Annotated in this window: 103 protein-coding genes and 3 tRNA genes (2 of these 106 cut by a window edge); 28 read left to right on the top strand and 78 right to left on the bottom strand. The window is 70.2% G+C overall.

Annotated features, from left to right (window positions below):
* From ligA to AC3A46_RS02390, 3 genes are all read right to left on the bottom strand, one after another.
* Positions 1–1601, bottom strand: partial view of an NAD-dependent DNA ligase LigA gene (ligA, locus tag AC3A46_RS02400; protein WP_487663700.1) — the 5' portion only. The gene continues 700 nt to the left of window position 1, outside the view; 1601 of the gene's 2301 nt are visible here — the first part of the coding sequence; its start codon is at positions 1599–1601; its stop codon lies off the left edge, out of view.
* 152 nt (positions 1602–1753) lie between these two features.
* Entirely contained in the window at positions 1754–2851 is a 1098-nt protein-coding gene (gene mnmA / locus AC3A46_RS02395; protein WP_487663638.1) for a tRNA 2-thiouridine(34) synthase MnmA, read from the bottom strand.
* A gap of 9 nt (positions 2852–2860) precedes the next feature.
* On the bottom strand, positions 2861–4054 hold the full coding sequence (locus AC3A46_RS02390; RefSeq protein WP_487663637.1) for a cysteine desulfurase family protein: 1194 nt from the start codon (positions 4052–4054) through the stop codon (positions 2861–2863).
* A 114-nt stretch (positions 4055–4168) separates the two neighbouring features.
* Here AC3A46_RS02390 and glgX (AC3A46_RS02385) point away from each other — a divergent pair, with 114 nt between their 5' ends.
* The 3 genes from glgX (AC3A46_RS02385) (at position 4169) to glgB (ending at position 10588) form a co-directional block, all read left to right on the top strand.
* A complete protein-coding gene (gene glgX, locus AC3A46_RS02385) occupies positions 4169–6253 on the top strand; it encodes a glycogen debranching protein GlgX (protein WP_487663636.1) in 2085 nt (694 codons plus the stop codon).
* Positions 6254–6329: 76 nt separating this feature from the next.
* The gene (locus tag AC3A46_RS02380; protein WP_487663635.1) at positions 6330–8414 is read left to right on the top strand and encodes a maltotransferase domain-containing protein; all 2085 of its coding nucleotides are present in this window, start codon (positions 6330–6332) and stop codon (positions 8412–8414) included.
* Positions 8411–10588 (top strand): 1,4-alpha-glucan branching protein GlgB, encoded by a 2178-nt coding sequence (gene glgB, locus AC3A46_RS02375; RefSeq protein WP_487663634.1) that lies wholly within the window; start codon positions 8411–8413, stop codon positions 10586–10588. The genes AC3A46_RS02380 and glgB overlap by 4 nt, the downstream gene beginning before the upstream one ends.
* Positions 10589–10681: 93 nt before the next feature.
* On the opposite strand, the gene AC3A46_RS02370 is transcribed toward glgB, so the two are convergent.
* Together AC3A46_RS02370 and AC3A46_RS02365 are read right to left on the bottom strand one after the other, a co-directional pair.
* Complete coding sequence (locus AC3A46_RS02370; protein WP_487663633.1) at positions 10682–11629, bottom strand: tetratricopeptide repeat protein; 948 nt, start codon at positions 11627–11629, stop codon at positions 10682–10684.
* Entirely contained in the window at positions 11629–13494 is a 1866-nt protein-coding gene (locus AC3A46_RS02365) for a DUF8094 domain-containing protein (protein ID WP_487663632.1), read from the bottom strand. Before AC3A46_RS02365 ends, AC3A46_RS02370 begins: the two co-directional genes overlap by 1 nt.
* Positions 13495–13672: 178 nt before the next feature.
* On the opposite strand from AC3A46_RS02365, the gene AC3A46_RS02360 reads away from it, so the two are divergent.
* Positions 13673–14740, top strand: a complete 1068-nt coding sequence (locus AC3A46_RS02360; RefSeq protein ID WP_487663631.1) for an AI-2E family transporter — start codon at positions 13673–13675, stop codon at positions 14738–14740.
* A gap of 3 nt (positions 14741–14743) precedes the next feature.
* On the opposite strand, the gene AC3A46_RS02355 is transcribed toward AC3A46_RS02360, so the two are convergent.
* The 9 genes from AC3A46_RS02355 to rpsB all read right to left on the bottom strand — a co-directional run bounded on the left by AC3A46_RS02355 (position 14744) and on the right by rpsB (position 21447).
* A complete protein-coding gene (locus AC3A46_RS02355; protein WP_487663630.1) occupies positions 14744–15469 on the bottom strand; it encodes an alpha/beta hydrolase in 726 nt (241 codons plus the stop codon).
* Position 15470: 1 nt separating this feature from the next.
* Positions 15471–15755, bottom strand: coding sequence for a hypothetical protein (locus tag AC3A46_RS02350; protein WP_487663629.1), 285 nt, complete (start codon positions 15753–15755; stop codon positions 15471–15473).
* Positions 15756–15758: 3 nt separating this feature from the next.
* Positions 15759–16526 carry an aggregation-promoting factor C-terminal-like domain-containing protein gene (locus tag AC3A46_RS02345; RefSeq protein WP_487663628.1) on the bottom strand — a complete coding sequence of 256 codons (768 nt, stop codon included), beginning with the start codon at positions 16524–16526 and terminating at the stop codon, positions 15759–15761.
* A 57-nt stretch (positions 16527–16583) separates the two neighbouring features.
* Positions 16584–17147 (bottom strand): DivIVA domain-containing protein, encoded by a 564-nt coding sequence (locus tag AC3A46_RS02340; RefSeq protein WP_487663627.1) that lies wholly within the window; start codon positions 17145–17147, stop codon positions 16584–16586.
* A complete protein-coding gene (locus AC3A46_RS02335) occupies positions 17144–18187 on the bottom strand; it encodes a phosphatidate cytidylyltransferase (RefSeq protein WP_487663626.1) in 1044 nt (347 codons plus the stop codon). The genes AC3A46_RS02340 and AC3A46_RS02335 overlap by 4 nt, the downstream gene beginning before the upstream one ends.
* Before the next feature lie 9 nt (positions 18188–18196).
* Positions 18197–18751 (bottom strand): ribosome recycling factor, encoded by a 555-nt coding sequence (frr, locus tag AC3A46_RS02330; protein ID WP_045297881.1) that lies wholly within the window; start codon positions 18749–18751, stop codon positions 18197–18199.
* A 52-nt stretch (positions 18752–18803) separates the two neighbouring features.
* Complete coding sequence (pyrH, locus tag AC3A46_RS02325) at positions 18804–19523, bottom strand: UMP kinase (RefSeq protein WP_487663625.1); 720 nt, start codon at positions 19521–19523, stop codon at positions 18804–18806.
* Between the two features lie 84 nt (positions 19524–19607).
* Complete coding sequence (gene tsf / locus AC3A46_RS02320) at positions 19608–20435, bottom strand: translation elongation factor Ts (RefSeq protein WP_056367517.1); 828 nt, start codon at positions 20433–20435, stop codon at positions 19608–19610.
* Between the two features lie 103 nt (positions 20436–20538).
* Positions 20539–21447, bottom strand: a complete 909-nt coding sequence (gene rpsB, locus AC3A46_RS02315) for a 30S ribosomal protein S2 (protein ID WP_487663624.1) — start codon at positions 21445–21447, stop codon at positions 20539–20541.
* A 335-nt stretch (positions 21448–21782) separates the two neighbouring features.
* Between rpsB and AC3A46_RS02310 the strand changes: the two genes are divergently transcribed.
* Positions 21783–22358: a murein hydrolase activator EnvC family protein gene (locus AC3A46_RS02310; RefSeq protein ID WP_487663623.1), complete on the top strand. Its 576-nt coding sequence runs from the start codon at positions 21783–21785 to the stop codon at positions 22356–22358.
* A 7-nt stretch (positions 22359–22365) separates the two neighbouring features.
* On the opposite strand, the gene AC3A46_RS02305 is transcribed toward AC3A46_RS02310, so the two are convergent.
* The 9 genes from AC3A46_RS02305 to AC3A46_RS02265 form a co-directional block, all read right to left on the bottom strand.
* Positions 22366–23271 carry a tyrosine recombinase XerC gene (locus AC3A46_RS02305; RefSeq protein ID WP_487663622.1) on the bottom strand — a complete coding sequence of 302 codons (906 nt, stop codon included), beginning with the start codon at positions 23269–23271 and terminating at the stop codon, positions 22366–22368.
* A gap of 72 nt (positions 23272–23343) precedes the next feature.
* A complete protein-coding gene (dprA, locus tag AC3A46_RS02300) occupies positions 23344–24531 on the bottom strand; it encodes a DNA-processing protein DprA (protein ID WP_487663621.1) in 1188 nt (395 codons plus the stop codon).
* The gene (locus tag AC3A46_RS02295; protein ID WP_487663620.1) at positions 24528–26051 is read right to left on the bottom strand and encodes a YifB family Mg chelatase-like AAA ATPase; all 1524 of its coding nucleotides are present in this window, start codon (positions 26049–26051) and stop codon (positions 24528–24530) included. The genes dprA and AC3A46_RS02295 overlap by 4 nt, the downstream gene beginning before the upstream one ends.
* Complete coding sequence (locus AC3A46_RS02290) at positions 26048–26416, bottom strand: YraN family protein (protein WP_310247003.1); 369 nt, start codon at positions 26414–26416, stop codon at positions 26048–26050. Before AC3A46_RS02290 ends, AC3A46_RS02295 begins: the two co-directional genes overlap by 4 nt.
* Before the next feature lie 112 nt (positions 26417–26528).
* Positions 26529–26852 (bottom strand): DUF2469 family protein, encoded by a 324-nt coding sequence (locus tag AC3A46_RS02285; RefSeq protein WP_045297888.1) that lies wholly within the window; start codon positions 26850–26852, stop codon positions 26529–26531.
* 58 nt (positions 26853–26910) lie between these two features.
* Entirely contained in the window at positions 26911–27570 is a 660-nt protein-coding gene (rnhB, locus tag AC3A46_RS02280; RefSeq protein ID WP_487663619.1) for a ribonuclease HII, read from the bottom strand.
* Entirely contained in the window at positions 27567–28343 is a 777-nt protein-coding gene (lepB, locus tag AC3A46_RS02275; protein WP_487663618.1) for a signal peptidase I, read from the bottom strand. Before lepB ends, rnhB begins: the two co-directional genes overlap by 4 nt.
* 131 nt (positions 28344–28474) lie before the next feature.
* Positions 28475–28825, bottom strand: a complete 351-nt coding sequence (gene rplS / locus AC3A46_RS02270; RefSeq protein WP_487663617.1) for a 50S ribosomal protein L19 — start codon at positions 28823–28825, stop codon at positions 28475–28477.
* Between the two features lie 166 nt (positions 28826–28991).
* Complete coding sequence (locus AC3A46_RS02265) at positions 28992–29486, bottom strand: MFS transporter permease (RefSeq protein WP_487663616.1); 495 nt, start codon at positions 29484–29486, stop codon at positions 28992–28994.
* 119 nt (positions 29487–29605) lie between these two features.
* Between AC3A46_RS02265 and map the strand changes: the two genes are divergently transcribed.
* Positions 29606–30388 carry a type I methionyl aminopeptidase gene (gene map, locus AC3A46_RS02260; protein ID WP_487663615.1) on the top strand — a complete coding sequence of 261 codons (783 nt, stop codon included), beginning with the start codon at positions 29606–29608 and terminating at the stop codon, positions 30386–30388.
* A 23-nt stretch (positions 30389–30411) separates the two neighbouring features.
* Here the strand turns inward: map and glgX (AC3A46_RS02255) are convergent, their stop codons facing one another.
* Complete coding sequence (glgX, locus tag AC3A46_RS02255; protein WP_487663614.1) at positions 30412–32613, bottom strand: glycogen debranching protein GlgX; 2202 nt, start codon at positions 32611–32613, stop codon at positions 30412–30414.
* Positions 32614–32913: 300 nt separating this feature from the next.
* On the opposite strand from glgX (AC3A46_RS02255), the gene nirB reads away from it, so the two are divergent.
* Genes nirB through AC3A46_RS02235 form a run of 4 tightly spaced genes read left to right on the top strand, consistent with a single transcriptional unit; the run spans position 32914 to position 37791 of the window.
* On the top strand, positions 32914–35493 hold the full coding sequence (nirB, locus tag AC3A46_RS02250; protein WP_487663613.1) for a nitrite reductase large subunit NirB: 2580 nt from the start codon (positions 32914–32916) through the stop codon (positions 35491–35493).
* Positions 35490–35888: a nitrite reductase small subunit NirD gene (gene nirD / locus AC3A46_RS02245; RefSeq protein ID WP_487663612.1), complete on the top strand. Its 399-nt coding sequence runs from the start codon at positions 35490–35492 to the stop codon at positions 35886–35888. Before nirB ends, nirD begins: the two co-directional genes overlap by 4 nt.
* Positions 35885–36658 (top strand): uroporphyrinogen-III C-methyltransferase, encoded by a 774-nt coding sequence (gene cobA / locus AC3A46_RS02240; RefSeq protein WP_487663611.1) that lies wholly within the window; start codon positions 35885–35887, stop codon positions 36656–36658. The genes nirD and cobA overlap by 4 nt, the downstream gene beginning before the upstream one ends.
* Positions 36655–37791 (top strand): uroporphyrinogen-III synthase, encoded by a 1137-nt coding sequence (locus tag AC3A46_RS02235; protein ID WP_487663610.1) that lies wholly within the window; start codon positions 36655–36657, stop codon positions 37789–37791. The genes cobA and AC3A46_RS02235 overlap by 4 nt, the downstream gene beginning before the upstream one ends.
* Positions 37792–37830: 39 nt before the next feature.
* Here the strand turns inward: AC3A46_RS02235 and trmD are convergent, their stop codons facing one another.
* Positions 37831–38526 (bottom strand): tRNA (guanosine(37)-N1)-methyltransferase TrmD, encoded by a 696-nt coding sequence (gene trmD, locus AC3A46_RS02230; protein WP_487663609.1) that lies wholly within the window; start codon positions 38524–38526, stop codon positions 37831–37833.
* Positions 38527–38707: 181 nt separating this feature from the next.
* On the opposite strand from trmD, the gene AC3A46_RS02225 reads away from it, so the two are divergent.
* Positions 38708–40141, top strand: a complete 1434-nt coding sequence (locus tag AC3A46_RS02225) for an MFS transporter (RefSeq protein WP_487663608.1) — start codon at positions 38708–38710, stop codon at positions 40139–40141.
* A gap of 238 nt (positions 40142–40379) precedes the next feature.
* Here AC3A46_RS02225 and AC3A46_RS02220 read toward each other — a convergent pair whose 3' ends face one another.
* The 4 genes from AC3A46_RS02220 to rpsP form a co-directional block, all read right to left on the bottom strand.
* A complete protein-coding gene (locus AC3A46_RS02220; protein WP_487663607.1) occupies positions 40380–44432 on the bottom strand; it encodes a bifunctional nitrate reductase/sulfite reductase flavoprotein subunit alpha in 4053 nt (1350 codons plus the stop codon).
* A 101-nt stretch (positions 44433–44533) separates the two neighbouring features.
* Positions 44534–45127 carry a ribosome maturation factor RimM gene (gene rimM / locus AC3A46_RS02215; protein ID WP_487663699.1) on the bottom strand — a complete coding sequence of 198 codons (594 nt, stop codon included), beginning with the start codon at positions 45125–45127 and terminating at the stop codon, positions 44534–44536.
* 49 nt (positions 45128–45176) lie between these two features.
* Positions 45177–45407, bottom strand: coding sequence for an RNA-binding protein (locus AC3A46_RS02210; protein WP_045276246.1), 231 nt, complete (start codon positions 45405–45407; stop codon positions 45177–45179).
* A 4-nt stretch (positions 45408–45411) separates the two neighbouring features.
* Positions 45412–45846 carry a 30S ribosomal protein S16 gene (rpsP, locus tag AC3A46_RS02205; RefSeq protein WP_487663606.1) on the bottom strand — a complete coding sequence of 145 codons (435 nt, stop codon included), beginning with the start codon at positions 45844–45846 and terminating at the stop codon, positions 45412–45414.
* A gap of 194 nt (positions 45847–46040) precedes the next feature.
* On the opposite strand from rpsP, the gene AC3A46_RS02200 reads away from it, so the two are divergent.
* A complete protein-coding gene (locus AC3A46_RS02200; RefSeq protein WP_487663605.1) occupies positions 46041–47204 on the top strand; it encodes a glutamate--cysteine ligase in 1164 nt (387 codons plus the stop codon).
* Between the two features lie 59 nt (positions 47205–47263).
* Here the strand turns inward: AC3A46_RS02200 and ffh are convergent, their stop codons facing one another.
* The 3 genes from ffh to AC3A46_RS02185 all read right to left on the bottom strand — a co-directional run bounded on the left by ffh (position 47264) and on the right by AC3A46_RS02185 (position 52061).
* Positions 47264–48829 (bottom strand): signal recognition particle protein, encoded by a 1566-nt coding sequence (ffh, locus tag AC3A46_RS02195; protein WP_056367555.1) that lies wholly within the window; start codon positions 48827–48829, stop codon positions 47264–47266.
* Positions 48830–48899: 70 nt separating this feature from the next.
* Entirely contained in the window at positions 48900–50969 is a 2070-nt protein-coding gene (locus AC3A46_RS02190) for an elongation factor G (RefSeq protein WP_487663604.1), read from the bottom strand.
* 96 nt (positions 50970–51065) lie between these two features.
* Positions 51066–52061, bottom strand: a complete 996-nt coding sequence (locus AC3A46_RS02185; protein WP_487663603.1) for a TetR family transcriptional regulator — start codon at positions 52059–52061, stop codon at positions 51066–51068.
* Between the two features lie 129 nt (positions 52062–52190).
* Here AC3A46_RS02185 and lipB point away from each other — a divergent pair, with 129 nt between their 5' ends.
* Both lipB and lipA read left to right on the top strand, forming a co-directional pair.
* On the top strand, positions 52191–52829 hold the full coding sequence (gene lipB, locus AC3A46_RS02180) for a lipoyl(octanoyl) transferase LipB (protein WP_487663602.1): 639 nt from the start codon (positions 52191–52193) through the stop codon (positions 52827–52829).
* The gene (lipA, locus tag AC3A46_RS02175) at positions 52826–53857 is read left to right on the top strand and encodes a lipoyl synthase (protein WP_487663601.1); all 1032 of its coding nucleotides are present in this window, start codon (positions 52826–52828) and stop codon (positions 53855–53857) included. The genes lipB and lipA overlap by 4 nt, the downstream gene beginning before the upstream one ends.
* 13 nt (positions 53858–53870) lie before the next feature.
* Here lipA and AC3A46_RS02170 read toward each other — a convergent pair whose 3' ends face one another.
* The 4 genes from AC3A46_RS02170 to smc all read right to left on the bottom strand — a co-directional run bounded on the left by AC3A46_RS02170 (position 53871) and on the right by smc (position 59831).
* A complete protein-coding gene (locus AC3A46_RS02170; RefSeq protein WP_487663600.1) occupies positions 53871–54371 on the bottom strand; it encodes a DUF2004 domain-containing protein in 501 nt (166 codons plus the stop codon).
* An 81-nt stretch (positions 54372–54452) separates the two neighbouring features.
* Positions 54453–55325 (bottom strand): signal recognition particle-docking protein FtsY, encoded by an 873-nt coding sequence (ftsY, locus tag AC3A46_RS02165; RefSeq protein WP_056367563.1) that lies wholly within the window; start codon positions 55323–55325, stop codon positions 54453–54455.
* Between the two features lie 58 nt (positions 55326–55383).
* Entirely contained in the window at positions 55384–55776 is a 393-nt protein-coding gene (locus AC3A46_RS02160; protein ID WP_487663599.1) for a hypothetical protein, read from the bottom strand.
* 506 nt (positions 55777–56282) lie between these two features.
* Complete coding sequence (smc, locus tag AC3A46_RS02155) at positions 56283–59831, bottom strand: chromosome segregation protein SMC (protein ID WP_487663598.1); 3549 nt, start codon at positions 59829–59831, stop codon at positions 56283–56285.
* A 493-nt stretch (positions 59832–60324) separates the two neighbouring features.
* On the opposite strand from smc, the gene AC3A46_RS02150 reads away from it, so the two are divergent.
* From AC3A46_RS02150 to AC3A46_RS02140, 3 genes are all read left to right on the top strand, one after another.
* The gene (locus AC3A46_RS02150; RefSeq protein ID WP_487663597.1) at positions 60325–60579 is read left to right on the top strand and encodes a hypothetical protein; all 255 of its coding nucleotides are present in this window, start codon (positions 60325–60327) and stop codon (positions 60577–60579) included.
* Between the two features lie 83 nt (positions 60580–60662).
* The gene (locus AC3A46_RS02145; RefSeq protein ID WP_487663596.1) at positions 60663–61745 is read left to right on the top strand and encodes a GNAT family N-acetyltransferase; all 1083 of its coding nucleotides are present in this window, start codon (positions 60663–60665) and stop codon (positions 61743–61745) included.
* On the top strand, positions 61738–62838 hold the full coding sequence (locus AC3A46_RS02140) for an N-acetyltransferase family protein (RefSeq protein WP_487663595.1): 1101 nt from the start codon (positions 61738–61740) through the stop codon (positions 62836–62838). The genes AC3A46_RS02145 and AC3A46_RS02140 overlap by 8 nt, the downstream gene beginning before the upstream one ends.
* A 24-nt stretch (positions 62839–62862) precedes the next feature.
* Here AC3A46_RS02140 and mutM read toward each other — a convergent pair whose 3' ends face one another.
* The 6 genes from mutM to AC3A46_RS02110 form a co-directional block, all read right to left on the bottom strand.
* Positions 62863–63810, bottom strand: coding sequence for a bifunctional DNA-formamidopyrimidine glycosylase/DNA-(apurinic or apyrimidinic site) lyase (mutM, locus tag AC3A46_RS02135; protein WP_487663594.1), 948 nt, complete (start codon positions 63808–63810; stop codon positions 62863–62865).
* Entirely contained in the window at positions 63803–64504 is a 702-nt protein-coding gene (gene rnc, locus AC3A46_RS02130) for a ribonuclease III (RefSeq protein ID WP_487663593.1), read from the bottom strand. The genes mutM and rnc overlap by 8 nt, the downstream gene beginning before the upstream one ends.
* Positions 64505–64523: 19 nt before the next feature.
* Complete coding sequence (rpmF, locus tag AC3A46_RS02125; RefSeq protein WP_045297913.1) at positions 64524–64733, bottom strand: 50S ribosomal protein L32; 210 nt, start codon at positions 64731–64733, stop codon at positions 64524–64526.
* Between the two features lie 33 nt (positions 64734–64766).
* Positions 64767–65249 carry a YceD family protein gene (locus AC3A46_RS02120; RefSeq protein WP_487663592.1) on the bottom strand — a complete coding sequence of 161 codons (483 nt, stop codon included), beginning with the start codon at positions 65247–65249 and terminating at the stop codon, positions 64767–64769.
* A 95-nt stretch (positions 65250–65344) separates the two neighbouring features.
* A complete protein-coding gene (gene coaD, locus AC3A46_RS02115) occupies positions 65345–65842 on the bottom strand; it encodes a pantetheine-phosphate adenylyltransferase (RefSeq protein ID WP_056367579.1) in 498 nt (165 codons plus the stop codon).
* Positions 65843–65883: 41 nt separating this feature from the next.
* A complete protein-coding gene (locus AC3A46_RS02110) occupies positions 65884–68046 on the bottom strand; it encodes an ATP-dependent DNA helicase RecG (RefSeq protein WP_487663591.1) in 2163 nt (720 codons plus the stop codon).
* 71 nt (positions 68047–68117) lie between these two features.
* Between AC3A46_RS02110 and rsmD the strand changes: the two genes are divergently transcribed.
* Positions 68118–68681: a 16S rRNA (guanine(966)-N(2))-methyltransferase RsmD gene (gene rsmD, locus AC3A46_RS02105; protein ID WP_487663590.1), complete on the top strand. Its 564-nt coding sequence runs from the start codon at positions 68118–68120 to the stop codon at positions 68679–68681.
* Between the two features lie 37 nt (positions 68682–68718).
* Here the strand turns inward: rsmD and thiL are convergent, their stop codons facing one another.
* Positions 68719–69714 (bottom strand): thiamine-phosphate kinase, encoded by a 996-nt coding sequence (thiL, locus tag AC3A46_RS02100; protein ID WP_487663589.1) that lies wholly within the window; start codon positions 69712–69714, stop codon positions 68719–68721.
* A 57-nt stretch (positions 69715–69771) separates the two neighbouring features.
* On the opposite strand from thiL, the gene AC3A46_RS02095 reads away from it, so the two are divergent.
* Positions 69772–70269, top strand: coding sequence for a DUF3515 family protein (locus AC3A46_RS02095; protein WP_487663588.1), 498 nt, complete (start codon positions 69772–69774; stop codon positions 70267–70269).
* 9 nt (positions 70270–70278) lie between these two features.
* On the opposite strand, the gene AC3A46_RS02090 is transcribed toward AC3A46_RS02095, so the two are convergent.
* From AC3A46_RS02090 to AC3A46_RS02060, 7 genes are all read right to left on the bottom strand, one after another.
* Entirely contained in the window at positions 70279–71394 is a 1116-nt protein-coding gene (locus tag AC3A46_RS02090; protein WP_487663587.1) for a D-alanine--D-alanine ligase family protein, read from the bottom strand.
* The gene (locus AC3A46_RS02085) at positions 71294–72430 is read right to left on the bottom strand and encodes an NAD(P)H-dependent glycerol-3-phosphate dehydrogenase (protein ID WP_487663586.1); all 1137 of its coding nucleotides are present in this window, start codon (positions 72428–72430) and stop codon (positions 71294–71296) included. The genes AC3A46_RS02090 and AC3A46_RS02085 overlap by 101 nt, the downstream gene beginning before the upstream one ends.
* On the bottom strand, positions 72420–73184 hold the full coding sequence (locus tag AC3A46_RS02080) for a lysophospholipid acyltransferase family protein (RefSeq protein WP_487663585.1): 765 nt from the start codon (positions 73182–73184) through the stop codon (positions 72420–72422). Before AC3A46_RS02080 ends, AC3A46_RS02085 begins: the two co-directional genes overlap by 11 nt.
* A 4-nt stretch (positions 73185–73188) precedes the next feature.
* The gene (gene murA / locus AC3A46_RS02075) at positions 73189–74571 is read right to left on the bottom strand and encodes a UDP-N-acetylglucosamine 1-carboxyvinyltransferase (protein ID WP_487663584.1); all 1383 of its coding nucleotides are present in this window, start codon (positions 74569–74571) and stop codon (positions 73189–73191) included.
* A gap of 75 nt (positions 74572–74646) precedes the next feature.
* Positions 74647–75243, bottom strand: a complete 597-nt coding sequence (gene leuD / locus AC3A46_RS02070) for a 3-isopropylmalate dehydratase small subunit (RefSeq protein WP_487663583.1) — start codon at positions 75241–75243, stop codon at positions 74647–74649.
* A 1-nt stretch (position 75244) separates the two neighbouring features.
* Positions 75245–76717, bottom strand: coding sequence for a 3-isopropylmalate dehydratase large subunit (gene leuC / locus AC3A46_RS02065; RefSeq protein ID WP_487663582.1), 1473 nt, complete (start codon positions 76715–76717; stop codon positions 75245–75247).
* 253 nt (positions 76718–76970) lie between these two features.
* Positions 76971–78044: a TerC family protein gene (locus AC3A46_RS02060; RefSeq protein ID WP_487663581.1), complete on the bottom strand. Its 1074-nt coding sequence runs from the start codon at positions 78042–78044 to the stop codon at positions 76971–76973.
* Between the two features lie 246 nt (positions 78045–78290).
* On the opposite strand from AC3A46_RS02060, the gene AC3A46_RS02055 reads away from it, so the two are divergent.
* Positions 78291–78848, top strand: coding sequence for an RNA polymerase sigma factor (locus tag AC3A46_RS02055; protein WP_487663580.1), 558 nt, complete (start codon positions 78291–78293; stop codon positions 78846–78848).
* The gene (locus AC3A46_RS02050; protein ID WP_487663579.1) at positions 78845–80023 is read left to right on the top strand and encodes a DUF4349 domain-containing protein; all 1179 of its coding nucleotides are present in this window, start codon (positions 78845–78847) and stop codon (positions 80021–80023) included. Before AC3A46_RS02055 ends, AC3A46_RS02050 begins: the two co-directional genes overlap by 4 nt.
* An 89-nt stretch (positions 80024–80112) precedes the next feature.
* Here AC3A46_RS02050 and AC3A46_RS02045 read toward each other — a convergent pair.
* Positions 80113–80185, bottom strand: a tRNA-Glu gene (locus tag AC3A46_RS02045).
* A 42-nt stretch (positions 80186–80227) separates the two neighbouring features.
* Positions 80228–80303: transfer RNA gene (locus AC3A46_RS02040), tRNA-Glu, on the bottom strand.
* Positions 80304–80421: 118 nt separating this feature from the next.
* Between AC3A46_RS02040 and AC3A46_RS02035 the strand changes: the two genes are divergently transcribed.
* On the top strand, positions 80422–81060 hold the full coding sequence (locus AC3A46_RS02035) for an MBL fold metallo-hydrolase (RefSeq protein WP_487663578.1): 639 nt from the start codon (positions 80422–80424) through the stop codon (positions 81058–81060).
* Positions 81061–81150: 90 nt separating this feature from the next.
* Here AC3A46_RS02035 and AC3A46_RS02030 read toward each other — a convergent pair whose 3' ends face one another.
* From AC3A46_RS02030 to AC3A46_RS02015, 4 genes are all read right to left on the bottom strand, one after another.
* On the bottom strand, positions 81151–81420 hold the full coding sequence (locus tag AC3A46_RS02030) for an HPr family phosphocarrier protein (RefSeq protein WP_487663577.1): 270 nt from the start codon (positions 81418–81420) through the stop codon (positions 81151–81153).
* Positions 81421–81483: 63 nt separating this feature from the next.
* Entirely contained in the window at positions 81484–83511 is a 2028-nt protein-coding gene (locus AC3A46_RS02025) for a PTS fructose transporter subunit IIABC (protein WP_487663576.1), read from the bottom strand.
* A 38-nt stretch (positions 83512–83549) separates the two neighbouring features.
* A complete protein-coding gene (gene pfkB / locus AC3A46_RS02020) occupies positions 83550–84491 on the bottom strand; it encodes a 1-phosphofructokinase (protein WP_487663575.1) in 942 nt (313 codons plus the stop codon).
* Complete coding sequence (locus AC3A46_RS02015; protein ID WP_487663574.1) at positions 84488–85267, bottom strand: DeoR/GlpR family DNA-binding transcription regulator; 780 nt, start codon at positions 85265–85267, stop codon at positions 84488–84490. Before AC3A46_RS02015 ends, pfkB begins: the two co-directional genes overlap by 4 nt.
* 72 nt (positions 85268–85339) lie before the next feature.
* Between AC3A46_RS02015 and AC3A46_RS02010 the strand changes: the two genes are divergently transcribed.
* On the top strand, positions 85340–86263 hold the full coding sequence (locus tag AC3A46_RS02010) for an aminoglycoside phosphotransferase family protein (protein WP_487663573.1): 924 nt from the start codon (positions 85340–85342) through the stop codon (positions 86261–86263).
* A 158-nt stretch (positions 86264–86421) separates the two neighbouring features.
* On the opposite strand, the gene AC3A46_RS02005 is transcribed toward AC3A46_RS02010, so the two are convergent.
* The 4 genes from AC3A46_RS02005 to adhP all read right to left on the bottom strand — a co-directional run bounded on the left by AC3A46_RS02005 (position 86422) and on the right by adhP (position 89031).
* Positions 86422–87015 (bottom strand): DUF305 domain-containing protein, encoded by a 594-nt coding sequence (locus AC3A46_RS02005; RefSeq protein ID WP_487663572.1) that lies wholly within the window; start codon positions 87013–87015, stop codon positions 86422–86424.
* Between the two features lie 91 nt (positions 87016–87106).
* On the bottom strand, positions 87107–87523 hold the full coding sequence (locus AC3A46_RS02000) for a DUF6153 family protein (RefSeq protein WP_487663571.1): 417 nt from the start codon (positions 87521–87523) through the stop codon (positions 87107–87109).
* A 115-nt stretch (positions 87524–87638) separates the two neighbouring features.
* On the bottom strand, positions 87639–87887 hold the full coding sequence (locus AC3A46_RS01995; protein WP_487663570.1) for an SHOCT domain-containing protein: 249 nt from the start codon (positions 87885–87887) through the stop codon (positions 87639–87641).
* Positions 87888–87954: 67 nt separating this feature from the next.
* Entirely contained in the window at positions 87955–89031 is a 1077-nt protein-coding gene (gene adhP / locus AC3A46_RS01990) for an alcohol dehydrogenase AdhP (protein WP_487663569.1), read from the bottom strand.
* 151 nt (positions 89032–89182) lie between these two features.
* On the opposite strand from adhP, the gene AC3A46_RS01985 reads away from it, so the two are divergent.
* Together AC3A46_RS01985 and AC3A46_RS01980 are read left to right on the top strand one after the other, a co-directional pair.
* A complete protein-coding gene (locus tag AC3A46_RS01985) occupies positions 89183–90907 on the top strand; it encodes a sensor histidine kinase (protein ID WP_487663568.1) in 1725 nt (574 codons plus the stop codon).
* On the top strand, positions 90904–91548 hold the full coding sequence (locus tag AC3A46_RS01980; protein WP_487663567.1) for a response regulator: 645 nt from the start codon (positions 90904–90906) through the stop codon (positions 91546–91548). The genes AC3A46_RS01985 and AC3A46_RS01980 overlap by 4 nt, the downstream gene beginning before the upstream one ends.
* Before the next feature lie 84 nt (positions 91549–91632).
* Here AC3A46_RS01980 and AC3A46_RS01975 read toward each other — a convergent pair whose 3' ends face one another.
* Together AC3A46_RS01975 and AC3A46_RS01970 are read right to left on the bottom strand one after the other, a co-directional pair.
* Positions 91633–92100 (bottom strand): hypothetical protein, encoded by a 468-nt coding sequence (locus tag AC3A46_RS01975; protein WP_487663566.1) that lies wholly within the window; start codon positions 92098–92100, stop codon positions 91633–91635.
* Between the two features lie 3 nt (positions 92101–92103).
* Positions 92104–92949, bottom strand: a complete 846-nt coding sequence (locus AC3A46_RS01970) for a universal stress protein (RefSeq protein ID WP_487663565.1) — start codon at positions 92947–92949, stop codon at positions 92104–92106.
* Positions 92950–93214: 265 nt separating this feature from the next.
* Here AC3A46_RS01970 and AC3A46_RS01965 point away from each other — a divergent pair, with 265 nt between their 5' ends.
* Positions 93215–93772, top strand: coding sequence for a flavodoxin family protein (locus AC3A46_RS01965; protein WP_487663564.1), 558 nt, complete (start codon positions 93215–93217; stop codon positions 93770–93772).
* Here the strand turns inward: AC3A46_RS01965 and ppsA are convergent.
* The 6 genes from ppsA to AC3A46_RS01935 all read right to left on the bottom strand — a co-directional run bounded on the left by ppsA (position 93759) and on the right by AC3A46_RS01935 (position 101334).
* Entirely contained in the window at positions 93759–96179 is a 2421-nt protein-coding gene (gene ppsA, locus AC3A46_RS01960; protein WP_487663563.1) for a phosphoenolpyruvate synthase, read from the bottom strand. The two genes, AC3A46_RS01965 and ppsA, sit on opposite strands and share 14 nt — an antisense overlap.
* A 174-nt stretch (positions 96180–96353) precedes the next feature.
* On the bottom strand, positions 96354–97847 hold the full coding sequence (locus tag AC3A46_RS01955) for a hypothetical protein (RefSeq protein ID WP_487663562.1): 1494 nt from the start codon (positions 97845–97847) through the stop codon (positions 96354–96356).
* Positions 97844–98473, bottom strand: a complete 630-nt coding sequence (locus tag AC3A46_RS01950) for an ABC transporter ATP-binding protein (protein WP_487663561.1) — start codon at positions 98471–98473, stop codon at positions 97844–97846. The genes AC3A46_RS01955 and AC3A46_RS01950 overlap by 4 nt, the downstream gene beginning before the upstream one ends.
* Before the next feature lie 205 nt (positions 98474–98678).
* A tRNA-Gln gene (locus AC3A46_RS01945) sits at positions 98679–98753 on the bottom strand.
* A gap of 69 nt (positions 98754–98822) precedes the next feature.
* Entirely contained in the window at positions 98823–100352 is a 1530-nt protein-coding gene (gene gltX, locus AC3A46_RS01940; RefSeq protein WP_487663560.1) for a glutamate--tRNA ligase, read from the bottom strand.
* 10 nt (positions 100353–100362) lie between these two features.
* Complete coding sequence (locus AC3A46_RS01935; protein ID WP_487663559.1) at positions 100363–101334, bottom strand: LysR family transcriptional regulator; 972 nt, start codon at positions 101332–101334, stop codon at positions 100363–100365.
* 81 nt (positions 101335–101415) lie between these two features.
* On the opposite strand from AC3A46_RS01935, the gene AC3A46_RS01930 reads away from it, so the two are divergent.
* Positions 101416–102483, top strand: a complete 1068-nt coding sequence (locus AC3A46_RS01930; RefSeq protein WP_487663558.1) for an aminotransferase class V-fold PLP-dependent enzyme — start codon at positions 101416–101418, stop codon at positions 102481–102483.
* 53 nt (positions 102484–102536) lie between these two features.
* Here AC3A46_RS01930 and AC3A46_RS01925 read toward each other — a convergent pair whose 3' ends face one another.
* The 5 genes from AC3A46_RS01925 to AC3A46_RS01905 all read right to left on the bottom strand — a co-directional run bounded on the left by AC3A46_RS01925 (position 102537) and on the right by AC3A46_RS01905 (position 108481).
* Positions 102537–103838: an MFS transporter gene (locus AC3A46_RS01925; RefSeq protein ID WP_487663557.1), complete on the bottom strand. Its 1302-nt coding sequence runs from the start codon at positions 103836–103838 to the stop codon at positions 102537–102539.
* Positions 103831–104598, bottom strand: coding sequence for a fumarylacetoacetate hydrolase family protein (locus AC3A46_RS01920; protein WP_487663556.1), 768 nt, complete (start codon positions 104596–104598; stop codon positions 103831–103833). Before AC3A46_RS01920 ends, AC3A46_RS01925 begins: the two co-directional genes overlap by 8 nt.
* A 113-nt stretch (positions 104599–104711) precedes the next feature.
* Entirely contained in the window at positions 104712–105818 is a 1107-nt protein-coding gene (locus tag AC3A46_RS01915; protein ID WP_487663555.1) for a branched-chain amino acid aminotransferase, read from the bottom strand.
* Positions 105819–105879: 61 nt separating this feature from the next.
* Positions 105880–106932, bottom strand: coding sequence for a 3-isopropylmalate dehydrogenase (locus tag AC3A46_RS01910; RefSeq protein ID WP_487663554.1), 1053 nt, complete (start codon positions 106930–106932; stop codon positions 105880–105882).
* A 7-nt stretch (positions 106933–106939) separates the two neighbouring features.
* Complete coding sequence (locus tag AC3A46_RS01905; RefSeq protein WP_487663553.1) at positions 106940–108481, bottom strand: MFS transporter; 1542 nt, start codon at positions 108479–108481, stop codon at positions 106940–106942.
* A gap of 63 nt (positions 108482–108544) precedes the next feature.
* On the opposite strand from AC3A46_RS01905, the gene AC3A46_RS01900 reads away from it, so the two are divergent.
* Positions 108545–109090, top strand: coding sequence for a TetR/AcrR family transcriptional regulator (locus AC3A46_RS01900; RefSeq protein ID WP_487663552.1), 546 nt, complete (start codon positions 108545–108547; stop codon positions 109088–109090).
* A 26-nt stretch (positions 109091–109116) separates the two neighbouring features.
* Here the strand turns inward: AC3A46_RS01900 and serA are convergent, their stop codons facing one another.
* The 5 genes from serA to AC3A46_RS01875 form a co-directional block, all read right to left on the bottom strand.
* Positions 109117–110721 (bottom strand): phosphoglycerate dehydrogenase, encoded by a 1605-nt coding sequence (serA, locus tag AC3A46_RS01895; RefSeq protein ID WP_387136794.1) that lies wholly within the window; start codon positions 110719–110721, stop codon positions 109117–109119.
* Positions 110722–110860: 139 nt separating this feature from the next.
* Complete coding sequence (locus tag AC3A46_RS01890) at positions 110861–111235, bottom strand: bacitracin resistance protein (RefSeq protein WP_487663551.1); 375 nt, start codon at positions 111233–111235, stop codon at positions 110861–110863.
* Positions 111232–111777: a DNA polymerase III subunit gamma/tau gene (locus AC3A46_RS01885; RefSeq protein WP_487663550.1), complete on the bottom strand. Its 546-nt coding sequence runs from the start codon at positions 111775–111777 to the stop codon at positions 111232–111234. Before AC3A46_RS01885 ends, AC3A46_RS01890 begins: the two co-directional genes overlap by 4 nt.
* Positions 111778–111852: 75 nt before the next feature.
* Entirely contained in the window at positions 111853–112707 is an 855-nt protein-coding gene (locus AC3A46_RS01880; RefSeq protein ID WP_487663549.1) for a peptidoglycan-binding domain-containing protein, read from the bottom strand.
* Between the two features lie 80 nt (positions 112708–112787).
* A protein-coding gene (locus AC3A46_RS01875; RefSeq protein WP_487663548.1) for a lamin tail domain-containing protein crosses the window boundary here: on the bottom strand, positions 112788–114034 show its final stretch. It continues 1999 nt past the right edge of the window; the window shows 1247 of its 3246 coding nt (coding positions 2000–3246); the start codon falls outside the window, past its right edge — the gene reads right to left on this strand; its stop codon occupies positions 112788–112790.

Here is a 114034-nt window from a genome sequence, read left to right as displayed (position 1 = left end):
TCGCCGGTCTCGGCGTCGCGCACGACCACCTCGATCGGCACCAGCTGCTCGACCGTGAGCTCGAACAGCGTCGCCTCGGTCTGGAGAGGAGGCACTTCGGGCACCGACGGCTGCGTGAGGGCGGCCGCGGTCACCTCGCCGAGCGCCTCGATGTCGAGCGCACCGCGCGAGCCGATGTGCTCGACGCGGCCACGCACCTGGGCCGGGCAGGCCCGCGTGTTGGGGCAGCGCAGGTCGATGTCACCCTCCTTCGCCGGGGCGAGCGGGAAGCCGCACTCCGGGCAGTCGGCGGGCATGACGAACTCGCGCTCGGTGCCGTCGCGGAGCTCGACCACGGGACCGAGGATCTCGGGGATCACATCGCCGGCCTTGCGCAGCACGACCGTGTCGCCGATGAGCACACCCTTCGCGCGAACGACGTCCTGATTGTGGAGGGTCGCCTGACGCACCACCGACCCGGCGACGCGCGCCGGAGCCATCACGGCGAACGGCGTGGCGCGACCCGTACGGCCGACCGACACGACGATGTCGAGCAGCTTCGTGTTCACCTGCTCGGGCGGGTATTTGTACGCGATCGCCCACCGCGGAGCACGGCTGGTCGCGCCGAGCTCGTCGTGCAGCGCGAGCTCGTCGACCTTGACGACGACGCCGTCGATCTCGTGCTCGACGTCGTGGCGGTGCTCGCCGTAATGTGCGACGAAATCGAGCACACCGTCGATGCCGTCGGCCGTGCGGAAGTACGGACTGGTCGGAAGTCCCCACTCGGCGAGGAGCCCGTACGTCTCGCTCTGCGATTCCACCGGTGGGCGACTCCACGCGCCGATGCCGTGGACGAAGAGGCGGAGCGAATCGAGCCGGGCCTGTCCGGCCTCGCGTTCCAGGCCGTCCTTCTTGTCGAGCTGCTGGCGGAGGCCGCCCGACGCGGCATTGCGCGGGTTCGCGAACGACGGGAAACGCCGCTCCGCGCTCAGTCGCGCCTTGGCCTCGTCGAACGTGCGTCCGCGGGCGCGCGTCTCTTCGACGGCGCGATCGCGCATGTCGGCCTGCAGCGCGTTCAGCGCCTCGAAGGCCGCGACCGGGATGAACACCTCGCCACGCACCTCGACGAGGTCGGGGTGTCCGCTGCCCTCGAGCCGCTGCGGGATCCCCGCCACCCGGATCGCATTGATCGTGACATCCTCACCGGTGCGGCCGTCGCCGCGCGTCGCCGCCGAGGTCAGGACGCCCCGCTCGTAGCGCAGGCTGATCGCGAGTCCGTCGATCTTGAGCTCGGTGAGCCACCGCACTTTGCGGCCGGCCGCCGTCTCGGCCTTCGCGCACCAGTCCCGCAGCTCGTCGAGGCTGAACACGTTGTCGAGGCTCAGCATGCGCTCTGCATGCTCGACCGGGGCGAACATCGAGCTCTCAGCCGCGCCGACGGTCTGTGTCGGCGAGTCCTGGCCCTGGAGTTCGGGGTGCAGCCGCTCGAGCTCTTCGAGCCGGTGCATCCACCCGTCGTAGGTCGCATCGTCGACGAGTTCGGCGTTGCGGCCGTAGTACGCGTCGCGGGCGTCGATGATGCGGTCGGTCAGCTCCTGCGCCTCGGCGCGCGAGGCCTCCAGACCGGAGTCGGCGGGGAGGGGCGCCGCCGCATCGAGCGGGGCGGAGGCTGGCGTACCGAGGTCATCCGTCACCGCATCAGTCTAGGAGCGGGGTCGGACACCGCCAGGGCGCAGGCGCCCCCAGAACCGCGCGGCGCGGCATCCGTTCTGGTCTATGCGTCGACCGGAACGGCCGAGACCGTGCGATCGATCGTGAACTGCCCGATCACGCGCGTGCCGTCGTACAGCACGGCCGTCTGACCCGGAGCGACGCCGTCGAACGGCTCCTCGGGAACCACCGTCAGCAGGCCGCCCGCGAGCGTCGCGGTCGCCGGCACGGGGTCCGCGTGGGCGCGGATCTGCACATGGCAGGCGAACGCGCCGGCGGGCTGAGGACGCCCGGCCCAGGAGTACCGCTCCCCCGCGATCTCAGCGGTGGCGAGGGCTTCTTTCGGACCGACGACGACGGTGTTGGACACCGGTCGCACCTCGAGCACGAAGCGCGGCTTGCCATCGGGCGCGGGAACGCCGAGCTGAAGGCCGCGGCGCTGGCCGACGGTGAAGGCATGCGCGCCGTCGTGCGCTCCCACGACCGTGCCGGCTCGGTCGACGATGTCACCGCGCTCCGCGCCGACCTTCTCGGCGAGCCAGCCGCGCGTGTCGCCGTCGGGGATGAAGCAGATGTCATGGCTGTCGGGCTTGTGCGCGACGGTCAGTCCGCGTTCCTCGGCCTCGGCGCGCACCAGGGCCTTCGACGGTGTCGCACCCAGGGGGAAATACGTGTGGGCGAGCTGCTCGGCATTCAGGACGCCGAGCACGTAGGACTGGTCCTTCGCGGCATCCGAGGCCCGGTGCAGTTCGAGACCCTCCGGGCCGTCGACCAGCGTGGCGTAATGCCCCGTGCACACCGCGTCGAAGCCGAGCTCGATCGCGCGCTCCAGGAGCGCGGCGAACTTGATCTTCTCGTTGCACCGCATGCACGGGTTCGGCGTGCGTCCGGCGCGGTACTCGGCCACGAAGTCGTCGATGACGTCGTCACGGAACCGCTCGGAGAAGTCCCACACGTAGAAGGGGATGCCGAGGCGGTCGGCGGCCCGGCGCGCGTCCATGGCGTCCTCGATCGTGCAGCAGCCGCGGCTGCCGGTGCGCAGCGTGCCGCCCGCCCGTGAGAGCGCCAGATGCACGCCGACGACCTCGTGCCCCGCCTCGACGGCCCGGGCGGCCGCGACGGCGGAGTCCACTCCACCGCTCATGGCCGCAAGGATCCGCATGGGTCCAGTCTACGAAACCCTGCCTGACCGCGGCCCGGACGCCGCTCGCGCGCGCTCGACGACGTCGGGAAGCACCGCGAGCACGGCATCGACATCGGAGTCGGTCGTGGTGCGCCCCAGCGTCACCCGCAGCACCTGGCGCGCTTCGGCATCGGTCCGACCCATCGCGAGCACGACGTGCGACGGCTCCGGCACTCCCGCCTGACACGCCGATCCCGTGGACACCTCGACTCCCGCCATGTCGAGGAGGAAGAGCAGTGTCTCGCCCGACGCCCCGGGGAAGAGCAGGTGAGCGTTCCCGGGGACGCGGTCGATCGGGTCTCCGAGCAGCTCGGCATCGAGGATGGAGCTCAGGATGCCGCGCACCAGCCGTTCCCGCAGGACCGCCAGCCGTCCCGCCTCCGACACCCGTTCCGCCTCCGCCAGTTCGGCGGCGACCGCGAAGGCGACGGCGCCGGGCACGTCCTGCGTGCCGGCGCGCAGTCTCCGCTGCTGACCGCCGCCGTGCAGGAGGGCGGTGAGCTCCGCGCCGCGCGCGACCACGAGCGCGCCGACGCCAGTCGGACCGCCGATCTTGTGCGCGGACACGCTCATGGCTGCGAGCCCGGCGCGGCCACGGGCATCACCTCGCCAGTCGCGGAAGGACACCGGCACGTGACCGAACGCCGCCACCGCGTCGAGGTGCAGCGGCACGCCCGCCGCCGCGGCCGCGCCCGACAGCGCGGCACCATCGTTCACCGTGCCGGCCTCGTTGTTCGCCACGAGCGCGGTGGCCAGAGCTGCGCCCGACAGCGCCGCGGCGAACTCGTCGAGGCGGATGCGAGCAGCGTCGTCGATGCCGACGTGCCGGAGGTGCGCCCCCTGCGCCTCGAGCCATTCGACCGCGTCGAGGGTGGCGTGGTGCTCGCCGTCCGGCAGCGCCACGGCGTCGGAATCGGGTCGGCGCGCCCACCACAGGCCCTTCACCGCGAGGTTGACGGCCTCGGTGCCGCCCGAGGTGAACACGATCTCGATCGGGTCGGCATCCACCACCGCGGCGAGGCGCTCGCGCGCCTCCTCCAGCACGCGTCGCGCATGCTGGCCCGCGCCGTGGATGGACGAGGCGTTGCCCACCGTCGTCGCGGCGCCGACCCACGCGTCCCGCGCCTCCGGTCGCAGCGGCGCGGTCGCGGCGTGATCGAGATAGATCCGCGCGTCGCTCATGACCGGTCGGCCTCCTTCGCGATCGGAGTGGCGGGCTGCTGCATCCGAGTTCCGTGTCCGGCAGGACCCGGTGTCGTAACACCGCCGACTCGGACCATGGTTATGGTAGTCCGCATGATCAGCCCGGTCTCCGTGATCTCGCCCCCGGACGCGGATCTGCTCGATCCCCAGCTCGATGGACTCGGCGTCGTGCTGCTCGACGGGCACGCACGCCTGCGCGTCTGGTCGGACGCGGCGGACGCGATCGACCTCGTCGTCTTCGACGACACCGACCTCGACTGGATCACCGCGATCGAGCCTCTGGTCGCGATCGGCGGCGGCGTCTGGGAGATCACGACGCCGCTCCTGCGCCCCGGCACGCGATACGCGATCCGCGTCGACGGGCCGCAGGCCCCCGGCAACACCTTCAACCGCGGCACGCTCCTGCTCGAGCCGTACTCCCGCGGCCTGGTCCGCACCGGGTACGACGGCTGGCGCTCGGAGGTCGTCGACGGATCGTTCGACTGGGGCGGCGTCGCGAAGCCGGCGATCCCGATGGACCGCACCGTGCTGTACGAGGGCCACCTCAAGGGCCTGTCGAAGCGGCATCCCGACGTCCCGGGCGCCCTCCGCGGCACGTACGCCGGCCTCGCCCACCCGGCCATGGTGCAGCATTTCCTCGACCTCGGCGTCACCAGCATCGAACTGCTGCCGATTCACGCGTTCACGACCGAACCACGGCTGCTCCAGCACGGACTCACCAACTACTGGGGTTACAACTCGCTGAACTTCTTCACCCCGCACGCCGACTACGCCACCGAGGATGCACGTCGGCAGGGCCCCGAAGCGGTCCTGCGCGAGTTCAAGGGCATGGTGAAGCTGCTGCACGAGGCGGGGCTGGAGGTGATCCTCGATGTCGTCTACAACCACACGGCCGAGGAGGGCATCGGCGGTCCGCGCTCGAGTCTGCGCGGCATCGACAACCGCGCCTATTACCGCCAGCAGGAGGACGGCGCGTACATCGACGTCACCGGCTGCGGCAACTCGGTGAACACGTCGACGGATGCTGCGGCCCGCCTGGTGCTGGACTCGCTGCGCTACTGGGCGAACGAGGTCCAGATCGACGGCTTCCGCTTCGACCTCGCCGCGACGCTCGGACGCGACGCGGGGCACGTGTTCACCCCGGAGCATCCGCTGCTGCGCACCATCCTCGACGACCCCGCGCTCGCCGGCGTCAAGATGATCGCCGAGCCGTGGGACGTGGGCATGGGCGGCTGGCAGACCGGCAACTTCGGCGAAGGCTGGAGCGAATGGAACGACCGCTACCGGGACCGCGTCCGCAACTTCTGGCTGAGCGACGTCGACTACGCCCGCCGTGCCTCGACCTCCCCGGTCGGCATCGGCGGGTTCGCGAACCGCCTCGCCGGTTCCGCGAACACCTTCGCGGACGTGCGGGGTCCGCTCGCGGGCGTCAACTTCGTGACCGCCCACGACGGATTCACACTGCGCGACCTCGTGTCGTACGACGTCAAGCACAACCTCGGCAACGGCGAGCAGAACCGCGACGGCGCCGACACCAATCGCTCCTTCAACCACGGCGCGGAGGGACCGACCGACGACGAGCGCATCCTCGCGACGAGGCGCAAGGCCATGCGCAACCTCCTGGGTACGCTGCTGCTGTCGGCCGGCGTGCCGATGCTGACCGCCGGCGACGAGTTCGCCCGCACGCAGCGCGGCAACAACAACGCCTACTGCCACGACTCGGTCCTGACGTGGCTGTCGTGGGAGCACGCACCGTGGCAGCGGGACCTGTATGCGCACGTGCGCCACCTGCTCCGGCTGCGTCGCGAGAACCCGGCGCTGCGCCCCAGCCGCTTCGCGCGGCTCGGCGAACGCACGCCGTCGGCGTCCGTCATGGAGTGGTACGACGAGCACGGCGAGACGATGTCGATCGAGCGATGGACCGATCCCTCGCACCGCACGCTGCAGTACGTCGCCGCATCGACGCCCGAGTTCGAGGGGTTCAACCGTGTGCTGCTGATGGTCCACGGCACGGAGCGGGCGATCGACGTCACGCTTCCCGACGTGGAGGACGTGACACGGTACGTCTCGCTGTGGTCGAGCGCCGACGAGACGCCGTCCGAGAGCGGGGAGACCTTCGCACCCGGGGACATCGTCTCGCTCGCCGGCACGTCGATGCGCCTCTTCCGTGCCGAGTAGCCCCGAACCGGCGGTGAAATCGCGCCACCTCGTCACGTCGCTGTCATCCCGGTCGGGCGCGCGATAGGTTCGAGTCGTGGTCACGAAGACGCGCTCCGTGCGCTCCCGCCCGTGGCGGAGCGCCTCGGCACTCCCTGTCCGCAAGACCCGCGCCTGGCAGGCGGAACGCGATACCGCAGCGCGGCGCGTTCCTCTCGCCCAGCCGACACCGGCGGTTCCCTGGGGCGATTACCGGCCCACGGCGTTCGCCGGCGAAGTCGTGCCGTTCGGGGTGACGTCGTTCCGCGAAGGGCATGACCGCATCGGCGTGCAGGTGCGGCTGTTCTCGCCCTCCGGCGACGAATCGCTGCATCGCCTCGAGCCGCTCGAAGACGGCTTCGACCGGTGGCGGACCGAGGTCGCCCTGCTCGAGCAGGGCGTCTGGCGGTTCCGGTTCGAGTCGTTCGGCGACGACTTCGCCACGTGGGAGCACGCCGCATCGCTCAAGATCGCGGCGGGCGTGGATGCCCCTCTCATGCGCGAGATGGGCGCTCGTCTGTTCGAACAGGCCGGTGCCGAGAGGGGCCGCCCCGCGGCGGAACGCCGGGCGCTCGCCGATGCGGCGGCGTCCTTGCGCGACAGCGAGGTCGACGATGCCGGGGCGCTGTCGATCGTCGAGGACCCTGCGATCGCACAGTACTTCCACGCGCGGCCGGTCATGTCGCTCGTGACCATCGGGGACGACCTCGAGCTGCTCGTCGAGCGCGAGCGCGCCGGCGTCGGCGCGTGGTACGAGTTCTTCCCCCGCTCCGAGGGTGCCCGTCGCCTCAAGGACGGCACCGTCACGAGCGGCACGTTCCGCACGGCGGCCAAGCGTCTCCCGGCGGTCGCGGACATGGGCTTCGACGTGCTCTACCTGCCGCCGATCCACCCGATCGGCACGCTCAACCGCAAGGGACCGAACAACACGCTCGACGCGGGTCCCGGCGACCCCGGCTCGCCGTGGGCGATCGGCTCGGCGGCCGGCGGCCACGACAGCGTCCACCCCGACCTCGGCTCACTCGCGGACTTCCGCTCGTTCGTGCGCAAGGCGCGCGAGGCGGGCATCGAGATCGCCCTCGACCTCGCACTGCAGGCCGCGCCCGACCACCCGTGGGTCACGGCGCATCCCGAGTGGTTCACCACTCTCCCCGACGGGTCGATCGCCTATGCCGAGAACCCGCCCAAGAAGTACCAGGACATCTACCCGGTCAACTTCGACAACGATCCGGCGGGGATCCGCGCCGAAGTGCTGCGCGTCGTGCGCCACTGGATCGCCCAGGGCGTGCGCATCTTCCGCGTCGACAATCCCCACACCAAGCCGCTGCAGTTCTGGGAGTGGCTGATCGCGACCGTCTCTGCCGACGAGCCGGACGTCGTCTTCCTCGCCGAGGCCTTCACGCGGCCCGCTCCCCTGCAGAGCCTCGCGTCGGCCGGCTTCCAGCAGAGCTACACGTACTTCACGTGGCGCAACACGAAGGCGGAGCTCGAGGAGTTCCTCTCGGGCCTCGCGCACGAGACCTCCGCCTTCCTCCGCCCCAACCTCTTCGTCAACACCCCCGACATCCTCACCGAGTACCTGCAGTTCGGCGGCAGGGCGGCGTACCGCATCCGCGCCGCCATCGCGGCGACCGCCGCCCCCAGCTATGGCGTGTACGCGGGTTACGAGCTCTACGAGAACGTCGCACGCCCGGGGTCCGAAGAGAACATCGACAACGAGAAGTACGAGTACAAGGTGCGCGACTGGGCCGGTGCCGTCGAGCGCGGCGACTCGCTCGCGCCCTTCCTCACCCGCCTCAACGAGATCCGCCGCGCCCACCCGGCTCTGCGACAGCTGCGCAACCTCAGCGTCCACTGGAGCGACGACGACGCGATCCTCGTCTACGCCAAGCACCTCGACGCGGCGCTGTCGCCCGACGGCCGCAGCGACACGATCATCGTGGTCGTCAACACCGATCCCCACTCGGTGCGTCAGACGATGGTCCACCTCGACACCCGTGTGTGGGGCGTCGAGCCCGGTACGCCGTACGAGGTCGAGGACCTCGTGACCGGCGGCCGCTGGACGTGGTCGGATCACAACTACGTGATGCTCGACGCGTTCACCGAGCCGGTCCACATCCTCCACGTGAAGGAGCCCCGATGACGCCCACCGACCAGGTCCTCGATGCCGTCGCGGCGGGCTCGCACCACGATCCCCACGCCGTGCTCGGCATCCATCCCGACACGGATGCCGAGGGCACCGCGACCTGGATCATTCGCGCCCGCCGGCCGCTGGCACGCAGCGTCACCGCCGTGTTCGCCGACGGGACCCGCGTGCCGCTCGAGCACGTGCGCGCCGGGATCTGGGAGGGGACGCGCGCGGGCGCGCTGAACCGGTACGAGCTGCTGACCACGTACCCCGAGGGTCCCGACTTCCGAGCCGACGACCCCTACCGCCACTCCCCCACCATCGGCGAGCTCGACCTGCATCTCATCGGCGAGGGACGCCATGAGGAACTGTGGCGTGTGCTCGGCGCCCATCAGCGTGAGCACGACGGCTCGTGGGGAACCGCCTTCACCGTGTGGGCGCCCAACGCCCGTGCGGTGCGTGTGGTGGGCGACTTCAACGGCTGGGACGGCCAGGGGCACGCGATGCGCTCGATGGGCGCGAGCGGCGTGTGGGAGCTGTTCATCCCCGGTGTCGGGCAGGGCGCGACCTACAAGTTCGAGCTGCGCGCCCGCAGCGGTGACTGGGTGCTCAAGGCCGACCCGGTGGCCCGGTTCGCCGAGGTGCCGCCGGCCACAGCATCCGTCGTCGTCCAGACCTCGTACTCGTGGGGTGATGCCGCCTGGCTGACCCAGCGCGCGAAGTCGACCCCGGTGTCGCTCCCGATGTCGGTGTACGAGCTGCACCTCGGCTCGTGGCGTCCGGGGCTGTCGTACCGGGAGGCCGCCGACCAGATCATCGACTACGTGAGCGCGCAGGGCTTCACCCACGTCGAGTTCCTTCCGCTCGCCGAGCACCCGTTCGGGGGGTCGTGGGGCTACCAGGTGACCGGGTACTACGCGCCGACCAGCCGGTTCGGGCACCCCGACGACCTCCGGTACCTCATCGACCGGCTCCACCAGGCCGGCATCGGCGTGATCATGGACTGGGTGCCGGGCCACTTCCCGAAGGACTCCTTCGCCCTGGCCCGCTTCGACGGTGAACCGCTGTACGAGCACGCCGACCCGCGGCGGGGCGAGCACCGCGACTGGGGCACGTACATCTTCGACTACGGTCGCAACGAGGTGCGCAACTTCCTCGTCGCCAACGCGCTCTACTGGTTCGAGGAGTTCCACGTCGACGGGCTGCGCGTGGACGCCGTGGCCTCGATGCTCTACCTCGATTACTCGCGCGAGGACGGCGAGTGGGAGCCCAACGTGCACGGCGGCCGAGAGAACCTCGAGGCGATCCGCTTCCTGCAGGAGGTGAACGCCACCGCCTACAAGCGGTACCCCGGCATCGCGATGATCGCCGAGGAGTCGACGAGCTTCCCCGGCGTCACCGCGCCCACCAGCCAAGCCGGACTCGGTTTCGGCTTCAAGTGGAATATGGGCTGGATGAACGACTCGCTCCAGTACATCAAGCGCGATCCGATCTATCGCTCCCACCACGAGGGCGAGCTGTCGTTCTCGTTCGTGTATGCGTTCAGCGAGAACTACGTGCTGCCGATCAGCCACGACGAGGTCGTCCACGGCAAGGGCAGCCTCTTCTCGCGGATGCCGGGCGACCACTGGCAGAAGCTGGCGAACATGCGCGCGTTCCTCGCCTACATGTGGGGGCACCCCGGCAAGCAGCTGCTGTTCATGGGCCAGGAGTTCGGCCAGCTCTCGGAGTGGTCGGAGGGCCGCTCGCTCGACTGGTGGCTGCTCGATCAGCCCACGCACGCGCAGCTCCAGCAGTTCGTCGGCGCGCTGAACCGGGTCTACCGCGAGGAGTCCGCGCTCTGGGCGCGCGACAGCGACGGGGCGGCGTTCACGCGACTGGGTGCGCCGAAGTGGAATCCCAACGTGATCGCCTTCGCCCGCAGGGACTGGCACGGCAACACGATCGTCGTCGCGGCCAACTTCTCGGGCAACCCGATCTCGTCCTACGAGCTCGACATGCCCGAGACCGGGGTGTGGGACGAGATCCTGAACACCGATGCGCAGCTGTACGGCGGGTCGGGCGTCGGAAACCTCGGCGTGGTCCACGCGGGAGCGGGCGGCCGCGCGTCGCTCGTGCTGCCGCCGCTGGGCGTCCTGTGGCTCCGCCACCGGACGGACGCCCACATCCCCTCGCCGACGCAGGGCTGAGAATCCTCCGACACGCGACGAGGGCCCCGGATGCAGCATCCGGGGCCCTCGTCCGCGAAGCGCGGATGATCCGTCGTCAGGTGCGAAGATCGCTCAGAACAGCAGCGACGCCAGGCGGCCGCGCGCGGCGATGACGCGCGGGTCCGCATCGCCGACGAGCGCGAACAGCTCGAGGAGCCGCTCGCGCACCGGCGTGCGCTCATCGGCCGGAAGCTGGGCGAACAGGTCGAGCAGGCGCCCGTAGGCGTCTTCGACGTGCCCGCCGGCGAGGTCGAGATCGGCGACGGTGAACTGCGCGGCCACGTCCTGCGGGGCGGATGCTGCGGCCGCACGGGCGGCCTGGAGGTCGACGCCCTGCACCCGGTCGAGCAGGCGCACCTGGCCGAGGCCGGCGCGCGCCTCCGCGTCCCGGGGGTTCTCGACGAGGGCCTGCTCGTACGCAGCGACTGCGCGCGCGTAGTCGCCCTCCTCGATCGCCGCGAACGCCTCGGCGTGCAGCGGGGGAAGCGGCGGCTCGGCGGTCGCCTCCGCCTCCTGGGGTGCAGCCTCACCGTCGACGGTCGCGGAGCCGGTCACGCCGTTCTGGGCGGCGAGCTGAAGCAGCTGAGCGAACACTTCGCGCACCTGCTGCTCGGGAACCGCGCCCGTGAACATCGGCACCGGCTGGCCGGCGACCAGAGCGACGACCATCGGAATCGACTGGGCGCGGAACGCCTGCGACAGCTGGGGGTTGGCGTCGACGTCGACCTTGGCCAGCACCACCCGCCCGCCGAGCTCGACCACCACCTTCTCGAGGATCGGGCTCAGCTGCTTGCAGGGTCCGCACCACTCGGCCCAGAGATCGACGACCACGGGGACGGTGCGCGAAAGCTCGAGCACCTGCGGGAACGTGTCGTCGGTGACGTCCAGCACGAGGGACGGAACCGCGACGCCGGCACCGGCCGGAGCTTCCTCACCCGGCGCGGCGGGCGCCGGACGGTTGCGGAGGGAGGACAGGTCGACGGCACCGCGCAGGGAGGCGCCCAGAGTGGGATCGGTCACTACAGAATCTTCGCATCGAGGATGTCGGACGAGTAACCGAGGAGCCGGATCTTCTCGTTCGAGCCCGGACCGGGCACGTAGAAGAACACCTGGTCGCTGAAGGTCGTGGCGAACCCGGTCTGCGACTGGTCGACGCCGGCGAGCGTCTTGACCGTCCGGTTGTCGTTGACCTTGATCACGGCGTCCGCGTTGGTCGGCTTCACGGTGTCGATCTCGTTGATGTTCACGGCGACGATCGCACCGCTCTCCACCGTCTGGAGGGCGAACGGCGCCTGCACGCCCGCGGCCGAGCTGAACTCCAGGTTTCCGGTCGACGACGCGGTCTTGTTGAACTCGTCGAGCCGCCGCTGGCGGTCTGCCGCGATGCTGGCCCGGAGTTGATCGCCGTCGGCCTCGAAGAGGTCGTAGTACAGGCTCGACTCACCGTTGGTGATGATGTCCGAGTACGCGGCGGCGATCTCGTTCGGCGGGAGGAGGAGGAACGGCGAGTCCGGCTCGACCTGCGGGGCGCCGATGTATGCCGGCGCCAGGTCGGGAAGGGAGGTCGAGGCCTCGAGGCTTCCGACATAGGACAGCTTGTAGTCCGCCCACTGATCCTGCTGCGTCAGCACCATGATGCTCGAGGTCTTGGACTCGTCGTCATCCGCGACGGCGATGACCGAGCGCGGCCACCCGTCGTACGCCTGCGGGAGGATGATCTCGAGCGGCTTGGCCAGGATCGGCGCCGGCGCCGGGTAGTCGCCGAGGGCCGCGCGCAGCTTGTAGTTCGTGTCGCGCGCCGCGAGCGCCGCGCCCTCGAGGCGCGTTTCGGCGAGGTCGCCGTCCATCGCCGCGTCGGCGTCGGCCACCGTGGCGGCGATGCGGGTGAGGATGCGCTCGGCCTGGGCCTTCGTGACCGCCGGCGCCTGCTGGCCCTCGGGGGCGATGACGGTGGCGGTGGGCGATGGCGTCGGCGACGCGCCGAGCTGCGGCCAGGCGTCGGCCGAGCAGCCCGAGAACAGCAGCGCCGACACGGCTACCACCGGGAGCACCGCGAGCGCGCGTCGCCCGCCGCCCGAGACGGCACGGGGCGTCTGCTTCGAGCTGCTGATCACACCCTTGTCGTCGTGGTCGATCGCGATGTCGATGGGCTCGGTGACAGGCAGGGGCAGGCCCTTGCGTCGCGGCCCGCGCTTGCGGCGCGCGTGGCGGATGCCCAGGATGTACAGGAACACGCCCACGGCCATCAGGATGCCGCCGCCGACGATGAGCGGCCCCGCCCACGGCGTCGACGTCTGCAGCGGCCAGGAGACCGTCACCGCGCTCGGCGCGGGGGCGGTGCCGTCCGCGGCGACGAGCACGCTCATGTCCTCCGGCAGCTGCAGCGGAGCGATGAGAAGGTCGGTCTGCTGGTACTCGTCGAGCCACAGGTCCGATCCGACAGGTGTGCGACCGGCCGCCTCAGCCGCAGCGTCTTCGCTCGTCGCATCGGGGGCAGCGGCATCGTCAGCAGCGGCGTCCTCGGCCGGCGCTTCCTCGGTGGGATCCACCGTCGCGTCGACCGCGGGCTCGACCACCGCGGTCTCGAGGGCGCCCTCGTCGTCCAGTGTGACGTGGGTGTAGGTCGAGTCGGAGAGCCATGCCTCGATGTCGGCGGTGCGGCCGTAGGAGGCGAAGATGTCGCCCTCGGCCTGGGCGCGCAGCGTCTGCGTGCCGGGCATCTGATTGAGCACGGCGCCATCGATGAGGAGGTACGGAGTCTGCTCTTCGACCGAGATCGCCGTGGTCTCTGTCTTGGGTCCCTGGAAGATCGTCCGCTGGGCGATGCCGGCACCGATCATCACGGTGGCGAGCACGAACGCCGCCACGGCCCACACGAAACGCACGAAGAACACCTTTCCCGGGGCGCGCGGACACAGCGCAACCCTTCGATTCGACAGTTCAGACTAGCGAACACGACCTGTGAGGCGCGTGGGAGGCGGCATTCCCGGGGTTGAACGCACCTGATGCGTATCCTGGGCGGACAGACGAATCGACTGCCATGTCGATCTGAGGGGGAACTCGATGAAGCTGCACAGCCCGTTCCGCACAGCGCTTCTCGCGACGCTGGGGGTCGGCCTCGGGCTGCTGCTCATCGGAAGCATCCAGAACCTCCAGACGATCCTGCTCTACGTCGGCACGGCGCTGTTCCTGTCGCTGGGCCTGGATCCGATCGTGGCCTGGCTCGAACGCCGCAAGCTGCCGCGATGGGCGGCCGTCCTCATCACGATCCTGGGGGTGCTCGCGGTGTTCGCGGGCATCATCCTCATGATCGTGCCGATCATCGTGCAGCAGATCGGCCAACTGGTCACGACGATCCAGGACCTCGCCGACAAGGGCGAGTTCGATGATCCGGTGGGTGCGATCCAGGACTGGCTGCACGCCGTCTTCCCCGCGCTCAACGTCGATGAAGTGTGGGGCTACATCGAGGACTGGTACGCCTCGCTCGACGTCGGCGCGATCGGCTCCGAGGTCGGCGGCAGCATCATCGCGATCATCGGCGCTCTGATCGCCGGGTTCGCGGGCGCGTTCATCGTGCTGATCCTCACGATCTACTTCACCGCTTCCACGCCCAACCTGAAGCGTGCCGTCTACCAGCTCGTTCCGGCATCCAAGCGTGCCCGGTTCATGGACCTCGGCGAGCAGATCACCGACTCCGTCGGCTACTACGTCATCGGCCAGGTCACGCTCGGCCTCATCAACGGCGTGCTCAGCGCGATCTTCCTCACGATCATCAAGGCGCCGTTCCCCGCGGTCCTGGCTGTGATCGCCTTCTTCTTCTCCCTCATCCCGCTCGTGGGCACGCTCACCGGCTCGATCATCATCGTGTTCACGTGCCTCGTGGTCGGCTCCCCCACGACCGCCTTGATCGCCGCGATCTACTACCTGATCTACATGCAGATCGAGGCGTACGTGATCTCTCCGCGCATCATGGGGCGCGCGGTGGCGGTGCCAGGTGCGGTCGTGGTGATCGCCGCTCTCGCCGGCGGATCGCTGCTGGGGCTGCTGGGCGCCCTGGTCGCGATCCCCGTGGCCGCCAGCATCCTGATCATCTACCGGCAGGTCGTGATCCCGCGTCAGAACGAGCGCTGACGCTCAGCCCTCCGCGGCCGGTCCGTGCCATTCGAGGGGCAGCGGCAGGGCGTCGGGATTGACCGCCGCGACGATCTCGGTCAGCACACGGCGGGTCTGGTTCTCCCCCACCCACAGGTGCTTGCCGCCCTCGACCGGGATCACGACGGCCTCCGGGACGCTCGCGAAGCGCTGGGTCGCGGCATCCGGTCGAAGGTAGTCGTCGAACTCGGGGACGAGCACGATCAGACGGCGCTCGTCGCCCGCCCACGCCGCGACCTCTTCGTCGGTCGCGCGGTGCAGCGGCGGAGACAGCAGCACCGCGCCCTCGACGCCGTGGTCGCGGCCGTACTTGAGTGCGAGCTCGGTGCCGAACGACCAGCCTACGAACCACGGCCGCGGGAGGCCGCGCTCGCGCACGAAGTCCATCGCCGCAGCGAGGTCGAACGCCTCGGCACGACCGCCGTCGAAAGAGCCTTCGCTGGTGCCGCGCGGCGAGGTCGTGCCGCGGGTGTTGAACCGCAGCACCGCGAGATCGGCGAGGGCGGGCAGACGCCCGGCGGCCTTGCGCAGGATATGCGAGTCCATGAAGCCGCCGGCCGTCGGAAGCGGATGCAGGGTCACGAGCGTCGCGACAGGCTCGCGGGTCTCGGGCAGGGCGAGCTCGCCGACGAGGGTCAGCCCGTCGAGCGTCTCGAGCTCGATCTCCTCGCGGCGCGCGGGCAGCAGCATCGGTCCGCGGATCTCCATGTCAGGCCACCTTCCAGCAGTGCTGATGCCAATGCCGCCGGGCGGCGAGGTCCGCGGCGTCGCCCAGCACGCCGTCTGCGCGCCACGCCACCAGGTGTGCGACGCCGACGTCGATCTGCCGACCGCATCCGGGGCACGTGTACGCCTTCTGCGCCTGTGCGGCGGAGACCGGCTGCACGGTCCACTCGACACCGCGGCGCATCTCGGTGCGCTTCCAGCCCGCGACCAGGCGCTCGAAGGAGTCGTCGCCGCTCGAATCGTGTCGACGGCGGTTGGAGCGCGGCACGACTCAGTACCAGCCTGTGCGCTGCGAGTGGTCCCACGCGCCGCACGGCGAGCCGTAACGGCCGCCGATGTAGCCGAGACCCCACGCGATCTGCGTCGCGGGATTCGTCTCCCAGTCGGCCCCGGCGCTGGCCATCTTGCTGCCCGGGAGGGCCTGCGGGATGCCGTAGGCGCCGCTGCCCGCGTTGTACGCGTTGACGCGCCAGCCGGACTCCTTCTTCCAGAGCGCGACGAGGCAGGCGAACTGGTCGTCTCCCCAGCCCCGTGCCAGCACCATGTCGTAGGCGATGGCCTGCGCGCTGCCCGGGTCCGGCGTGACGAACGGAGGCCGCCATCCGCCGGATGACGACGACGTGGAGCTCGCTGCCTGGGGGGTCGGCGTCGGCGTCGGCTTCGGCTTCACGTAGACCGTGTAGTTGCCGCGGTCGAGAGCCGCGGGCTCCGGATCGGCCGCGGACTCGTCGCCGGCGCGGGACTGGACGTCATCCAGTCCGCTGGCGTAGAGCGAGACCTGCGACTCGTCGTCCGCGGCCGACTGCGCGATCGCGAGCCCGGTCGGGCCGATGTAGGCGACGACGAAGCCGAGAACAGCGAAGGCGGCGAACGCGCCGAGGACCCCACGCCGGCGAGACCAGCGCGGAGCGGGCTTGCGGGGCTGTGACGACGCCGCCGAGGGACGGGATGCTGCCACCGCGGCCGACCGCTCAGACCGGGCCGCCACCTCGTGACGTCGGGCGCGTCTGGTCGGGTTCAGCTCGTTTCCAGAAGTCACAGTGTCCCGATTCTCGCATACCGGCACGATCAGGTGCCATCCGCGGGCTCGCGCGTCTCACTTGACGGCGAGCATCACCTCGACCACGGCATCGAGCACGGCGTCGACCTGTGTCTCGCGGTAGCCCCCGCGCTGCATGCGGAACGCGACCGAGCGCACCTGTTCGACGGTGACGGAGTCGCCCGTCTCGAGGAACCGCGCGAGCTTGTCGGTGACGAGGTCGACCTCCGCGATGCGGTAGCCGTAGCGGAGCGCAGAAACGCGGTCGAAGCGGCGCTCGGCCGGCCGGGACAGGCGGTCCAGCACTTCCTGGGCGAGTTCACGGGTGTGGCCGACCCACTCCCTGGCGCCGGCGGCCGCGACGGCCGACGAGCGCTCGCGGGCGGCGAAGGCATCCTCGATGCGCCCGAGTGCGGCGTCCACCGAGGCGATGGCGTAGCCGTGGCGCACCAGCGGGAACGCGACCTGACGGATGTCGGCGGACGTGAGTGCGTCGGTGCCGCGCTCGAACGACGCGCGTGCCCGCGCGAGGAACTCGTCGACGGGCTGCTTGTCGTAGCCCTTCTCGCGCCCACGGGCTTCGGGGAAGGACGCCCGGGCGGTCGCCTGCGATTGCGTCATGATGCCACCAGCGGAGTGAAGAGGTAGTAGAGGCCCAGCGCCGCGACGACCGACAGGAGGATCGAGTCGAGGCGATCCAGGACGCCGCCGTGCCCCGGGAGCCAGGAGCTCATGTCCTTGATTCCGAGGTCGCGCTTGATCATCGATTCTCCGAGGTCGCCGACCGTGGCCGTGGCGAGGATGAGGATGCCGAACACGGCGCCCATCCACCACTCGAGGCCGAGCATGAAGAGCCCGACGAGGACGCCCGCCAGGATCGCGGCGGCAGCGGCGCCCCCGAAGCCCTCCCATGTCTTCTTCGGGCTGATCCGGGGAGCCATGGGGTGCTTGCCCATCGTGATGCCCGCGACGTACGCGCCCGTGTCGACCGCGACGGCGACGATGATGAACGACAAGACCCACCACTCACCGCCCTCCTTCGACAGCAGAACGAGCGTGAGGCTTCCGAGGAAGGCGACGTAGAGCTGAAGGAAGGTCGCGATGAGGACGTCGCCCAGCACCAGGCCGTACGCACGGCCGTCGTGCGACGCCATCTGCCCGACCAGCCGCCACACCACGACGAACGCGAGCGCGACGAACAGCAGCACCCAGTGCAGCCAGGAGTCCACGAAGTAGGCCGACAGCACGACCACCGCGCCCGCGGTGAGCTGCGGGATCAGATCGACCCGGCGACCGCTCACGATGAGAGCCCGCGAGAACTCGAAGAGCGCGAGCATCGCCGCGGCCAGCGCGAACGGCACGAACGCCCATTTGACGAACAGCAGCGACCCCAGCAGCACGAGCCCGATCGCGAGCCCGATGAGGGTTGCGACGATCAGGTCGCGCCCCGTCCGCTCCTTGATGCGCTCGTTCGCCTCCTCGAAATCGGCCCGCGCCTGTGCGACGTGGCCTTCCAACTCGCTGCGCGCCGCGCGCAGATGAGACTGCAGTGCGGGGCCCGTGTCAGGGGTCTCGGCGGCACGGCGTGCCTCACCGGCCTCGCGCCGCGTCTGCGGTGAGGAAGGCTGGTCGCTCCGCGGCGGGTCGGATGCGTCGGTCATGGGCAGACCTCAGACCTCGAGGAGCTCGGCCTCTTTGCGCTTGAGCGCCTCGTCGATGGCGTCGACGTGCGCGCGCGTGAGCGCGTCGAGCTCCTTCTCGCCGCGAGCGAGCTCGTCCTCGCCGACCTCGCCCTTCAGCGCGTCGATGTCGTCCTTCGCCTTGCGACGGATGCCGCGCACGTGGACCTTCGCGTCCTCGCCCTTCGTGCGCGTGAGCTTCACGTACTCCTTGCGGCGCTCCTCGGTGAGCTCGGGCATCGTGACGCGCACGAGGTTGCCGTCGTTCGTCGGATTCACACCGAGGTTCGGGATGTCGCGGATCGCCTGCTCGATGGCCTTCAGCGCCGACTTGTCGTAGGGCGTGATGAGGAGCGTGCGCGCCTCGGGGTTGTTGATCGACGCGAGCTGCGCGAGCGGCGTCGGGCTGCCGTAGTAGTCGACGAGGACCTTCTGGAACAGCTGCGGGTTCGCACGTCCGGTGCGCACCGTGGCGAAGTCCTCCTTCGCTGCCTCGACGGCGCGGTCCATGCGCACTCCGGCATCGGCCAAGACGTCCGCGATCACAGTGTCTCCTTCGCGTAGATGGGGCTGGTCAAGTCTATCGACGCGGGACGCGTCACGCCGTGACCAGCGTGCCGATGGTCTCGCCGAGCAGCGCCTTCGTCACGTTGCCGGCGGGCTCCATGCCGAACACGCGCATGTCCATGCGGTTGTCCATGCAGAGGCTGAACGCGGTCGAGTCGACCACCTTGAGACCCCGCTGCAGCGCGTCGAGATACGTGATGCGATCGATCAGGGTGGCCGAGGCATCCTTCTTCGGGTCCGCGGTGTACACCCCGTCGACGCCGTTCTTCGCGACGAGCACCTCCTGCGCGTCGATCTCGAGTGCGCGCTGCGCGGCGACCGTGTCGGTGGAGAAGTAGGGCAGGCCGGCGCCGGCGCCGAAGATGACCACGCGACCCTTCTCCATGTGCCGCTCGGCGCGACGCGGGATGTACGGCTCGGCGACCTGCGTCATCGAGATCGCCGACTGCACGCGCGTCGCGGCACCCGCCTGCTCGAGGAAGTCCTGCAGGGCGAGGGCGTTCATGACGGTGCCCAGCATGCCCATGTAATCGGCGCGGCCGCGGTCCATGCCGCGCTGACTGAGCTCGGCGCCGCGGAAGAAATTGCCGCCGCCGACGACGATCGCGATCTCGACGCGGTCGACAGCGGCCGCGATCTCCTGCGCGATCTGGCTGACCACGTCAGGGTTCACACCCAGCTGGCCTCCGCCGAACGCTTCGCCGGACAGCTTCAGAAGGACGCGGCGGCGCCCGGTGTTCTCGTTGATCACTGTGGTCCTCTCGTCTACGACAAACTACCGAAGGGCATGAGAAAAGGCCCGCACCGGCTTGCCGATGCGGGCCTTCTCAAAAGGTCAGGCGCCGACCTTGTAGCGGGCGAAGCCCGTCAGGGTCAGGCCGGCGTCCTTCGCGACCTGCGCGACCGACTGCTTGTTGTCCTTCGCGTAGTCCTGGTCGAGCAGCGAGACCTGCTTGAAGAACGCGTTGACGCGGCCCTCGACGATCTTCGGGAGGGCGGCCTCGGGCTTGCCCTCGTTGCGGGAGATCTCGGTGACGATCTCGCGCTCCTTCTCGACCTCGGCCTCGGGGACCTCGTCGCGCGACAGGTACGACGGGTTCGCGAACGAGATGTGCTGTGCGAGGCTGCGCGCCGTCTCGGCGTCGTCGCCCGAGTAGGCGAGGACGACCCCGACCTGCGGCGGCAGGTCCTTGCTGGTCTTGTGGAGGTAGATCTCGAACTTGTCGCCCGAGAGCGTGTTCACGCGACGCAGCTCGACCTTCTCGCCGATGATCGCGGCCTCGTCCGAGATGAGCTCGGCGACCGTCTGGCTGCCGGCGGACGCGGCGAGGGCGGCCTCGGCCGAGTCGGCGTGCGCGGCGGCTGCGGCGTCGAGGACCTTCTCCGCAAGAGCGATGAAGCGCTCGTTCTTCGCGACGAAGTCGGTCTCGGTGTTGAGCTCGATGATCGTGACCTGACCGTCGACCTCCTTGGCCGCGACCAGACCCTCGCTCGTGGAGCGGTCGGCGCGCTTGGCGTTGCCCTTCGCACCCTTGAGGCGCAGGATCTCGACGGCCTTCTCGAGGTCGCCGTCGGCCTCCTCGAGCGCCTTCTTGGTGTCGACCATGCCCGTGCCGAGCTGCTCGCGCAGCGTCTTGATGTCAGCGATCGTGAAGTTTGCCATGGGTGGCTGCTCCTTGAATTGGTGAGTTCTCGTGGATGCCTCGGCGGGACCGTCCGGACCGTTCGATCAGGGCGATCCCGCCGGGGCGGAGTGTGTGTGAGCCTTACTCGGCGGAGGTCGCCTCAGCGGCCTCGGCGCCCTCGGCGGTTTCGACAGCCTCAGCGGCCTCGGCGCCCGCCTCGTCGGCGGCCGACTCGGTCGCGACGGTCTCGACCTCGGCGACGTCGGTCACCACGGCCTCGTCGGAGGGCGCAGGCTGCTCGAGCAGCTCGCGCTCCCAGTCGGCGAGGGGCTCCGCGTCAGCGGTCTCGTCGGTGGGCTGGTGGCGCTGGATCAGGCCCTCGGCGGCGGCGTCGGCGATGATGCGCGTGAGCAGGCCCACCGAGCGGATCGCGTCGTCGTTGCCGGGGATCGGGTACTGGAACTCGTCCGGGTCGGCGTTGGTGTCGAGGATGCCGATCACCGGGATGCCGAGCTTCGACGCCTCGTCGATCGCGAGGTGCTCGCGCTTGGCGTCGACGACCCAGATGGCCGAGGGGGTCTTCTGGAGGTTGCGGATGCCGCCCAGCGACTTGTGGAGCTTGTCGAGCTCACGCTTCTTGAGGAGGAGCTCCTTCTTGGTGAAGCCGCTCGCAGCCGGGTCCTCGAAGTCGAGCTCCTCGAGCTCCTTCATGCGCGCGAGACGCTTCGACACGGTCGAGAAGTTGGTGAGCAGACCGCCGAGCCAGCGCTGGTTGACGTAGGGCTGACCCACGCGGGTCGCCTGCTCGGCGATGACTTCCTGCGCCTGCTTCTTGGTGCCGACGAAGAGGATGGTGCCGCCGTGTGCGACCGTCTCCTTGACGAACTCGTACGCCTTGTCGATGTACGTCAGCGACTGCTGCAGGTCGATGATGTGGATGCCGCTGCGCTCGGTGAGGATGAAGCGCTTGACCTTCGGGTTCCACCGGCGGGTCTGGTGTCCGAAGTGGACGCCGCTGTCGAGCAGCTGGCGAATGGTGACGACGGCCATGGCCGTTCTCCTGTTCCGGCGCGTGCGCGCCTGTTGCGGTTGTTCTCGCGCCGGCTCGTGGCCGGCGTGGCCTGGTGCCCGGCTCATTCCCGCCTCGCGCTCGCTCGGAAGCGTTCGCAAGGACCGTTGGGGATGGATGCCGCGCCACGCCCTTCGTCAGACTCGGGGCTTGCGGCGCTATGGGCACGCGGAGTCACCCCGACATGCGGAGTGCACAGTCAGTGTATCAGGAGCGACCGGGCCGCTCCTCCTCCCCCGGTGGCCGATCGCGCGGCTTGTCCACGGGTGTCGGTGCCGCAGATCCGCCGCGTGCCCGGCATGGTCACGGTGGGATCATGACTCGATCCGTTCCCTCGCGCCGGCGCGGATTCCCTCGCGTGTGGTGCCGTCGCACCCTGGGCGCGATCGCCCTCAGCGTCCTTCTTGCGGTCGCACCCTCTGCAGCGCGGGCCACCGCCGTCCGGGAGCTTTCGCCGGTCGCCGACGGCGGGGCGGTGTCGCTCGCACGGGACTGGACCTGGCCGGTGCACCCGTTCCGGCTCGTGCGCCCCTTCGTCGCACCGCCGCACGAGTATGGCCCAGGTCACCGGGGAATCGACCTGCTGCCGTCAGGAGACGGCGTGGTGCGCGCCCCGGCACCAGGCGTTGTGGCGTTCTCCGGACAGGTCGCAGGGCGCGCAGTGATCACCGTGGACCATGGCGACGGCCTGGTGTCGACACTCGAGCCGGTCGACCCCGAGCTCCCGGCCGGGACGCCGGTCGAACGATCCACTCCCCTGGGCACGATCTCGGCCGGAGGACACGCCGAGCTCGGCGCTGTGCACTTCGGCGTCCGACTGGACGGTGCGTACATCAACCCGCTCGTGCTGCTGGGCGGGGTGCCGCGGGCCGTGCTCCTCCCGTGCTGCTAGGTGCCCCTCAGGCCCGCGGGTGCGCGAGGCGGTAAGAGGCAGCCAATCGCTCGCTGGAGACGTGGGTGTAGATCTGCGTGGTCCCGAGGCTCGCATGGCCCAGCATCTCCTGGACGGCGCGGAGATCTGCGCCCCCGTCGAGGAGGTGGGTCGCCGCCGAGTGGCGCAGTGCGTGCGGTCCCACCTGCGCCCCGAGCTCGGGCCCGAGTTCGCGCGAGACGAGGTCGTACACCGCACGGGGGCCGATCCGACCGCCCCGGGCGCCGAGGAAAAGGGCCGGCAAGGGCAGGTCGTCCGCGCGTCTGGCGAGGAGCGACGGTCGGCCGCGAACGATGTAGGCGTCGACCGCCCGGAGCGCCGGCAGCCCGAACGGCACGACCCTTTCCTTCGATCCCTTTCCGAGGACCCGAACCGTGCGTCGGTCGCGGTCGAGGTCGTCGATGTCGAGCCCGCAGAGCTCGGAGACACGTACGGCCGCTCCGTACAGCAACTCGAGGATGGCGTGATCGCGCAACGCGACCGGGTCACCCTCGGCGGCGGCGGATGCCAGCCGATCGAGCACCCCGCTGAGGGTCTCCGCAGTCGCGACCTTGGGAAGCGTCTTGCCGCGCTTGGGGGCGATCAGGCGAAGGCTCGGGTCGGCCGGGATCGCGCCGGCCTCGGTCGCCCAGGCGAAGAGGCCGCGGACGGCTGCCGTGCGCCGCGCGATCGTGGCGCGGCTGTCGCCGCGCTGGACGGCGTGCCAGAGCCAGTCGCGGAGGTTCTCGAGATCGACGGCGATCAGGTCGATGTCGCCGCAGGCGGTGGCGAGTCCTTCCAGATCGGAGCGATAGGCCCGCACCGTCGCCGGAGACAGGCGGCGCACCTCCGCGAGGTGACGCAGGTACGCCGCCGCTGCCTCGTGCATGTCCATGCGTCCAGCTTGCTCCCGCGCATGCACGCGGCGGTGCTGCGACGCACCCGAAGAGGCGCCGCCGTCCGTCGATCATGCTCCGACTCGCGGCAGCCGCCATCCCTCGATCCCCGACTCGACCGCTCCCTCGAGCGCCAGCAGCCCGAGGATCGACTCCACGACGTCGGCCGACATCCCCGCGCGTTGCGCGATCGTGCGGGGGTCGAGCCACACGCGGGTGCTCATGGCATCCTTCACGCGGGTAGCGTCCCCGGTGTACGTCCCGCCGGCGCCAGGTGCGGCATCCATCGGCCCTCCCATCCCCAGCAGCTCGCGCACATCATCCGCACTCGTGATGCACTGGGCACCGTACTCCCGGATGAGCCGGTGCGTGCCTGCCGACGTCGCGGAGGTGATCTGGCCCGGGACGGCGCCGAGCGGGCGCGACAGCGTCGCGGCATGGCCCGCGGTGTTGAGCGAGCCGCTGCGCCACCCGGCTTCCACGACCACCGTGGCGGCCGAGAGCGCGGCGATCAGGCGGTTCCGCTGCAGGAAGCGCCACTTCGTCGGCGCCGAGCCGCATGCGACCTCGCTCGCCACGACACCTCGTCGGGCGATGTCGTCGATCAGCTGCGTGTGGCCCGCGGGATATGCGCGGTCGGCGCCGCCCGCGAGCAGAGCGACGGTGAGCCCGCCGGCGAGAAGGGCGGCCCGGTGCGCTGCGCCGTCGATGCCGTAGGCCCCGCCGGACACCACGGCGATGCCGCTGCCCGCCAGGTCGGCGGCGAGCTCCCTCGCCACGTGGTCGCCGTAGTGGGAGGCGGCCCTGGCGCCGACGACGGCGACGGATGCCTCGAGTCGGCGCAGCGCCGAAGCGTCACCTCGCACCCACAGGCACAGCGGCGCATGCGCGCCGAGGTCGTCGAGCTGAGTCGGCCAGTGCGGATCACCGCGCGTGAGCAGTGTCACGCCCCGTGCCGCCGCCGTGGCCAGGGACTCGGCCGCCGCGCCCGCCGACAGTCGCGGAAGCCAGCGCCCCCGCCCCTCGGCGAGCTCCTTCGGTGTGACTTCGGACAGCTCCGCGCCCGCCAGCACGGCTTCCAGCGCCGCGACGGGGCCGCGCGCGCCGATGATGCGGCCGGCGACGGAATCGCCCGGCTCGATGAGCAGGCACCAGACAGCCGTCGCATACCGTGCCCGAGCCTCGTCCGCGTCGTACTCGATGCCCGCGGGCGACAAGGCGCGTCGGGCGGAGTCGGCGCTCAGGTCGAATGCGATCACAGCGCGATCCCCTTCTTCAGGTACAGAGCGCGCCCGACATGCTCCGCCCCGAGCTGGGCGCGGCCCTCGATATCGGCCAACGACCAGGCCACGCGCAAGACCCGGTCGTACGCCCGCAGCGTGAGCGCTCCGCGGTGGAGTGCGGCGTCGAGCGGGCGGCGCACGACCGGGGACGGCGCGGCCGGTCCCTCGCGCAGCCACGTTCCCGGCACGTCGGCGTTCACCTTCCACGGCGTCTCGGACAGGCGGTGGCGCGCGCGTGCCCGCGCATCGGCGACCTGCGCTCGCGCGCTCTCGGTCGAGACCGTGGGCCCGGTGCCGCGCTGCGCCACCGCGACGCGCGTCAGCGTCAGCTCGATGTCCATGCGGTCCAGCAGCGGTCCGGACAGCCGGCCGAGATAGCGGCGGATCGCTGCCGGTGGACACGTGCACGTGCCGCCGCGGATGCCGTAGTCGCCGCAGGGGCACGGGTTCGTGGCGAGCACGAGCTGGAACCGGGCCGGATACTCGGCGTGCGCGCCCGCGCGGTCGATCGTGATGGCGCCGGACTCGAGAGGCTGGCGCAGGGCGTCCAGCGCACTGGCGGCGAACTCGCCGGCCTCGTCGAGGAACAGCACACCCTCGCTCGCGCGCGCGATCGCCCCCGGACGCACCACTCGGGAGCCGCCGCCGACCAGGGCGGCGACGCTCGCACTGTGGTGCGGGGCGACGAACGGCGGGGTGCGAGTGAGCTCGACCACCCGGGAGCCGGCGAGGCTCCGAATGGAGGCCGCAGCCAGCGCCGCGCGGTCGTCGAGTTCGGGGAGTATGCCGGGCAGCCTCCGTGCGAGCATCGTCTTGCCCGCCCCGGGCGGCCCGCACATCAGCAGGTGATGACCGCCCGCCGCTGCGACCACGAGCGCCTCCACGGCGTCGCGCTGGCCGATCACCTCCGCGAGATCCAGCGAGGGCTCGGGCGCCTCCTCGTCGTCCGGGAGACCGACCGGTTCGTCGTCGGTGACGTCGACGTCGCCGCCGTGCCAGGCGATCACCTGTGCGAGGTTGACGGCGGCGAGGACCTCGACGCCCTCCACCAGTGAAGCCTCCGGGCCGTTGGCGTGGGGAACCACGACTCGTCGATGCCCCGCTCGCCGAGCGGCGACCACGGCCGGAAGCACCCCCGGCACCGGCCGGAGGCGACCGTCGAGCCCGAGCTCGCCGATGTGGACCGCCGACGCGACAGAGACCGCGTCCATCGAGGTCTCGGTGGCGAGGGACGCCACGGCGATGGCAACGTCGAATCCGGAGCCCTGCTTGGGCAGACTCGCGGGCGACAGATTGACCGTGAGGCGTCGCCGCGTGAGCGGCGTGCCGGTGTTCGCGCAGGCGTTGTGCACGCGCTGGACCGACTCGCCGAGAGCCTTGTCGGGAAGCCCGATGATGCGGAAGTCCGGCTGCTGATTCGAGAGGTCCGCCTCGACTTCGACGCATTCACCCTGGGCACCCACCAGGGCGACGGCCCATGTGCGTGCGATCTTCACGGCACCTCCACGTCGACGAGGTGCTCCAAACGCGCCGTGCGAGGATCGGCGCCGATGAGGCCGACCGCGTCGATGCGCAGCCGCCGTCCCTGCACGAGTTCGCGGTGTGCGCTCGCCCACGCGATCGAGAGGCGCCAGAGCCTTCCCCGCTTACGTGCGTCGATCGCCTCGAACGGGTGCCCGAACCCCTCATCCCGCCGCGTCTTGACCTCGACGACGACCACCGCCGAGCGATCGGCGACCACGAGGTCGATCTCGCCGTCGCGACACCGCCAGTTGCGCGCCAGGACAGTGAATCCCTGTGCCTCGAAGTACCGGGCGGCGCGGTCCTCGCCCGCTCGCCCGAGGACGTCTTTATGTGCCATTCCGGCATCGTCGCGCGCGAGTGCCGGCGCGCGGGCGCCGGGCCGCGGCATCCGTTCAGAACTCGCGGCGAGTGCCGGAATCGGAGGACTGGGGAGGAGGCGTCAGGCCCGCTCAGGTGTCGAGCGAGAGCTCTTCGGGCAGATGGAAGTCACGGCGCGACAGCTCTTCGACGTTGACGTCCTTGAAGGTCAGCACGCGCACCGCCTTCACGAAACGGTCGGCGCGGTAGATGTCCCAGACCCAGACGTCGGACATCGAGATCTCGAAGTAGAAATCGTGCTCGGTGTCGCGGCGCACGACGTTGACCTCGTTCGCGAGGTAGAAGCGCCGCTCCGTCTCGATCACGTACTGGAACTGCGAGACGACATCGCGGTACTCGCGGTACAGAGCGAGTTCGAGCTCGCGGTCGTAGTCTTCGAAGACCTCGTCATCCATGGTGCATCCATCCTATGGGCGCGAACGGGTGCCTCGACCCGCCTGCGTGTGCCGAACGCTAGAAGAGCGTCGGCGCCTCGGCGATCGACCACGAGGCCCGGTGGTGGGGGCTGATGCCATGCGTGCGGATGGCTTCGCGGTGGTCGGGGCTCGCGTAGCCCTTGTTGCGCGCCCAGTTGTACGCGGGAAGCTCGTCATGCAGCTCGGTCATGAGGCGGTCGCGTGCGACCTTGGCGATGACGGATGCCGCGGCCGCCGACGCGCAGTCGCGGTCGGCCTTGATCACCGGGCGCACGGTGAGCCCCCACTCGCCCGCTGGACGGATGTAGTCGTAGTTGCCGTCGAGGATGACGATGGCGTCCTCCGGCACGACGCCGTGCGCGCGCAGATCCGCGATGGCGCGGATCGAGGCGAGCCCGAGTGCGCGCATGATGCCGATCTCGTCGATCTCCTCGGCGCTGGCCCACCCGACGGCGCTTGCGGCGACCCACGAGGCCGCGCGTGCCGCGACGTCGGCGCGCTTCGGTTCGGGCACGAGCTTCGAGTCGCGGAGCCCCTGCGGGATGCGTTTGCGCGACCGTGGGGCGTCCACGACCGCCGCGCCGACCGCGACCGGACCCGCCAGCGCCCCTCGCCCCACCTCGTCGCACGCGATGACGAGCGTGTGCTCGCGCAGGAGCCGACGCTCGAGCGTGAGGCGGGGCTCGGCGACGGTCACTTCCCGCCGCCCTCCGGCTCCGCGTCGGGCACCCCGGCGAACACCTCGTGGTGGAAGTCCAGCAGGCCGAACCGGTCGAATGGCCACGTCACGAGAAAGGCGCGGCCCACGAGGTTGTCGATGGGCACGAATCCCTTGCCCGGCTGATCGGTGTTGTACCGCGAGTCCTTCGAGCGGTAGCGGTTGTCGCCGAGCACCCAGAGGCTGCCCGCGGGGACCGTGACGTCGAAGGGATCGCCCGAAGCGGCGGTCTCCCCCGCCGGCAGCTTGACGTACGCGCTCTCGTCGACCGGGACGTCGTTGACGGTGATCTGCCCGATGGCGTTGCAGCACACGACGTGGTCGCCGGGAACCCCGATGATGCGCTTCACGAGATGGTCGTCGCTGTCGGGCGCCGCGAGGCCGACCAGCGACAGGACCCACTCGACACCCTCGACGACCGGAGGACGCGCCGGGGCCGTGCTGGGCGGCAGCCAGCCGCCCGGATCCTGGAACACGACGATGTCGCCGCGCTCGTAACCGCCGAAGCGCGGCGTGATCTCGTCGACGAGGATGCGGTCCTTGACGTGGAGGGTGTCCTCCATCGACCCCGAGGGGATGTAGAACGACCGGACGAGGAACGTCTTCACCACGAGCGAGACGAGGACGGCGATCAGGATGATCACGACGACATCGCGCAGGAACACCAGCCAGCCCCGACGACGCGGCTGAATGGTCGCAGCGGGCTCGGGCCGGGGCGCCGGCTCGGCCGGAGCCGACTTCTCGGTCGTCATGAGTTCCTTCACGGGTGCCGACGGTCGCGGCGACCCGCCTTCAAGGGTCGCACACTCCGGTCCTTCCGGAGAACGGACGAAGCCCCGGACCTTCCGGTCCGGGGCTTCGTGTCAGCGCTGCGGGGAGAGCGTCAGTTGCTCTCGCGCTTCTCCTTGATCTTGGCCTTCTTGCCACGGAGGTTGCGCAGGTAGTAGAGCTTCGCGCGACGCACGTCACCACGCGTCACGACCTCGATGTGGTCGATGACCGGGGAGTGCACCGGGAAGGTGCGCTCGACGCCGACCTGGAAGCTGATCTTGCGGACCGTGAAGGTCTCGCGCACCCCGTCGCCCTGGCGGCCGATGACGACGCCCTGGAAGACCTGGATACGCGAGCGGTTGCCCTCGGTGATGTTGACGTGCACCTTCACGGTGTCGCCGGCGTTGAAGGCGGGGATGTCGGAGCGGAGCGAAGCCGCGTCGACGGCGTCGAGGATCTGCATGATCGTCTCTCTCTGCGACCGCCACAGGTCGATCGCGGGAAGGATAGTAAGGACTGGGTGTGCCGCAGGCCTCCGGCTGACGCCGTACAGCTGGTTCCCCTGAGGCAGAACCGGTCAGGGCACAAACAGCCATTCTGCCATGGATGGCGCACCCGGCCAAACCGCGTCAGCTCCCGGGCGGAGTCCGCTTCTCGGAGATGACGATGACTTCGCGCGGAGCAGCCTCGGGCGCATCGGTCTCCGCGGGGATGTACGCAAGCCCTTCGGAGGTGTGCAGGACGAATCGCGAGGGCCGCGCCTCGCTCCACAGCTGCCACAGCTCGAGCCAGAAGAGGCCGACGCCGACGAGGATCGCCACCACCATGACGGGCGCCCACCACGCCTCGGCGAAGAAGCCGAGCGAGATGACGAGCAGGTGCCACACGGTGAACCCGAGCACGTCCCACCAGGAGACGGCGCGATGAGCCCGCACCGTCCCGCGCGCCCGCACCAGCACGGTGAGGAGCAGCTGCCACAGGAAGACGCCCGGTATGGCGAGGAACAGCACCCAGAGGAACGCCCAGCCGCCCGTGTTGAACACGGCCCATCCGACCAGGAGCCACAGCGGCAAGAGGAAGGCCGCCGGGATCAGCCAGCCGAAGAATGCACGACGCAGCCACATGCCACCGATGCTACGCCCGCGCACGACCGCCGTGGTCCGCTTCCGCGCGCCGCGGAGCATCCTCCCAGCCCCGCGCGTACGGGTCAGACAGAATGGAGGGGAACGAGAGGATCCCCCACATGATCGAGTTGCGCACGCCTGCCGAGATCGAGGCGATGAAGCCCGCAGGGCGATTCGTCGCCGAGACGCTCGCGACGCTGCGCGACGAGACCAAAGTGGGCACGAACCTCCTCGCGATCGACCGGCGCGCGCACGACCTCATCCGCAGAGCGGGCGCCGAGTCGTGCTACATCGACTACCACCCGTCGTTCGGCGCCCGTCCCTTCGGGAAGGTCATCTGCACCTCGGTGAACGACGCCGTGCTGCACGGACTCCCCTTCGACTACGCACTGCGCGACGGCGACCTCGTGTCGCTCGACTTCGCGGTCTCGGTGGACGGGTGGGTGGCCGACTCCGCGGTCTCGTTCGTCGTGGGATCCCCGCGCGACGAGGACCTGGCGCTCATCGACACCACCGAGCGTGCACTGGCCGCGGCCATCGGCGCGGCGACGGTGGGCAACCGCATCGGCGACATCTCGGCGTCGATCGCCGCGGTGGCCCACGCCGACGGCTATGCGATCAACACCGACTTCGGCGGCCACGGCGTCGGCAGGATCATGCACGGCGACCCGCACGTGCCCAACGACGGCAAGGCCGGGCGTGGCTACCCGCTCCGCGCGGGTCTCGTGGTCGCCCTCGAACCGTGGTTCCTGCAGACCACCGACGAGCTCGTGACCGACCCCGACGGCTGGACGCTGCGCTCGGTCGACGGCTCCCGTGGCGCCCACGCCGAGCACACCGTCGCGATCACCGAGGACGGCCCCGTCGTGCTCACCGACCGGTCCTGGCTCGGCGTCGCCTGACTCCGTGCACCTGACCGGTCCGGTCAGGTGCGCAGCTCCGCGCGGGGGGCGTGCGCGGGCGTCCCGGCGCCGGCGAGTGCGGCGAGCGATGCGGCCACCGAGTGATCGACCTCACGCTCGACCCGCGGGTGCTCGCTCAGAACGATGAGCGACTTCGCCGCGAGGCGCAGGGTGTCTCCCGGCTCGATGAGCGCCGAGTCTGCGCGCTCGCCCGCCGTGTCGATGACGACCTCCCAGTCGGGGCTGAACTCGACCACCGGGATGCGGAAGTCGATGATGTCGTCGCCGGCGTTGAAGAGGACGATGAAGTGGCGGTCGCGGATCGGATCGCCGCGCCGGTCCTTCTCGCGGATGCCCTGACCGTTGAGGAACACGCCGACCGCACGTCCGAAGCCGGACTCCCAGTCGTCCGGCTGCATGAGACTCCCATCGGGGCGCAGCCAGGCGATGTCCTGAATCGGAACGCCCGCGTCGCGGCGCACCGGCCGGCCCTCGAAGAACCGGCGACGGCGGAAGGTGGGGTGGTCGCGCCGCAGCCGGCTCATCGCCGCGGTGAATTCGAGCAGCGGGCGGTCCGCAGCATCCCAATCGATCCACGTGGTCTCGTTGTCCTGCGCATAGCCGTTGTTGTTGCCCTGCTGCGTGCGACCGAGCTCGTCGCCGTGCAGCAGCATGGGCACGCCCTGGCTGAGCATGAGCGTCGCGATGAAGTTGCGCTGCTGACGGGCGCGCATGGTCAGCACCGCGGGGTCGTCGGTGGGGCCCTCGACGCCGAAGTTGTCGGAGCGGTTGTCGTCGGCGCCGTCGCGGCCGTCCTCGCCGTTGGCCTCGTTGTGCTTCTCGTTGTACGACACGAGATCGCGCAGCGTGAAACCGTCGTGGGCAGTGACGAAATTGACGGATGCCACGGGCCGCCGCCCGGAGTGCTCGTAGAGGTCGCTCGACCCGGTGAGCCGCGAGGCGAACTCGCCGAGCGCCTGCGGCTCACCGCGCCAGAAGTCGCGGACGGTGTCGCGGTACTTGCCGTTCCACTCGGTCCACTGGGGCGGGAAGTTGCCCACCTGGTAGCCGCCGGGACCGACGTCCCACGGCTCGGCGATGAGCTTCACCTGCGACACCACCGGATCCTGCTGGACCAGTTCGAAGAAGGTCGACAGGCGGTCGACGTCGTAGAACTCGCGCGCGAGCGCGGAGGCGAGGTCGAAGCGGAAGCCGTCGACGTGCATCTCGAGCACCCAGTACCGCAGCGAGTCCATGAGGAGCTGGAGCGAGTGCGGATTGCGCACGTTGAGGCTGTTGCCGGTGCCCGTGTAGTCGGTGTAGAACCGCTTGTCGTCGTCGAGCTTGTAGTACGCGGCGTTGTCGATGCCCCGCATCGACAAGGTCGGCCCGAGGTGATTGCCCTCGGCCGTGTGGTTGTACACGACGTCGAGGATGACCTCGATGCCCGCCGCGTGCAGCGCGCGCACCATCCCCTTGAACTCCTGCACCTGCTGACCACGGTCGCCGGTCGCGGCGTAGCGGTTGTGCGGGGCGAAGTACGAGATGGAGTTGTAGCCCCAGTAGTTGGAGAGCCCCTTCTCCTCCAGCACCGCGTCGTCGACGAACTGGTGCACCGGCATGAGCTCGATCGCCGTCACCCCGAGCTTCGTGAGGTGCTCGATGATCGCCGGGTGCGCGACGGCGCTGTACGTGCCGCGCATGTCCTCCGGGATCGCGGGATGGCGCTCGGTGAGTCCGCGGACGTGCGCCTCGTAGATGAGCGTCTCGGAGTACGGAGTGCCGGGCCGGCGGTCGCCCGCCCAGTCGAAGAAGGGATTGACGACGACGCCCTTGATCATGTCGGCGGCGGAGTCCTCGTCGTTGCGCGAGTCGGGATCCCCGAACGTGTAGCCGTAGACCGATTGTCCCCACGTGACCGCGCCTTCGACGGCCTTCGCGTAGGGGTCGAGGAGCAGCTTGGCCGGATTGAAGCGCAAGCCGTTCGCGGGATCGTACGGGCCGTGGACGCGATAGCCGTAGCGCTGGCCGGGCTGGACGTTCGGCACATACGTGTGCCATACGAACGCGTCGACCTCCACGAGGTCGAGGCGCGTCTCTGCACCGCGTTCGCCGAACAGGCAGAGCTCGACGCGCTCGGCGCCCTCGCTGAACAGCGCGAAGTTCGTGCCGCTGCCGTCGAACGTCGCTCCGAGTGGATAAGCCGATCCCGGCCAAGTGTGCACGAATCTTCTCCTCGCGGTCGGGTCGCTTCACCCTATCGGAGCAGCTTCGCGCAACCGCGCGCAGGCCTTCGGGTCGCGGCATCCGTTTCCGCTCTTCTCACTTCTGCGGGCCGGCCGGTGTGACCGAAACGTTCGCTCGGGGTAACCGCCCGTGGTCCGGGGGTGAAACACCGTGCTCGTAGCGTCAGCGTCACCGAGACGTCTGCCCCCCGAGGAGGAGCCATGGCCCACCGCGACCGTGTCAACAGCCGGAAACATGACGCTGACGCTGCTGCAACATCACCGGCGTACGGTGACGACATGAGCGAGACCCCTGCCCTCGGCACCCACGTGGTGATCGTCGGCGCGGGCATGGTCGCGCACCGCTTCGTCGAGAGCCTGCTCAGCCGGGCAGGCGAAGAGTGGCGCATCACGCTCATCGGCGAAGAGGAGCGTCACCCCTACGACCGCGTCGGCCTCACCGGGTTCTTCGCCGGTGCCTCGGCCGAGGACCTCGAGCTCGAGCGCGCGGTGCTCGACGACGAGCGCGTGCGGTTCCTCCGCGGCGAGGCCGTCACCCGCATCGACCGCGCGGCACGACGTGTGACGACCCGCAGCGGCACGAGCCTCGCCTACGACCGGCTGATCCTCGCGACAGGCTCCTACGCCGCTCGCCTCGCGGTCGACGGCTTCGGTCTCGAAGGCTGCTTCGTCTATCGCACGCTCGACGACGTCGAGAAGCTCGAGGAGTTCGTCCAGCGCCGCTCGGCGGAGCTCGGAAGGCCCCTCGTCGGCACGGTGATCGGCGGCGGACTCCTCGGACTCGAGGCCGCAGGCGCCCTCCAGGGACTCGACGTCGACTGCACCGTGGTGCAGTCCTCCGACCGGCTCATGTCGGCGCAGCTCGACCTTCCCGCAGGCAACGCCCTGCGTCGACTCATCGAGTCGCGCGGGATCGCCGTGAAGACCGAAGCCGTCACCACCCGTCTCGACCCCGATCGCTCGGGGCAGGTGACAGGCCTCGAGTTCCGCGACGGCACGTACGCGCGCACCGACGTCGTGGTCTTCACGGTCGGCGTGCGCCCGCGCGACGAGCTGGCGCGGGGCGCCGGCCTCGACGTGCACCCCCGCGGCGGCGTGCTGATCGACGCCGGCTGCCAGACCTCCGATCCCCGTGTGCTGGCAATCGGCGAGGTCGCCAACTACGACGGCATGTGCGTGGGGCTGGTCGCGCCGGGCTATGCGATGGCAGAAGTCGCCGCCACCCGACTGCTCGGGGGCGACGCATCGTTCCCCGGCTACGACCTGTCGACAAAGCTCAAGCTGTCGGGCGTCGACGTCGCCAGCTTCGGCGACGCCTTCGCCGAGACGCCCGGCGCGCTCGACGTCACGTACGCCGACCCGGTGGCCGGCGTCTACAAGAAGCTCGTGCTGTCGGACGACGCGAAGACGCTGCTCGGCGGCATCCTCGTGGGCGATGCGTCGGCCTACGGCTCGTTGCGTCCGCTCGTCGGCGGGGCGCTCGGCGGCGACCCCGCCGCCTACCTCATGCCCGAGGGCGGCGTCGCCGCGCCCACCGGCGACCTCCCCGACGAGGCGCTCGTGTGCTCGTGCAACAGCGTCACGGCGGGCGCGATCCGTCACGCGGTGCACGAGGAGGGCTGCACGGATGTCGCGGCCATCAAGTCCTGCACCAAGGCCGGGGCGGCATGCGGCTCGTGCGTGATGATGGTCAAGAAGATCGTCGGCACCGAGCTCGCCAAGTCGGGCGCTGCACTCAGCAACGCGATCTGCGAGCACTTCGACATGTCGCGTCGCCAGCTCTTCGACGCGGTGCGCGTGTCAGGGCTCACGACCTTCAGCGCCGTCATCGAGCGCTTCGGGTCCGGCCGCGGCTGCGACATCTGCAAGCCTGCGCTCGCCAGCATCCTGTCGACGCTCGTTCGCGGGCACGTGCTGGAGGGCGAGAACGCCACCCTGCAGGACACCAACGACCACGTCATGGCCAACCTGCAGAAGGACGGCAGCTACTCGGTGGTCCCCCGCATCCCCGGCGGCGAGATCACTCCGGAGGGACTTCTGGTCATCGGCCAGGTCGCGAAGGACTTCGGCCTCTACACGAAGATCACCGGCGGACAGCGGATCGACATGTTCGGTGCGCGCCTCGAGCAGCTTCCCGAGATCTGGAAGCAGCTGGTGGACGCGGGCTTCGAATCCGGCCACGCGTACGGCAAGTCCCTGCGCACCGTGAAGTCGTGCGTCGGCTCGACGTGGTGCCGTTACGGTGTCCAGGACTCGGTCGGCATGGCGGTGCAGCTCGAGCTGCGCTACCGCGGTCTGCGCTCCCCGCACAAGATCAAGCTCGGCGTCTCCGGCTGCGCGCGCGAGTGCGCGGAAGCGCGCGGCAAGGACGTGGGCGTGATCGCCACCGAGGCGGGCTGGAACATGTACGTCGGCGGCAACGGCGGCTTCACGCCCCGCCACGCCGTGCTGCTCGCCGAGGGGCTCAACGACGACGAGCTCCTCACGGCGATCGACCGCTTCCTGATGTACTACATCTTCACCGCCGACCGCCTGCAGCGGACCGCGCCGTGGTTCGAGGACCTGGACGGCGGGATCGAGGGCCTCCGCGAGGTCATCTTCGACGACAGCCTCGGCATCTGCGCCGACCTCGACGCCGCGATGGCGGCCCACCTCGACTCGTACGAGGACGAGTGGAAGGCGACCCTCGAGGATCCCGAGAAGCTGCGCCGGTTCGCGTCGTTCGTCAACGCCCCGACGACGCCCGACCCCTCGCTGGCCTACACCGCCGAGCGTGGCCAGCCCCGACCCGCCACCGAGCAAGAGCGCGCCGACTCGCGCGTGCTCATCGCCGGAACGACCCTGGAGGTGCGCCGATGACCCTCGTCGACCCGCAGACGGCCGAGTACACCGCTCCCGACGGCTGGGTGCGCGTATGCGCGCTCGACGACCTCGAGATCGAGCGCGGGCGCGCCGCCCTCCTCGGGGGAACGCAGATCGCGCTGTTCCTGCTCCACGGGCCCGACGGCTCGACGGGCCGCGTGCACGCCGTCTCGAACCTCGACCCCTACAGCCACGCCCACGTCATCTCGCGCGGCATCGTCGGCACCCGCCAGGACGTCCCCACGGTCGCCTCGCCGATGTACAAGCAGGTCTTCGATCTGCGCACCGGCGTCTGCCTCGACACGCAGGGCAAGGAGCCCAAGAACCTGCACGTCTGGCCGGTGACCATCGACGACGGGCATGTCCTGGTCCGCTGGGAGGGCGAGCGATGACGGGGCGCGCGAAGACCGCTGTCGGGCGCGTCGACCTCATCGGCGGCGGCCCCGGTCCGATCGACCTGCTCACCCTGCGCGCGTGGCGCCTGCTGACGCGCGCGGAGGTCGTCGTGATGGACCGGCTCGGTCCGACCGACATCCGCGACCACGTCGGCCCCGACGTGGAGATCATCGACGTGGGCAAGCTTCCCGGCCACCACCCGGTTCCGCAGGACGAGATCAACGAGATCCTCGTCGACCGCGCCCGTGCCGGCAAGCGCGTCGTGCGCCTCAAGGGCGGCGACCCCTTCGTCTTCGGCCGCGGCGGCGAGGAGGTGGCGGCCTGCCTGGCGGCCGGCATCCCCGTCGACGTCGTGCCCGGCATCTCGAGCGCCGTCGCTGTGCCGCAGGCGGCCGGCATCCCGATCACCCATCGCGGTGTCGCGGGAGCGGTGCACATCATGAACGGACCGTCCGAGGTGACCGAGGCCACGCTCGCGGCCCTCCGCGACGACAGCGTGACGACGGTCATCCTGATGGGAGTCGGAGCACTGCCCCGCATCGTCTCGGACGCCCTCCACGCCGGCGTCCCCGCGGATCGCCCCGTCGCCATCGTCGAGCGCGGCCACCACCGCGACCAGCGCACGACGCGCAGTACCCTGGGGTCGGTCGTCGTCGATGCCGGCCTCGCCGGCGTGCGCAACCCCGCCGTCATCGTGGTCGGCGAGGTGGCCCGCGCCGGGCTGCTGCTTCCCGACCCCCAACTGGCAGGTGACATCGTCCTTTGAGCTCCACCCCACGCCCCACCCTCTCGGCCGCACTCGACGGCTGCACGATCGTCATCGCCGTCGATCGTCGCTCCTCCGAGCTGGCCGCTGCGCTCGAGCGTCATGGCGCTCACGTGCGCCACGCGCCCGCGCTGACGATCGTCCCCCACATCGATGACGACGCCCTCATCGCCGCGACGCGCGAGCTGATCGCGCGTCAGCCCGATGTGGTCGTCGCAACGACGGGCGTGGGCTTCCGTGGCTGGATGGAGGCCGCCGACGAAGCCGGACTGCTCGACGACCTCCACGCCGCGCTGTCCCGCGCCCAGATCGTCGCACGCGGCCCGAAGGCGCGCGGTGCGATCCAGCAGGCTGGTCTCACGGCAGACTGGGTGGCGGAGTCCGAGACCTCTGCCGAGCTGGGCGAGTACCTGCTCGCAGAGGGCGTCGCCGACCGGCGCGTGGCGGTGCAGCACCACGGCTCGGGCGCGGACGGCCTCGACGAGCTGTTCGAGGGCGCGGGCGCCGACGTGGTGAGCCTCACCGTGTATCGCTGGGGTCCTCCCCCGGACCCCGCCGCGGTCTCGCGCTCCGTCATCGCCGCGGCACAGGGCGAGGTCGACGCCGTGCTCTTCACGTCCGCCCCCGGCGCCGCCGAGTGGATCACCGCGGCACGGAACGAAGGCGTGCTCGACGAGATCGTCGACCGCGAGGCGGAACGACGCCTGCTCATGGCCGCCGTCGGCCCCATCACCGCAGGCCCGCTCCAGGACGCGGGCCTTCAGCCGCTGATCGCAGAGCGGGGTCGACTCGGCTCGCTGGTGCGGGCCGTCGTCACACACTTCGGCGGGGGCGGAGCGGCGTCGCTGCCGACCTCTGCGGGCCGGCTCGAGCTGCGCAGCACGGGCATCGTGCTGGACGGCCGGCACATCCCGCTGTCGCGCAGCGCCACCGACATCGTCGCTGCGCTGTTCGACGCGCAGGGCGGTGTCGTGTCGCGGCCTCGGCTGCAGGCGGCGCTGCCGCGGTCCGGCGAGAACACGCACGCCGTCGAGATGGCCGTCGCGCGACTGCGCGAGTCCCTGGGCGTCCCCGACCTGGTGAAGACCGTCGTCAAGCGCGGCTACCGGCTCAACGTGATCGAACCCGCCTGACGCCTCCTCGGCGATCTCGCCGGGGCCACGGCATCCGCCTCAGGCCGCAGGATCGGTCTCGCTCAGCAGGTCCGGACGATGCGCCCGCGTGCGTTCCAGGCTCTGATCGTGCCGCCACGCGGCGATCGCGCCGTGGTTGCCGCTGAGCAGGACCGCAGGCACGTCGAGCCCCCGCCATTCGGCGGGCTTCGTGTAGCTCGGGTACTCGAGCAGACCGAGCTCATGCGACTCCTCGACGAGGCTCTCGGGGTTGCCCACGACGCCCGGGATCAGCCGGGACACCGCCTCGATCACGGCCATCGCGGCGACCTCTCCCCCATTGAGCACGTAGTCGCCGAGGCTCACCAGCCTCACCCGCCCTCGCGCCGAGTAGTGGTCGACGACGCGCTGGTCGATCCCCTCGTAGCGTCCGCAGGCGAACACGAGGTGCTTCTCGCCGGCGAGCTCCCGGGCCAGCGGCTGCGAGAACAGCTCGCCGGCCGGCGACGGCACCAGCAGCACCGCGTCGTCGCTCAGCACCTCGTCGAGCGCCTCGCCCCACGGCTCGGGCTTCATCACCATTCCGGCGCCCCCGCCGTACGGGGTGTCGTCGACGGTGCGATGGCGATCGTGGGTCCAGTCCCGCAGATCGTGGACGTGCATGTCGAGGATGCCGCGGTCACGGGCTTTCCCGATGAGCGAGACGCCGAGCACGTCGAAGAACGTCGGGAAGATCGTGACGATGTCGACGCGCATGCCTTCGAGTCTAGAAGCCCCGCGTGTTTCCGACGTGTGACAGGGCGTCCACCTCGGGCGACCGCATCCGTGATCGAGAAGTGACGGAGAGGTAACCGCGCGAGCAGTCGGGCGGAAACACCGCCTTCCTAGCGTGGAGACACACTCACCCCCAGTGTGTGCTCACCTTCAGGGAGGCGCCATGACCACGACCGACACCCCGTCGATGACGGATACCGCTGCTCCATCCCGCACCATCGCACCGGCCGACGCGCCGGTCACCCTCACGCATCGCCCCGGCCGCTGGATCGACGGCTGGAACGCCGAGAACCCGGCGTTCTGGGCGGCGTCCGGCCGCGCCATCGCCAGACGCAACCTCGGCTGGTCGATCTTCGCCGAGTTCCTCGGGTTCATCATCTGGCAGCTGTGGAGCATCGTCGTCGTGATGCTGCCCGCCGCCGGCTTCCAGCTCACCAGCTCCGAGTCGTTCTGGCTCATCTCGCTGCCCAGTCTCGTCGGCGCGACCCTGCGCTTCCCGTACACGTTCATGGTCGCGATCTTCGGTGGCCGCAACTGGACGATCGTGTCGGCGGCGCTGCTGCTGATCCCCGCGACACTGCTCGGCATCGTCGTGTCGAACCCCGAGACCCCATTCGGCGTGCTGCTGCTCGTCGCGGCGCTCGGCGGCGTCGGCGGCGGCAACTTCGCGAGCTCGATGGCGAACATCACCTACTTCTTCCCGCAGAAGGAGAAGGGCTGGGCCCTCGGTCTGAACGCCGCCGGCGGCAACCTCGGCACCTCGGTCGCCCAGTTCGCCGTGCCGATCGCGGTGACCATCGGCGCCGGCGCGACCCTCAACATCTCGCTCGCCGGCTGGATGTGGATCCCGCTCATCCTGCTCGCGATCTTCGGCGCCTGGCGCTACATGGACAACCTGTCGTCGGCGAAGGCGGACTTCGGCAGCTCCGCCGCGGCACTGCGCGAACCGCACCTGTGGGTCATGGCGCTGCTCTACATCGGCACCTTCGGCTCGTTCATCGGGTTCGCGAGCGTCTTCCCGAAGCTCATCGCCGACCAGTTCCCCGAGTTCTCCACGCTCCAGGTCGGCCAGGCGGCGGTCTCGCTCGCGTTCCTCGGCGCGCTCGTCGGCTCGCTCGCGCGCCCCTACGGCGGCCGTCTCGCCGACCGCTTCGGCGGCGCACGCGTGACGGTGTGCGCCTTCTCGGTGATGGCGCTCGGCGCGCTCGCTCTGGTCTGGACGCTGCCGATGCACAACTTCGTCGTCTTCCTCGCGTGCTTCCTCGTGCTGTTCGCGGCCACCGGCATGGGCAACGGGTCCACCTACCGCATGATCCCGAGCATCTTCGCCGCGCGCTCGCAGGCGCGGGGCTACGAGCCCGGCACGCCGGAGGCCACGAAGATGATCCGCAAGGCGGCTGCGGCGCTCGGCCTCATCTCGGCGATCGGCGCGTACGGCGGGTTCCTCGTGCCCCAGGTGCTCAACGCCTCCCAGCTCGCCACCGGCGGCTACCAGGCCGCGTTCTACGGCTTCGTCGCCGCGTACGTGGGGCTCCTGCTGCTCACGGTGTTCGTGTACGTGATCCCCCGGGCGTCGCTGGCGAAGCAGCGCATCTGACCGCACCTGCTCTGACGGAGAGCGGATGCCTCGACCCGAGGCATCCGCTCTTCTGCGTGTCCGTCCGCATCGCCGTCGACGGAGTCCGTTCGCCACCTGTGCACGCGAAACGCGCCGATTCGCGTGCACAGGCGACGAACACAGCGGAGGCGACCGCGTCGGTGTGGCGACGACGCGGAGGGGGCGCGGCGGGGCGACCCGGCGACCCGAGATGCCGCGACGGCGCGACGGCGCGACGTCAGTAGACGTCGCGGACGTAGCGCTCATCGGCGGCGAGGCCGCGGACGTACTCGGCGGCGGCCTCCTCCGAGAGCTTGCCGTGCTGCTGGGCGATGGCGACCAGCGTGGCGTCGACGTCCTTGGCCATGCGCATCGCGTCACCGCACACGTACACGTGTGCGCCGTCGTCCTGGAGCCAGCGCCACAGGTGGGCGCCGTGCTCGATCATGCGGTCCTGCACGTAGATCTTCTGCCGCTGGTCGCGCGAGAAGGCGACGTCGAGGCGCGTGAGGAACCCGTCCTCGCGCATCTCATCGAGCTCGTCGCGGTAGTAGAAGTCGCTGGCGGCGTGCTGCTCGCCGAAGAACAGCCAGTTGCGGCCGGTGTGCCCGTCGGCGCGGCGGTCGTGGAGGAACGCGCGGAACGGCGCGATCCCGGTGCCTGGGCCGATCATGATCATCGGGGTGTCACCGGCCGCCGGCGGGCGGAAGGCGGGCGAGCGCTGCAGATACACGGGCGCGGCGAGGGCGTCGCCGTCCGCGAGGAACGTCGAGCACACGCCGCCGCGGGCGCGTCCGGAGTCGGTCTCGAAGCGGACCACCGAGACGGTCAGCTCCACGGTGTCAGGGTCGGCCTTGGGGCTCGACGAGATGGAGTACTGGCGGGGCTGCAGTCGCTTGAGCACGCCGGCCCAGTCGGCGGCGGTGGCCTGCACCGGGAAGTCGCGCACGAGGTCGACCGCCTGCTGGCTCCACAGGAACTGCTCGAGGCGCCCCTTGTTCTCACGCCGCAGCAGACCGGCGAGCATGCTGTCGCCGCTGCGCTCCGCGATGAAGCGCACCAGGTCGACGGGCGTCTTCGTGATGTCGAGCCGCGTGCGCAGGGCGTCGGCGAAGGTGCGCTCCTCGCCGTCGATCTCCACGATCTCGAGCGGCGCGATGCCGGTCGCGTCGAGCCACTCTGCGACGACCGCCGGGGCGTTCGCGCACACGACGCCGAGTGAGTCACCGGCCTCGTAGGTCGCGCCCGAGCCCGAGAGGTCGAACGCGATGCGCCGCACCTCCTTCTGCGAACCCGGCCCGCTCAGCAGGTCGTTGCGCACGAGCGGTGCCTGCACCGGGTTGGACCGGCTGAACAGGCGCTTCGCCGGCGGAGCCTGGACGGCGACGGATGCTGCACCCGTCGTCCCTTCCGCGGCCAGGGTGTCGAGGATCTGGGACAGCCACGCCTCGCGCGGTTCGTCGGCGTCGGGCTCGAGGTCCACCCGCTCCAGGAGCGCGGTCGCGCCGAGCTCGCCCAGGCGACTGTCGAGCCGCCGACCGTGGCCGCAGAAGTCGTCGTAGTTCGAGTCGCCGAGCGCGAGCACCGCGTAGCGGAGCCCTGACAGTTCGGGAGCGCCGTCTGCGTTGAGCTCGTGCCAGAGCGCGGCGGCGTTGTCAGGGGGACCGCCGTCGCCGAACGTGGAGGTGACCACGAGCAGGCGCTTCACCGCCGTCAGGTCCGTCGCGCGCAGCTCCGCCATGCTGCGTGCACGCGCGGGGATGCCGCGCGCGCCGAGGGCGGCGGTCGCGGCCGTCGCGAACTCCTCGGCGTTGCCCGTCTGCGAGCCCCAGAGCACCACGACCTCGTCGATGCCCTCGGCCCGCGGCGTTCCCGTCCCGACCGACGTGCGGGAGAACGCCCCCGCGAGCACGCCGTCGAACCAGGCCCGCACGAGCGCACCGAGCGGGGCCTCGTCAGGCAGCACCGGCACCTCGTCCGGAGCGAGCACCGCCGACCGCACCGTGGAGAGGAAGCCTGCGAGGTAGGCGCCCTCCAGATCGCTCAGCTGCGGCGGCGCAAGCGCCACGCCGGCGCTCGCGAGCGCCTCGTCGGCGGATGCGGTCGACGAGCCTGCTCCCCCGACCGCCGGGCCGACCCGGCGGAGGGTCACCGCGGCGAACTTGAACTCCGGCTGCGCCGACAGCGGGTCCACCGCGTCGCTCGTCACGGCGTTGACGGTGACGTACTCTCCGTGCTCGTCGTTCCAGTGGAACGGCGCGAACAGTCCCCCCGGCTGCACGCGGTCGGTGAGCACCGCGGGCACGACGAAGCGGCCGCGGCGCGAGGCGACCTCGACCTGGTCGCCCTCGGCGATGCCGAGCCGCTCGGCGTCGACCGGGTGCACCTCGACGAACGGTCCGGGGTGCAGCTTCGCGAGCTTGGCGACCCGGCCGGTCTTCGTGAGTGTGTGCCAGTGGTGTGGGAGGCGCCCGGTGTTGAGCACCCAGGGGTAGTCGTCGTCGGGAAGCTCCGCCGGTGGCAGGTGAGGCCGCGCGAGGAACTGCGCACGCCGCGACGGCGTCGCGAACGCGAGGCGCGGGACGGTGCCGTCGTCGTCGACGTGCAGCGACTGGCTCACCCCGTCGTTGAGGTAACGGATCGGATGCCGCGTCGCGGCGTCGTCCGGCGGTGCGGGCCATTGCACCGGGGTCTCGCGCAGGCGGTCGTAGGTCACGCCGCGCAGATCCCACCCGGTCTGGGGATTCCAGAATCGTCGGATCTCATCGAACACCTCAGCGCTCGAGGCGAAGTCGAATCCCTCGAAGCCCATCGCACGGGCGATCTGGCAGATCGTGAGCCAGTCCGGCTGAGCCTCGCCCGGCGCGGCGATCACGTCGCGCACGAGGGTCAGGGTGCGGTCGCTGTTCACCGTCACACCATCGGCTTCGACCCACAGCGTCGCCGGCAGCAGGATGTCGGCGTACGCGGTGGTGGCCGTCTCGGTGTAGACGTCCTGCGCGATGACGAGCTCAGCGGTCTCCAGCGCCTCGATCACCGTCTTGCGGTTCGCCACCGATGCGACGGGATTGCTGCAGATGATCCAGACGGCCTTGATCTCGCCGTCGGCCGCTCGGCGGAACATGTCGATCGTCCCCGAGCCCGACTCCGCGCGGATCGCCCCCGGCTCCAGTCCCCAGACGTCCTCGACGAACGCGCGGTCGGGGGCGCTGAACACCGCGCGCTGGCCGGGCAGCCCCGGCCCCATGTACCCCATCTCGCGCCCGCCCATCGCGTTCGGCTGGCCGGTCAGCGAGAACGGCCCGCTTCCGGGCCGGCAGATCGCGCCGGTCGCGAGGTGGAGGTTGCAGATGGCGTTCGTCGACCAGGTGCCGTGCGTGGACTGATTGAGGCCCATCGTCCACAGCGTCATCCACTCGCCGGCCTCGCCGATCCAGCGGGCGGCGGTGCGGATGTCGTCTTCGGCCAGTCCGGTCAGTTCGGCGACCCGTGCCGGCGGGTACTCGGCGAGGAGCTCGTCCATGTGCTCCCAGCCCTCGGTGTGGGCGGCGATGAACTCCTCATCGATGTCGCCCGCCGCCACCAGGAGGTGCAGCAGGCCGTTCAGCAGCGCGAGGTCCGTGCCGGGCCGGATCTGCAGGAACAGGTCGGCGCGGTCAGCGGTGGTGGTGCGACGCGGGTCGACCACGATCAGCTTCGCACCCTGCTTCAGCCGGTCTGCCATGCGCAGGAAAAGGATGGGGTGGCAATCGGCGGTGTTGGAGCCGATCACGAAGAAGAGGTCGGCCCGGTCGAAGTCCTCGTACGATCCGGGGGGCCCGTCCGCACCCAGCGACTGCTTGTAGCCGGTGCCGGCCGACGCCATGCACAGCCGCGAGTTCGACTCGATGTGGATACCCCGCAGGTACCCCTTGACCAGCTTGTTCGAGAGGTACTGCGCCTCCATGCTCATCTGCCCCGACACGTACAGCGCGATCGCATCGGGACCGTGCTCGTCGAGGATCGCGCGGAGGCGGGCCGCAGCATCCGTCACCGCATCAGACACCGCAACGGGCGCCGCGGGCTCACCGCGGGACGGCCGGACGTGCGCCGTCGTCATGCGACCCGGAGCGTGCATGAGCTCGGCGTGGGTCGCACCCTTGGTGCACAGCCGCCCGGCGTTCGTCGGGTGCGCGCGGTCGCCCGCCACCTTCGCGATGGCGAGCGGATGCCCCGGCCCGGCGTCCGAGGTCGTCACCGAGATACCGCAGCCGACGCCGCAGTAGGAGCACACGGTGCGCACTTCGCCCATGTCTTCGATGGTCCCGGATGGACATTCCGGGGCCTTTCCCGCCGTGTTTCCCGCAGATCACATCTGCCGCACGCCGAGCGACCGCTCGCAGTGAAGAGGAGTCAGTCGGCGGAGTCGGGCTCGGAAGGAGCCTCGCCGGCTTCGTCGGGGATCTCTTCGAAGAGTCCTGCGGGCGGCGTCACGATGACGCGACCGCCCGCGATGTCGACCTCGGGCACGATCGCCCTGACGAACGGCACCAGAACCTCGTCGTCGCGGACCTTCACGATGAGCAGGTCCTGCGAGGGGAAGTGGTCCACGCGTGCGACCTTGCCGACGGTCTCACCGTCACGCACGACGTCGAGGCCGACGAGCTGGTGGTCGAACCAGGCGTCCTCCTCGGCGGGAGAGGCCTGGATGTCTTCGTCGACCCAGAGGATCGCGCGGAGAAGGCCTTCGGCCGCGTCGCGGTCGTCGACGCCCTCGAAGAAGGCGACCGGGTGGCTGTTCATCCACTTGAACTCGCGCACCGTGAGGGGCTTGCCGTGCCACGGCGACGACTCGGGAACCTGAAGCGTGAACGTGGCGCCGGGGACGAAGCGCCCCTCGGGGTCGTCGGTGTACAGCTCGAGCTTGATCGCGCCCTTCAGGCCGTGCGCCTTCACGAGGCGCCCGACCCGGAGCTGCGTCTTGCCCGCGGGGGGAACTGCGTTCACGGGCTTGCGGGCGTCCGCGCCCGATCCCGTGGTGTCGCCGGCGGACACCTCAGTCGTCCGCGACGTCGACGCGCACGCGGCGGCCGTCGGCGAGGGCAGAGATGAGGGTGCGCAGGGCTTTGGCCGTGCGGCCGCCGCGCCCGATCACGCGACCCCGGTCATCGGGGTGGACGTGCACCTCGAGCACGTCGCCTCGCGGCGACGTGGACGAGTCGATGCGGACGTCGTCCGGGTGATCGACGATCCCCTTGACGACGTGTTCGAGCGCGGCGGCGAGCAACGGATTACTCGGCGGACTCGGCGGCGGCCTCATCGGCCGCGTCGGTCGCCTCGTCGGCGGGAGCCTCGGCGGGCTCCTCGGCCTTCTTCTCCGCCTTCGGCTTCACGACCGACTTCTTCGAGGCGTCGACCTCGAAAGCGGCCTTGTCCTCGCGGGTCTTCACGGTCGAGACCGCGTTCTTGTCGCCCTTGAACTGGCCCCAGTCGCCGGTCAGCTTGAGGATGGCGAGCACCTGCTCGGTCGGCTGGGCGCCGACGGACAGCCAGTACTGCGCACGCTCCGAGTCGACCTCGATGAACGAGGGCTGCTCGGTGGGGTGGTACTTGCCGATCTCCTCGATGACACGACCGTCGCGCTTGGTGCGCGAGTCGGCCACCACGATGCGGTAGTAGGGCGCACGGATCTTGCCGAGGCGCTTGAGACGAATCTTGACAGCCACGATTCTCCTGAATGTGTGGAAAGTGATTGAACCGGTCGCCTGGAGCGTGGGGTGCACACCCGGCGGAAGCTCTGAGGGAGGATCTCCGCGCTGGATAGAGGGTCGAGCGGGTGATCCAGCCCTCTATTCTGCCAGATGTCTTCCTGTGCCGTGAACCAAACGGATCCGGCGAGTCCCCGTGTCAGACTGTGCCCATGACGGTGCCCTTCGCGACATCCGCCCGATCGTCCGTCGGTCTCGAGTGGGAACTGATGCTCGCCGACTCCGCCACCGGAGACCTCATCCCCGGCGCGCCCGGGCTGCTCGCCGCCCTCGAGGAGCGCTCGACACTCGAGCGCTACACGGTCACCGGGGAACTGCTGACCAACACCGTCGAGCTGACCAGCGGGATCGGCGACACGGTCGCGGCCGCCGTCGACGACATCGCCGACGCGATCGCCGAGGTGCGCACCTACACCGACCCCCACGGCATCGATCTGCTGTGTGCCGGCAGCCACCCGTTCGCGCAGTGGTACGACCAGAGCGTCACCGACAAGACCAGGTACCACAAGCTCATCGAGCGCACCCAGTGGTGGGGCCGCAACATGATGATCTGGGGCATCCACGTGCACGTCGGCGTCGACGACGTCGACAAGGTGTTCCCGATCATCAACGCCCTCGCCGTCTATCTCCCCCACCTCCAGGCGCTGTCGGCGTCGAGCCCGTTCTGGGCGGGCGACCGCACCGGCTACGCGTCGAACCGCGCCCTCGTCTTCCAGCAGCTGCCGACCGCGGGACTCCCCTGGCCGCTGCACGACTGGACCGAGTTCGAGGGCTACCTCGACGACATGGTGAAGACGGGCGTGATGGAGGACGCCTCGGAGGTGCGGTGGGACATCCGCCCCGCTCCGCGCTGGGGCACGATCGAAGTCCGTGCGTGCGACGGGATGTCGACACTGCCGGAGCTCGCCGCGATCGCCGCGCTCGTCCAGGTGCTGGTCGAGCACTTCTCGCGCAGACTCGACGAAGGCCTGCCGCTCGAGACGATCCAGCCCTGGTTCATCCGCGAGAACAAGTGGCGTGCTGCCCGCTACGGCCTCGATGCGCGCGTGATCGTGGACCATCTGGGCACGCAACGCCCGGTCGTGGACCACCTCCGCGAAACCCTGGAGGAGGTGGACGGCATCGCCGTCGAGCTCAAGTGCGCGCGTGAGCTCGAAGGGATCCGGACGATCCTCAGCGACGGCGCGAGCTACTCGCGTCAGCTCGCGATCGCCGATGCTGCGGACGGCGACCTCCGTGAGGTCGTCCGTCACCTCGTGGGCGAGTTCCGCTCAGGCCCCACCCTGCGCGAGCATCTCGCTGCGCTCGGTCACTGATCCGGCGCAGCCGTGTGGGCTCACGGATGCTGCGGCCCGCAGCATCCCCCTTCCACCCCTCAGCCGCGCCCGAGCATCTTCTGCAGCTCTGCGAGGTCGGCCTCGGTCGGCGCGCCCTTCGCGCCACCGCCGCCGAGCCCGAAGCCGGAACCGGTCGGCGCCTCCGCGGCCTGAGCCGCGATGCCGGCGTTCTCGGCGGCGCGCTTGGCAGGATTGCCCGACCGCGAGCCCTTCGCCTTCTGCTGCTTGCCGCGCTTCGACGACGCGCCCGGACGACCCGCGCCGGGGATCGGGCCCATGCCGGGGATGTTCGGCACGCCGCCGCGGGCGACGGTCTTCATCATCTTCGCGGCCTGGTCGAATCGCTGCACGAGCTGGTTGACGTCGGTCACGGTCATGCCCGAACCGCGCGCGATGCGCAGGCGGCGCGAGCCGTTGAGAAGCTTCGTGTTGCGGCGCTCGGCGGGGGTCATCGATCGGATGATCGCCTCGGTGCGATCGATCTCGCGCTCGTCGAAGTTGTCGAGCTGATCCTTCATCGAGCCCATGCCCGGGAGCATCCCGAGCATCTTCTTCATCGAGCCCATCTTGCGCATCTGCTGCATCTGCGCGAGGAAGTCCTCGAGGGTGAAGGTCTCGGTCGCGAGCTTCTCGGCGACCTTGAGCGCCTCTTCCTCATCGAACGCCTGCTGCGCCTGCTCGATGAGGGTGAGGATGTCACCGAGGTCGAGGATGCGCGACGCCATGCGATCGGGATGGAACGCCTCGAGGTCGTCGAGACCCTCACCCGTCGACGCGAAGATGATCGGGCGGCCGGTCACCGAGGCCACCGACAGCGCGGCACCGCCGCGTGCGTCGCCGTCGAGCTTGGAGAGCACGACTCCGGTGAAGTCGACGCCGTCCTGGAACGCCTTCGCCGTGTTGACGGCGTCTTGACCGATCATCGCGTCGATGACGAAGAGGACCTCGTCGGGATCGGTCGCCTTGCGGATGTCGGCGGCCTGCTTCATCAGCTCGGCGTCGACACCGAGGCGGCCGGCGGTGTCGATGATGACGACGTCGTGCTGCTGTCGACGGGCGACCTCGACGCCGTCCTTGGCGACCTTGACCGGGTCTCCGACACCGTTGCCCGGCTCGGGCGCGTAGATCGCGGCGCCGGCGCGCTGGGCGACGACCTGCAGCTGATTGACGGCGTTGGGCCGCTGGAGGTCGGCGGCGATGAGGAGCGGCGTGTGGCCGTCCTTCTCGAGCATCTTCGCCAGCTTGCCCGCGAAGGTCGTCTTTCCGGAGCCCTGGAGGCCCGCGAGCATGATGACGGTCGGCGGGTTCTTGGCGAACTGCAGGCGGCGCTGCTCGCCGCCGAGGATGGCGACGAGCTCCTCGTTGACGATCTGCACGACCTGCTGGGCCGGGTTCAGGGCCCGGTTGACCTCGTCGCCCAGCGCACGCTCGCGCACCTTGGCGGTGAACTCCTTGACGACGGGCAGGGCCACGTCGGCGTCGAGCAGGGCGCGCCGGATCTCGCGGACCGTGCCGTCGACGTCCGCGGGCGTGAGCTTGCCCTTGGTGCGGAGGTTGCGGAAGGTCTCGGTGAGCCGGTCGGAAAGGGTGCCGAAAGTCGCCATGATCCCCCGATTCTACGGGAGCGCGCCACGTGCTTCGCCGTGCGGCGTCGCCTCGCCTTTCACGCCCCCTTCATGTGCGAGCACCGTCCGGTGCCCGCTCATAGCCGTACGGGGTGAGCGTCAGCTCCGCCTGACCGCCGGTGAGCGCACGCAGGTCGAGAACGTAGCGCGCGAGCTCCGCGTCCGGGACGGTCGCGACGACGCGGGTGCGTCCGTCTGCGTGGGTCTCCGACTGGACCACGCGACCCCGGCGTCCCGACAGGTCCGTCAGCACATGCCCCTGTCCGGCCGCCGGGACGACGACGACCACCGTCGAGACGGGTTCGAGCAGCACGGCCCCCGCTTGCGCGAGAGCCGCTTTGACCCCGATGGCCGCGGCGGTGCGGAAGGCCATCTCCGACGAGTCGACCGAGTGCGACTTGCCGTCGTAGAGCTCGACGCGAACGTCGACGACCGGATGCCCGAGCGTGCCGCCGGCAGCGAGGGCGTCGCGAGCGCCCTTCTCGACGGCCGGGATGTACGAGCGGGGCACGGCGCCGCCCACGACGGAGTCGACGAACTCGAAACCTCCTCCGGGAGCGAGCGGCGAGACCCGCAGCATGACGACGGCGAACTGCCCGTGCCCGCCCGACTGCTTCTTGAGCTTGCCCTCGGCCGACGCGCTGTGCGCGATCGTCTCCCGGTAGGCGACCGGCGCCGGGCCTGTCGTCACATGCACGCCGAGCACGCGCGCGAGCCGCTCGACGGCGACCGCCACGTGCGTGTCGCCGAGTCCGCGCAGGATCGTGTCCGGACCGACGCGATCCACGACGAGCGTCGGATCCTCGGCGAGGAGGCGGCCGAGCGCCGTCGTGAGCTTCGTGTCGTCCGACTGCGATACCGGCTGCAGGCTCATCGCGAACACCGGCGGCCGATCGGGCAGCCGCGCAGGACGGGCATTCGTCTGCGGCCGGCTCCACAGCAGCGAGCCCGATGGCGTGCCGGCGAGTTTGGCGACGGCCCCGATCTCGCCGGCCTGCAGCGCGTCGACCGGCAGATGGTCGGCTCCACGAAGCCGGAACAGCGCGGGCATCCGCTCCTCCACGCCTGTCGTGGCGTTGCGCAGGCGATCACCGGGTCGCAGGACTCCCGAGAGGACTTTGAGCATCGCGATCTGACCCACGAACGGGTCTGCCACGGTGCGGAACACGTGGACCAGCTTTTCGCCTGCGGGCGCGGACGCGACGCTGTGCGCGCTGCCTCCCCCGCCGTCCTCGTCCACGCCGAGCACGATGCTGCTGTCACGGTGCGCGACGGCGGGCGCGAGCTCGCCCAGGAGGTCGAGCACGCGGTCGACGCCTGTCCCGGTCATGGCGGAGCACACGACGACGGGCACGCCGTCGCCGGCGGCGACGGTGCGGGCGAGCGTGCGCCCGAGTTCTGCAGCCGCCGGCTCGCGTCCCTCGAGGTATGCCTCGAGCTGGTCGTCATCCCGCGACACGATCTCCTCGGTGACCGCTTGATGAAGGCGGTGCTCCTCCTCGGCGAGGTCGGCGGGCACCGGTTCTTCGTGCTGTCCGCCGTCCGCGTCGTAGAGCACAGCCTGCTCGGACAGGAGGTCCGCGATGCCCTGGAAGGACTGCGACTCCCCGACAGGAAGCTCCAACGCCCAGATGCGGTCACCGAACTCCTCACGGAGCTGATCGAGGACTCCGCGGAAAGACGCACGCGCACGGTCCTCCTGCGTCACGACGACGACACGGGCGACGCCGGCGGCCTCCGCGGCGGACCACGACGCCCGGGCGCCGGCGGTCACGCCGTCGATGGCGCTCACGACGAGCACCGCCACATCGGCGACCGCGAGCGCGGCGTCCACGGCGCCCGCGAAGTCCGGGTGCCCGGGTGTGTCCAGGAGCGTGATGCCGCAGTCCGCGTCGCCGACACGCCAGGACAGCCACGCCGGCGTCAGTCCGAGCGTCGTATGACGCGCGATCTCCTCGGGTTCGTGATCGCACACGGTCGTACCCTGCTCGATCGCCCCCCGCCGCGAAATCGCTCCCGCGCGGTGCAGCAGCGCCTCCGCCAGCATCGTCTTGCCCGAACCCGTCGCGCCGATGAGGGCGACGCCGCAGTGCATGGAGAGTGCGGATGCCGATTCCACGGTGACCTCCCACGACGATGTGCGCTGGGCACCATCGTGCACCGTCTCGGAGGCGGCTGCCAGAGGACCTGGCGCAGCACCGCCGCGCGGGCAAGGTCACTCCGCGGGCCCGAGCTCCTGGAAGAGCGTGAGCTGCAAGCCGGCCGGGCCGCGCAGGCGCGCGTTGACCGAGCGCCAGGGCGTCAGGCGCGCGGATGCCTCGATCTCGGCACCCGCGTCGGACAGCCGGATGGCGGTGCTCGCCGTGTCGGCGACCTCCAGTGCCAGACGGATCCGGTCGCTCGGAGCGTCGCCGTCGGTCTCGACGCGGTCGATGAAGTCGACCTGGGCGGGATTGGCGATCTCGAGCGTTGCGCGACCGGCCGCGAGGATGGCGACCCGCGCGCCCCCCTCCGCCTCGTATGCCTCGGCCTGAGGCATCCCGACCACGTCGCGGTAGAACGCCAGGGTCTGCTCGAAGGCTGCGGCCTGCACCACGACGCGAAGCTGCGCGACGTCGCCGGCCGGAGCCGCCGACGACACCGGCGCCGCGACGTCGGCCGCGAGGGAGAGGAAGCGGGAGAGCGACGTGCGTCCGGCGCCGTCGTGCGCCCATGCTTCGACGGCGGCGAGGACCGCGCCGCCCCACGCCGCTCCGGCGACCTCGGCGCGGACGCGGTCCGCACCGCCCGCCAGCACACGAGCGGAGACCGCTCGTGCCACACGCGCTCGCCGCAGCGCGGCATCACGCTCGTATTCCGCTTCCAGACCCATCGCCGTGGCATTCACGATCCCGAGGGCGAGGCTGTCGGGCGCGAAGGAATCGGCGATGCCCAGCGTCGCGGCGCGAACGGCGGCGGAGGCATCCGTCCCGTCCATTGCCTCGAGGCGCTGCTCGAAGACCGTCAGCCTTTCGTCCAGACCCGCCCAGAGAACGTCGGACTTCGACGAGAAGTAGTTGAAGAAGCTGGATCGGCTGACTCCGGCACGACGGGCGATGTCGACGATCGACGTCTGCTCGTACCCCTGCTCGAGGAAGAGCTCGCAGGCAGCCTCGGCGATGGTCTCGCGCGACGACGACCTGGGGCGTCCCGCGCGCGGCTCGGTGGACATGAAGCCCACCCTATTGGCCGCCCTCCGCGCGCGTGCCGGGGATGGCCGGAAGCGACGGCGCGGCGCGACGTGGGATGTATTGTTGGACGCGATCCATCAATCGCCACAAGCGAAGAGCGAAGGAGCACGATGCTCGACATCCAGACTGTCGGCCTCTCCCCCGACTACGTGCCGTATCTCGACGGGTGGGCGCTGCAGCGCAGCCTTCACTCGGACATCGTCGCGGGGACCCGGCCCGACACCCTCCTTCTGCTCGAGCACGAGCCGGTCTACACCGCGGGGGCGCGCACAGCGCGCCACGAGCGGCCGACCGACGGCACGCCGGTCGTCGACGTCGACCGCGGCGGCAAGATCACGTGGCACGGGCCCGGCCAGCTGGTCGGCTATCCGATCGTGCGCCTCGCCGAGCCGGTGGACGTGGTCGCCCATGTGCGCCGGCTCGAGCAGCTGCTCATCGACGCCCTGCACGAGTTCGACGTCGACGGCTACCGCGTCGAGGGACGCAGCGGCGTATGGGTGCGCCGCCCGCTCGGCGAGGACAAGGTCGCGGCCATCGGCGTGCGCGTACAGCGCGGCGTCACGATGCACGGCTTCGCGCTGAACTGCGACAACTCGCTGGCAGCCTTCCGCGGGATCATCCCCTGCGGGATCACGGATGCCGGGGTCACGACCGTCAGCGAGGTCGTCGGTGCCGACATCTCCCCGAGCGACGTGATCGACACCGTGTCGCGGGTGTTCGCCGACGACTTCGCGGGGGTTCCGGCATGAGCGCCTGCGGCACGCCGGGCGCGGCATCCGCCCCCTCCTCCGCTCCCGACGGGCGAAAACTGCTGCGGCTCGAGGTCCGCAACGCGCAGACCCCGATCGAGCGCAAGCCGGATTGGATAAAGACGCGGGCGAAGATGGGGCCGGAATACCAGGCACTGCACTCGCTTGTGAAGACCGAGGAGCTGCACACCGTCTGCCAGGAGGCCGGCTGCCCGAACATCTACGAGTGCTGGGAGGACCGGGAGGCGACCTTCCTCATCGGCGGCTCGCAGTGCACCCGCCGGTGCGACTTCTGCCAGATCGACACCGGCAAGCCCGCCGACTACGACACCGACGAGCCCCGCCGCGTCGCGGAGAGCGTCGTGCGCATGAACCTGCGCTACGCCACGGTCACCGGCGTCGCCCGTGACGACCTGCCCGATGGCGGCGCATGGCTGCACGCCGAGACGGTGCGCGCGATCCACGCGGCGAACCCGAACACCGGTGTCGAGATCCTCGCGACCGACTTCAACGGCGATCCGGCGCTGCTCGGCGAGGTGTTCGACAGCCGCCCCGAGGTCTTCGCGCACAATGTCGAGACGGTGCCGCGCATCTTCAAGCGCATCCGCCCGGCGTTCCGGTACGAGCGCTCGCTCGACGTCCTCACGCAGGCGCGGGATGCCGGCCTCATCACGAAGTCGAACCTGATCCTCGGTATGGGCGAGGAACCGGCGGAGGTCGTACAGGCTCTCGAGGACCTGCATGCGGCGGGCACCGACATCATCACGATCACGCAGTACCTGCGGCCGTCGCCGCGCCATCTGCCGGTGTCCCGCTGGGTCAAGCCGCAGGAGTTCGTCGAGTTCAAGGAGGAGGCCGAGCGCATCGGCTTCCTCGGCGTCCTCGCCGGACCGCTCGTGCGCTCGTCGTACCGCGCGGGGCGCCTCTGGGCGCAGTCGATGATCTCGAAGGGCCGCGAGATCCCTCCCCACCTGGCGCACATCGCCGAGGATGTGCACGTCGACCGCGGGTTCGCTCAGGCGGTCTGAGGGCGAGCGGACGCTAGTCGGCGCTCGTCACCGACAGCACGCCGCCGTCGGAGTCGAGGTTGACGAGCAGGACGTCGTCCGTGGCGTCGGGGTCGAGCGCGTATTCGAGAACGGCGAACGGGTCTGAGCCGCCGTGCTCATCGGCGAGGATCGTCATGCTCATCAGCTGCAGCGAGCGGATCACGTCGATGTGCACGTCGCCCGAGATGTCGACCAGCGTGTCTTCGAGGGCGTCGCCGAGCGCCTCCTGCTGCTGCAGGATGTACTCGGTCACCTCGCTGGTGCGGTCGCTCAGCTCGTTGACCATCGCGTTGCGGGCGCTGCGGTCGATGTCCTCGATCGCGGAGATGAGCGCGGCGGCGACGTCGAGGGCTGCCTCGGAGACGTCTTCCTGGTCGGGGGCGGTGAGATCCACCGTGACGGACTGGTCTCCCAGTTCGACGTTCTCCGACCAGAAGATCGATCCGTCAGGCCCCGATTCCAGGAGTCCGAAGTAGTCGTGCTCGATCGCCATGACCCCATGAAACCGCAACGAACGCGTCCGCGATAGCCCGAACGCGGCATGGCGCGGAATCGGTCGGATCCGCGCGGCGATTCAGTCGACGAGGGATGCCGCGAACACGTGCGGCGTGAAGCCCGTGAGGTCTCCGATGCCCTCGCCCTGACCCAGCAGCTTGACCGGGATCCCGGTGCGCTCCTGCACGGCGAGCACGAACCCGCCCTTCGCGGAGCCGTCGAGCTTCGTGAGGACGAGGCCGGTGACGCCGGCGTGCTCGAGGAACGCCTGCGCCTGCATCACGCCGTTCTGCCCGGTCGTCGCATCGAGCACGAGGAGCACCTCGCTGATGGGCGCCTGCTTCTCGATGACGCGCCGGATCTTGCTGAGCTCGTCCATGAGCCCGCCCTTGGTGTGGAGGCGTCCCGCGGTGTCGACGAGCACGATCTCGGTACCGGTGCTCTTGGCGTACTCGATCGTCTGGAAGGCGACGGATGCCGGATCCTGGCCCTCCTGCTGCGGCCGGACGATCGTCGCGCCGCCGCGCTCCGCCCACGTCGCGAGCTGGTCGACGGCCGCCGCACGGAACGTGTCGGCCGCCCCCACGACCACCGAGCGGCCGTAGCGCTGCAGGAACTTCGCGAACTTGCCGATCGTCGTCGTCTTGCCGACGCCGTTGACCCCGACGACCAGCACGACGGCCGGTCGTTCGGTCAGACGCAGCGTCGTGTCGAACTTCGCGAAGTGCTCCTCGAGCGTCTCCTTCAGCATCCGCTGCAGGTCCCTCGGGTCGGTGGTGCGGTAGCGCTCCACCTTCTCTCGGAGTTCGTCGACGATGCGCTCGGTGATGTCGGGTCCGAAGTCCGCGGTGAGCAGCGCGGTCTCGAGGTCGTCCCACGTCGTCTCATCGATGGTCGGCTTGACGAACATTCCGCGCAGCGCGCGTCCGAGCGACCAGGAGCTCTCTGCCATGCCTCTAAGCCTAGGGTCCGATCAGGAGGCGACGCGCTCGGCGATCGACAGGCGCCGGTCACTGCTCGATGACACTGAGGTCGAAGAAGCCCGCTTTGTAGAGTCCCTGAATCTCGTCCCTGCTGCTCGCGCTCGCCGGGCAGGTCACGAGGAGGAGCACCATCGAGTCGATCTCAGGGAAGGCACGAGATCCCATGATCGCGTTCGTCCCGTCGGACCATTCAACGGCCGCGATACGGATCTGGACGATTCCGCCGCCGGATCGTGGTACGCGACTGTCGCCGATGTACTGACCGATGCCATCGCTCGAACCGGGCTCGAGGGTCTCGGACAGCGAGCGGATGCCATCGTCCGACGCAGCACGGTCATCTTCGTCGGGATCGAGTTCTGGAGCCGCCTCGATGAGCTCTGTGACGCACTGGGTGACATCATTCCGGTACGCGTCACGCACCCCGAATCTCGCAGGCTGTGCGGTGAACCCCCGGGCGTCAGCCAGCGTTTCGCCCCATTCCACCCTCACGAGCGGGGGCGCTGCGTCGAAGACGATGTCGCCGTCACCGCCGGGCGTTGGCTCAGCAGTGGGGCCGGAAGTCGGGGAGTCGGTGGGCGACCGGCTCGCGCCCACCTCGGAGGACGGCGGGGTGGCTCCCCCCACCGAACATCCGGTGAGCATGAGGGCGCTCGCGATCAACAGAGCGGATGGAGGTCGTGAGGCGCCCATCAATGCTCCCCGTCAGCCTCGGTGACGTGCAGCTGCAGTCCCCCAGGCGCGGTGATCATGGCGATGGCGCGGCCGTCTTCACGGACGCGCCCCCTAACGCGGACGCGGCACAGCCGCAGAGGACCCCGAGCGCTCCCCCGGGCACTGCGCCCCCCCTTGACCGCCGCCCCACGCGTGATCATGAGCCGGATGCTAGCGCGCATTCCCCGGCGGTGCCAGAGCAGATCGGATGTGCTTCAGGAGGCGACGCGCTCGGCGATGCGCTGGCCGACCACAGCCGAGACGCCGTCCTGCCGCATCGAGACGCCGTAGAGCGCGTCGGCGATCTCCATCGTGCGCTTCTGGTGCGTGATGACGATGAGCTGACTCGACGCGCGAAGCTGCTCGAAGACCCCCAGGAGGCGTCCGAGATTCGCGTCGTCGAGGGCGGCCTCGACCTCGTCGAGGATGTAGAACGGGCTCGGGCGGGCCTTGAAGATCGCGGTCAGCAGCGCCACCGCCGCAAGCGACCGCTCGCCGCCCGACAGCAGCGAGAGCCGCTCGATCTTCTTGCCGACGGGCCGCACGGCCACCTCGATCCCCGTGGTCAGGGGCGAGTCCGGATCCGTGAGCGCGATCGAGCCCGTGCCGCCGGGGAAGAGGATCGGGAACACCTCTCCGAACGCCACCTTGGTGTCTTCGAACGCCGCGAGGAAGATCGTCTGCATGCGCTCGTCGAGTTCTTCGATGATGGTGAGCAGGTCCTTGCGCGTCTGGGTGAGATCGGCGAGCTGCTCCGTCATGAACTTATGACGCTGCTCGAGCGCTTCGAACTCCTCGAGCGCGAGCGGGTTCACCCGGCCGAGCTGCGCCAGCTTGCGCTCGGCCTCCTGCAGGCGTCGTCGCTGCTGCGGGCGATCGTAAGGAATGGATGCTGCCCCCTCAGCGGCGTCGGCTTCTCGAAGCGATGGGGCGACCGGGTCGGCAGGAACAGGCTGATCAGGACCATATTCCGAAACAAGAATATCCTCACCGAGGCCGAGCTCCGACTGCACCCGCTCGAGCAGGCCGGTGACGTGGAGGCGCTTCTCGTGGATCTGCAGCTCGAGGCTGTGAACACTCTCCGTCAGGCCCGCGAGCCGCTCGCGCACCCCGCTCTCCTGCGTGCGCAGCTCGGCGAGCTCAGCGGTCACCGCCGTGCGCTCTGACTCCGCGGTGGCGAGCTCGGCGCGGGCCTGTGCGAGGGAACGGTCGACTGAGTCGATCACGGCCGGCAGCTGACCTGCGACACCGGCGGCGATCTCGCGCTGCGCGCGGCGAACCACAGCGCGGCGCGCTGCCTCGGCGGCCGCATCCCGCTCCCGCTCACGCTGGCGTTCGAGCGCGACGACGCGGGCTTCGCCCGCCCGGATGCGTTCCCGAAGCGTCTCGACATCGAGACGGGAGCGCATCTCGCCGTCGCGCGCCTCTTCGAGCGCCGCGAGCAGGCCATCGCGCGCGGAGGCGTCGAGGATCGGACGCGGGGCTTCGAGCGCCGAGGTGAGCTGGTCGTCTGCGGACCGCGCCGCCCCCCCGGCTTCCTCGACGGCGGCGGCCGCCTGAGCGAGTCCTGCGGCGAGTCGATCGCACTCGGCGACGGCCGCCTCATGGCGCACCGTCGCCCGGTTGACCTGCTCGGCGTGGGCGGCGAGGGCGGCGTCGTGCTCGCGGAGGGTCGCGAGCGTGGTCTTGGTGCGCAGTCGCGCCGACTCGAGCTCGTTCGTCGCGTCGGTCAGCGCGGCACGCAGCGAGTCGGCCACGACGGCGATCTCGTCGCGGCGGTCGGCGGCGGCATCCCGTTCCGCGGCGAGCTCCAGTCGCGATCGCGAGGCGCCCGCGCCCGCGCGCAGCGAGTACTCGGTGTACACCTCGCCGCGGCGGGTGACGAGGGTGAGGGGGCCGCCCAGCTCGGCAGCGGCCAACTCGGGTGCGGCATCGCGGGCGATGTCGAGATCGTCGGCGACCAGGACGTACGACAGCAGGCCGAGCACGCCTTCAGGAGCGGTCACGACCTCTCGGGCCGGCACCACCCCGCGCACGCTCGGGAACTGCGGACGCATCAGTCCCGCCTTGGCGATCACGATGTCGACGACGCCCGCTTCGGCAGCGCGTGCGGCGTCCGCCACGGCGAACGCGCTGTCGCGGTCCTCGACCAGCACGCCTTCGGCGATCGGCCCCAGCACCGCCGCGATCGCGGCCTCGAACCCCGGCTTGACCTGCACGGCATCGCCCACCAGTCCGCGCACGCCCTCGCGTCCTTCGGCGATCAGCGATGAGGCGCCGTTCTTCACATCGAGGGCCCGGCTCAGCGCCGCCGTCTGCGCGGTGAGGGCCTCGCGCTCGCGTTCCGCAGCATGAAGGCGCTCACGGAGCGAGGCGACGGCGGCCTCGGACTCGGAGGCGTCGCGCTGTGCCCGGTCATACGCCGCGGCGTGATCGGCCGAGGACTCCTCGGGAACGAGGTCGGGGTCGACGCCGGCGAGGATCTCCTCGGCCTCCGCGCGCCGCGCGAGCGCGGCGTCCAGCGCCTTCTGCTGGCGTTCGACGGCCGCACGCACGGCAGCGAGAGCGGATGCCGCGGCCTCCGCCGTGCCGCGCAGCGCGGTGATGCGCATGTCGTGCTCCGAGACCAGCGCACTCTGCGCGGCGATGTCGACGTCGAGCGCGTCCAGCTCGGCGCGGGCGCGCACGACGGCGCGCGCGGCCTCGGCGGCGGCATCCTGCGCGGCACCGAGCCCGTCGGACACGTCGTCGATCTCGGCACGCGCCTCGTCGATCATCGCCTGCGAGACCGTCGTGAGCTCGATGCGCTCCTCGTCCTCAGCGTCGCCGAGAAGCGCGAGACGCTGACCGGCCAGGGCATACAGCCCGCGCAGGCGCTCCTGCACCCGCTCGAGCCCGAACGCCACGCGGCGCGCACGGTCCACGCTCTCGGAACGCTGATCGGACTCGAGCTGCTCGATGCGCACGCGCGCGTTGTCGAGCCTTTCCTGCAGCACCATGCGCTCGGCATGCCGCTCGTGCTCGCTGTGCGCGTGCGAGGCGAGCTCGACGCGGAGTCGCACGATCTCGTCGGCGAACAGGCGCGCCTTCGCGTCACGCACGACCGCGGCGATCGTGGCCGCTTCGCGAGCGATCTCAGCCTGACGGCCGAGCGGCTTCAGCTGTCGGCGCAGCTCGCCCGCGAGGTCGCTGAGTCGGGTGAGATTCGCCTCCATCGCATCGAGCTTTCGCAGGGTCTTCTCTTTGCGGCGGCGGTGCTTGAGGATGCCGGCCGCCTCCTCGATGAAGCTCCGGCGGTCTTCGGGTGTCGCCTGGAGAACGCTGTCGAGGCGGCCCTGTCCGACGATCACATGCATCTCCCGGCCCAGGCCGGAGTCGCTCAGCAGCTCCTGCACGTCGAGCAGGCGGCAGGACTCGCCATTGATCGCATACTCGCTGGAGCCGTTGCGGAACAGCGTGCGGCTGATCGTGACCTCGGAGTACTCGATCGGAAGAGCGCCGTCGCTGTTGTCGATGGTGAGCTGCACCTCGGCGCGGCCCAGCGGCCCGCGCGTTGCGGTGCCGGCGAAGATGACGTCCTCCATCTTCCCGCCGCGGAGCGTCTTCGCGCCCTGCTCGCCCATCACCCACGCGAGCGCGTCGACGACGTTGGACTTGCCGGAGCCGTTGGGACCGACGATGCAGGTCACGCCGGGTTCGAGGGCGAAGGTCGTCGGCTGGGCGAACGACTTGAACCCTTTGAGCGTCACGCTCTTCAGGTGCATGGATACGCCTTCCACCCCGGTCGTTTACGCGCCTACGCTACCGGAGCGCGGCTCTCCCGCCGGGATGACCGGCCGAGTGCCACCGGATGCCGCGACACGCCATGAGATCGCCGAATCTGCGAGAACGCTTGACGCGGGTATCCCGCACCCGCTAACGTAACTCTCTGCGTCTGAAGTCGAGAAAGGAGGTCCCCCGATGATTCTGATGACTCCAACTGGAATCGCCGCCCGTGATGGCGGAGCGATCCGTGCCGTCGCGTCGGGGACCGTCTCCTTCGGCGCTGTGCTGAACGGCCGCTTCCCCGCCGCCATCTGATCCCCGCAGGGGACGAGTCTGCCCGTTTTCGGGCGACGACCGTCTGCTGCGCCGCACCCGCTTCGCGGTGCTGAGCGCTCTCCCCCTGTGCACCCGCCTCCCGTCGTGCTGCGGCACGGCATCCCCCGCCTCCGGCGCCTGCCCGAGGCATCCCTTCCACAACCGGAAAGTACACTCATGAACACTCTCCTTGCGCCGCAGCGCCCCTCGGGCCTTCCCGATACGCTGCGGCTTCCGAGCCGCGACACCCGCACATCGCTCCTGGACCGCATCGCCCTCCACCTGGGTCTGCAGCTGCTGCTGTGGAGCACCCGCACCCCGCGGCTCGCGGACGACCGCCGCCGGCACGCTCAGGCGTACCGGCACCAGGAGGCCGCTGCAGAGCGTGAACGCGCCTACCTCCGCGAGGCCAGCCTCGCACCCCGGCCGTGACGGCCACCCGGTCCGCCGCCCGCACGCGGGCGGCGGACCCCACCCCTTGACCACACGCATCGACATCGCAAGGACGCACTGACATGACCACCATCACGGGGCTCGAACTCCGCCCCCTCGTCGTACCCGCCTCCATCGACGCACCGGACGCCGCCGACTTCGTCGAGATGGTGCGGGTGCGCAACCTCATCTACCGCGAGATCTCGGGGCACGACGATCACGGGATCACCCCTGACGAGCTGCTCCCGCACTACCAGCCTTCCGATTACGAGACCCGGCTCGGCTGGGTGATCGTCGTCGACGGTGCGATCGTCGGTCGCATCGGCCTCGACGTCCCGCAGGAGGACGGCTCGACCGCCGCGTTCTGGCTCATCGAGCTGCTCCGCGAGACGTGGGGCCGGGGCATCGGCTCCGCGGCCTACGAACTCGTCGAGCGCACAGCACGCGAACACGGTCGCACCGTGCTGCAGTCGTGGGCCGAGCACCCGGCCGCGCCGGGACCGCAGCTCGCACCGCCCACGGGGTTCGGCGAGATCCCCGAGGACCACGTCGCCCGGTTCTATCTCCGGCACGGATACAAGCTCGAACAGGTCGAGCGCAACAGCGCCTTCGACCTGACGGGCTCGTTCGCCGGGGTCGAGCGACTCCTCGCCGAGGCGGAGGCGTCATCGCCGGACTACCGCCTCGTGCAGTGGTCCGCGCCGACACCGGACGAGTACGTGGCCGGCTACGCCTGGATGAAGTCCCGCATGTCGACGGATGCGCCGGCCGCGGCACTCGAATTCGACGAGGAGACGTGGGATGCCGCGCGCATCGCCGAGCACGACGGGCGATACACCTCGTCCGGGCGCACAATCCTCGTCACGGCGGCACAGCACATCGAGACCGGTGAGCTGTGCGCGTTCAACGAGCTGGTGATCGGCAAGGACCGCACCGAGGCGACGCACCAGGAGGACACCCTGGTTCTCAAGGAGCACCGCGGGCACAAGCTCGGAACGCTCGTGAAGTGCGCGGGGCTGCTGTCCTGGCGCGCGGTCGCGCCGGACTCGGCGCGCGTCATCACCTACAACGCAGAGGAGAACCGGCCCATGCTGGATATCAACGAGGCGATCGGCTTCGTGCCGATCGCGTACGAGGGTGCATGGAAGAAGGTGCTCGATGACTGACCTGGCCGAAACCGACGTCGTGACCGTTCAGCGGATCGTCGTCCCTGCCACGGCGGACTCCGCCGACGCGCGCGTGTTCCTCGAGATGGTGCGGATCGCCAACGCGGTCTGCCTCGAGGACGCCGGGCACGACTACCTGCACGAGGAGCCCGACGAGATGCTCGGGTTCTGGCAGGACCAGACCGACTGGACGCAGCTCGGCTTCGCCGCGGTGCGCGCAGACCGGGTGCTCGGGGCGGTGACCCTGATGATCTCGAACGAGGAGGCCGCCAGCACGGTCGAATTCGACCTCATGGTGGATCCGCCGCACCGCGGTCGCGGTCTCGAGGAACTGCTGCTCGCCGAGGTCGAGCGGGAGGCGCGCGAGCGCGGACTCGCAACGATCCAGACCTGGACACTTCATCGACCGGATGCCGCGGGCCCGCGCCTTCAGCCCTCCACAGGGTGGGGTGCCGTCCCTGCCGACGACGCGCAGACGAGGTTCCAGCTGGCGAGCGGCTTCACGCTCGAGCAGGTGGAGCGCAACAGCGTCTTCGATCTGACCGGCGACTTCGCTCTCGTGCAGCGCATGCTCGCGGATGCCGTCGCGGTCGCGGGCGACGAGTACCGCCCGATCCAGTGGACGTCGCCGACACCGCCGGAGTACGTCGACGGGTTCGCCTACGCGCTGTCACGCATGTCGACCGACGTGCCGGCCGGCGGCCTCGTCATCGACGAGCAGCACTGGGACGCCGCGCGGGTCGAGCGCCGCGACGCACGCCTGAAGGCACAGGGGCTCACCGTCTCGGTCGCGGCCGTGCTCCACGTGCCGACTGGCCGGGTCGCCGCGTACAACGAGCTCGTGATCGGCGAGGACCGTTCCGGTGCGACGCAGCAGTACGGCACGCTGGTCGTGAAGGAACACCGTGGCCACCGCCTGGGAACGATCGTCAAGTGCGCGAACCTGCTGCGCTGGCGCGACCTCGTGCCGGAGTCGCCGCGGGTCTCGACATTCAACGCCGAGGAGAACCGCCACATGCTCGACATCAACGAGACCATCGGCTTCGTGCCGGCGTCGTACGCCGGGGCGTGGAAGAAGGTGCTGGAACTCTGATCTGTGACCCGCACCGGAGATCACTCAGACGTGTGCCGCGCTCGGTCCGTCCACACCCGAGCGCGGCACCCGCTGGCAGTGCGCGCAGAAGTGACTCGAACGATTCGTGAACGACACGCGCACGATCGGACGGCCGCATCGAGGGCACGGCTCACCGGTGCGGCCGTACGCGTTGAGCGAGTGCGCGAAGTAGCCGGCCTGCCCGTTGACATTGACGTATTGCGCATCGAAGCTCGTGCCGCCTTCGGCCAGCGCCTTGTCGAGCACGTGGCGCACCTCGCCGAGCAGGCGGTTCACGGCGCGTGTGGGCAACGCGCGGGCGGGCGTCTCGGGGTGGATGCGCGCGGCCCACAGCGACTCGTCGGCGTAGATGTTGCCGACTCCGCTGACGACAGTCTGGTCGAGCAGCACGCGCTTGATCGCCGAGTCCTTGCGCGCGAGAGCACGCCGCAACCCGGCATCCGAGAACGCCGGGTCGAGGGGGTCGCGCGCGATGTGCGCCACCTGCGCGGGGACGGATGCCTCGTCCCACCCGTGACCTCCGGGCGCCCCGTCGGGCGTGGCGATCAGGTCGTCGATTGCGAGCGAGCCGAACGTGCGCTGGTCGGCGAAGACGACCGAGAGCTCACCGTGCACCGGATGTGCGAGGTCGATGCGCACGCGTTCATGCCGCTCCGGTGCCGCGCCCGGCGCTCGCAGCAGCATCTGTCCGCTCATGCCCAGGTGGCCGACCACCGCCTGCTCCGAGGGAGCACCCGCCTCGTCTGCCTCCAGCGGAAGCCACAGGAATTTGCCGCGACGGGCGGCGGCGGTGACGACGCGCCCGGTCAGGCGCGCCTCGAAATCGGAGCCTCCCCCGGCGTGTCGCGTCAGCGCGCGTTCGTCGAGCACGGTGACGCCCACCACGAGCGCGCCGGTCACGGCGGGGGCGAGGCCGGCGCGGACGACCTCGACCTCGGGAAGCTCAGGCACGCCCGCTGAGTGCGCGCCACGCCGTGAGCGCGGCGGCCATCTCGGCGTGCTTCTTGCTCGTGCCCGCGCCTTCCGCCGAGAGTTCGCCCACCGTCACGATCGCGGTGAAGCGTCGGTCGTGGTCTGGTCCCGTCGAGGTGACCTCGTACGCGGGCGGCAGCAGGCCGGCGTGCGCGGCGAGCTCCTGCAGCGCCGTCTTCGGATCCATCGCTGCGCCGTAGCGCTCCGGGTCGGCGAGCAGAGGTTCCACGAGCCGCAGCACGAGTCCGGTCGCGGCGTCGGGTCCGGTCGACAGGTAGGTCGCCCCGAAGATCGCCTCCATGGTGTCGGCGAGGATCGAGTCCTTGTCGCGTCCGCCGGTGAGGATCTCGCCGCGGCCCAGCTTGAGGTGCGCGCCCAGGCCGATGCCGCGGGCGATCTCGGCGAGGGCCACCGTCGACACGACGCTGGCGCGCCGCTTGGCGAGTGCGCCCTCTTCGAGTTCCGGATGACCCGTGAAGAGCCGCACCGTGACGGCCAGGCCGAGCACGGAGTCGCCGAGGAACTCGAGGCGCTCGTTGTGCGGAGCCTGTCCGTTCTCGTACGCCCAGGAACGATGCGTCAGCGCCAGCGACAGAAGCTCGGGGTCGATGTCGACTCCGAGCTTCTGTGTGAGGTCTGAGAGCGTGTTGCGCTCCGCTGCGACGTCTGTCACGTCAGACCGTGCGCGACGATCAGACGTCGGCGACCTTGCGGCCCTTGTACTCGAGGAACAGCTCGGTGCCCTGCGAGTCGGTGACGACCTTCGCCTGGTGCGGACGGCTGTAGACGGTCTTGCCGTTCTCGACGGTCTTGACGAGCGTGGGGGCCTCGGCCTTCCACTGCGCGCGACGCGAGCGGGTGTTGGAGCGGGAGACCTTCCGCTTCGGGGGGTTACCTGCCATGGCTAGCTCTCTTCTGTGTTCTCGACGCCGCTGTCAACCGCGGGGGCGCGGTGCATCGTCGTCGTGGCTCGTGGTGAAGTCCTGGAGCGCGGCCCATCGTGGATCGAGAGGCTCGCTCTGCGGCGTTCCGGCGTTCTCGGCCAGTCGCTCACCCGTGACCGGATCGAGTCCGGGGCAATCCGGCTGGCACACCGGCTGAAACGGAAGCGACAGGACGACCGCTTCCCTGACCAGAGTTTCAAGATCCACGTGGTCGTCTTGAACCTCGAAGTCAGTTTCTTCCTCCCCAGGATACGCGAAAAGCTCCTGAAACTCGACTTTGAGCCCTTCGGCGATGTCGACGAGGCAGCGACTGCAGATGCCGGTGTACTCGGTGTCGATCTCTCCGGACGCGAGGATGCCCTCGTGAACCGACTCGAGGCGCACGTCCAGGACCACCGGTTCGCCCTGGGGAACGGCGACGAGCCCCTCGCCCCACTTATCTGGAGCGGGGACCTCGAGGGTGTGCTCGCGCATCTCGCCGGATCGGTGGGCGATGTCGCGGACCGGGAGGACGAACGGACCCGTCACATGCTTTCTGACCACGGCTCCAGCCTAGCCGCGGTTTCTGGTCAGATGCCGCGCGCGCCGGTGTCGAGGAAACGCGCGACGGCGGGCGGGACGAACGGGGACACATCGCCCCCGAGCGAGGCGACCTGCCGCACCAGCGAGCTCGAGACGAGCGCGTGAGCGGGATCGGGCAGCAGGAACACCGTCTCGACGTGCGCGAGGTGACGGTTGACGATCGCCATCGGCGTCTCGTAGGCCACGTCGACCTGCGATCGGATGCCCTTGACGAGGACGCCGGCTCCGACATCCGTCGCGTAGTCCACCAGCAGGCCCATGCTCCACGAGGCGACGATCACGTCGCCCTCGATCTCGGCCTCGGCGATCGACTGCTCGAGCAGCGACTGGCGCTGCGCGATCGGGAGCATCGCCTCCTTGCCGGGATTGTGGACGACCAGCACGTGAAGCTGGTCGTACAGCGAGGCGGCGCGGCGGATCACGTCGAGATGGCCGAGGGTCGGCGGATCGAACGATCCCGGGACGACGGCGATCCGGCTGCTCATGCGGTCCAGCCTAGTGGGCCGTCCGCAGGCCCTCGGACGCGTCAGTTCTTGGCGAGGGCCGCGCGCTGCGCCATGCCGACGTTGCGCTCGAGAGCGGCGGCGAGCCCGGGATGCCGCACCAGCGCGGGGTCCTCGGCGAGAAGCCGCTCGGCCGCCACCCGCGCCTCGGAGATGATGTCGGCGTCCTTCACGACCCGCAGCAGCCGCAGCGACGAGCGCGCCCCGGACTGCGCATCGCCGAGCACGTCGCCCTCACCCCTCAGCTCGAGGTCGATCTCCGCGAGCGCGAAGCCGTCGAGCGTCGAGGCGACGGCTTCCACACGCTCGCGGGCGGGGGTGCCCAGCGGAGCCTCGGTGACCAGCAGACAGAGCCCCGGGACTCCGCCGCGTCCCACGCGTCCGCGCAGCTGGTGCAGCTGTGAGACACCGAACCGGTCGGCCTCGAGGATCGCCATCGTCGAGGCGTTCGGCACGTCGACGCCCACCTCGACCACGGTCGTGGCCACGAGCACATCGATGTCGCCCCGGGCGAAGGCCTGCATGACCGCGTCCTTCTCGTCCGACGGCATCTTGCCGTGGAGGACCTCGACGCGGATGTTCGAGAACGACGGATGCCGCGACAGCAGGTCGGCGACCTGGACGACGCCCCAGCGGGTCCGGGTCGACTCGCCCTGCGCGTCGCCGGCGGGCTCGTCGGCGGTGTCGTCCTTGGTGAGCTTCTCGGCGTCGATGGCGGCGCACACGACGAACGCCTGACGCCCCTGTGCGACCTCTTCGGCGACGCGCTCCCACACTCGCGCGAACCAGCCCGGACGCTCCGCGAGCGGAGCGACGAAGGTCTCTATGCCCGCACGGCCGGCGGGCATGGTGCGAATCGTCGACACGTCGAGATCGCCGAACACCGTCATCGCCACCGTGCGCGGGATGGGGGTGGCCGTCAGCACGAGCGCGTGCGGCGAGGATCCCTTGGCGCGCAGCGACTCGCGCTGCTCCACTCCGAAGCGGTGCTGCTCGTCGACGACGACGAGACCGAGGTCGGCGAAGGTCGTGCTCTCGCTCAGGAGCGCGTGCGTCCCGACGACGATGAGCGCCTGTCCGGACGCGGCGCGCAGCGCCGCCTTGCGGCGCTCCGCTGCCGGGAGCTGCCCCGTGAGGAGCGTGGGCATGAGCTCGGGGGCGAGCCTCGGCCCCAGCATCCGTGCGATCGATCGCACGTGCTGCGCCGCCAGGACCTCGGTCGGCGCGATGAGGGCCGACTGACCACCGGACTGCGCGACCTGGAGCATCGCGCGCAGCGCGACGAGCGTCTTGCCGGAGCCGACCTCGCCCTGGACCAGGCGGTTCATGGGCCAGTCCCCCTGCAGGTCGCGCGCGACGTCGTCGCCGACGGTGATCTGGTCGGGCGTCCGCGGGAACGGCAGTGCCTCGTCGAATCGATCGAGCAGCGTTCCCGCCGCACGCTTGGTCGCCGACAGCGCACGGACGAACTGCCGCTGCTGCAGGAGCGCGACCTGGAGGACGAAGGCCTCCTGCATGCGCAGCGTGGCCCGCGCCGGGTCGATCTGCTCGAAGTCGGTCGGACGGTGGATGTGCTCGATGGCGGACCGGGCGTCGATCAGGCCGTGTCGTGCGCGCAGCTCGTCGGTGAGCGGCTCGGGCACCTCGCCGAGTCCGTCGAGGACGAGTTCGACGATCTTCTGCAGCTGCCAGCTCGCGACCGTGCTCGTCGCCGGGTAGATCGGGATGGGAAGGTTCGCGTTCGCCTGCACCTTGAGCCGCGCCGTGTCGGCATCTTCGAACAGCTCGTAGTCGGGGTGCGCGAGCTGCTGTGCGCCCTTGTAGATGCCCACCTTGCCCGCGAAGATCCCCTGCCGGCCGGGCTGCAGGTCGCGCACCCGCCACGACTGGTTGAAGAAGGTCAGCGACATCTCGCCGTTGCCGTCGCTGATCACCACCTCGAGCAGCGAACCGTTCCGGTTCTTCATGCGCCGTTCGCTCACACGGCGCACCTCCGCGACGATCGTCACCGGCTCGCCGAGCGGCAGTGTCGAGATCGGCGTCAGCTCGCCATGGCGGGCGTAGCGGCGGGGATAGTGGACGAGCAGATCGCCGACCGTCGTCATGCCGAACGCGCGCTCGAGGGCCGCCGCCGTCTTGCCGCCGATCGCGCCGCCGAGGCTCGAGTCGAGGGTGAAGGAGGCCACGCCACGAGTCTAGGAGTGAGCGGCGACGTCCCGTGCGCGGGCCGAAGACGCCGGGCCGATATCGTGGGAGCGTGACGCGCATCATCGCCGGCCGTGCGGGCTCGCTCATGCTCGACGTGCCGGACGCCGGCACCCGGCCCACGAGCGATCGCGTGCGCGAGTCCCTCTTCGGCGCCCTGGAGTCCGCCGACGCCCTCCGTGGCGCCGCCGTGCTCGACCTCTACGCCGGCTCGGGCGCACTCGGGCTCGAAGCGGCGAGTCGCGGTGCGGTCTCGGCCGACCTCGTCGAGAAGTCCCCGCGCGCCGCGACCATCGTCCAGCGCAACGCGAGCCGGGTGACGAAGGCCATCGGCGCCGGCAGCACGATCCGCGTGCACCGCGCATCGGCCGACGCCTTCCTGCGCTCGGCGCGCGGCCCCTTCGACCTGGTCTTCCTCGATCCGCCGTACGACCTCGGCGAGACGGAGCTGTCGTCGACCCTGGCGCTGCTCGTGCCGGTCCTCGCCGCCGGTGCGGACGTCGTGATCGAGCGCGCCACGCGCTCCCCCGAGCCGAGCCTGCCCGACGGACTCGTCGCCACGCGCTCGAAGCGCTACGGCGACACCGCGATGTGGTGGGCGACCACGGCTGACTGACCGACGGCGAGCACCGAGGCGTCGCTCCGACGCCGGATCAGCCGTTGCCCGCGTCCCAATCGCGGTAGGGGTCCCAGCCGCCACGCCCGTCGTGGGGCCGGCCGTCGACGAGCACGGCGTCGTGGCCTCTCGGCTGCACCACGCCCACGCGGACGAACCCGTGCGGCAGCGGCCGGTTCGCCGGGAACGTCGCCAGCAGCGCGTGATCCTCACCGCCCGCGAGGGCGGATGAGACGTCGGATCCCAGCGCCGCCGACTCGAGGGCGATGGTGACTTCGGATGCCGCGGCCATGCGCGACGCGTCGAGCACGAGCCCGTCCGACACGTCCATCATCGCTGTCGCGCCCGCGTCGGCCGCCTCGGGACCGAGCCACACAGGAGGCGACGGACGCAGCTGGGCCGCGAGGTCGGCGAGCTCCGCGTGGTCGAGCAGGCTCTCGTCGACCGGGATCGGGTGGCCCGCGGCATCCGTGAATCGCTCGAACAGGATCCCCAGGCCGCGCGCCGCGCGTCCCAGGTCGCCCGCCACGGCGACGAGGTCGCCGGGTTCGGCGCCGGAGCGCAGCACGGGTGAGCGACCCGCGAGAGCCCCCAGCGCGGTCACTGCGATCGTGAGGGTGTCGGAGACCGTGAGGTCGCCGCCCTCGACGCGGCAGCCGGGCGCGAGGTCGCGGCAGGCGGCGCGCAGGCCGTCCGCGATGCCGGTGACGAACGAGAGCCGAGTCGCATCGGGCATGGCGAGGGCGACGAGCAGCGCGGTGGGCGTCGCCCCCATGGCCGCGACGTCCGCGAGGTTGACGGCAGCCGCCTTGTAGCCGAGGTCGAAGGCGCTCGACCATGCGAGGCGGAAGTCGGGACCGTGGACGAGTGTGTCCACCGTCGCCACGACGCGGCCGTCCGCGGCGGCGATCACGGCAGCATCGTCGCCCGGTCCGACGACGGCGTTCGACTCGCCGAGGCGCTCCAGGATGCGCCGCAGGATGCGCCCCTCGCTGAGCTCGCCCACCGTCGGATCCCTGCGCTCTTCGACCACACGACCACGCTACCGGTGCCGACATCGCCCGCCGCGCCGCCGGGTTAGCCTGGAACGGTGCGTGTTCTCCCCTCCCTGATTGCGTTCGGGCTCACGATGGTGGCCGCCGTCGGCGTGACGGGGTGCACCACCACCGTCGACCTGGATCCCGCGGAGGCCGCGAACGATCCGCTCTGCGCGGAGGTCACCTCGAACCTCCCGGGAACGGTCAGCGGTCAGGCGCGCCGGTGGACCGATGCGCAGGCCACCGGAGCATGGGGCGATCCGGCCAAGGTGCTGCTCACCTGCGGCGTCGAGCCGCCGGGGCCGACCACCCTCCCCTGCCAGGACGTCGCGGGCGTCGACTGGATCATCGACGACTCCGACGCGCCGCGCTTCCGCGTGACCACGTTCGGCCGCACCCCCGCCGTGGAGATCTACCTCGACACGACCGCGGACGAGGACGGCGACGGTGTGTCGAGCCGCGACGTGCTCGACGCCCTGTCGCCGATCGTCAGCGTGCTGCCGGTCGACGGCCGGTGCCTGGATCGGGGCGAGGCGACCCCCGCTCCCTGATGCCCCGGCTCAGCGAGCCGCGCGGACGGCGACCGTCTGCCGGGCGCGCTCGAGTGCGGTGTCGATGAGCTCCGTGATGAGCTCGGGGTACGACATCCCTGACGCGATCCAGCACTTCGGGAACATCGAGATCGGCGTGAACCCCGGCATCGTGTTGAGCTCGTTGACGTAGAGCCCGTCTGCCGCGAGGAAGAAGTCGACGCGCGCGAGACCCTTGCCGTCGACCGCCTGGAACGCACGGATGCCGAGCTCCTGGATAGCGGCGATCTCGCTGTCGGTCAGGTCTGCGGGGCAGACCACCTCGGCACCGTCGCCGCCGAGGTACTTGCCCTCGAAGTCGTAGAACTCGCGCGTCGTGAGAACGATCTCGCCCGGCAGCGAGGCGCGCGGGGCGGCGCCGCCGCGTCCTTCCAGGATGGCGACCTCGACCTCCCGTCCGACGATCGCCGACTCGATGAGCACCTTGTCGTCCTCGGCGAACGCGAGAGCGAGCGCCGCATCGAGCTCCGACGGGTCGTGGACCTTCGAGACGCCGACGCTCGACCCGGCGCGCGCAGGCTTCACGAAGGACGGCTCACCGAGGGCCGCAGCATCCGCTCGCACGCCGTCAGGGTCGCGCTCCCAGCGCTCCTGCGTCACGGTGACCCACGGGGAGACGGGCACGCCCGCCGCCTGCAGGACGATCTTCATGAAGTGCTTGTCCATGCACAGCGCGGAATCGAGCACGCCACCGCCCGCGTACGGGATCTCCAGCGTGTCGAAGTAGCCCTGGATCGTGCCGTCCTCACCGTGCACGCCGTGCAGGATCGGGAGCACGACATCGAGGGCGCCCAGGTCGTCGACGGTTCCGTCGGCGCGGCGCACGCGCAGTTCGCGGTCACCGACCTCGGGCCACAGCACACGGGTGCCGTTGTCGACGACCTCCGGAAGCCGTTCGGCGTCGAGGGCGAACTTGTCGGGGTCGTCGTCCTCGAGCACGAAGACGCCGTCCCGCGTGATCCCGACGGGGATCACGCGGTAGCTGTCACGGTCGATCGCCCGCAGCACCCCGCCCGCCGTTGCGGAACTGATCGAGTGCTCGCTGGATCGACCGCCAAAGAGCACCGCCACCGCCGGCTTGTCCATTCGTCGTCCTCTCGCCCTGGGGGGTGTCGTCGTCGGTCGTGAGATGCGGCGCGATGTCGCGTGGGTTCATGGTGCCGTCGAGCACCATCTTCACCTGCTCGACGATGGGCATCTGCACGCCCACCTCCCGCGCCAGCTGCAGGATGGGCGCGACGGACGCGAGCCCCTCCGCCGTCTGGTTCATCTGCTTGACGACGTCGTCGAAGCGATAGCCCTGGCCGAGCAGTCGCCCGGCGGTGTTGTTGCGGCTCAGCGGCGACTGACAGGTCGCGATGAGGTCGCCGAGCCCGGCGAGACCCTGGAGCGTCTCGTGCTGGGCGCCGAACGCCACCGCGAAGTCCGTCATCTCGACGAGGCCGCGCGTGATGATCGAGGCCTTCGTGTTCTCGCCGTAGCCGACGCCGTCGACGATGCCGATCGCCACCGCGATGAGGTTTTTGAGCACGCCGCCGAACTCGGTGCCGATCACGTCGGTGTTCACGAACGTGCGGAAGTACCTGTTGCGCGCGCGCCGGGCGACAGCCTCGGCCGTCTCCTGGCTCGTCGACGAGATGACGGCCGCGGTCGGCTGCTCGCGGGCGATCTCGAGGGCGAGGTTGGGGCCGGAGGCGACCGCGATGCGCGCGGGGTCGCAGTGCAGCTCCTGCTCGATGACCTGGCTCATGCGCAGGCCCGTCCGCCGCTCGACACCCTTCATGAGCGACACGATGGGGGCGTCGCTCTGCGCGATCAGCGGGCGGACCGCTTTGAGGTTCTGGCGCACAGCCTGGCTCGGGATCGACAGGTAGATCTGCTCGGCGCCCTCGAGCGCCTCCGAGAGATGGTGGGTGGCGTGCATGTCGCGCGGCAGGTTGATGCCGGGGAGGTACTCGCTGTTGCGCTTGCCCTCCTGGATCTCGCTCGCGAGCTCGGGGCGACGCGCCCACATCGTGACGTGGGCGCCGCCGTCGGCCAGGATCTTGCCGAACGTCGTGCCCCAGCTGCCCGCGCCGATGACGACGACGCGCGGGCGCGCGGCATCTTGCCTACGACTCAAGGCGCCCCGTCTCCTTCTGGCCGTGATCGGCCGGGTTCCAGCGCTGTGGAGGTGCGGGCTCGCCGCGCAGCTGCGAGAGGAGGCCCGAGATGTCGGCCATCACGGCGTCCGTCGCCGCGACGAGCGCGGTCTGCGACGACGCCGATCCGGCATACGCCGACAGGTCGACCGGGTCGCCCACGATCACGCGCACGCGCCGGCGCAGCGGCCAGAGCTTGAGCTTTCCGTAGCGCGGGAGCACCTGCTGCGAGCCCCAATGCGCCATGGGGATGACCGGGATGCCTCCGGCCAGCGCAAGACGGACAGCTCCGGTCTTGCCGCGCATCGGCCAGAGGCCCGGCTCGCGGGTGAGCGAGCCCTCCGGGTAGACGATCACTCCGCGACCGTGCTCCACGAGGGTCTGCGACGCCTCGAGCGTGGCGCGAGCGGCCGCAGCCGACGTCGCGCGAGCGACCGGCACCATCCCCGTGATGCGCAGGATCCACCCCAGCACCGGCACGCGGAACAGGCTCTCCTTCGCCATGAACCGGGGGGCGCGGCCCAACCGCCACACTGCGAGGGCGACCACGAGTGGATCGACCTCGCTCATGTGGTTCGGAGCGAGCACGTAGGCACCATCGCGCGGGAGCTTCCTGCCGTCCTCGATCTCCAGTTTGAAGAGCAGGCTCAGAAGCGGCACGAGCAGTCCGGCCAGCGGCCAGAAGACGCTCGGTCGCGTCTTCTCAGCCGACGCTCGCGGTCGATCAGTGGCCACCGGGCTATCCGATGACGTCGAAGTCGGCGCCGAGCTGGTCGAGCTTGGCGAAGAACTTCTCGTAGCCGCGACGGATGATCCCGACGTTGCGGACGACCGACTCCCCCTCGGCGGCCAGCGCCGCGATCACGTAGCTGTATCCACCGCGGAGGTCGGGGACGACCACATCGGCGCCGTGGAGAGGTGTCGGGCCGTTGATCACGGCCGCCTGCTCCAGGGCTCGGCGGGGAACTCGGCGGCCGGGGGCGTCGATGCCGTCGCGGTGCACGACGATGTCGGCGCCCATCAGGTTGAGGGCCTCGGTGAATCCGAGCCGGTTCTCGTACACGGTCTCGTGCACGGTCGACGTGCCCGGGGCCTGCGTGAGCGCGACGATGAGCGGCTGCTGCCAGTCGGTCATGAAGCCGGGGTGCACGTCGGTCTCGACGACGACCGGCTTCAAGGCGCCGCCGCGGCGGAACTGGATGCCGTCTTCGCGGACGTCGAACCATCCGCCGGCCTTGCGGAAGACGTTGAGGAAGGTCAGCATCTCCTGCTGGCGGGCTCCGCCGACGAAGATGTCGCCGTCGGTCGCCAGCGCAGCGCACGCCCACGAGGCTGCCTCGTTGCGGTCGAAGATCGCGCGGTGGTCGTATCCGCGCAGCGAGTCGACGCCCTCGATGAAGATGACGCGGTTCGGCTCGTACGAGATGATGGCGCCCATCTTCTGGAGCACCGCGATGAGATCCATGATCTCGGGCTCGATCGCCGCGTTGCGCAGCTCCGTCACGCCCTTCGCCCGCACGGCCGTGAGCAGCACCTGCTCGGTCGCGCCGACGCTCGGATACGGCAGTTCGATGTTCGCACCGTGCAGCCCATCGGGCGCGGTGATGCGGATGCCCTCGTAGCTCTTGTCGACGACGGCCCCGAAGGCGCGCAGCGCGTCCATGTGGAAGTTGATCGGGCGGTCCCCGATGCGGCAGCCGCCGAGATCGGGGATGAGCGCCTCGCCGAGGAGGTGCAGCAGCGGCCCGCAGAAGAGGATCGGGATGCGGGAGGCCCCGGCGTGCGCGTCGATCTCTTCGAAGTGCGCGGCGACGGCCCCACTCGGGTCGAGGTGGATCGTGCCCTCCTCATCGCCGTCCACGACGCGGACACCGTGGACTTCGAGAAGGGATCGGACCACCTGGACGTCGCTGATGTCGGGGACGTCGCGCAGCGTGCTGGCGGTCTCTCCGAGGAGAGCTGCCACCATCGCCTTCGTGACGAGGTTCTTGGCGCCCTTGACCTCGACGCGGCCGGTCAGCGGTCGCCCGCCCCGGATCGCGAGGACTTCGCCGGTCAGTTCCTGCTCTCCCGCTTCGGCAGTGGTGCTTTCGCCGGCGGCGACGTTCAGGAGCGGCTTCATCCGGTGGTCCTCACTTGGTGTGCAGAGGGGGGCTTGCGACGGTCGGGTGCCCGGGGTCTGGGCGCCCGGCCCGGCTTACGGAACGGGAAGCGTCCGCGGCCGCCACGCCTCTCGGCGAGCCTCGAACTGCGCGATCCTGTCTGCGTCGCGCAGCGTGAGCCCGATGTCGTCGAGCCCTTCGAGAAGCCGCCACCTAGTGTAATCGTCGATCTCGAAAGGGAGCTCCAGCGCGCCGAGGCGCGCGGTGCGGGCGTCGAGGTCGACCGTCATCGACACGCCTGGATCCGCCTCGATGGCGGCCCACGCGGCCTCGAGGTCGGCCTCGGAGATCACTCCGGCGACGAGCCCCTGCTTGCCCGCGTTCCCGCGGAAGATGTCGGCGAACCGCGGGCTCAGCACGACCTTGAACCCGAAATCGCGCAGCGCCCACACGGCGTGCTCACGGCTCGAGCCGGTGCCGAAGTCGGGGCCGGCGACGAGGATGCTGGCACCTGCGTACACCGGCTGGTTCAGCACGAACTCGGGGTCCTGGCGCCAGCTGGCGAACAGGGCGTCCTCGAAGCCCGTCTTGGTGACGCGCTTCAGGTAGACGGCGGGGATGATCTGGTCGGTGTCGACCGCGGAGCGCTTCAGCGGCGCGGCGATGCCGGTGTGCGTCGTGAACTTCTCCATGTCAGGCCTCCGTGCTCTCGGCTGCGGCCGCGACGGGCGCGGGAAGATCGCCCGGGCTCGCGAGGCGGCCCATGACGGCGGTGGCCGCTGCGACGAGCGGCGAGACGAGGTGGGTGCGGCCGCCCTTGCCCTGACGGCCCTCGAAGTTGCGGTTGCTCGTGGAGGCGCAGCGCTCCCCCGGAGCGAGCTGGTCCGGGTTCATGCCGAGGCACATCGAGCAGCCGGCGAAACGCCACTCGGCGCCGAAGTCCTCGATGACCTTGTCGAGGCCCTCGGCCTCGGCCTCGAGGCGGACCCGGGCCGAGCCCGGGACGACCATGACGCGGACACCGTCCGCCTTCGTGCGGCCTGCGATGACCGACGCGAACGCACGGAGATCCTCGATGCGGCTGTTCGTGCACGACCCCATGAACACGGCGTCGACGGGCACCTCTTTGAGCGGGGTGCCGGGCACGAGATCCATGTACTCGAGCGCACGCTCTGCGGCGGCGCGCTCGTTGGGGTCGGCGAAGTCTTCCGGCGACGGGACGGTTGCGCTCAGCGAGACGCCCTGGCCCGGATTGGTTCCCCACGTCACGAACGGCTCGAGCTCGGCGGCGTCGAGGAACACCTCGGCGTCGTAGACCGCGCCCTCGTCGCTCGGGAGCGTCCGCCAGTAGGCGACGGCGTCGTCCCAGTCCTGACCGGTCGGCGCGTGCGCACGGCCCTTCACGTACGCGAAGGTGGTCTCATCGGGCGCGACCATTCCCGCGCGGGCGCCGGCTTCGATCGACATGTTGCAGATCGTCATGCGGCCCTCCATGGAGAGGGACCGGATGGCGCTGCCGCGGAACTCGAGCACGTACCCCTGCCCGCCGTTCGCGCCGATCTTGGCGATGATCGCGAGAACGATGTCCTTGGCGGTGACGCCGGGCTTCAGCTCACCCTCGACCGTGATCGCCATGGTCTTGAAGGGCTTGAGCGGGAGCGTCTGCGTCGCGAGGACATGCTCGACCTCGCTGGTGCCGATTCCGAACGCCATCGCGCCGAACGCGCCGTGCGTGGAGGTGTGCGAGTCGCCGCAGACCACCGTGATGCCGGGCATGGTCAGACCCAGCTGTGGCCCGACGACATGGACGATGCCCTGCTCCTTGTCGCCGAGCGAGTGCAGGCGCACGCCGAACTCCGCGGCGTTGCGCCGCAGCGTCTCGATCTGGGTGCGGCTCGTGAGGTCGGCGATCGGCTTGTCGATGTCGAGCGTCGGGGTGTTGTGGTCCTCGGTCGCGATCGTCAGGTCGAGGCGCCGCACCGGGCGGCCCTCCGCCCGCAGACCGTCGAACGCCTGGGGGCTGGTGACCTCGTGCACCAGGTGCAGGTCGATGTAGATCAGGTCCGGCTGACCGTCTTCGCCGCGGACGACGACGTGGTCATCCCACACCTTCTCGGCGAGGGTGCGGGGACGGTCGGGAATGCCGGATGCATCGGTCGTGCTCATTGCCAGTCGTTCTCCTCTGTGGGACTGCGCCCGAAAGGGTGGGGCCCGCGACGAACTCCGCGACGAGGGAGGCCTGGGGACTAGGACTCGTCGCGGCCGCTAAGGAGAAGGCGAGCGATCCGCACGTGCCCAGGCTACCACCGTCGAAACCGGCACCCGCGCCGCCGCCGTCATCTGCCGTCTCCCCCGCGCTCCCGCGCCTCGGGCCGCCGACGACGGTCGGCGGCCCGAGGGATACGGCTGCGGAAGGCGATCAGCGAGCGTCGTCCGAACGGGGCTGATCGACCGTGGGAGGAGTGCCCTTCTCGTCCGCCACGACGGCGGCCGCAGCATCCGCGGACGGCATCTTCTTCTCACGCGCGGACGCGACGAGGCTCGCCACCGTCGCGACCAGCATGGAGACGATGATGACGCCGAGCGACATCCACGTCGAGATCTCGGGCGCCCATTCGATCGGCTCGCCGCCGTTGATGAACGGAAGCTCGTTGACGTGCATGGCGTGGAAGACGAGCTTCAGACCGATGAAGGCCAGGATGAACGCGATGCCGTAGTGCAGGTAGCGGAGGCGATCCAGCAGGTCGCCGAGGAGGAAGTAGAGCTGACGCAGACCCATCAGGGCGAAGATGTTCGCCGTGAAGACGATGAACGCGCTCTGGGTGATGCCGAAGATGGCGGGGATCGAATCGATCGCGAAGAGCAGGTCGGTGATGCCGATCGCCGCGAAGACGATGATCATCGGCGTCCACATCTTCTTGCCGTCCACCACGGTGCGGATCTTCGCGCCGTCGTAGGAGTCGCTGATGTCGATGGTGCGACGCAGCAGGCGCACGACGAAGTTCTCCTGCTTCACGTCGGAGTCGTGATCGCCGCCGGGGAATGCCTGACGCCACGCGGTCCACACCAGGAACGCGCCGAAGATGTAGAAGATCCAGCTGAACTGCTCGATCACCGCGGCGCCGACCAGGATGAAGATTCCGCGCAGCACGAGGGCGATGATGATGCCCACCATCAGCACCTCCTGCTGGTAGCGGCGCGGCACCGCGAACTGCGACATGATCAGCACGAAGACGAACAGGTTGTCGATCGACAGGCTGTACTCGGTGAGCCAGCCGGCGACGAACTGGCCGGCGTACTCGGGCCCGGCGACGATCCACATGATGCCCGCGAAGATGAGAGCGAGCGTCACGTAGAAGACGACCCACAGCGTCGACTCGCGAGTCGACGGGATGTGCGGCCGCTTCAGGATCAGCAGGAGATCCGCGAGGAGGATCAGGGTGAGGATCACGAGCGATCCGATTTCGAACCACAGCGGGAGTTCGAGGTCCATGGAGGGCCTTTCGAAGGGGAGATGAGAGGGGTCGGCGGAATCCGAAAGTCTCTCCCCCGCCGGCTGACCGCCTGCGGCGCGCACCCGGGGTCGCAATGTCGGGACCCGTGATGACGGATGCGCGGTGTCGGGATACTCCCTCTCGCTCGCAACAGGATACAGGCTCGGCGGGGGGCGACCGGCGCCGGTGAGACGATCCGGGCAACGCGGACACTGACACGGTGAGAGACAATTCGGAGGATGGGGATGACGGGCGAGGACCTGCCGCGCGACGCCGAGCTCGTCGTGCTGGCTGCGGGCGGGAGCGAGCACGCCTTCCGCACGCTGTACCGGGCGTACGTGCGCCCGGTGTACTGGCTGGCGCACGGGCTCGTCGGCAACCCGGCGGACGCCGAGGAGGTCACGCAGGAGACGTTCCTCGTCGCCTGGCGCAAGCTCCCCGACCTCGAGCTGGTCGGCGATTCGCTCCTGCCCTGGCTCGCGACGATCTGCCGGTTCCAGTCCGCGAACCGCATCCGCAGGCAGCGGCGAGACCGCGAGCACACCGGAGCCGCGGCCGACGAGAGCCTGCCGTCCACGGTCGACGTCGAGCAGCAGGTGATCGACGACCGCCTGGCCGAGGCGATCCTGCACGAGGTCGCCGGACTCGGCGAGCTCGATCGCGCCATCTTCCGGCTCTGCGCGACCGAAGGGTACGCGTACCAGGCGGCCGCCGACGAGCTCGGCGTCGCCCACGGCGTCGTCCGCAACCGTCTCTCCCGCATCCGCACCCGCCTGCGGACCGTTGTGAAGGAGAGCACATGAGCACGCAGCCCCCGGGTCCCGAAACCCCGGCACCCCTCCCCGAGCTCAGCTCAGAGCGCATCGACGAGATCGAGGGCGCTCTCTTCGCCGACATCGCACACGAGCGGAGCCGACGGTCCGCGCAGCGCACGCGGCGAGGACGCCTCTGGATCGCCGGCGGCGCGGCAGCCGCGGTGATCGCCGTCGCGGCCGTCATCGCCCCGTCCGTGGGCTCGCTGGTCGGTCCCTCGGGCGGCGTCGGCGACGAGTCCGCCGTCGCGCCTGCCGACTCCGGGGGCGGCGCGAACACGACGGACTCCTCCGGTGCCGACACGCGCGAGTCCGCACCGCTCACGGTCGCACCCGGCGCAGCCGGTGACACCGCCGCCGGCTCGGCGGCTGCTGACCGCGACATCATCACCACGGCCTCCGCGACGGTCACCGCTGAGGAGGTCGACGCGGCGGCACGCGCCATCGCCAACTCGGCGGTCGCCCACGGCGGCTACGTCGAGTCGCTGAGCGTCGGCAGCGACGGCACGGTGTACCCGGTGAGTCCCACCGACGGCGGCATCGTCTACGACACCATGCCCTCCCCGTATCCGACGGACGGCGCGTGGGTCACCGTCCGCGTCCCGGCCGACCAGCTGCAGAGCGTCGTCGACGAGCTCGACGACGTGGGCGAGGTCACGGCGACCAACCTGTCCCGTCAGGACGTCACCGAGCAGACAGTGGACCTCGAGGCGCGCATCGATGCGGCACAGGCGTCCGTGGACCGCCTCACCGAGCTGATGGCGCAGGCGCAGAGCGTTGCCGACCTCATCGCCGCGGAGGCCGCGCTGTCGGAGCGCCAGGCGACACTGGAGTCCTACCAGCAGCAGCTCGACATGCTGGAGGACCAGGTCGCCATGTCGACGCTGTCGGTGACGGTCCTCCCCGAGGCCGAGCCGGTGACCGCCGATCCCGCCGGGTTCGGCGACGGCCTCGCCGCCGGTTGGAACGGCCTCGTCGCCACGCTCAACGGCATCGTGGTCGCGCTCGGCTTCCTCCTGCCCTGGCTCGCCGTGGCAGCCGTGATCGCGGTCGTGGTGTGGGGCATCGTGCGACTCGTGCGTCGGCGTCGGCGTCTGCGGACGGATGCTGCGACCCCGCCTGCGTCGTCGGTCGACGCCGACCGCCCGACCGACTCCCCCGTGTGACGTTCCCGGTGCGGCGCACCTGAGCGCGCCGGTGCCGGAACAACGAAGAGCCCCCGGGTCCTGTGGACTCGGGGGCTCTGTCACGTGTGTGACCCCAGCGGGATTCGAACCCGCGTTACCGCCGTGAGAGGGCGGCGTACTAGGCCGCTATACGATGGGGCCGTACAGCGCGCCGCAACCGAAGTCGCGACGTTGTTGCCTGACTGGTGACCCCAGCGGGATTCGAACCCGCGTTACCGCCGTGAGAGGGCGGCGTACTAGGCCGCTATACGATGGGGCCGTTCAGGCAACCGTTCGATTATGCCACGGCCCACATGCCCACTCCAAATCGGCGCGGGCACCGGCGCGCCGCCTCCTCGTCGCTTGCTCCGCCGGCGCCGTAGCGCTTGACTCGACCCATGCGAGTCACGAAGTTCGAGCACGCCACCCTGACCCTCGTCGACACCGGCAGCACCGTCGTCATCGACCCGGGGTCGTTCACGGCCCCGCTCGGTGAGCTCGAGGGCGTCGTCGCGATCGTCATCACGCACGAGCACCCCGACCACTGGACGCCGGACCATCTGGACCGCATCCTCCAGACTTTCCCGGGAACGCCGATCTTCGCGCCCGAAGGCGTTTCCCACGCGGCCGAGGGATACAACGTGACGATCGTCCATCCGGGCGACGTCGTCGAGGTCGAGCCGTTCCGCCTCGAATTCTTCGGCGGCCGGCACGCGGTGATCCACGAGTCGATCCCGGTCGTCGACAACGTCGGAGTGCTCGTGAACGACGAGTTCTACTACCCGGGCGACTCGTACGCCGTCCCGAAGGACCGCGCCGTGAAGCTGCTGGCATCGCCGGTCGGCGCCCCATGGCTCAAGATCGGCGAGGCGATGGACTTCGTGCTCGCCGTCGCCCCGCGGCGCGTCTTCGGCACGCACGACATGACGCTGTCGGTCACCGGCCGCGACATGGGCCGCGCGCGCCTGGGCTGGGCGGCCGAGCAGGGCGGCGGGGAGCTCCTCGCGCTGAACCCCGGAGACAGCACCGACATCTGAGCCCGAAGCGCCGAGAGACCCCGCGGAACGCGGACGACGGATGCCGCAGCGGCTTCGACCCGCGGCATCCGTCGTCACATTCTTCGGTGCTTACTGTGCGTCGAGGTCCGTCTCGAGCAGTGTGACCAGGGCGTCCAGCGCCTCTTCGGCGCCGTCGCCGTCGGCCTTGAGGGTCACGACGGTCCCCTGCGAGGCACCGAGGCCCATCAGCGACAGGATGCTGCCGGCGTTGAGATCGGCACCGCCCTCGACCGCGATCGTGACCGGGACGGGCTGCGCCTGCACGGCCTGCACGAAGAGCTTCGCGGGGCGGGCGTGGAGTCCCGAGCTGCTGGCGATGGTGGCCTGACGTTCTGCCATGGTTCTCTCCTGTCTGTGTCGGACCTCAGCGGTCGACGATCTCGATTCTGGCGGACGACGGCCTCAGGCCGCCACGGGTACACGCGCTTCGGCCTCTTCGAGCTCCTTCGGGGCGATCCACTTCTTGAGAGCGATCACGGTGAGCGCAGAGACGACCGTGCCCGCCGCGAGCGCGATCAGGAAGCCCCAGATCGGGTTGATCGCGAACAGGACGAAGATGCCGCCGTGAGGCGCGAGCGACTCGACCGCGAACGCCATGCTGAGGGCGCCGGTGACCGCGCCGCCCGCCATCATCGCGGGGATGACGCGCAGCGGGTCCGCCGCGGCGAACGGGATCGCGCCCTCGCTGATGAACGCCGCGCCCAGCAGCCAGGCCGCCTTGCCGTTCTCGCGCTCGACCGGGGGGAACATGTTGCGTGCCAGCACCGTCGACGCCAGCGCCATCGCGAGCGGCGGGACCATGCCGGCGGTCATGACCGCGGCCATGATCAGGTACGGCGTGGTGTTCTCCGCCGAAGCGGCCGCAAGGCCCGCGACCGCGAACGCGTACGCGACCTTGTTGACCGGACCGCCGAGGTCGAAGCACATCATGAGGCCGAGGATCACGCCGACGAGGATGATCGCGCCGGTCGCGGCAAGGCCCGTGAGCCAGTCGTTGAGCCCGACCATCAGGGTCGCGATGGGCCGGCCGAGGAACAGGATCATGATCCCCGACGCCACGATCGACGCCACGAGCGGGATGATCACGACGGGCATGAGGCCGCGCAGCCAGCGCGGGGCGTTGAATCGCCCGATCCACCATGCGACGTAACCCGCGAGCAGACCGCCGATGATGCCGCCGATGAACCCGGCGCCCATCAGCGCGGCGATCGCGCCGGCGACGAAGCCGGGGGCGATGCCGGGCCGATCCGCGATCGCGAAGGCGATATAGCCGGCCAGCGCCGAGACCAGGAAGCCCATCGACGTCACACCTATGACGAAGAACACCGACCCGAAGTACTGAGCGAGCCCGCCCTCCGGAAGCGCCCACAGGGCGTTGTCCGTGATGACGGTGAACGCCGCGTCGTCCGCGTTGACGTTGACGCCGCCGATGAGGAAGCCGAGGGCGATCAGGAGACCGCCGCCCGCGACGAACGGGATCATGTAGCTGACGCCGGTGAGGAGGATCCGCTGGATCCGAGCACCCCACGACATGGTCTCGGCCGGCGCGGCTGACGCCGCGGTCGCCTCGCCGCCCACGCGGGTCGCCGACGGGTCGTTCGCGGCGGCGACGGCCTCCGAGATCAGCTTGTCGGGCTGCTCGATGCCGCGCTTGACGCCCGAGCGCACGACCGGCTTGCCGGCGAATCGCTGGGGTTCCCGTACGTCGACGTCGGTGGCGAAGATCACGGCGTCGGCGTTGCGGATGACGTCCGCCGGAAGCGCCTGGTAGCCGCTGGAGCCCTGAGGCTCGACGACGAGGTCGATCCCGGCCTTCTTGCCCGCGGCCGTGAGGGCGTCGGCGGCCATGAACGTGTGCGCGATGCCGGTCGCACAGGCCGTGACCGCGACGACGCGTGCCGGCCGGCCGTCGACGACGAGTCCCGATGCGGCACTGGGCGCCGCGGCGGCGGCAGCAGGAGCGGGCGCTGCCGCGTCGCGCTCGCCGATGGCCGCCTGCACGATCGCGACCACATCGTCGTCGGATGAGGCGGCGCGCAATCCCGCAGTGAAGTCCTCCTGCATGAGGCTGCGGGCGAGCTTCGAGAGCACCGCGAGGTGCGCCTCGGCGGCGTCCGCGGGGGCCGCGATGAGGAACACGAGATCGGCGGCGCCGTCCGGCGCACCGAAATCGACGCCCGGCTTCAGCCGCGCGAAGGCGAGGGACGGGGTCGACACCGCGGCGCTCTTGGCGTGCGGGATGGCGATGCCGCCGGGAAGCCCGGTCTCGTCCTTCTCTTCGCGGGCCCACGCGTCGGCGTAGAGCGCTTCGGCGTCGGTCGCGCGACCCTGCGCGACCACGCGTGCGGCGAGGGCCCGGATGACGGCGGCCTTGTCGGCGCCCAGGGGGACGTCGAGGCTCACCAGGCCTGGGGTGATGGTGTCGGACACGGTGACCTCCTGCGGTCGTGGGGTGTGGTGGGTGGGTGTCAGTCGAGACGCGTGACGGGCACGTCGCCGGTGGGAAGGTCTGCGGGAGCCGGCGCTTTCGTGCCGGGAAGGGATGCTGCAGCCGACCCGTACCGCACGGCCAGGCGCAGCCGCTCGGCCTGGTCGGCGCCGCGCGTGGCGGCGAGCACGTATCCTGCGAGCGAACTGTCGCCCGCGCCGACCGTGCTCACGACCTGGATCGGCGGCGGTGTGGCCGCCCAGGCGCCCTCGGTGGCGACGAGCACGGCACCGCGCGAGCCGAGGGTGATGAGCGCCGCCCGCACGCGGGCGGGAACGAGAACGCGCGCCACGTCGAGCACCGCCCGCGGGTCGGCGCCGTCGATGCCGACGCCGGCGAGCTCGGCGAGCTCTTCGTCGTTCGGCTTGATGAGATCGGGCGCGCCGTCGGCGACGACGGCGGTGAGCGCGGGGCCCGAGGTGTCGACCGCGATGAGCGGGGCGTCCGCGCCGTGCGCCCGCCGAACGGCAGCGATCACGCGCACGTAGAAGTCATCGGCGACGCCGGGAGGCAACGAGCCCGCCAGCACCAGCCAGCGCGCGCCCACCGATGCGGAGACCACCGCGTCGATCACCGCGGAGACCTCGTCGGGCGAGAGTTCCGCACCGGGCAGGTTCAGCTTGGTGGTGACGCCGGCGGGGTCGGTGATCGCGATGTTCGCGCGCACGTTGCCGCGGATCGGAACGCGCTGTGCGTCGATCTGTGCCGCGCGCAGGGCCGCGTCGAAAGGATCACCAGGCGCGAGCGGCAGCACCGCGGTGCAGTCCTCGCCCGCGGCGGCGACGGCGCGGGCGACGTTGATGCCCTTGCCGCCGGCATCCTCCCGTGTGGAGGCCGCGCTCTGCACGTCTCCGACCTGCAGAGGCGCGGGGAGCATCACCGTGCGGTCGAGGGACGGGTTGGCGGTGAGCGTCACGATCATGCGAGCCAGACCTCCACGTCGGCGTCCGCGAGCGCGGACGCGAGTTCTGCGTCGGGTGCGGCATCCGTCACCAGCACGTCGATGTCGGACAGCGACGCGAAGCCCACGAGCAGCTCCGCGCCGAGCTTCTCGGCGTCGGCCACGACGACCACCCGACGCGCCGACTCGACGATCGCGCGCTTGACAGCCGCCTCGTCGGGGTCGGGGGTGCTGAGACCGAAGGTCGCGGAGACACCGTTGGTGCCGACGAAGGCGACGTCGGGACGCAGGGCGCCGATGGCGCGGACCGTGTCGGCGCCGACGGCCGCGGCGGTGAGGCCGCGCACGCGACCCCCGACCAGCGAGAGCGAGGCGCCCGGGACGCCGGCCAGCGTGTTCCCGAGAGTCAGAGAGTGCGTGACGACCTCGATCCGCGCGCTCGAGAGGCGCGGGATCAGCGCCGAGGCGACGGCCGAGGTGGTCGTGCCGGCGTCGAGGAAGACGGATCCGGTGAATTCGGCGCCGAGGGCGTCCAGGGCACGCTGACCGATGGCGGCCTTGGCGCCCCCGTGGTGCTCGAGGCGCTCGGCGAGCGAGGGCTCGCGCGTGCTGGCGCGCTCCCGGCTCACCGCTCCCCCGTGAACGCGGCGCAGCGCGCCGGCGGACTCGAGGTGATCGAGATCGCGACGGATGGTCTCGGTCGTGACGTCGAAGCGCTCAGCGAGCTCGACGACGCTCACGCGGCTCTGTGCAGCCAGCAGCAGCTCGATCTGCTCGTGGCGCTCCGTCGCGTACATGTGGAACAACCCTCCGTTGGATTCCCACACATTACAACACATTCCCACACGTTCGCAAGAGGGTACCTTCGTATGGTGCCCGACAAGCCCACCGCCGAGATCTCGATCGACATCCCCGTCATCCGCGGGCTGCTCGCGGATCAGGCGCTCGCGATCATCCCCGACGCCGCCGACCTGCCGCTCCGGAAGGTCGCCGAGGGCTGGGACAGCGAGGTGTGGCGGCTCGGCGACGAGTACGCCGTGCGACTTCCCCGACGCGCCCTCGCTGCACCCCTCGTCCTTCACGAGCAGGCAGCGCTGCCGGGTGTGGCCGAGCGGCTCGCACCGCTCGGTGTACGCGTTCCGGCGCCCGTGGTCGACGGCGTGGCGGGCCGCGCCTACCCCTGGCCATGGTCCGTCGTGCCGTGGATCGACGGCATCTCCGCTCTCGATCAGCCGCTCGCCGAGCGCGGCGAATGGGCCGACGCGCTCGCCCGTGCGCTCGTCGCTCTGCACGCCGACGCACCGGAGGATCACCCGGTCAATCCCTTCCGTGGTGTGCCGCTCGGCGCTCGCACCGGCACTGTCGAGGAGCGACTGCGGACATTGCGCGCCGGAGACCTGCTCGACGACACGTCAGCGTGCGCCGTGCGCGCGCTGTGGCAGGCAGGACTCGCCGCGGCTCCGTGGGATCGCACGCCGGTGTGGATCCACGGCGACCTGCACCCGGGCAACCTCGTCGCGCGCGACGGCTCGCTCGCCGGGATCATCGACTTCGGTGACGTCACCGCGGGTGACCCGGCCTACGACCTGGCGGTGGCCTGGCTGGCATTCGACGCCGCAGGGCGCGAGCGGTTCATCACGGCGGCGGGCTCAGCCTACGACGCCGATGTCTGGGTGCGCGCGCACGCCTGGGCTGCGGCCGTCGCGCTCATATTGCTGGCCCACAGCGACGACAACCCCGCCTACTTCGCGCTGGGACGGGATGCTGCCACCGAGGTGCTCGCGGACGCCTGAGGCCACGGCACGGTCCGCTGAGGCGCGACTGCCCCGCTGTGCTGTCGCGAGGATCCGCGCCCTTCCGCGGTTTTCAGGGGTCTGCTCCCCCGGCGGCCCTGGGGGCGGGAGGGCTGATTCTCTGGAGCCGGCCGCCGGGTGCGGCCGGCCCCAGATGGTCAGAGGGTCGCGAGAAGGTCCTCCATCGTGGTGATCTCGGCCGTCTGCGATGCGATGATGCTCTCGGCGAGGGCGATCACATCGGTGTTCTGACCGTCGTCGACTTCGTCCTGCGCCATCTCGATCGCACCTTCATGGTGGACGATCATCTGGTCCAGGAAGAGGCGGGCTGCCTCCACTCCGCTGGCGTCCTCGAGGGCTTGCATGTCGGAGTCCGACATCATCCCTCCGTGGTCCATCCCGCCCATGTCCCCCATCGGGGTCCCCCAGCCATCGAGCCACGACTCCATCAACTCGATCTCCGGGCCCTGGGCGGCCTTGATCTGCTCGGCCAGTGCGGTGACGCGGTCGTCGATGCCGTCCTTGGCGAGGATCATGTCAGCCATCTCTACGGCCTGTTCGTGGTGCGGGATCATCATCATCGTGAACTGCATGTCGGCGTTGTTCACGTCGGCGGCAGGGGATGCGGATGCCGGTGACCCCATCCCGGGCATGTCGTCCATCCCGCCACTGCTGGTGGTGCCGGCGCAGCCGGTGAGCGCGAGTAGGACGGTCAAGGTGATCGCGGCGGTCGCCGCGGCGCGGTTCTTCATCTGGTTGCTCCTGCATCGGTTCGTGTGGCGCGAACGATCGATGTGATCGCCCGCGAAAGCTCTGCTGACCGGCGAGGTCAGCGAGGTGCCATCACGTACGGCTGATGCAGAGAACGAGAAGCGACGGCGGTCGGGACAGCGCAGCCCGACGGGCGACCACGGGAGGTCCGGACCGTCCGAACGGGATGCCCCAGGCGACACCGGCGCGGGGCAGCAGGAGGAGCAGCGACGCCACCAGGAGCGCAAGCACGCAGGCCATCGTGAGCATCGCTTCGTGCTCACCACAGTCCGGGCAGCCGTCGTCGGACAGTGGCGCATCGTGGCCGTGGGCGGCGCCTGCCTCGACGGACACGGCCGCCGCGGCGGGCTCAGCATGAGCGGCGGGCGCGCTCAGCGCGTGCATCGCGAGCAGCCCCAGGATGAGTGCGGCGGTGAGCGCGACGAGCAGCAGCACAGAACGACTCAGGCCGTAGGGGCTGCGGCGCAGGTGCTGCGCGAGAGCGATCACCGAGATCTCACCTCCTCCTCTCAGGATAATCGTCCACAGCGGTCGGCATCTGATCCGGCGTGACTGCTCTCTCTCGTCGTGCTCCTCGTGGCTCTGACGCTCGCCATGGCGAGCGTCAGTCCCGCCCGTCGATGACACGCGCGATCTGCCGGAATTCGTCGGGTGTGATCTCGCCGCGCGCGAGACGCTCTTCGGCGATCTGACGTGCGGAGCCTGCGGAGCCGGACGGCCGTGCCGACCGCCCCCGCGAAGGGCCTCCGACCGACACGATGATGATGAGCGCGGTCAGCGCCAACAGCATCAGCACGAGCACGATACCGACGAACCACATCCACCCGGCTCCGAAATCATTGCCGTACATCATGGTCAACCCCTTCCTGCGGTGCCGGCCCGACCTCGCGCAGCGATATCGATCTTGCGCTTCGCCATGATCAGGCGGGCTGATCGCTGCCGGAACGCTGTTCGGTCGATGCGCCCGCCCGCATCGCGTCGGCCGTGTGATATGTGAACACCAGCCTCGCGGGAACCGTGCCTGCGAGGACCTCGTCCACGGATTCGTTCACCTGCTCGAGGTCTCGGGTCTGCGTGATCACGCGCGTGCGTCCGGCCGCGTGGAGGTCGAAGACCTCGACGAGATCCTGCCGTGTACCGACGATCGAGCCGATCACGCTGATGCCCTGGAGCACCGTGTCGAAGATCGGGATGGTCAGTGTGCCGTCCGCGGGCAGGGAGACCAGCACCAGTCGCCCGCCCCTGTTCAGCGACTCGAAGGCCTGATGGAAGACCGTGCGAGCGACAGCGAGAACAACCGCCGCGTCGGCTCCGCCGAGATCGCGGATCGCCGCGACGGGATCGGTGAGCTCCGCGTTGACCACGTGGTCTGCGCCCAGTTCGGTGGCGAGGGCGAGCTTCTCTTGGCTGACGTCCACCGCGATGACCTTCGCGCCGACGAGTCGCGCGTACTGCACCGCGAGGTGCCCCAGGCCGCCGATGCCGAACACGGCGACGGTCTCGCCCGGGGTGACGTGCGCGTTCTTGATCGCGGCGTACGTGGTCACGCCCGCGCACGTCAGAGGGGCAGCATCCAACGGCGTGACGCCATCGGGAACCGGAACGGCGAAGCGGGCATCCGCGAGCATGTACTCGGCGTATCCCCCGTCGACCGAGTAGCCGTTGTTGTACTGCTTCTCGCACAGGTTCTCGCGCCCGTCCACGCAATAGCGGCATTCCCCGCATGCATGCCCGAGCCAGGCCATCGCGACCCGCTGGCCGACCTTGCGGATGGTGACGCCGTCGCCGAGCTGCTCGATGATGCCGACGCCTTCGTGCCCGGGCACGAGAGGAAGCCCCGGCTTGACCGGCCAGTCCCCGCGCATGGCGTGGATGTCGGTGTGGCACAGGCCGCACGCCTCCAACCGGACCAGCACCTGCCCGGGACCGGGCTGCGGCGTGGGCCGCTCCTCTACGACGGCGGGAGCGCCGAACGCGTTGACGACTGCAGTCTTCATGAGTATCTCCTCCGCAGAATCGGGATGCCCGCAGTCTCTCCAGGGGGTGACCCGGGCCGCTGGGACGTAAGTCCTGCGGGAATCCTCGCCGTCGCCACTGGCGGCGTCTCCTACCGCGCCGTACTGTGGCCTCGGCGGAAACGGAGAGGATGTGAGCGGCCCAGAGCTGTCTTTCCCAGATGAGCCTCGCCTCGAACTCGACGAGGCACTGGCGAGGCTGCTGACGCAGGCGGAGCGCGTCCGTGCCACGCAAGGAAGGCTCCGCGATCTTCTCAGCGCGATCCAGGTCGTCGTGGAGGAGAGCGACCTCGCCACCGTGCTCCGGCGCATCGCGCAGGCAGCGACCACTCTCGCGAACGCCGAGTACGGGGCTCTGGGCGTGATCGCGCCCGAGCGCGATGCGCTCGAGGAGTTCATCTACGTGGGGTTGGCTGAGAAGGAAGCTGCCGCGATCGGCCATCTGCCGACCGGCCACGGGCTGCTCGGCGCGTTGATCGCAGACCCCCACCCGATCCGCCTGCCCCACATGGCGGAGGATGCGCGCGCCAGCGGATTCCCTGCCCACCACCCGCACATGGATTCGTTCCTCGGAGTCCCCGTGCGAGTGCGCGGCGAGGTCTTCGGCAACCTCTACCTGACCAACAGCCGAGACGGCCAGTTCACGGAGGAGGACGAACGCCTGGTCGAATCGCTCGCCACGACTGCGGGCTTCGCCATCGAGAACGCACGGCTGCTCGAGCAGGCGCGGACGAGGGAACGCTGGATGAGCGCCGCCGCCGAGCTGTCGGCCGGATTGCTGTCGTCGCCGACCGCGACATCCTTCGACCTCATCGCGGGCAGGATGTTCGATCTGCCCGACATCGACAAGGTGACCGTCCTGCTCGCGGACGACGCGACGACACCGCTGCACGTCGCTGCCGCCCGCGGACCGGATGAAGCACGGCTCCGCGGAACCTCGCTCGCGGCCGACGGGACCTGCGCTGCCGAGACCTCGGCGACGGGGCGCACCACCGCCCATGCGCGTGAGCACTCTCCGGGCGGCGACCCGACACGGGTGGTCGTGGATGGATGGGCGGGCCCGGTGGTGGCCGCGCCGCTGCGGACACGGTCACGTCTGTGGGGGGTGGTGTGCGCGGCGCGCAATCCCGACGGCCGGCGTTTCACGGCTGCGGAGGTGCAGAGCATCGCCGACTTCGCCTCTCGCGCGACGATCGCGCTGGAACTGGCGCAGGCCCGAGAGGATGCCCAGCGATCCCTGCTGGCGGACGATCGGCGCCGTATCGCGCGAGATCTGCACGACCACGTGATCCAGCAGCTCTTCGGCACCGGCCTGACCCTGCAGGCGATAGCGGGCGGCCAGCCGCCCGGACCGGACGCCGAGAGGCTGAGCGACTCGATCGATCAGCTCGACGACGCGATCTCACAGATCCGGACCGTCGTCTTCGCGCTGTCGCATCGCGACGAGAGCTCACTGCGCCACCGAGTGATCGATGTCGTAGCGGATCTGTCAGCGACCCTCCGGCGGCCGCCGGCGATCAGGTTCACGGGGCCTGTGGATCACGCGATCATCGGGCCCCTCAGCGCGGAGGTCGTGGGGGTGGCTCGCGAACTCCTCAGCAACGCAGTACGCCACTCCCGAGCCGATCGCATCAAGGTGGAGGTGGCGATCGTCGATCAGGATGTCGTCGTGCTGGTCGAAGACGACGGGATCGGGATGACTGACACCGACCGGCGCAGCGGGCTCCAGAACCTCGCGGACAGGGCCGCCGCCCGCAGCGGTTCGTTCACGATCGAGTCGTCCGCGGACGGCACCGCGGCCAGGTGGCGTGTGCCGCTCGGGGCGGCGGCCGACAAGAAGGGGGCGGTCGACCAATGATCGGCGTCTTCCTCGTCGACGATCACGAGATCGTCCGACGAGGGCTCGTGGACCTCGTGAGATCGCAAGCGGACCTCGAGGTGGTCGGCGAAGCCGAAACCGTCCGTCAGGCGACCGGACGCATCGAAGCCACCGTGCCCGACGTCGCCGTGCTCGACGTGCGGCTTCCCGATGGCAGCGGCATCGACCTCTGTCGCGACATCCGTTCCCGTATGCCGTCTGTCGCATGCCTCATCCTGACCGCATACGACGATGATTCAGCCGTCGGCGCCGCCGTTCTCGCCGGTGCGGCGGGGTACATCCTGAAAGACATCGGCGGCCCCCGGCTCGTCGACGCCATACGCTCCGTGGCCAGGGGCCGCTCGCTCATGGACGACGCGGTCGTCCACCGCGCTGCGGAGCAGATCCGCCGACGTGCCGACGCCGACGACCCGCGTCTGGGGTCGCTCGGTCTGCGCGAGCGTCAGATCCTGCGGCTGATCGCGGACGGACTGACCAATCGGCAGATCGGCGAGGAGCTCGGCATCGCGGAGAAGACGGTGAAGAATTACGTGTCGTCGCTGCTGAGCAAGCTCGGACTCGAGCGGCGCACACAGGCGGCCGTGTTCCAGCTCGAGCACCGCGGCCAGGAGCATCGCTGACGCAGCGCCGTCACGCTGCCGCCCGATCGGCTCGCCGCTCCCGCACCGGCACCCCGAGCGACACGAGGCACGGATGCCGCGAACTCAACCGCGCACGTTCGGCACCGCCGCCGGGGGCACGTAGGTCTCACGGTGCAGTTGCGCCGGGTGACTGAGGATCCCGAGAAGCACCATCGTGAGGCCGAGCTCGACGAGGCCGAGCCCGAAGTACAGCGCCTGAAGGAAGCTGAACGGGATGTAGATCATCTGGACGAAGATCCAGATCAGGCACGCGAAACCTCCGGTCGCGGAGAGCGGGATCCCCCATCGGGACTCCGAGATGGTCGTCACGAAGGCGCCCGCGTGCACTGGTGCCATAAGGAGGATGAGCAGCATCCCCGGAACGAGGTAGGACGAGAACGGCGATCCCTCCAGGTACTCCTGTGGCGGTACGAGCATCGATCCCCACGCCGGATTCACGCTGCCGGCGATCAGGGCGAGCCCACCCGCCAGCGCGGTGACCGCGACGAACGCCTGCGCACTCAGCAGAAGGATCCGTGCGAGACGGACCATGATTCACTCCTCTCCCCCGCGGTGCAGCACCGCGTCACGTGGAACGACCGCCACCGGGCACTCTGCCTGCCACAGAACGCCCTCGCCGACGGAGCCGAGAAGGTTCCCCGCGAGCACGCCCCGATGACGGGTGCCGATGACCAGCATCGAGCTGCGCGCCGCGTAGCGCAGCAGCGCAGCCGAGCGACTGTCGCGAACGAGTTCGCTCTGCAGGCTCATCGTCGGATAGCGCTCGACGACCCAGTTCACGGCGCCAGTGAGCATCGCACGGTGCTCCGCCACCACATCCTCCTGCGTCGCGACCAGCGCGGCCGACCCTGAGAAGGACGGCGTGGGCATGAGCCACGCATGGACCAGACGGATGGACGCCTCGGTCTCGGCAGCCTCCGACGCGGCGAATGCGAGCGCGGTCCCGGACGACTCGTGGTCCGAGATGCCGACGGTGATCGGATCGCCCACATCCACCCACCCCGCGGGCACCATGACGACGGGAACACGCGCGCGCGTGCTGATGCGCAGTGGCATCGCGCCCGCCAGCGCGGCGCGGATCGGGTGGCCCGGATTGATACCCACGACGAGCAGATCGGTGTCGGCAGCGAACTCCGAAAGGGAGTCCGGCACGTCCCCCTCGAGCCGGTGCAGCTCGACACCGACCTCGGGCGCGTGGTCGCGCAGGAAGGTCTCGGCATCCGCGAGCTGTTCGAGCGCGGGCGCCCGATCCTGCGTGGATCTGGACACCACGTTGACGAGCCCGACCTTCGTCACCTCACGACCGGCGCGCGCAGCCACCCACGACAGCGCGGACACGGATGCCGGGCTTCCGTCGTAGCCGAGGACGATGCGTTCCATGAGCGACTCCACTTCGGATCGGTGCGATGTGCGCCGTCCCCCAGAGTCAAGTCGCCGCTCGCACTCCGGTCATGGGCCGAAAGTCCCCCGGTCGCCGGACACACCACGGGACCTTCGGCCCGACACCCCGACGGGCGTGCCGCTCCAATGAGGAGCGGACGAAGGGAGCCGACACGCCCCGCCGGCGGACCGGCACGCCTCCGGACGCCCGGACGATCCCCCATCGGCGCGATCCGCGCCGAGCACACGCGAAAGGTGAGACACCATGACCACGCCCCTCTCCACCGACTCGACGGTCATCGTCTACGAGTCGATGTTCGGAAACACGCGGCTGATCGCGGAGGCGATCGCGGACGGCATCCGTCCCCACCGGACTGTCACCCTCGTCCCCATCGCGCAGGTCGACGAACTGCCCACCGAGATCGACACGGTGATCGCCGGAGCGCCGACCCACGCGCACGGTCTGAGCCGCCCGGAATCCCGAGCCGAAGCGGTCGCGTGGGCCCGCGACGAGCGGAAGCACCTGCACCTCGACGACGACTGGAGCGATTCCGGCATCCGAGAATGGCTCGCTGCCGGCGCGATACGCGCGCACCGCTTCGCCGCCTTCGACACCCGGGTCGACATGCCCCGGCTCTTCACCGGGTCGGCAGCGGCTGCCATCGATCGCCGCCTCGCCAAGGCCGGCGGCCACCGGGTGTCTGAGCCCCAGAGCTTCCTGGTCGATCGCGACAGCACGCTCGAGCCGGGGCAGATCGACCGCGCCCGCGAATGGGGCGCCGAGCTCGCCGCGACGCTGAATGCGCCCGTCAGGTCGGCGTGAGGGCGGTCGCGCGGTCGCGTGCCGGCGCCGGCGCCTTCGCCCGCCGTGCCAGCCGTAGCCAGGTGTCCATGATCGAGTCCGGGTTCAAGGAAAGGGATCGGATGCCGTGGTCGACGAGCCAGTCCGCCAGGTCGGGATGGTCGGACGGGCCCTGTCCGCAGATTCCCACGTACTTTCCGCGGCGGTTGCACGCGTCGATCGCGAGCCGCAGCACCTCGAGCACGGCCGGATCGCGTTCATCGAACTCGCCGGCGACCAGCTCGGAATCTCGATCGATGCCGAGCACCAGCTGGGTCATGTCGTTCGAGCCGATCGAGAACCCGTCGAAGTGATCCAGGAAGCGATCTGCGAGGAGCGCATTCGACGGGATCTCGCACATCATCATGATCTGGAGCCCGTTGCGCCCCCGCTTCAGACCGTGACGCTCGAGCGCCGCGATCACGGCCTCGGCCTCCGCGATCGTGCGCACGAACGGCACCATGATCTGCAGGTTCGTGAGGCCCATCTCGTCACGGACGAGGCGCAGCGCCTCGCACTCCATCGCGAAGCAGCCGGAGAACGCGGGTGTGATGTAGCGCGACGCGCCCCGCCACCCCAGCATCGGGTTCTCCTCTCGCGGCTCGTAACGGTCGCCGCCGAGGAGATGCGCATACTCGTTCGACTTGAAGTCGCTGGTGCGCACGATCACCGGCTCGGGCGCGAACGCCGCGGCGATCGTCGCCACCCCCTCGGCCACCCGCCGGACGAAGAAGTCGCGCGGCGACGGGTAGGCGGCGATGCGGTCCGCGACCTCGGTCCTGAGCGGTTCGGGAAGCGCATCGAACTCGAGCAGCGCCCGCGGATGGATGCCGATCTGGTGGCCGACGACGAACTCGAGCCGCGCCAGGCCCACCCCGTGATTGGGCAGCGCGGCGAACGCGAAGGCCTGCTCGGGGGTGCCGAGGTTCATCATCAGCCGAACCGGCGCCACCGGCATCCTGTCGATCGGTATCTCTTCCTCCGTGAAGTCGAGCCGGCCGGCGTAGACATGCCCCTCGTCACCATCGGCGCACGAGACCGTGACCTCGGCGTCTTCGACGAGGTCGGATGTCGCAGTCCCGCTGCCGACGACAGCGGGGATGCCCAGCTCACGCGCGATGATCGCGGCATGGCAGGTGCGTCCGCCGCGGTCGGTCACGATTGCTGCGGCGCGCTTCATCACCGGCTCCCAGTCGGGGTCGGTCATCTCGGCCACCAGGACGTCGCCGTCCTTCACCCGCTCCATCTCCGCCGTCGATCTGACCACGCGCACCCTTCCGGCGCCTATCCGCTGACCGATGGCGCGTCCCTCTGCCAGCACCGGGCCGTGCTCGCGGAGCATGAACCTCTTGACGACGTGTCCGTCGGCACGCGAGGCCACGGTCTCCGGGCGCGCCTGCAGGATGTACAGCCGTCCGTCGACGCCGTCTCGGGCCCACTCGATGTCCATCGCGCGCCCGTAGTGGTCCTCGATGATCAGCGCATACCGCGCGAGTTCGTTCACCTCGTCGTCGGAGATGCTGAAGACCCGCCGCTCGGCCACCGGCACCGTGGTCATCACCGTGCTGGAGCCGACCTCATGGCCGGGAGCGAACCGCAGCGCGACCGCCTTCCCGCCGACCTGACGGCCGAGGATCGCCAGGCGTCCGTCGCGCACGGCGGGCTTGTAGACCGTGAACTCGTCGGGGTTCACCTCCCCCTGCACCACGGCCTCGCCGAGACCGTAGGCGCTGGTGATGAGCACCGCCCGGTCGAATCCCGACTCCGTGTCGATGGTGAACATGACACCTGACGAGCCGACGTCGGATCGGACCATCCGCTGCACGGCGGCCGAGAGCGCGACATCGCCGTGCGCGAACCCCTGATGCACGCGGTACGCGATGGCGCGGTCGTTGTATAGCGAGGCGAAGACCTTCCTGACCGCCTTCAGCACATTGTCGATGCCGGCGATGTGCAAGTAGGTCTCCTGCTGACCGGCGAACGAGGCGTCGGGCAGATCCTCGGCCGTCGCCGATGAACGCACGGCCCACGTGACGTTCGCCGGATCGGGATCGGCACCGATGAGGACGGAGTAGGCAGCACGGATGTCGGCCTCGAGGTCGTCCGGCAGCGGCTGCGCCTCGATCCATCCCCGGATCGTGGTGCCGACCGCCGCGAGCGCCACGACGTCCGACACGTCCAGCGGTGCCAGCAGCGCATCGATGCGCTCGGCGAGAGAGCCCACGCCGAGGAAGGCGCGATACGCATCCGCCGTGGTGGCGAATCCGCCGGGGACGCGAAGCCCAGCCTCGCTCAGGCGGGAGATCATCTCACCCAGGGATGCGTTCTTGCCGCCGACCTGCGGCAGGTCGGCCATCGTGATCCGCTCGAGCGGGATGATGTTCATCATGTGACGACTGTGCGTCGTCGCGCGCCCCGGCCGTGGGCCCAAGGTCCCGTCAGCCCGGTGGTCGATTCCGGCGCCGGTGAGCCAGCGCCCGTGAGCCAGCGCCGGTCGCGCGGTTCACCGGGACCGCTCCGAGGTGGTCCGCTTGCGGCGCCGAGTGATGAACGCGATGAAGATTCAGCCTCGGCGACGCCATCGGTTGATCGTGACCCCGAGCACAGTGGTCGTCACGGCAACGAGCAGGGCGGGACTTTGGAACCCTGCTGCCACAGACGCACCGGCCAGGGCCGCGAGGAGCACGGCGTCGAGAGCCCACGTCACCCTGACGGCCGCGCCGAAGTCGCCCATCGGCGTCGGGATCGGGGCGAGCAGCACAGGCGGGAGCGGGCCCTTCAGCGCGCTGCCGACCCGGGTGGTGAGGGCGAGCACACCGAGTACGAGGGCGCTGAGGATCGGTCCGGTGCCGGCGATGCCCGCGATCACTGAGCAGACGATCACGGCTGCGACGAGCACGAGGGCGGTGACCGCAAACGGAAAGAGGAGGTGATGGGCGAGCAGGTGCTCATCGCTGATTCCGTAGAGGGGGATGTCTGACGCCACGCTCGCGGCGTGGCGGACTCCGTCGGTCAGGGGACCGAGGCCGGCGAAGAGGACCAGGCCGGCGGCGGCTCCGAGCAGCCAACCTGGACTGGTCGGGGCGAACGCGACGGTGATCAGCGCTCCCGCGCCGACGAGGGCGAGGACCCCGACGATGAACCGGCCCGGTGTCCGCATCGCCCCGACAGCATCCCGTATCAGGAACATCACCGGCATGCGGTGCTCCGGTCGCACTGCGCGGATGCGCCGACCGTGGTGCGGCCTTGCTCGGTAGACGGCGGCTGCTGTGTTGACGTCCATGCTCATGACGTGGATGGTTGCCGAGTCCCAGCGAGCAGCCTGCGCCGCCAACTCCGAAACGCCGAGCCGATTCATCAGCACCGGCACAATGGCGATGAGCGCGGCGGTCAGTGCCATCAGCGGAGCAAGGGCAAATGGTGCTTCGTCGCCGGGGTAACTGATCCCGACCCAACCCCAAGGGGTCACGAGTCGCATTTCGGGAATGAGCGCGCTGGCCACCCCTGACGCGATCACGCCGAGCGCCGCCGGAACCGCGGCGCGGGGAAGCGATTGTCCGGCGAGCCACGCCACGGTCGCGATCACGCCGACCATCACGCCGGCCGCCGTGAAGATCACCACACTGAGGGGACCAGCCAGCCCGGCACTCATGAGGCTGCCCGCGACAAGCCCGGCGACGAGGGTCGTCAACGCGCTCACCAGCACGCCGGCGCGCAGCAGAGGGCCACGGAGCGTGTCAGATCGGGGCAGATCGCTCGTGGCAAGCACGTGCGTCAGGAACGGCGGGTGCAACGCAGGGCCACGGTCGCGGCCCCACAGCAGTGCGCTCGCCCAGAGGCCTGCGACCACGAGCACCGTCACCCCGGGTGCCGCAGGCGACGCGAACGCCGCGACTCCGGCTGCGCTCGTCGCGCTCAGCCATACAGCTCGCGAGAGGGGTATCACCGTGACCAGCGCGACCATCAGGATCAGGTAGACCAGGTACCCGCGCTCGCCGTGCGTGCGGACGTTGCGGGCGCGCCACACCGCGATCGCTGCTCCAGACCGGACGCTCACGCCGCGGCATCCAACCAGAGGGTGCGATCAGCCAACCCGTCGGCGAGCACCGGACTATGCGTCGCCACGACCAACGTCGCACCGTCCTCACACCGGGCACGCAGCACGCGGATCACCGACTCGACATGGTCGGGGTCCAGCCGTTGCTCTGGCTCATCGAGGATCAACACCTCGAACGGGCGGGCGAGGACCAGCGCAAGACCGAAGAGCTGTGTCTGCCCGGACGACAGCTCATGGGGGAACCGCTCACCCATGGTGTCCAGCCCCAACTCGGCGAGCACACCGCGCGCGAGGTTCCCTGCCTCGGCGGAGTCGCCTACCCACGTCGTCGCGACCAGCGACACATGATCGAACACGGTGAGATCAGGAGCCATCGGCGGCAGGCCGATCATCGAGGCAACCCGTCGACGGAAGCCACGGTCGCGGTCGATCACACCAGCGCCGCCGATCCGAACTGTTCCCGTCGAAGGCGTCCGGGTCCCGGCCAGCACACGCAGCAGCGTCGATTTCCCCGACCCGTTGCGACCGCGCACGACCAGAACCTCACCCCGTTGCGCCGTCACCGAGACAGGCGCGAGGAGCGTCACGTCACCCGCGTTCACACCGACCTCGTCGACTTCGATCATGCTTCCATCCTCACCGAGCCCACAGATCTCCCCCGACGTCATGAGTTGTCGATGCGACACCAGGGTAGACGCACGGGGCGACCGAACACCCGCCTCTTCGGGAGGGTCTGCGACGGATTTCTGGCCCGCGAAGCGACCACAGCGACGGATTCCGCGGAACGTGAAAAAGCAAGAACCCCTGGTTCCCGCGGGAACTCAGGGGTTGTGGCTGGGGTACCTGGACTCGAACCAAGAACAACTGAACCAGAATCAGCCGTGTTGCCAATTACACCATACCCCAAGGCTGTCAGCCGAAGCCGTGCCGAGGAATGAGTCTACGCGACGCCGGCACGTGCTCCAAACCGAGCCGTCACCCGCGCGCGTCGAGCAGTGCTCCGAGGCGGCGGATCGACTCGGACTTGCCGAGCAGCTCCATCGACTCGAACAGCGGCGGCGACACCCGGCGTCCGCTCAGTGCGACGCGCAGCGGGCCGTAGGCGATGCGGGGCTTGAGACCGAGGCCCCCCTCCTCCGCGGGCGAGATGAGGGCGCCGGCGAGCGCGTCCTGCACCGCGGCGGCGGTGAACTCGGAGTCGGGCACGAGCTCGAGGGCGCCGACCGAGGCGACCAGCACCTCGTTCGCGTTCGCCGGCAGCGAGGCGAGGGCGTCGTCGTGATAGCCGACGGTGTCGGTGAACAGGAAGCCGAGGAGTCCCGGCGCATCACCGAGCAGCTGCATGCGCTCCTGCACGAGCGGGGCGGCGGCGGCGAGCATGGCCGACTGGGCCGGCGTCGGGTTCTCGGCGACCACCCCGGCCGCGGCCAGGTACGGCACCAGGCGATCGGCGAAGTCTGCGGGCTGCAGCATCCGGATGTGGTCGCCGTTGATGGACTCCGCCTTCTTCTGGTCGAAGCGGGCGGGGTTCGGGTTGACGTCGACGATGTCGAACGCCGAAACGAGCTCCTCGAGGGAGAACACGTCGCGGTCGGGGCCGATCGACCAGCCGAGGAGCGCGAGGTAGTTGAGCAGGCCCTCGTGGATGAAGCCCTTGTCGCGCTGCAGGAACAGGTCCGCCTTCGGGTCGCGCTTGGAGAGCTTCTTGTTCCCCTCCTCGCCCAGCACGAGCGGCATGTGTGCGAAGCGCGGGATGAACGTCGTGACGCCGGCATCGACCAGCGCGCTGTACAGCGCGAGCTGACGGGCGGTCGACGGCATGAGGTCCTCGCCGCGGATGACGTGGGTGATGCCCATGAGCGCGTCGTCGACCGGGTTCACGAACGGATACAGCGGCACGCCGCCCGCACGCACGAGCACGAAGTCGGGGAACGAACCCGCCGGGAAGGTCACCTCGCCGCGGATCAGGTCGACGTAGGTGAGGTCCTCGTCGGGGACCCGCAGGCGCCACGCGGGCTCGCGGCCCTCGGCGCGGAAGGCCGCCTTCTGCTCGTCGGTGAGGTCGCGGTCGTAGTTGTCGTAGCCGAGCTGCTTCGCGCGGCCGTTCGCCTCATTGCGGGCGTCGATCTCCTCGGCCGTCGAGTAGCTCTCGTACACGGCGCCGGCGGCGATGAGCTTGTCGAGCACCTCGCGGTAGATGTGGTGGCGCTGCGACTGGCGGTACGGGGCGTGCGGGCCTCCGACCTCGACCCCCTCGTCCCAGTCGATCTTGAGCCAGCGGAGCGCGTCGAGGAGCTGCTGGTAGCTCTCCTCGCTGTCGCGCGCCGCGTCGGTGTCTTCGATGCGGAACACGAGCTTGCCGCCGGCGTGACGCGCGTACGCCCAGTTGAACAGCACCGTGCGGATGAGTCCGACGTGCGGAAGACCGGTCGGCGAGGGGCAGAACCGGACGCGGACGTCGGTGCCGGTGGCGGTCGTGGTGCGGGGATCAGGCGAAGAAGACATCACCCCGAGTCTAGTTGCGGGATGCTGCGGAACCAGGCTCGGCCAAGGGCTCGGCGATGAGCTGCGCAAGGGCGTTCAGCGTGGCGCGCACCGCGGGAACGCGGTCCGCACCGCGCGCCGTCACGGTGTGGATGCGGCGCTGCTCCCCCGCCGGCAGCGGCACCACCGCGACCCCCGGCAGCTGCGGGAAGGACTCGACCGCCATCCTGGGCAGCGTCGCGACGCCGATCCCCTGTGCGACGAGCCCCTCGACGGCGACGAAATTGTCGGTCTCGAACGCGATGCGCGGCGCGAACCCGGCGCGCCCGCACAGCTCGAGCAGGTGACCCCGGCAGCGCGGGCACCCGGCGATCCAGTCGTCGTCCGCCAGGCTGGCGACGTCGATGATCTGCGCGGTCGCCGCCGGGTGCTCTGCAGGAAGCACCGCGAGCAGCTCGTCGGCGCCGACCGTCTGCACCGCGAGGCCGCGGGCGCTCGAGCCGTGCGGGTCGTCGCGGTCACCCGGATAGCTGAAGGTGAGAGCGATGTCGGTGCGGTCCTCGCGCACGGCCTCGACGGCCTCCGGGGGCTCCGCTTCGACGTAGGTCAGGGAGATTCCCGGATGCCGCAGCGCGAGGTCCGCGAGCAGGCGCGGCACGATCGTGGGCGAGGCCGACGGGAAGCCGACGAGGCGCACGCGCGCGGCACGCAGACCGCGGAGCTCGGCGAGCTCACCGGCGGCGGCATCCAAAGCGGTCGTCACGGCGGGAGCGTGCCGCGCGAGGATGCGGCCGGCGTCGGTGAGGCGCACGCTGCGACCGACCCGTTCGACGATCGCGACCCCGAGCCTCTGCTCGAGGCGCTTGAGCTGCTGACTCACCGCGGGCTGGCTGTAGCCGAGAGCGAGTGCGGCGCCCGTGATCGACCCTTCGTCGGCGATCGCCTTCACGACGCGGAGTTCGCGCGCGTCGAAACCCGGGTCGTCGTCCCCCGCATCTGTCATGGCTGAATCATAAGCGTCTGTTATGTCCAGCATGGAACACCTGCCGTAGACATGAGCAATCGCCACCGTCACTCTGGATGCATGCCCGCGATCGCTTCCTCCTCCGCCCTCGACGCCGCGCGGCGTGAGTTCGCCGGTGGCCGCGACTACCTCGCGGCCTGCACGGTGGGGCTGCCGAGCCGGGCGACGCGTGACGCCGTGCTGGCGGACCTCGACGCGTCCGCCTCGGGCCGCCCCGACCTCGCCGCCTACTGCGCGGCGGTCGAGCGCTCGCGGGCGCTGTTCGCCTCGCTCGTCGGCGTCGGGGCCGAACGCGTGGCCATCGGCTCGCAGACCTCGGTCGCGGCGGGCATGGTGGCTTCCGCGCTCCCTCTCGGCGCCGAGGTTCTCGTGCCCGACGGCGAGTTCTCGTCGCTCGTGCTGCCGTTCATCCATTCCGGCCGCGGGCTCGTCGTGCGCACCGCGCCGCTGGCCGACCTGGCCGCGCACGTGCGTCCGACCACGGCGCTCATCGCATTCTCCGTGGTGCAGTCGGCGACCGGGGAGGTGGCGGATGCCGCGGCGATCGCCGCCGCAGCGGCCGCCCACGATGCCCTGACGCTGTGCGACGCGACCCAGGCCGTCGGCTGGCTGCGTGTCAAGGCATCCGTCTTCGATGCTGTCGTGTGTCACGCGTACAAGTGGCTCTGCGCGCCGCGGGGTGTGTCGTTCCTGACCGTGTCGGACCGCCTGGGTGCGCGCATGACGCCGCTCAACGCCGGCTGGTACGCCGGTGACGACCCCTGGTCGTCGTGCTACGGCACGGAGATCGAACTCGCACCCGATGCCCGCCTCTTCGACGTGTCGCCGGCATGGCAGGCCTTCGTCGGCGCCGCCCCGGCACTCGAGCTCTTCGCGTCGCTGGATCCTGCGGAGCTCCATGAGCACGCGACCGGGCTCGCTGCGGACTTCCGCACCGGCCTCGGCCTCGCACAGCCGGAGCGCGCGACGGCGATCGTCACGTGGGACGACCTGGACGGGTGCGACCTCGCACGGCTGACCGCGGCGGGGATCACCGCATCCGGCCGTTCGGGCCGCGCACGCGTGGCGTTCCACGTCTTCAACGACGCCGACGACGTCGACCTCGCACTCGCGGCGCTGGGCCACTGACGGCGTGCCCGACCTCGTCGAGACGCGTTTCTGAGAGGCCCGCGGGTCCGCGGTCAGGCGCCCGGCGCGGCCTCCGGCGCTCGCGAGGCGGATGCCCGCCAGCCCAGCGGAGAGAGCACCACCGAGGCGGCGACGAGCACCATCACGACGAGCGCGAGCCCGCCGTAGCCGATCCAGCCGAGCAGTGCGCCGGCGGTGATCGCGCCGAGGCCGCCGACGATGCTCATCGTGAAGTCGCTGATCCCCTGCCGCCTGGTGCGCAGCTCCTCCGATGACGACTCGGTCAGCAGCGTCGAGCCGCCGACCGTCGACGCGCTCCACCCGAGCCCGAGCAGCACCAGCGCAACGGTCACCGCGGTCGTCGAGGCCTGGCCGAAAGACGCCGTCAGCAGCGCGGCGGCGAGCAGCGCCTGACCGACGAGAATCGTCGGGACACGCCCGACCTTGTCGGCGAGGATGCCGAAGACCGGCGAGAGCACATACATGCCGGCGATGTGCAGGCTGATCGTGAGACCGATGATCGACAGCGTCGCAGCCTCCGACGCCTCGTGCGTCAGGTGCGCCAGATGCACGGGCGTCATGGCCATGACCGAGACCATCGTGCCGTGGGCCGCGGCGACCGCGAAGATCGCGTAGCGCGCGGCCACGGGCCGGTCGGCCTTGGCGATCGCTCGGCTGCCCGCCTTCGCGGAGGCCACGATGCGCTGCGCGAGCAGCAGCGGGTCGGGTCGCATCGCGACCAGGTACAAGACGATCGCGAGCGCCTGCGCGACGACGGTGAACAGGTACGCACCCGTCAGAGGCGGCATCCCGATCGCCCCGCCGATCAGCTCGCCGGGACCGGTGAGGTTCGGGCCGAGGACGGCGCCCACGGTGGTCGCCCACACCACGATCGACAGATCACGGCCGCGGGAGGCATCCGTTGCGAGATCCGCGGCGGCGAAGCGGGACTGCAGATTGGCGGCCTGCCCGGAGCCGATGATGAGGAATCCGGCCAGCAGCACCGGGAACGATCGCAGCGCGACGGCGAAGATCACGAGGCCGACGCCGATGAGTGCGACGGCCATGCCCGTGGTCAGTGACAGCCTGCGCCCGCGGCGGCGGGCGATCGCCGCGAGCGGCACCGCCGTCAGCGCGGTGCCGAAGGTGACGGCGGCCGCCGCCAGCCCCGAGAACGCCTCTTCGCCGGACAGTTCGGCGGCGAGCACCGCACCCAGGGACAGCGTCGCACCGAACGCGAGCCCGCCGAGCACCTGCCCGCCCGACAGGACCCACACGGTGCGTCGCTGGACACGTGCGACCTCGCGAGCCGTCGGCGCGAGGTCGACCTCCGGTTCTGATCCGGTCTCAGGCATCGCGGGCGGGATTGCGGAGCGTCCCGAGCCCGGTGATCTCGACCTCGACGGTGTCGCCCGCGCTGATCTGGCCGACGCCGGCGGGGGTGCCCGTGAGGATGACGTCGCCCGGCAGGAGGGTGAAGGCTGCCGAGGCGAAGGCGATGACATCGGCGAGCGAGAAGATCATGTCGCTGATCGGCCCCTGCTGGCGGACCTCGCCGTTGAGCCGGGTCGTGATGACGGCGGGGCCGTTCACGTCGAAATCCGTCTCGATCGCCGGACCGAGGGGGCAGGACGTGTCGAAGCCCTTGGCGCGCGCCCACTGCCCGTCGGTCTTCTGCCAGTCGCGCGCAGTGAGGTCGTTCGCGATCGTGTAGCCGAAGACGTAGTCGAGCGCGTTCTCGGCCGAGACGTTCTTGGCGATGCGGCCGATGACGGCGGCGAGTTCGCCTTCGAAGCTGATGAACTCCGACCCCCTGGGCAGCACCACCGCGTCGCCGGGGCCGACCACCGACGTGTTCGGCTTGAAGAACAGCATCGGCGACGTCGGCACGTCGTTGCCCAGCTCGGCAGCGTGGTCGCGGTAGTTGCGGCCGACCGCGACGATCTTGGAGCGGGGGATCACCGGGGCCAGCAGCGCGACATCGGCGAGCGGCACGCGCTCCCCCGTGGTCTCGTAGCCGGCGAACATCGGGTCGCCCGCGAGGACGACCAGCTCGCCCTCGTCGACGATTCCGAATCTGATGGCGTCGTTGTGGCTGAAGCGCGCGATCCTCACCCGCTCAGCCTAGCGAGAAGCGCCGACCCGGGCCCGGATGGCGCCGGCGCAACGGCGGAGCGGACGGATGCCGCAGCATCCGTCCGCTCCAGAAGATCCGGGGTGAGCGCCGCTCAGCCGTCGAGGCGCACCAGCCAGTTGTGCTTGTCCTCGCGGCGGCCGTACTGGATGTCGGTGAGCTCCTCGCGCAGCGAGAGGGCGAGCGAGCCGGTCGGCTGCTCGTCGAGGAAGTCCTTGCCCTTGAGCACGCCGATCGGGGTGACCACGGCGGCCGTGCCGCAGGCGAACACCTCGACGATGTCACCGGACGCGACGCCCTGCCGCCACTCGTCGAACGACACGGCACGGCCCTCGACCTTGTGCCCGCGGTCGGCAGCGAGCTGCAGGATCGAGTCGCGCGTGATGCCCTCGAGGATCGAGTCGGACTGCGGAGTGACGATGGTGCCGTCCTTGTAGACGAACACGACGTTCATGCCGCCGAGCTCCTCGACGTTGCGATCCTGGTCGAGGAAGACGACCTGGTCGCACTCGTTCTCGTACGCCTCCGACTGCGGCAGCAGGCTCGCGGCGTAGTTGCCGCCCGTCTTGGCCGCACCCGTGCCGCCCTTGCCGGCGCGGGCGTAGTCCTCGCTGAGCCAGATCGACACCGGCTGCACACCGCCCTTGAAATAGGCGCCGGCGGGCGAGGCGATGACGTAGTAGCCGACCTTGTGCGCGGGTCGGACGCCCAGGAACGCCTCCTTGGCGAACATGAAGGGGCGCAGGTACAGGCTCTGGTCATCGCCCGACGGCACCCACGCGCCATCGACGGCGATGAGCTCGCGCAGCGACTGGATGAAGTACGAGACCGGCAGTTCGGGCAGCGCCAGGCGACGGGCGGAGCGCTGCAGCCGGCGGCCGTTCTGATCGGGACGGAAGGTGTGGACCGAGCCGTCGGCGTGGCGGTACGCCTTGATGCCCTCGAAGATCTCCTGGCCGTAGTGCAGCACCGCCGCGGCCGGATCGAGCGACAGCGGGCCGTACGGCTGGACGCGTGGTCGGTGCCATCCGCCGCCGACCGACCAGCAGATGTCGACCATGTGGTCGGTGAAGCTGGTGCCGAAGCCGGGGTTCGCGAGGATCTCGTCGCGCTGCGCCGCGGTCTTCGCCTGGAGGTTGCGGTTGACGGTGAACTCGAGAGGCGCGAGTCCGGTGTCGGGATCGGAATCGATGAGGGTCATGACGAGCCTGTGCTTTCGTGCGGTCGAGCCGCTGGATGGAGAGGCGCTTGCCGGTTCCAGGTTACGCCGGGAGCCGGCCGGCGATGGCGTCGCCGATCTGCGCGGTGGTGCGCGCGGCGGTGCCCCGGTTCGCGATGTCCTCTTCGACAGCCGTGGTGACGCGCTGTGCCTCGTCGGTGAGCCCGAGGTGATCGAGCAGCAGCGAGACGGAGAGGATCGCGGCCGTGGGATCGGCCTTCTGCTGTCCTGCGATGTCGGGCGCCGATCCGTGCACGGGCTCGAACATCGAGGGGAACGCGCCGTCGGGGTTGATGTTGCCCGAGGCTGCGAGGCCGATGCCACCGGTCACGGCGCCGGCCAGGTCTGTGAGGATGTCGCCGAAGAGGTTGTCGGTGACGATCACGTCGAAACGGCCCGGGTTCGTGACCAGGAATATGGTTGCCGCGTCGACGTGCAGATAGTCTACGGCGACGTCGGGGTGCTCCCGCGCCACGTCGTCGACGAGCCGCTTCCAGATGCCGCCGGCGTGCACGAGCACGTTGGTCTTGTGCACGAGAGTGAGCTTCTTGCGGCGGCGCTCGGCGAGGTCGAACGCGTAGCGCACCACCCGCTCGACGCCGAAGGCCGTGTTCACCGAGGTCTCGTTGGCGACCTCGTGCGGCGTGCCGGTGCGGATCGATCCGCCGTTGCCCACGTACGGCCCCTCGGTGCCCTCGCGGACGACGACGAAGTCGATGTCGCCCGGCGCGGCCAGCGGCCCCGGTACGCCCGGGTACAGCTTCGACGGACGCAGGTTGACGTAGTGGTCGAGCTCGAACCGCAGCTTGAGCAGGAGCCCGCGCTCGATGTTCGCGTCCTTCAGCCGCGGGTCGCCGGGCACTCCCCCGACGGCGCCCAGGAGGATCGCGTCGTGCGTCTTGACCGCGTCGAGGTCGTCGTCCGTGAGCGTGTCGCCGGTCTCGAGGAAGCGGGCGGCGCCCAGCGAGTACCGCGTCTTCTCGAAACGGATGCTGCTGCCCGCGGTCGCGGCGTCGAGCACCTTCTCCGCTTCGGCGATGACCTCCGGACCGATGCCGTCACCCGGGATGACGGCCAGCTTCACGACACGCGACATGGTGCTCCTACGACTTCTGGCGGGACCCTCCCAGGGTAGTGGCCGCGATGATCCCTGCGACGACCACGAGGGCCGCCCCGATGAGCGCAGTGACCGTGACGCCGGCGTCGAACGCCGTGGCCGCCGCCTCGAAGAGCGCCTCGCCGGTCGCCCCGCCGAGCTGGTCGGCCGCGTGCACCGCACCCGCCAGCGTCTCGGACGCAGCCGCCGCCGCGGCATCCGGAACACCGTCCGGCACCACGAGATTCGTGCGGTAGAGAGCCGTGAGGATGCCGCCCAGCACCGTCGTGCCGAGAACAGCGCCGAGCTCGTACGCGGTCTCGGAGACGGCGCTCGCGGCACCCGCCTTCGCGGGCGGTGCGCTCGAGAGCACGAGCTCGTTCGACACGGTCTCGGCCGCGCCGATGCCGATGCCGAGCGAGACGAACGCGGCGACCAGCGTGCCGATGCTGTCCGGCCCGGTGGCGAACGCCACCGCGATGTAGCCCGCGACGGAGAACACCAGCGCGACCGGGACGACGATCCGTGCAGGCCACTTCTTCGAGATCGGCACGACCGCGAGGCCCGCCAGGATCATCATCGCGAGGCCCGGGACGAGTGCGAGACCGGCCTGCATCGGCGACAGCCCGACGATGAGCTGCAGGTGCTGCGCGACGAAGAAGAGGAAGCCGACCAGCGCGATCACGCTGAGGAGGTTCACCAGCAGGGCGCCGCTGAACGTGCCGAGGCCGAACAGCCGCATGTCGAGCATCGGGGTCTTGGCACGCAGCTGGCGCCGGACGAAGAGCACACCGAAGCCGAGGCCGACGAGCATCGGCAGCCACGCGGCGACGGTGAACCCGTGCACCGCGAGTTCCTTGATGCCGTAGACGACCGGGATCATCGTCGCCATCGACAGCGCGATGCTGAGCGGGTCGATGCGGCCGGGCTTCGGGTCGCGGCTCTCGGGCACGAGCAGCGGCGCAAGCACCAGAAGAGGGATCAGCACGGGCACCGACATGAGGAAGACCGAGCCCCAGGAGAAGTGCTCGAGCAGCAGTCCGCCCACGATCGGGCCGAGCGCCGCTCCCGCGGAGAACATCGATGCCCAGACCGCGATCGCGAGACGTCGCTGATCGCGGTCGGTGAAGATGCTGCGCAGCAGCGACAGCGTCGACGGCATCAGCATCGCGCCGAACACGCCCATCGCGGCGCGGGCTGCGATGAGCCACGCGGCGCTCGGCGCGAAAGCCGCGAGCACGGACACGGCGGCGAAGCCGGTCGCGCCGATGAGCAGCATCCGTCGCCGTCCGAACCGGTCGCCGAGCGTGCCCATCGTGACGAGCAGGCCCGCGAGCACGAGGGGATACGCGTCGATGATCCACAGCTGCTGGGCGCTCGAGGGCCCCAGTTCGAGGGCGATCGACGGCAGCGCGAAGCTCAGCACCGTGTTGTCGACCGACACGAGCAGCACCGGCAGCATGAGCACGACCAGCGCCGCCCAGCCGCGCCAGCCGACCTTCCGGCCCTGGGCGTCCGCGAGCGAGAGTTCTTGAGTGAGAGTCATCATTTCTATACCGTCCAGCCGGTATAGTAACAGGATGCTGCGCCACCTGTCGATACCATCGAGGCCATGAGTCGCCCTCCCCTCGCCCGCGAGAAGGTGCTCGATGCCTTCGAGCAGATCCTCATCGAGGAGGGCGAGCGCGCGGCGACGATGGACGCCACCGCGAAGGCCGCGGGAGTCTCCAAGGGCGGACTGCTCTACCACTTCGGCACCAAAGAGGCCCTCGAAGCCGCCCTCATCGAACGGCTGCGGGCGCTCGTGCAGGCCGACGTCGACCGGATGGCGTCCGCGCCGGAGGGCCCGATCGCCTACTTCCTGCACACGTCGGTCATGGCGAACGACCCGATCGACCGCGCGATCCTCGCGACATCGCGACTCGCACAGGGTGGCGACGCGACGGCGAGCGACGCGCTGCGCCACATCAGAGACGACTGGGCCGCCGTGCTTCAGCCCCACACGAAGGACGCCACGGCGCTCGATCTCGTGATGCTCGTGAGCGACGGACTCTACTTCAACAACGCGCTCGCGGGCGGCTCCATCCCCGGCCCGGTCCCCCGCGGCCAGGCGCTCGACGCGCTGGTCGCGCTCGTGGAGCGCGCCGCGCGCCCCTGACCGGGCGCCCGTTCACGGGCGCGGAGTCAGGACTCGGTGATCTCGATCTGGCGGAACAGGTCGGCCTGGATCGCGGTGCTCACCTCGTCGAGCAGTGCGTCGGGCACCGGCGAGTCGACCGTGAGGACCGACAGCGCCTGGCCGCCGGCCGTCTGGCGCGCGATCTGCATGCCGGCGATGTTGATGCCCGCCTCGCCGAACTTCTGGCCGTAGATCGCGACGATGCCGGGACGATCGGTGTACAGCATGACGACGTGGTTCGTCTCGATCGGCAGCTCGATCGCGTAGTCGTTGATTCCGACCAGCTTCTCGACCTGCTTCGGGCCGGTGAGCGTGCCCGAGATCGCGAGCTGCGAGCCGTCCGAGAGGGCGCCGCGCAGCGTGATGACGTTGCGGTACTCGGGGCTGTCGTCGTCGACGAGCAGGCGCACCTCGACACCGCGCTGTTCGGCGAGCAGCGGCGCGTTCACGTACGACACGGTCTCGCTGACGATGTTCGTGAAGACGCCCTTGAGAGCGGCGAGCTTGAGCACGCTGACGTCGTAGCCCTGCAGCTCGCCGTGCACCTCGACGTCGAGGCTCGTCAGCGGCGACCGCGCGAGCGCCGAGAAGATCTGACCGAGCTTCTCGACGAGCGGGATGCCGGGGCGCACGTACGGGTCGATGACACCGCCCGCGACGTTCACGGCGTCGGGAACGAGCTCGCCACCGAGCGCGAGGCGCACGGACTTGGCGACCGAGACGCCCGCCTTCTCCTGCGCCTCCTCGGTGGAGGCGCCGAGGTGCGGGGTGACGACGACGTTCGGGAGGTCCAGCAGCGCCGCAGCGGTGCCGCCCTCCGCCGGGGGCTCCGACGTGAACACGTCGAGGCCGGCGCCGGCGATCTCGCCCGCGGTGAGGGCGGCGTGGAGGGCCTCCTCGTCGATGAGGCCGCCGCGCGCGACGTTGACCACGTACGCGGTCGGCTTCATGATCTTGAACTGCTCGGCGCCGATCATGCCCGTGGTCTCGGGGGTCTTCGGCATGTGGATCGTGACGAAGTCGCTCTGCTCGAGCAGCTCGTCGAGGGTGACCAGCTGCACGCCGAGCTGCTGCGCGCGGGCGCTCGTGACGTAGGGGTCGTACGCGATGACGCGCACGTCGAACGCCTGCAGGCGCGCGGTGATCAGAGCGCCGATGCGGCCGAGGCCGATGATGCCGACCGTCTTCTCGAAGAGCTCGGTGCCGGTGTACGAGCTGCGCTTCCACGCGCCGCCCGAGAGCGAGGCGTGCGCGGCGGGGATGCGGCGCGCGAGGCTGAGGATGTGGCCGACCGTGAGCTCCGCGGCCGAGATGATGTTGGAGGTCGGCGCGTTCACGACCATCACGCCGGCGGTGGTGGCCGTCTTGATGTCGACGTTGTCGAGGCCGACGCCGGCGCGGGCGACGACCTTCAGGACGGGAGCCGCGGCGATCGCCTCGGCGTCGATCTTCGTCGCCGAGCGGATCAGCACCGCGTTGGCGTCGGCAAGGGCCGAAAGAAGCGCCGGGCGGTCGGTGCCGTCGACGTTGCGGACGTCGAAGTCGGGACCCAGGGCATCGATCGTGGCGGGAGAGAGCTCTTCGGCGATCAGGACGACAGGCTTCGGCACGGGTGTTCCTTAGTGGGGCGGTGCGCGAACGCGCGGAGCAGAACCGGATGCCGCGCCGCACGCCGTCGGGGGGCGAGGCCTGTGCCAGCCTACCGCCCGCGCGGGGAGGAGCCCGACCGTGTGACGGCCTGCGACATGCTCAGCCCAGGAAGGATGCGGAGTTGAGCGTCGTGTACGCGACGATGTTCAGCCAGAACACCGCCACCAGCGCGAGGCCGGTGAGCATCACGAGGAGGAGCTCGTGCGGTGCCCGTCGGTGGCCGATCGCGAACGCTCCGCCCCACACCAGCAGCGGGAACACCGCGGCGAAGATCCAGATGAACCAGCCGAAGGCGTTGAGTGTGACACCCGCGCCCCCGAACGTCTGAAGCGTGATCACGAGGTTGCCGACCGCGTTCCAGACGGCGTAGGCGTAGAACAGTCCCACCGCGCCCGAGATCGTCGCCACGAGCCACGTGGGCGTCTTGCCGCGCTTCGCGGCCGGGGACGCAGCATCCATCACGTTCTCGCTCATTGCCCGATCGCCCCGATCATCACGAACGGCCACGGCAGCAGCAGCACGACCCCGGCCGCGAGCCACGTGAATCGCAGCCACGCGCGCGAGGCGCGGGTGAGCAGCAGGGTGGTGGCGAACCACAGCAGGGGGGCCAGCACGGCGAGCCACAGGCTTCCCTGGTACATCACGTCGGTCACGAGGTACTGGGCTCTCCCCTGCAGGCGCAGACCGCCGATGAGCCAGCCGATCGCGTAGAGGGCGTAGACACCGCCGAGCACGCCGAACGCGATCAGCGCGCCGTTGCCCATGGGCCGGCGGTCGGCAGTGACGGCGGGCGTCGCGGAGGAACCCTCGGGCAGCGAGCCCGCAGCCGGCGCATCCGTGGAGTCCAGCGACTCGCTGCCCTTGCCCACGGCGGTGAAGCCCTTCGGGAGCTCGGCAGGCGTCGACGCGGGCCGCGTCTCGAGCGCGTCCTCCGGTTCTGCGGCCGCACCGTGGTCGAGCGTGGGATCGTCGTCGCCATCCCAGGTGAGGGCGTCGTCGTCGCGTCCGGTCGTCACGTTCTCAGCGTAGTGCCGCCGCCCGGCAAGCCCGGATGCCACCCGCGGTGGGCGCGGCGCCCGGGCTTGCGTCGCTCATTCGAAGAGCCGCAGCATCAGGGTGTGCCACGTGACCGGGCCCACGATCCCGTCGACCGGCGGCGCGAACAGCTGCTGGAACTCGCGGACCGCGGCGTCGGTGGCCGGACCGAAGTCGCCGTCGACGGCAAGGCCGGCGAGGAGCGTCTGCACGGCGCGCACGGCCTCCCCCTTCGCCCCGCCCGGGCCGTCACCCTGCTTCACGGTGATGATGAGGCTCGGCCAGTCCAGCTGCCCGAGCGTGGTCGAGATCTCCACGGCGCGCAGCGTCTGCTGGAAGACCTCGACGGCCTGACCGCTCTGGGGTCCGAACGCGCCGTCGGCAGCGATGGTCGCGCCATGCGCACGCAGCAGGTGCTGCGCGGCGAGGACGCGCCAGTTCGTGGCCTGCGACGACCCCTGCTTCACGAGCGCCCACGGCCGGTCGCCCGGCATGAACGTGCTGAAGAACGACCAGGTCTCGCGACCGGCGACGCCGTCGAGGGTGAGGCCCCACGACTCCTGGAAGAACTCGACCCGTTCCTTCGTGATCGGGCCGAAGTCCCCGTCCACGACCAGCGGGTCCTCCCCCGGCGATCGCGCGAGCCCGAACTGCTGCACGGCGCGGACGGCGTCTCCGGTCGACCCCTGCTGCACCGCGATGACGAGCTCGGGCCAGGTCACGGGTCCGACGATGCCGTCGGCGGGCACGCCCTGCGCGTTCTGGACCGCGGAGACGGCCGCAGCGGTCGCGGGCCCGTAGTCGCCGTCGACGACGACGGCATGCCCGTGCGCTCTGAGCAGGTACTGAATGCCGGGGACGATCGCCGCTGACGATCCCGGCCCGACGGTGCTCCATGGTTCAACGTTCATGACGCTCCTCTGATCTGGGTGGAGTGCGGGGACGTGCCGCCCCTCATGCTTGCGAGGCGTCGCCGGCGCGCCGTGATACCTCAGTCCCGCACGGTGGAGACGGCATCCGTCTCCACCGCCTTCGCGTACTGCAGCGCCAGCGGCACCGCGAACGCGTCGTCCTCCTCGGTGTAGCGGTGCTGCAGTCCCTGCGCAAGGATGCGCCAGGGCCGTTCGTTGGACGGGGTCGCGGCGTCGCCGTCGTCGGGAAGGAACTGCGTGTAGTCGTACGGATGACTCGCCGTGGCGCCGAGCGGCACCGAGAACGTGTCGACCGCGAGCACTCCCGCGGCGAGATCGACCTGGAGCAGTCGCTGGAAGCCCGTCGCCCGCTCCCCCGTCGGCGTGCGGAACTCCTGATAGTCGGCGAGCGCCTCGAGCACGGTGTGCCCGGGGATCCCCCCGGCGTTCTCGGTGACGATCGCCCCGAGCCCGTGGAAGTGCCCCGACAGCACGAGCACGACGTTGCGGTTGGGCGCGACGACCCGCTCCCACAGCAGATCGCCGTGCGAGACCCACCGCGAGGTTGTCGAGCGCTCCGCATCGTCGGTGGCGGTCGCCGGCATGAGATGCTCGTGCGTCGAGATGACGACGTTCGCATCGCGGTGGGCGGCGACGACGTCCTGTGCCCAGGCCACCTCGCGCTCGCCGTACGCGTACGGCAGCGAGATCATCACGAACCGCGCGCCGCCCGCCGCGAACGACGACCAGTTCGCGCTGTTGTCGTCCGCGGTGAGCGAGCCGCCGAACCACGGCTGGTCCCGATATCGCTGCGGACCGAAGTACTCGTTGAAGAGGTCGTTGCTCACGCCGCGCTTGTTGTCGTGGTTGCCCGGAAGCACGCTGTTCGCGATGCCGTTCGCATCCAGCACGCCCTGCAGCCGCGATGCCACCTCGTACTCGCGGCGGGCACGCTCCTCCGTCTGGCCCGGATCGACCCAGTTCTGGATGAGATCGCCCGTGTGGGTGACGAAAGCGAGCTTTCGCGCGTCGGCATTCTCCGCCAGCCACGCCACCTCGCCCGCGTAGACCTCTGGGTACGCCTCCGAGTAGTACTGCGTGTCGGTGATGTGCCCGAGAGCCACGTCGTAGTCCGCGGGGTCGGCGATCCCGCCCGCGTCGGCCGCCGCCGACTCCGTTCTCGGCACCACCTGCACCAGCAGGTCGACCGTGCCGCCGATGACCTCTTCGCCGCGCACGACTCCCTCGAGTCGCACCGGCGCGGTGGCTGCGGCATCCGCTGCCGTCATTGCGCCTGCGGCTTCGTCGAGGGCGCGCCATCCCGCCC

The sequence above is a fragment of the Microbacterium sp. Soil_C_42 genome (genome assembly GCF_057656735.1).
The sequence above is the reverse complement of the archived record's forward strand: the minus strand, read 5'-3'. Positions and strand labels throughout refer to the sequence as shown.

Coding starts and splice junctions, on each gene's coding strand:
- AC3A46_RS02335 (WP_487663626.1), bottom strand. CDS start 18,187: ATGACCGACGCATCCGACCCGCCGCGGAGCGACCAGCCTTCCTCACCG.
- tsf (WP_056367517.1), bottom strand. CDS start 20,435: ATGGCAAACTTCACGATCGCTGACATCAAGACGCTGCGCGAGCAGCTC.
- AC3A46_RS02050 (WP_487663579.1), top strand. CDS start 78,845: ATGAGCACGCAGCCCCCGGGTCCCGAAACCCCGGCACCCCTCCCCGAG.
- glgB (WP_487663634.1), top strand. CDS start 8,411: ATGACGCCCACCGACCAGGTCCTCGATGCCGTCGCGGCGGGCTCGCAC.
- AC3A46_RS01970 (WP_487663565.1), bottom strand. CDS start 92,949: ATGGAACGCATCGTCCTCGGCTACGACGGAAGCCCGGCATCCGTGTCC.
- AC3A46_RS01975 (WP_487663566.1), bottom strand. CDS start 92,100: ATGGTCCGTCTCGCACGGATCCTTCTGCTGAGTGCGCAGGCGTTCGTC.
- AC3A46_RS01905 (WP_487663553.1), bottom strand. CDS start 108,481: ATGATGACTCTCACTCAAGAACTCTCGCTCGCGGACGCCCAGGGCCGG.
- ppsA (WP_487663563.1), bottom strand. CDS start 96,179: ATGATGAACATCATCCCGCTCGAGCGGATCACGATGGCCGACCTGCCG.
- AC3A46_RS01925 (WP_487663557.1), bottom strand. CDS start 103,838: ATGCCTGAGACCGGATCAGAACCGGAGGTCGACCTCGCGCCGACGGCT.
- AC3A46_RS01890 (WP_487663551.1), bottom strand. CDS start 111,235: ATGAGCGAGAACGTGATGGATGCTGCGTCCCCGGCCGCGAAGCGCGGC.
- AC3A46_RS01935 (WP_487663559.1), bottom strand. CDS start 101,334: ATGACAGATGCGGGGGACGACGACCCGGGTTTCGACGCGCGCGAACTC.
- AC3A46_RS02390 (WP_487663637.1), bottom strand. CDS start 4,054: ATGAGCGACGCGCGGATCTATCTCGATCACGCCGCGACCGCGCCGCTG.
- AC3A46_RS01965 (WP_487663564.1), top strand. CDS start 93,215: ATGACCACGCCCCTCTCCACCGACTCGACGGTCATCGTCTACGAGTCG.
- AC3A46_RS02005 (WP_487663572.1), bottom strand. CDS start 87,015: ATGAAGAACCGCGCCGCGGCGACCGCCGCGATCACCTTGACCGTCCTA.
- lepB (WP_487663618.1), bottom strand. CDS start 28,343: ATGACGACCGAGAAGTCGGCTCCGGCCGAGCCGGCGCCCCGGCCCGAG.
- AC3A46_RS02015 (WP_487663574.1), bottom strand. CDS start 85,267: ATGTACGCGACGGAGCGCCACGAGCAGATCGAGCTGCTGCTGGCTGCA.
- AC3A46_RS02055 (WP_487663580.1), top strand. CDS start 78,291: ATGACGGGCGAGGACCTGCCGCGCGACGCCGAGCTCGTCGTGCTGGCT.
- AC3A46_RS01900 (WP_487663552.1), top strand. CDS start 108,545: ATGAGTCGCCCTCCCCTCGCCCGCGAGAAGGTGCTCGATGCCTTCGAG.
- nirB (WP_487663613.1), top strand. CDS start 32,914: ATGAGCGAGACCCCTGCCCTCGGCACCCACGTGGTGATCGTCGGCGCG.
- map (WP_487663615.1), top strand. CDS start 29,606: ATGATCGAGTTGCGCACGCCTGCCGAGATCGAGGCGATGAAGCCCGCA.
- murA (WP_487663584.1), bottom strand. CDS start 74,571: ATGAAGCCGCTCCTGAACGTCGCCGCCGGCGAAAGCACCACTGCCGAA.
- AC3A46_RS01995 (WP_487663570.1), bottom strand. CDS start 87,887: ATGATGTACGGCAATGATTTCGGAGCCGGGTGGATGTGGTTCGTCGGT.
- AC3A46_RS01930 (WP_487663558.1), top strand. CDS start 101,416: ATGCCCGCGATCGCTTCCTCCTCCGCCCTCGACGCCGCGCGGCGTGAG.
- AC3A46_RS01880 (WP_487663549.1), bottom strand. CDS start 112,707: ATGAACGTTGAACCATGGAGCACCGTCGGGCCGGGATCGTCAGCGGCG.
- AC3A46_RS02140 (WP_487663595.1), top strand. CDS start 61,738: ATGACTGACCTGGCCGAAACCGACGTCGTGACCGTTCAGCGGATCGTC.
- AC3A46_RS02010 (WP_487663573.1), top strand. CDS start 85,340: ATGGTGCCCGACAAGCCCACCGCCGAGATCTCGATCGACATCCCCGTC.
- AC3A46_RS02220 (WP_487663607.1), bottom strand. CDS start 44,432: ATGGGCGAAGTGCGCACCGTGTGCTCCTACTGCGGCGTCGGCTGCGGT.
- AC3A46_RS02150 (WP_487663597.1), top strand. CDS start 60,325: ATGAACACTCTCCTTGCGCCGCAGCGCCCCTCGGGCCTTCCCGATACG.
- leuD (WP_487663583.1), bottom strand. CDS start 75,243: ATGGAGAAGTTCACGACGCACACCGGCATCGCCGCGCCGCTGAAGCGC.
- ftsY (WP_056367563.1), bottom strand. CDS start 55,325: ATGGCAGAGAGCTCCTGGTCGCTCGGACGCGCGCTGCGCGGAATGTTC.
- AC3A46_RS02145 (WP_487663596.1), top strand. CDS start 60,663: ATGACCACCATCACGGGGCTCGAACTCCGCCCCCTCGTCGTACCCGCC.
- AC3A46_RS02060 (WP_487663581.1), bottom strand. CDS start 78,044: ATGGACCTCGAACTCCCGCTGTGGTTCGAAATCGGATCGCTCGTGATC.
- ffh (WP_056367555.1), bottom strand. CDS start 48,829: ATGGCGACTTTCGGCACCCTTTCCGACCGGCTCACCGAGACCTTCCGC.
- glgX (WP_487663636.1), top strand. CDS start 4,169: ATGATCAGCCCGGTCTCCGTGATCTCGCCCCCGGACGCGGATCTGCTC.
- rpmF (WP_045297913.1), bottom strand. CDS start 64,733: ATGGCAGGTAACCCCCCGAAGCGGAAGGTCTCCCGCTCCAACACCCGC.
- rpsB (WP_487663624.1), bottom strand. CDS start 21,447: ATGGCCGTCGTCACCATTCGCCAGCTGCTCGACAGCGGCGTCCACTTC.
- AC3A46_RS02090 (WP_487663587.1), bottom strand. CDS start 71,394: ATGGACAAGCCGGCGGTGGCGGTGCTCTTTGGCGGTCGATCCAGCGAG.
- AC3A46_RS01980 (WP_487663567.1), top strand. CDS start 90,904: ATGATCGGCGTCTTCCTCGTCGACGATCACGAGATCGTCCGACGAGGG.
- coaD (WP_056367579.1), bottom strand. CDS start 65,842: ATGAGCAGCCGGATCGCCGTCGTCCCGGGATCGTTCGATCCGCCGACC.
- AC3A46_RS02305 (WP_487663622.1), bottom strand. CDS start 23,271: ATGGACATGCACGAGGCAGCGGCGGCGTACCTGCGTCACCTCGCGGAG.
- cobA (WP_487663611.1), top strand. CDS start 35,885: ATGACGGGGCGCGCGAAGACCGCTGTCGGGCGCGTCGACCTCATCGGC.
- AC3A46_RS01950 (WP_487663561.1), bottom strand. CDS start 98,473: ATGATCGAAGTCGACGAGGTCGGTGTGAACGCGGGTGACGTGACGCTC.
- smc (WP_487663598.1), bottom strand. CDS start 59,831: ATGCACCTGAAGAGCGTGACGCTCAAAGGGTTCAAGTCGTTCGCCCAG.
- nirD (WP_487663612.1), top strand. CDS start 35,490: ATGACCCTCGTCGACCCGCAGACGGCCGAGTACACCGCTCCCGACGGC.
- leuC (WP_487663582.1), bottom strand. CDS start 76,717: ATGAGCACGACCGATGCATCCGGCATTCCCGACCGTCCCCGCACCCTC.
- AC3A46_RS01915 (WP_487663555.1), bottom strand. CDS start 105,818: ATGACCCTCATCGATTCCGATCCCGACACCGGACTCGCGCCTCTCGAG.
- trmD (WP_487663609.1), bottom strand. CDS start 38,526: ATGCGCGTCGACATCGTCACGATCTTCCCGACGTTCTTCGACGTGCTC.
- AC3A46_RS02185 (WP_487663603.1), bottom strand. CDS start 52,061: ATGTCCACCGAGCCGCGCGCGGGACGCCCCAGGTCGTCGTCGCGCGAG.
- AC3A46_RS02340 (WP_487663627.1), bottom strand. CDS start 17,147: ATGACGCAATCGCAGGCGACCGCCCGGGCGTCCTTCCCCGAAGCCCGT.
- AC3A46_RS02035 (WP_487663578.1), top strand. CDS start 80,422: ATGCGAGTCACGAAGTTCGAGCACGCCACCCTGACCCTCGTCGACACC.
- AC3A46_RS02355 (WP_487663630.1), bottom strand. CDS start 15,469: ATGGAGATCCGCGGACCGATGCTGCTGCCCGCGCGCCGCGAGGAGATC.
- AC3A46_RS01910 (WP_487663554.1), bottom strand. CDS start 106,932: ATGTCGCGTGTCGTGAAGCTGGCCGTCATCCCGGGTGACGGCATCGGT.
- mnmA (WP_487663638.1), bottom strand. CDS start 2,851: ATGCGGATCCTTGCGGCCATGAGCGGTGGAGTGGACTCCGCCGTCGCG.
- pfkB (WP_487663575.1), bottom strand. CDS start 84,491: ATGATCGTGACGCTCACCGCCAACCCGTCCCTCGACCGCACGGTGATG.
- AC3A46_RS02120 (WP_487663592.1), bottom strand. CDS start 65,249: ATGCGCGAGCACACCCTCGAGGTCCCCGCTCCAGATAAGTGGGGCGAG.
- AC3A46_RS02225 (WP_487663608.1), top strand. CDS start 38,708: ATGACCACGACCGACACCCCGTCGATGACGGATACCGCTGCTCCATCC.
- adhP (WP_487663569.1), bottom strand. CDS start 89,031: ATGAAGACTGCAGTCGTCAACGCGTTCGGCGCTCCCGCCGTCGTAGAG.
- AC3A46_RS02170 (WP_487663600.1), bottom strand. CDS start 54,371: ATGGCGATCGAGCACGACTACTTCGGACTCCTGGAATCGGGGCCTGAC.
- AC3A46_RS02290 (WP_310247003.1), bottom strand. CDS start 26,416: ATGGCACATAAAGACGTCCTCGGGCGAGCGGGCGAGGACCGCGCCGCC.
- AC3A46_RS02285 (WP_045297888.1), bottom strand. CDS start 26,852: ATGGATGACGAGGTCTTCGAAGACTACGACCGCGAGCTCGAACTCGCT.
- lipB (WP_487663602.1), top strand. CDS start 52,191: ATGCTCGACATCCAGACTGTCGGCCTCTCCCCCGACTACGTGCCGTAT.
- lipA (WP_487663601.1), top strand. CDS start 52,826: ATGAGCGCCTGCGGCACGCCGGGCGCGGCATCCGCCCCCTCCTCCGCT.
- AC3A46_RS02030 (WP_487663577.1), bottom strand. CDS start 81,420: ATGGCAGAACGTCAGGCCACCATCGCCAGCAGCTCGGGACTCCACGCC.
- AC3A46_RS02265 (WP_487663616.1), bottom strand. CDS start 29,486: ATGTGGCTGCGTCGTGCATTCTTCGGCTGGCTGATCCCGGCGGCCTTC.
- AC3A46_RS02200 (WP_487663605.1), top strand. CDS start 46,041: ATGACGGTGCCCTTCGCGACATCCGCCCGATCGTCCGTCGGTCTCGAG.
- rplS (WP_487663617.1), bottom strand. CDS start 28,825: ATGCAGATCCTCGACGCCGTCGACGCGGCTTCGCTCCGCTCCGACATC.
- gltX (WP_487663560.1), bottom strand. CDS start 100,352: ATGTCTTCTTCGCCTGATCCCCGCACCACGACCGCCACCGGCACCGAC.
- AC3A46_RS02360 (WP_487663631.1), top strand. CDS start 13,673: ATGAAGCTGCACAGCCCGTTCCGCACAGCGCTTCTCGCGACGCTGGGG.
- AC3A46_RS02310 (WP_487663623.1), top strand. CDS start 21,783: ATGACTCGATCCGTTCCCTCGCGCCGGCGCGGATTCCCTCGCGTGTGG.